At 59.6% G+C, this 115,343-nt stretch carries 109 protein-coding genes, 3 tRNA genes and 1 pseudogene (1 of these 113 running past the window's edge); 62 read left to right on the top strand and 51 right to left on the bottom strand.

All coding sequences use genetic code 11. The annotated features are described in order from the left end of the window. A protein-coding gene (locus Q8M73_02350) for an acetyl-CoA hydrolase/transferase C-terminal domain-containing protein (protein ID MDP2287390.1) crosses the window boundary here: on the bottom strand, positions 1-233 show its 5' portion. Its footprint begins 994 nt before the window's first position; the window shows 233 of its 1,227 coding nt (coding positions 1-233); it begins with the start codon at positions 231-233; the stop codon falls past the left edge of the window. A gap of 71 nt (positions 234-304) precedes the next feature. On the opposite strand from Q8M73_02350, the gene Q8M73_02345 reads away from it, so the two are divergent. Continuing rightward, a complete protein-coding gene (locus Q8M73_02345; protein ID MDP2287389.1) occupies positions 305-1,249 on the top strand; it encodes a GDP-L-fucose synthase in 945 nt (314 codons plus the stop codon). A 12-nt stretch (positions 1,250-1,261) separates the two neighbouring features. Then, positions 1,262-1,642, top strand: coding sequence for an antibiotic biosynthesis monooxygenase family protein (locus Q8M73_02340; GenBank protein MDP2287388.1), 381 nt, complete (start codon positions 1,262-1,264; stop codon positions 1,640-1,642). On the opposite strand, the gene Q8M73_02335 is transcribed toward Q8M73_02340, so the two are convergent. After that, the gene (locus Q8M73_02335; protein ID MDP2287387.1) at positions 1,639-2,904 is read right to left on the bottom strand and encodes a geranylgeranyl reductase family protein; all 1,266 of its coding nucleotides are present in this window, start codon (positions 2,902-2,904) and stop codon (positions 1,639-1,641) included. The two genes, Q8M73_02340 and Q8M73_02335, sit on opposite strands and share 4 nt — an antisense overlap. Positions 2,905-2,991: 87 nt before the next feature. Between Q8M73_02335 and Q8M73_02330 the strand changes: the two genes are divergently transcribed. Together Q8M73_02330 and Q8M73_02325 are read left to right on the top strand one after the other, a co-directional pair. Continuing rightward, positions 2,992-3,471, top strand: coding sequence for a peroxiredoxin (locus Q8M73_02330; protein ID MDP2287386.1), 480 nt, complete (start codon positions 2,992-2,994; stop codon positions 3,469-3,471). Positions 3,472-3,499: 28 nt separating this feature from the next. Beyond that, positions 3,500-4,138 carry an HNH endonuclease family protein gene (locus tag Q8M73_02325; GenBank protein MDP2287385.1) on the top strand — a complete coding sequence of 213 codons (639 nt, stop codon included), beginning with the start codon at positions 3,500-3,502 and terminating at the stop codon, positions 4,136-4,138. A 10-nt stretch (positions 4,139-4,148) separates the two neighbouring features. Here the strand turns inward: Q8M73_02325 and Q8M73_02320 are convergent, their stop codons facing one another. Then, positions 4,149-4,838 carry a 4'-phosphopantetheinyl transferase superfamily protein gene (locus tag Q8M73_02320; GenBank protein ID MDP2287384.1) on the bottom strand — a complete coding sequence of 230 codons (690 nt, stop codon included), beginning with the start codon at positions 4,836-4,838 and terminating at the stop codon, positions 4,149-4,151. Between the two features lie 157 nt (positions 4,839-4,995). On the opposite strand from Q8M73_02320, the gene Q8M73_02315 reads away from it, so the two are divergent. After that, positions 4,996-5,805 (top strand): SDR family NAD(P)-dependent oxidoreductase, encoded by an 810-nt coding sequence (locus tag Q8M73_02315; protein MDP2287383.1) that lies wholly within the window; start codon positions 4,996-4,998, stop codon positions 5,803-5,805. A 46-nt stretch (positions 5,806-5,851) separates the two neighbouring features. Beyond that, positions 5,852-7,039 carry a hypothetical protein gene (locus Q8M73_02310; protein MDP2287382.1) on the top strand — a complete coding sequence of 396 codons (1,188 nt, stop codon included), beginning with the start codon at positions 5,852-5,854 and terminating at the stop codon, positions 7,037-7,039. Between the two features lie 7 nt (positions 7,040-7,046). On the opposite strand, the gene Q8M73_02305 is transcribed toward Q8M73_02310, so the two are convergent. Both Q8M73_02305 and Q8M73_02300 read right to left on the bottom strand, forming a co-directional pair. Further along, positions 7,047-8,159, bottom strand: coding sequence for an NlpC/P60 family protein (locus tag Q8M73_02305; protein MDP2287381.1), 1,113 nt, complete (start codon positions 8,157-8,159; stop codon positions 7,047-7,049). A 90-nt stretch (positions 8,160-8,249) separates the two neighbouring features. Continuing rightward, positions 8,250-8,336 (bottom strand) — tRNA-Leu (locus tag Q8M73_02300). 95 nt (positions 8,337-8,431) lie between these two features. Here Q8M73_02300 and Q8M73_02295 point away from each other — a divergent pair. From Q8M73_02295 to pknB, 7 genes are all read left to right on the top strand, one after another. After that, complete coding sequence (locus Q8M73_02295; GenBank protein ID MDP2287380.1) at positions 8,432-8,911, top strand: polyketide cyclase; 480 nt, start codon at positions 8,432-8,434, stop codon at positions 8,909-8,911. 113 nt (positions 8,912-9,024) lie between these two features. Further along, positions 9,025-9,726 (top strand): DUF3662 and FHA domain-containing protein, encoded by a 702-nt coding sequence (locus tag Q8M73_02290; protein ID MDP2287379.1) that lies wholly within the window; start codon positions 9,025-9,027, stop codon positions 9,724-9,726. Positions 9,727-9,729: 3 nt separating this feature from the next. After that, positions 9,730-10,209 (top strand): FHA domain-containing protein, encoded by a 480-nt coding sequence (locus Q8M73_02285; GenBank protein MDP2287378.1) that lies wholly within the window; start codon positions 9,730-9,732, stop codon positions 10,207-10,209. 11 nt (positions 10,210-10,220) lie between these two features. Continuing rightward, positions 10,221-11,498, top strand: a complete 1,278-nt coding sequence (locus Q8M73_02280) for a protein phosphatase 2C domain-containing protein (protein MDP2287377.1) — start codon at positions 10,221-10,223, stop codon at positions 11,496-11,498. Continuing rightward, positions 11,498-12,892 carry an FtsW/RodA/SpoVE family cell cycle protein gene (locus tag Q8M73_02275; GenBank protein MDP2287376.1) on the top strand — a complete coding sequence of 465 codons (1,395 nt, stop codon included), beginning with the start codon at positions 11,498-11,500 and terminating at the stop codon, positions 12,890-12,892. The genes Q8M73_02280 and Q8M73_02275 overlap by 1 nt, the downstream gene beginning before the upstream one ends. Beyond that, complete coding sequence (locus Q8M73_02270) at positions 12,889-14,352, top strand: penicillin-binding protein 2 (protein MDP2287375.1); 1,464 nt, start codon at positions 12,889-12,891, stop codon at positions 14,350-14,352. The genes Q8M73_02275 and Q8M73_02270 overlap by 4 nt, the downstream gene beginning before the upstream one ends. A gap of 25 nt (positions 14,353-14,377) precedes the next feature. Continuing rightward, positions 14,378-16,102, top strand: coding sequence for a Stk1 family PASTA domain-containing Ser/Thr kinase (gene pknB / locus Q8M73_02265; GenBank protein MDP2287374.1), 1,725 nt, complete (start codon positions 14,378-14,380; stop codon positions 16,100-16,102). A gap of 12 nt (positions 16,103-16,114) precedes the next feature. On the opposite strand, the gene Q8M73_02260 is transcribed toward pknB, so the two are convergent. Then, entirely contained in the window at positions 16,115-16,735 is a 621-nt protein-coding gene (locus tag Q8M73_02260; protein ID MDP2287373.1) for an aminodeoxychorismate/anthranilate synthase component II, read from the bottom strand. Positions 16,736-16,801: 66 nt separating this feature from the next. On the opposite strand from Q8M73_02260, the gene Q8M73_02255 reads away from it, so the two are divergent. Further along, positions 16,802-17,068 (top strand): cell division protein CrgA, encoded by a 267-nt coding sequence (locus tag Q8M73_02255; GenBank protein ID MDP2287372.1) that lies wholly within the window; start codon positions 16,802-16,804, stop codon positions 17,066-17,068. A 62-nt stretch (positions 17,069-17,130) separates the two neighbouring features. On the opposite strand, the gene Q8M73_02250 is transcribed toward Q8M73_02255, so the two are convergent. The 11 genes from Q8M73_02250 to dnaA all read right to left on the bottom strand — a co-directional run bounded on the left by Q8M73_02250 (position 17,131) and on the right by dnaA (position 28,418). Beyond that, the gene (locus Q8M73_02250; GenBank protein MDP2287371.1) at positions 17,131-17,847 is read right to left on the bottom strand and encodes a rhomboid family intramembrane serine protease; all 717 of its coding nucleotides are present in this window, start codon (positions 17,845-17,847) and stop codon (positions 17,131-17,133) included. Between the two features lie 153 nt (positions 17,848-18,000). Continuing rightward, positions 18,001-18,519 (bottom strand): peptidylprolyl isomerase, encoded by a 519-nt coding sequence (locus Q8M73_02245; GenBank protein ID MDP2287370.1) that lies wholly within the window; start codon positions 18,517-18,519, stop codon positions 18,001-18,003. Positions 18,520-18,581: 62 nt separating this feature from the next. Continuing rightward, a tRNA-Ala gene (locus Q8M73_02240) sits at positions 18,582-18,654 on the bottom strand. Positions 18,655-18,664: 10 nt separating this feature from the next. After that, positions 18,665-18,775 (bottom strand): DLW-39 family protein, encoded by a 111-nt coding sequence (locus Q8M73_02235; GenBank protein ID MDP2287369.1) that lies wholly within the window; start codon positions 18,773-18,775, stop codon positions 18,665-18,667. Between the two features lie 16 nt (positions 18,776-18,791). Next, positions 18,792-18,866, bottom strand: a tRNA-Ile gene (locus Q8M73_02230). An 84-nt stretch (positions 18,867-18,950) separates the two neighbouring features. Beyond that, complete coding sequence (gene gyrA / locus Q8M73_02225) at positions 18,951-21,518, bottom strand: DNA gyrase subunit A (protein ID MDP2287368.1); 2,568 nt, start codon at positions 21,516-21,518, stop codon at positions 18,951-18,953. Positions 21,519-21,533: 15 nt separating this feature from the next. Beyond that, complete coding sequence (gyrB, locus tag Q8M73_02220) at positions 21,534-23,594, bottom strand: DNA topoisomerase (ATP-hydrolyzing) subunit B (protein MDP2287367.1); 2,061 nt, start codon at positions 23,592-23,594, stop codon at positions 21,534-21,536. Between the two features lie 141 nt (positions 23,595-23,735). Then, positions 23,736-24,218, bottom strand: coding sequence for a DciA family protein (locus Q8M73_02215; GenBank protein MDP2287366.1), 483 nt, complete (start codon positions 24,216-24,218; stop codon positions 23,736-23,738). After that, positions 24,208-25,356, bottom strand: coding sequence for a DNA replication/repair protein RecF (gene recF / locus Q8M73_02210; GenBank protein MDP2287365.1), 1,149 nt, complete (start codon positions 25,354-25,356; stop codon positions 24,208-24,210). The genes Q8M73_02215 and recF overlap by 11 nt, the downstream gene beginning before the upstream one ends. Positions 25,357-25,372: 16 nt before the next feature. Continuing rightward, complete coding sequence (gene dnaN / locus Q8M73_02205) at positions 25,373-26,497, bottom strand: DNA polymerase III subunit beta (protein MDP2287364.1); 1,125 nt, start codon at positions 26,495-26,497, stop codon at positions 25,373-25,375. 469 nt (positions 26,498-26,966) lie between these two features. Continuing rightward, entirely contained in the window at positions 26,967-28,418 is a 1,452-nt protein-coding gene (dnaA, locus tag Q8M73_02200; protein ID MDP2287363.1) for a chromosomal replication initiator protein DnaA, read from the bottom strand. A 265-nt stretch (positions 28,419-28,683) separates the two neighbouring features. Between dnaA and rpmH the strand changes: the two genes are divergently transcribed. The 8 genes and pseudogenes from rpmH (at position 28,684) to Q8M73_02160 (ending at position 33,490) form a co-directional block, all read left to right on the top strand. After that, the gene (rpmH, locus tag Q8M73_02195; protein ID MDP2287362.1) at positions 28,684-28,818 is read left to right on the top strand and encodes a 50S ribosomal protein L34; all 135 of its coding nucleotides are present in this window, start codon (positions 28,684-28,686) and stop codon (positions 28,816-28,818) included. After that, the gene (gene rnpA / locus Q8M73_02190; protein ID MDP2287361.1) at positions 28,818-29,165 is read left to right on the top strand and encodes a ribonuclease P protein component; all 348 of its coding nucleotides are present in this window, start codon (positions 28,818-28,820) and stop codon (positions 29,163-29,165) included. Before rpmH ends, rnpA begins: the two co-directional genes overlap by 1 nt. A gap of 101 nt (positions 29,166-29,266) precedes the next feature. Then, the gene (gene yidD, locus Q8M73_02185) at positions 29,267-29,521 is read left to right on the top strand and encodes a membrane protein insertion efficiency factor YidD (protein ID MDP2287360.1); all 255 of its coding nucleotides are present in this window, start codon (positions 29,267-29,269) and stop codon (positions 29,519-29,521) included. Continuing rightward, a complete protein-coding gene (gene yidC / locus Q8M73_02180; protein ID MDP2287359.1) occupies positions 29,500-30,456 on the top strand; it encodes a membrane protein insertase YidC in 957 nt (318 codons plus the stop codon). Before yidD ends, yidC begins: the two co-directional genes overlap by 22 nt. A 9-nt stretch (positions 30,457-30,465) precedes the next feature. Beyond that, positions 30,466-30,954: a R3H domain-containing nucleic acid-binding protein gene (locus tag Q8M73_02175; GenBank protein ID MDP2287358.1), complete on the top strand. Its 489-nt coding sequence runs from the start codon at positions 30,466-30,468 to the stop codon at positions 30,952-30,954. A gap of 8 nt (positions 30,955-30,962) precedes the next feature. Further along, positions 30,963-31,577 (top strand): annotated as a pseudogene (gene rsmG / locus Q8M73_02170) (16S rRNA (guanine(527)-N(7))-methyltransferase RsmG). 136 nt (positions 31,578-31,713) lie between these two features. Continuing rightward, positions 31,714-32,520 (top strand): ParA family protein, encoded by an 807-nt coding sequence (locus Q8M73_02165; protein MDP2287357.1) that lies wholly within the window; start codon positions 31,714-31,716, stop codon positions 32,518-32,520. A 46-nt stretch (positions 32,521-32,566) separates the two neighbouring features. Continuing rightward, the gene (locus tag Q8M73_02160; GenBank protein MDP2287356.1) at positions 32,567-33,490 is read left to right on the top strand and encodes a ParB/RepB/Spo0J family partition protein; all 924 of its coding nucleotides are present in this window, start codon (positions 32,567-32,569) and stop codon (positions 33,488-33,490) included. A 43-nt stretch (positions 33,491-33,533) separates the two neighbouring features. On the opposite strand, the gene Q8M73_02155 is transcribed toward Q8M73_02160, so the two are convergent. The 11 genes from Q8M73_02155 to Q8M73_02105 form a co-directional block, all read right to left on the bottom strand. Then, the gene (locus tag Q8M73_02155; GenBank protein MDP2287355.1) at positions 33,534-34,478 is read right to left on the bottom strand and encodes a D-alanine--D-alanine ligase; all 945 of its coding nucleotides are present in this window, start codon (positions 34,476-34,478) and stop codon (positions 33,534-33,536) included. 40 nt (positions 34,479-34,518) lie between these two features. Further along, entirely contained in the window at positions 34,519-35,769 is a 1,251-nt protein-coding gene (locus Q8M73_02150; GenBank protein ID MDP2287354.1) for a PLP-dependent aminotransferase family protein, read from the bottom strand. Positions 35,770-35,860: 91 nt separating this feature from the next. Beyond that, positions 35,861-36,904 carry a peptidoglycan-binding protein gene (locus Q8M73_02145; protein MDP2287353.1) on the bottom strand — a complete coding sequence of 348 codons (1,044 nt, stop codon included), beginning with the start codon at positions 36,902-36,904 and terminating at the stop codon, positions 35,861-35,863. Between the two features lie 2 nt (positions 36,905-36,906). Continuing rightward, on the bottom strand, positions 36,907-37,227 hold the full coding sequence (gene trxA / locus Q8M73_02140) for a thioredoxin (GenBank protein MDP2287352.1): 321 nt from the start codon (positions 37,225-37,227) through the stop codon (positions 36,907-36,909). Between the two features lie 44 nt (positions 37,228-37,271). Next, positions 37,272-38,204: a thioredoxin-disulfide reductase gene (gene trxB / locus Q8M73_02135; GenBank protein ID MDP2287351.1), complete on the bottom strand. Its 933-nt coding sequence runs from the start codon at positions 38,202-38,204 to the stop codon at positions 37,272-37,274. A gap of 63 nt (positions 38,205-38,267) precedes the next feature. Continuing rightward, complete coding sequence (locus Q8M73_02130; GenBank protein MDP2287350.1) at positions 38,268-39,014, bottom strand: hypothetical protein; 747 nt, start codon at positions 39,012-39,014, stop codon at positions 38,268-38,270. Further along, positions 39,011-39,607, bottom strand: a complete 597-nt coding sequence (sigM, locus tag Q8M73_02125; protein ID MDP2287349.1) for an RNA polymerase sigma factor SigM — start codon at positions 39,605-39,607, stop codon at positions 39,011-39,013. Before sigM ends, Q8M73_02130 begins: the two co-directional genes overlap by 4 nt. A gap of 11 nt (positions 39,608-39,618) precedes the next feature. Further along, the gene (locus Q8M73_02120) at positions 39,619-41,103 is read right to left on the bottom strand and encodes a protein kinase (GenBank protein MDP2287348.1); all 1,485 of its coding nucleotides are present in this window, start codon (positions 41,101-41,103) and stop codon (positions 39,619-39,621) included. Further along, entirely contained in the window at positions 41,100-42,755 is a 1,656-nt protein-coding gene (gene murJ / locus Q8M73_02115; protein MDP2287347.1) for a murein biosynthesis integral membrane protein MurJ, read from the bottom strand. Before murJ ends, Q8M73_02120 begins: the two co-directional genes overlap by 4 nt. After that, on the bottom strand, positions 42,752-44,779 hold the full coding sequence (locus Q8M73_02110) for a DUF6049 family protein (protein ID MDP2287346.1): 2,028 nt from the start codon (positions 44,777-44,779) through the stop codon (positions 42,752-42,754). The genes murJ and Q8M73_02110 overlap by 4 nt, the downstream gene beginning before the upstream one ends. Next, positions 44,780-45,241: an NUDIX hydrolase gene (locus Q8M73_02105; protein ID MDP2287345.1), complete on the bottom strand. Its 462-nt coding sequence runs from the start codon at positions 45,239-45,241 to the stop codon at positions 44,780-44,782. 79 nt (positions 45,242-45,320) lie between these two features. On the opposite strand from Q8M73_02105, the gene Q8M73_02100 reads away from it, so the two are divergent. Then, positions 45,321-46,721, top strand: coding sequence for a CCA tRNA nucleotidyltransferase (locus Q8M73_02100; protein ID MDP2287344.1), 1,401 nt, complete (start codon positions 45,321-45,323; stop codon positions 46,719-46,721). Positions 46,722-46,836: 115 nt separating this feature from the next. On the opposite strand, the gene Q8M73_02095 is transcribed toward Q8M73_02100, so the two are convergent. From Q8M73_02095 to Q8M73_02075, 5 genes are all read right to left on the bottom strand, one after another. Then, entirely contained in the window at positions 46,837-48,063 is a 1,227-nt protein-coding gene (locus Q8M73_02095) for a hypothetical protein (protein ID MDP2287343.1), read from the bottom strand. Further along, positions 48,063-49,343: an MFS transporter gene (locus tag Q8M73_02090; GenBank protein MDP2287342.1), complete on the bottom strand. Its 1,281-nt coding sequence runs from the start codon at positions 49,341-49,343 to the stop codon at positions 48,063-48,065. Before Q8M73_02090 ends, Q8M73_02095 begins: the two co-directional genes overlap by 1 nt. 22 nt (positions 49,344-49,365) lie before the next feature. Next, positions 49,366-51,750, bottom strand: coding sequence for an excinuclease ABC subunit UvrA (locus tag Q8M73_02085; protein MDP2287341.1), 2,385 nt, complete (start codon positions 51,748-51,750; stop codon positions 49,366-49,368). 88 nt (positions 51,751-51,838) lie between these two features. Continuing rightward, on the bottom strand, positions 51,839-52,918 hold the full coding sequence (locus Q8M73_02080; protein ID MDP2287340.1) for an inositol-3-phosphate synthase: 1,080 nt from the start codon (positions 52,916-52,918) through the stop codon (positions 51,839-51,841). Between the two features lie 28 nt (positions 52,919-52,946). Beyond that, positions 52,947-53,543 (bottom strand): PadR family transcriptional regulator, encoded by a 597-nt coding sequence (locus tag Q8M73_02075; GenBank protein MDP2287339.1) that lies wholly within the window; start codon positions 53,541-53,543, stop codon positions 52,947-52,949. Positions 53,544-53,626: 83 nt separating this feature from the next. Between Q8M73_02075 and Q8M73_02070 the strand changes: the two genes are divergently transcribed. The 3 genes from Q8M73_02070 (at position 53,627) to Q8M73_02060 (ending at position 57,743) form a co-directional block, all read left to right on the top strand. Further along, a complete protein-coding gene (locus Q8M73_02070) occupies positions 53,627-54,151 on the top strand; it encodes a DUF5318 family protein (protein ID MDP2287338.1) in 525 nt (174 codons plus the stop codon). A gap of 128 nt (positions 54,152-54,279) precedes the next feature. Then, positions 54,280-56,376 carry a transglycosylase domain-containing protein gene (locus Q8M73_02065; GenBank protein ID MDP2287337.1) on the top strand — a complete coding sequence of 699 codons (2,097 nt, stop codon included), beginning with the start codon at positions 54,280-54,282 and terminating at the stop codon, positions 56,374-56,376. Positions 56,377-56,381: 5 nt separating this feature from the next. Next, the gene (locus Q8M73_02060) at positions 56,382-57,743 is read left to right on the top strand and encodes a hypothetical protein (GenBank protein ID MDP2287336.1); all 1,362 of its coding nucleotides are present in this window, start codon (positions 56,382-56,384) and stop codon (positions 57,741-57,743) included. On the opposite strand, the gene Q8M73_02055 is transcribed toward Q8M73_02060, so the two are convergent. The 3 genes from Q8M73_02055 to Q8M73_02045 are packed head-to-tail and all read right to left on the bottom strand — an operon-like array spanning position 57,703 to position 60,818. Further along, a complete protein-coding gene (locus Q8M73_02055) occupies positions 57,703-58,863 on the bottom strand; it encodes an alanine racemase (GenBank protein ID MDP2287335.1) in 1,161 nt (386 codons plus the stop codon). The two genes, Q8M73_02060 and Q8M73_02055, sit on opposite strands and share 41 nt — an antisense overlap. Before the next feature lie 18 nt (positions 58,864-58,881). Further along, on the bottom strand, positions 58,882-60,036 hold the full coding sequence (locus tag Q8M73_02050; protein ID MDP2287334.1) for a peptidoglycan bridge formation glycyltransferase FemA/FemB family protein: 1,155 nt from the start codon (positions 60,034-60,036) through the stop codon (positions 58,882-58,884). Then, complete coding sequence (locus tag Q8M73_02045; protein ID MDP2287333.1) at positions 60,033-60,818, bottom strand: exodeoxyribonuclease III; 786 nt, start codon at positions 60,816-60,818, stop codon at positions 60,033-60,035. Before Q8M73_02045 ends, Q8M73_02050 begins: the two co-directional genes overlap by 4 nt. A gap of 87 nt (positions 60,819-60,905) precedes the next feature. On the opposite strand from Q8M73_02045, the gene Q8M73_02040 reads away from it, so the two are divergent. From Q8M73_02040 to Q8M73_02010, 7 genes are all read left to right on the top strand, one after another. After that, positions 60,906-61,442 carry a YbhB/YbcL family Raf kinase inhibitor-like protein gene (locus Q8M73_02040; protein MDP2287332.1) on the top strand — a complete coding sequence of 179 codons (537 nt, stop codon included), beginning with the start codon at positions 60,906-60,908 and terminating at the stop codon, positions 61,440-61,442. 135 nt (positions 61,443-61,577) lie between these two features. Then, complete coding sequence (gene rpsF / locus Q8M73_02035) at positions 61,578-61,871, top strand: 30S ribosomal protein S6 (GenBank protein MDP2287331.1); 294 nt, start codon at positions 61,578-61,580, stop codon at positions 61,869-61,871. Then, a complete protein-coding gene (locus tag Q8M73_02030) occupies positions 61,871-62,350 on the top strand; it encodes a single-stranded DNA-binding protein (GenBank protein ID MDP2287330.1) in 480 nt (159 codons plus the stop codon). The genes rpsF and Q8M73_02030 overlap by 1 nt, the downstream gene beginning before the upstream one ends. A gap of 37 nt (positions 62,351-62,387) precedes the next feature. Continuing rightward, a complete protein-coding gene (gene rpsR, locus Q8M73_02025; protein MDP2287329.1) occupies positions 62,388-62,666 on the top strand; it encodes a 30S ribosomal protein S18 in 279 nt (92 codons plus the stop codon). 9 nt (positions 62,667-62,675) lie between these two features. Continuing rightward, positions 62,676-63,122: a 50S ribosomal protein L9 gene (gene rplI / locus Q8M73_02020; GenBank protein MDP2287328.1), complete on the top strand. Its 447-nt coding sequence runs from the start codon at positions 62,676-62,678 to the stop codon at positions 63,120-63,122. A gap of 123 nt (positions 63,123-63,245) precedes the next feature. Continuing rightward, complete coding sequence (locus Q8M73_02015) at positions 63,246-63,605, top strand: DUF805 domain-containing protein (GenBank protein MDP2287327.1); 360 nt, start codon at positions 63,246-63,248, stop codon at positions 63,603-63,605. Between the two features lie 38 nt (positions 63,606-63,643). After that, positions 63,644-64,063, top strand: coding sequence for a DUF805 domain-containing protein (locus Q8M73_02010; GenBank protein ID MDP2287326.1), 420 nt, complete (start codon positions 63,644-63,646; stop codon positions 64,061-64,063). A gap of 64 nt (positions 64,064-64,127) precedes the next feature. On the opposite strand, the gene Q8M73_02005 is transcribed toward Q8M73_02010, so the two are convergent. After that, complete coding sequence (locus Q8M73_02005) at positions 64,128-64,541, bottom strand: NINE protein (protein MDP2287325.1); 414 nt, start codon at positions 64,539-64,541, stop codon at positions 64,128-64,130. Positions 64,542-64,550: 9 nt separating this feature from the next. Continuing rightward, the gene (locus tag Q8M73_02000) at positions 64,551-65,063 is read right to left on the bottom strand and encodes a low molecular weight protein-tyrosine-phosphatase (GenBank protein ID MDP2287324.1); all 513 of its coding nucleotides are present in this window, start codon (positions 65,061-65,063) and stop codon (positions 64,551-64,553) included. 286 nt (positions 65,064-65,349) lie between these two features. Here Q8M73_02000 and dnaB point away from each other — a divergent pair, with 286 nt between their 5' ends. From dnaB to Q8M73_01980, 4 genes are read left to right on the top strand one after another with little or no spacing between them, the layout of a single operon-like run. After that, a complete protein-coding gene (gene dnaB, locus Q8M73_01995) occupies positions 65,350-66,696 on the top strand; it encodes a replicative DNA helicase (GenBank protein MDP2287323.1) in 1,347 nt (448 codons plus the stop codon). A gap of 35 nt (positions 66,697-66,731) precedes the next feature. Further along, positions 66,732-67,397 carry a CoA pyrophosphatase gene (locus Q8M73_01990; protein ID MDP2287322.1) on the top strand — a complete coding sequence of 222 codons (666 nt, stop codon included), beginning with the start codon at positions 66,732-66,734 and terminating at the stop codon, positions 67,395-67,397. Positions 67,398-67,440: 43 nt separating this feature from the next. Beyond that, a complete protein-coding gene (locus tag Q8M73_01985; protein ID MDP2287321.1) occupies positions 67,441-69,918 on the top strand; it encodes an MMPL family transporter in 2,478 nt (825 codons plus the stop codon). Between the two features lie 55 nt (positions 69,919-69,973). Then, complete coding sequence (locus Q8M73_01980) at positions 69,974-70,783, top strand: thioesterase family protein (GenBank protein MDP2287320.1); 810 nt, start codon at positions 69,974-69,976, stop codon at positions 70,781-70,783. Here Q8M73_01980 and Q8M73_01975 read toward each other — a convergent pair. Next, positions 70,780-70,974, bottom strand: coding sequence for a heavy metal-associated domain-containing protein (locus Q8M73_01975; GenBank protein ID MDP2287319.1), 195 nt, complete (start codon positions 70,972-70,974; stop codon positions 70,780-70,782). The genes Q8M73_01980 and Q8M73_01975 overlap by 4 nt on opposite strands. Positions 70,975-71,059: 85 nt before the next feature. Here Q8M73_01975 and Q8M73_01970 point away from each other — a divergent pair, with 85 nt between their 5' ends. From Q8M73_01970 to Q8M73_01960, 3 genes are read left to right on the top strand one after another with little or no spacing between them, the layout of a single operon-like run. Then, complete coding sequence (locus tag Q8M73_01970) at positions 71,060-74,764, top strand: putative Ig domain-containing protein (GenBank protein ID MDP2287318.1); 3,705 nt, start codon at positions 71,060-71,062, stop codon at positions 74,762-74,764. A gap of 56 nt (positions 74,765-74,820) precedes the next feature. Beyond that, positions 74,821-75,534, top strand: a complete 714-nt coding sequence (locus Q8M73_01965; GenBank protein ID MDP2287317.1) for an alpha/beta fold hydrolase — start codon at positions 74,821-74,823, stop codon at positions 75,532-75,534. Positions 75,535-75,580: 46 nt separating this feature from the next. After that, on the top strand, positions 75,581-76,498 hold the full coding sequence (locus Q8M73_01960) for an enoyl-CoA hydratase (GenBank protein ID MDP2287316.1): 918 nt from the start codon (positions 75,581-75,583) through the stop codon (positions 76,496-76,498). Positions 76,499-76,529: 31 nt separating this feature from the next. Here the strand turns inward: Q8M73_01960 and Q8M73_01955 are convergent, their stop codons facing one another. Next, positions 76,530-77,300, bottom strand: coding sequence for a GntR family transcriptional regulator (locus Q8M73_01955; GenBank protein ID MDP2287315.1), 771 nt, complete (start codon positions 77,298-77,300; stop codon positions 76,530-76,532). Between the two features lie 183 nt (positions 77,301-77,483). On the opposite strand from Q8M73_01955, the gene Q8M73_01950 reads away from it, so the two are divergent. Together Q8M73_01950 and Q8M73_01945 are read left to right on the top strand one after the other, a co-directional pair. Continuing rightward, positions 77,484-78,914, top strand: a complete 1,431-nt coding sequence (locus Q8M73_01950) for an NAD-dependent succinate-semialdehyde dehydrogenase (protein ID MDP2287314.1) — start codon at positions 77,484-77,486, stop codon at positions 78,912-78,914. Then, positions 78,911-80,005, top strand: coding sequence for an MBL fold metallo-hydrolase (locus Q8M73_01945; protein MDP2287313.1), 1,095 nt, complete (start codon positions 78,911-78,913; stop codon positions 80,003-80,005). The genes Q8M73_01950 and Q8M73_01945 overlap by 4 nt, the downstream gene beginning before the upstream one ends. Here Q8M73_01945 and Q8M73_01940 read toward each other — a convergent pair. From Q8M73_01940 to Q8M73_01930, 3 genes are read right to left on the bottom strand one after another with little or no spacing between them, the layout of a single operon-like run. After that, positions 80,002-80,682 (bottom strand): dienelactone hydrolase family protein, encoded by a 681-nt coding sequence (locus Q8M73_01940; protein MDP2287312.1) that lies wholly within the window; start codon positions 80,680-80,682, stop codon positions 80,002-80,004. The two genes, Q8M73_01945 and Q8M73_01940, sit on opposite strands and share 4 nt — an antisense overlap. 14 nt (positions 80,683-80,696) lie before the next feature. Further along, positions 80,697-81,692, bottom strand: coding sequence for an aldo/keto reductase (locus Q8M73_01935; GenBank protein MDP2287311.1), 996 nt, complete (start codon positions 81,690-81,692; stop codon positions 80,697-80,699). A gap of 15 nt (positions 81,693-81,707) precedes the next feature. Next, on the bottom strand, positions 81,708-82,469 hold the full coding sequence (locus Q8M73_01930; protein ID MDP2287310.1) for an SDR family NAD(P)-dependent oxidoreductase: 762 nt from the start codon (positions 82,467-82,469) through the stop codon (positions 81,708-81,710). A gap of 196 nt (positions 82,470-82,665) precedes the next feature. On the opposite strand from Q8M73_01930, the gene Q8M73_01925 reads away from it, so the two are divergent. Further along, entirely contained in the window at positions 82,666-83,151 is a 486-nt protein-coding gene (locus Q8M73_01925) for a DoxX family protein (GenBank protein ID MDP2287309.1), read from the top strand. On the opposite strand, the gene Q8M73_01920 is transcribed toward Q8M73_01925, so the two are convergent. Together Q8M73_01920 and Q8M73_01915 are read right to left on the bottom strand one after the other, a co-directional pair. Beyond that, the gene (locus Q8M73_01920; protein MDP2287308.1) at positions 83,148-84,449 is read right to left on the bottom strand and encodes a CoA transferase; all 1,302 of its coding nucleotides are present in this window, start codon (positions 84,447-84,449) and stop codon (positions 83,148-83,150) included. The two genes, Q8M73_01925 and Q8M73_01920, sit on opposite strands and share 4 nt — an antisense overlap. Beyond that, positions 84,427-85,455 carry an enoyl-CoA hydratase/isomerase family protein gene (locus Q8M73_01915; protein MDP2287307.1) on the bottom strand — a complete coding sequence of 343 codons (1,029 nt, stop codon included), beginning with the start codon at positions 85,453-85,455 and terminating at the stop codon, positions 84,427-84,429. Before Q8M73_01915 ends, Q8M73_01920 begins: the two co-directional genes overlap by 23 nt. Before the next feature lie 264 nt (positions 85,456-85,719). On the opposite strand from Q8M73_01915, the gene Q8M73_01910 reads away from it, so the two are divergent. The 18 genes from Q8M73_01910 (at position 85,720) to Q8M73_01825 (ending at position 106,344) form a co-directional block, all read left to right on the top strand. Next, a complete protein-coding gene (locus Q8M73_01910) occupies positions 85,720-86,952 on the top strand; it encodes an ABC transporter substrate-binding protein (protein MDP2287306.1) in 1,233 nt (410 codons plus the stop codon). 269 nt (positions 86,953-87,221) lie between these two features. Next, positions 87,222-88,478 (top strand): ABC transporter substrate-binding protein, encoded by a 1,257-nt coding sequence (locus tag Q8M73_01905; GenBank protein MDP2287305.1) that lies wholly within the window; start codon positions 87,222-87,224, stop codon positions 88,476-88,478. A gap of 311 nt (positions 88,479-88,789) precedes the next feature. After that, positions 88,790-90,808: an ABC transporter permease gene (locus tag Q8M73_01900; GenBank protein MDP2287304.1), complete on the top strand. Its 2,019-nt coding sequence runs from the start codon at positions 88,790-88,792 to the stop codon at positions 90,806-90,808. A gap of 7 nt (positions 90,809-90,815) precedes the next feature. Next, positions 90,816-91,634: an ATP-binding cassette domain-containing protein gene (locus Q8M73_01895; protein MDP2287303.1), complete on the top strand. Its 819-nt coding sequence runs from the start codon at positions 90,816-90,818 to the stop codon at positions 91,632-91,634. Beyond that, positions 91,635-92,351 (top strand): ABC transporter ATP-binding protein, encoded by a 717-nt coding sequence (locus Q8M73_01890; protein ID MDP2287302.1) that lies wholly within the window; start codon positions 91,635-91,637, stop codon positions 92,349-92,351. A 177-nt stretch (positions 92,352-92,528) separates the two neighbouring features. Beyond that, the gene (locus Q8M73_01885; protein ID MDP2287301.1) at positions 92,529-93,743 is read left to right on the top strand and encodes a CoA transferase; all 1,215 of its coding nucleotides are present in this window, start codon (positions 92,529-92,531) and stop codon (positions 93,741-93,743) included. 8 nt (positions 93,744-93,751) lie between these two features. Further along, positions 93,752-94,945 (top strand): MFS transporter, encoded by a 1,194-nt coding sequence (locus Q8M73_01880; protein MDP2287300.1) that lies wholly within the window; start codon positions 93,752-93,754, stop codon positions 94,943-94,945. A 22-nt stretch (positions 94,946-94,967) separates the two neighbouring features. After that, positions 94,968-96,176 (top strand): MFS transporter, encoded by a 1,209-nt coding sequence (locus tag Q8M73_01875; protein MDP2287299.1) that lies wholly within the window; start codon positions 94,968-94,970, stop codon positions 96,174-96,176. Positions 96,177-96,248: 72 nt separating this feature from the next. Beyond that, positions 96,249-97,274 (top strand): DUF2889 domain-containing protein, encoded by a 1,026-nt coding sequence (locus Q8M73_01870; GenBank protein MDP2287298.1) that lies wholly within the window; start codon positions 96,249-96,251, stop codon positions 97,272-97,274. Beyond that, complete coding sequence (locus Q8M73_01865; protein MDP2287297.1) at positions 97,267-98,376, top strand: acyl-CoA dehydrogenase family protein; 1,110 nt, start codon at positions 97,267-97,269, stop codon at positions 98,374-98,376. Before Q8M73_01870 ends, Q8M73_01865 begins: the two co-directional genes overlap by 8 nt. Positions 98,377-98,399: 23 nt before the next feature. Beyond that, the gene (locus Q8M73_01860) at positions 98,400-99,500 is read left to right on the top strand and encodes an acyl-CoA dehydrogenase family protein (protein MDP2287296.1); all 1,101 of its coding nucleotides are present in this window, start codon (positions 98,400-98,402) and stop codon (positions 99,498-99,500) included. After that, positions 99,497-100,684 carry a thiolase family protein gene (locus Q8M73_01855; GenBank protein ID MDP2287295.1) on the top strand — a complete coding sequence of 396 codons (1,188 nt, stop codon included), beginning with the start codon at positions 99,497-99,499 and terminating at the stop codon, positions 100,682-100,684. The genes Q8M73_01860 and Q8M73_01855 overlap by 4 nt, the downstream gene beginning before the upstream one ends. A 206-nt stretch (positions 100,685-100,890) precedes the next feature. Further along, positions 100,891-102,399, top strand: coding sequence for a class I adenylate-forming enzyme family protein (locus Q8M73_01850; GenBank protein MDP2287294.1), 1,509 nt, complete (start codon positions 100,891-100,893; stop codon positions 102,397-102,399). A gap of 26 nt (positions 102,400-102,425) precedes the next feature. After that, positions 102,426-102,857 carry an OB-fold domain-containing protein gene (locus Q8M73_01845; protein ID MDP2287293.1) on the top strand — a complete coding sequence of 144 codons (432 nt, stop codon included), beginning with the start codon at positions 102,426-102,428 and terminating at the stop codon, positions 102,855-102,857. Further along, on the top strand, positions 102,854-104,032 hold the full coding sequence (locus Q8M73_01840; protein ID MDP2287292.1) for a thiolase family protein: 1,179 nt from the start codon (positions 102,854-102,856) through the stop codon (positions 104,030-104,032). Before Q8M73_01845 ends, Q8M73_01840 begins: the two co-directional genes overlap by 4 nt. Before the next feature lie 20 nt (positions 104,033-104,052). Beyond that, positions 104,053-104,910 (top strand): NAD(P)-dependent oxidoreductase, encoded by an 858-nt coding sequence (locus tag Q8M73_01835; protein MDP2287291.1) that lies wholly within the window; start codon positions 104,053-104,055, stop codon positions 104,908-104,910. Continuing rightward, complete coding sequence (locus Q8M73_01830) at positions 104,907-105,659, top strand: SDR family oxidoreductase (GenBank protein MDP2287290.1); 753 nt, start codon at positions 104,907-104,909, stop codon at positions 105,657-105,659. Before Q8M73_01835 ends, Q8M73_01830 begins: the two co-directional genes overlap by 4 nt. Before the next feature lie 25 nt (positions 105,660-105,684). Continuing rightward, positions 105,685-106,344, top strand: a complete 660-nt coding sequence (locus Q8M73_01825; GenBank protein MDP2287289.1) for an NUDIX hydrolase — start codon at positions 105,685-105,687, stop codon at positions 106,342-106,344. Here Q8M73_01825 and Q8M73_01820 read toward each other — a convergent pair whose 3' ends face one another. The 6 genes from Q8M73_01820 to Q8M73_01795 all read right to left on the bottom strand — a co-directional run bounded on the left by Q8M73_01820 (position 106,345) and on the right by Q8M73_01795 (position 113,922). Beyond that, the gene (locus Q8M73_01820) at positions 106,345-107,541 is read right to left on the bottom strand and encodes a thiolase family protein (protein MDP2287288.1); all 1,197 of its coding nucleotides are present in this window, start codon (positions 107,539-107,541) and stop codon (positions 106,345-106,347) included. Between the two features lie 18 nt (positions 107,542-107,559). Then, positions 107,560-107,946, bottom strand: a complete 387-nt coding sequence (locus tag Q8M73_01815) for an OB-fold domain-containing protein (GenBank protein MDP2287287.1) — start codon at positions 107,944-107,946, stop codon at positions 107,560-107,562. Between the two features lie 76 nt (positions 107,947-108,022). Further along, entirely contained in the window at positions 108,023-109,063 is a 1,041-nt protein-coding gene (locus Q8M73_01810; protein MDP2287286.1) for an LLM class F420-dependent oxidoreductase, read from the bottom strand. Positions 109,064-109,093: 30 nt separating this feature from the next. After that, positions 109,094-110,296, bottom strand: coding sequence for an MFS transporter (locus Q8M73_01805; GenBank protein ID MDP2287285.1), 1,203 nt, complete (start codon positions 110,294-110,296; stop codon positions 109,094-109,096). Between the two features lie 71 nt (positions 110,297-110,367). Beyond that, positions 110,368-112,515 (bottom strand): acyl-CoA dehydrogenase, encoded by a 2,148-nt coding sequence (locus Q8M73_01800; protein ID MDP2287284.1) that lies wholly within the window; start codon positions 112,513-112,515, stop codon positions 110,368-110,370. Between the two features lie 174 nt (positions 112,516-112,689). Beyond that, positions 112,690-113,922 (bottom strand): CoA transferase, encoded by a 1,233-nt coding sequence (locus Q8M73_01795; protein MDP2287283.1) that lies wholly within the window; start codon positions 113,920-113,922, stop codon positions 112,690-112,692. A gap of 234 nt (positions 113,923-114,156) precedes the next feature. Between Q8M73_01795 and Q8M73_01790 the strand changes: the two genes are divergently transcribed. Then, on the top strand, positions 114,157-115,299 hold the full coding sequence (locus Q8M73_01790) for an amidohydrolase family protein (protein MDP2287282.1): 1,143 nt from the start codon (positions 114,157-114,159) through the stop codon (positions 115,297-115,299). The last annotated feature ends 44 nt before the right edge of the window (positions 115,300-115,343 follow it).

Here is a 115,343-nt window from a genome sequence, read left to right as displayed (position 1 = left end):
TCTGGGTAGCCGCGCATTCCGGCTCCGATGAAGGCCGTCTCGTAGTGCACACCGTCTCGCGCTGGGAGCCCGGCCTGAGCGTTGAGCATGTGCAGTCTGAATTGTGCGACATGGGCGTCAAGTGCGCCCAGCAGCACATGTGGAGTGGCGAAGTTTCCCGAGGCCACCACCCGGGGGTTATCGGGAAGTCCGTCGAAGATTCGGGCCAGTTGCTCGGGGGTGATAACTCGCATGGCGCAATCCTTGCGTGAAGTCGACCTCGCTGACCATCGGCATCGCGCGCGCCCTGTGCCAGAATGGGCAAATGCTGCCGGAAATCGCCTGGGGCGATGCCAAGGTCTATGTCGCCGGGCACAACGGGCTCGTTGGTTCTGCGATCGTCCGCGCGCTGAAGACGGCGGGAGTCGGCGAAGTTGTCGGCTGGCGCTCCAGCGAGCTCGACTTGCGTAATCGTCAGGCCACCTTCGACGCCATTCTCGAGGCCAAGCCCGACATCGTCATCGATGCAGCGGCCAAGGTCGGCGGCATCATGGCCAACTCGACCTATCCAGTTGAGTTCCTGCGCGACAACATCCTGCTGCAGACCAACATCATGGACGCGGCGCACGCAGCCGATATCGATCGACTGCTCTTCCTGGGCTCCTCATGCATCTACCCGCGTCATGCCAGCCAGCCGATCGCCGAGTCCTCGCTGATGACCGGTCCGCTGGAGCCCACCAATCAGGCGTACGCAATGGCCAAGATCGCGGGCATCTACTACATCGAGGCCCACCGCACGCAGTACGGCCGCCACTGGATCTCCGCGATGCCCACAAATCTCTACGGCCCCGGTGACAACTTCAATCTGGAAACCTCGCATGTACTGCCCGCATTCATTCACCGTTTCCATGACGCGAAGATCTCGGGCGCTGCCTCGGTCACCGTCTGGGGCACTGGCTCCCCGCGACGCGAGTTCCTGCATGTCGACGATCTTGCGGACGCCTGCCTGCTGCTGCTCAACCACTACGACTCACCGGAGACCATCAATGTCGGCCTTGGTGACGACATGCCGATTCGCGAACTCGCCGAGACTGTGGCTGCGGTAGTGGGGTTCAAGGGCACGATCGAATGGGATTCGTCCAAGCCCGATGGCATGCCACGCAAACTGCTGGATACCCGACGCATCAATGAGCTCGGCTGGAAGCCACAGATCTCCTTGCGCGAGGGTCTGGAAACCACCTACGCCTGGTACCTGCACAACTACGCCTGATCCGGAGGACCCATGGCCGGCAATGCCTCCGCGAATGCACCCGTCCAAGTGCTGCTGGCGGGTCGCACCGCATCCTTGATTCGGCTGACCTGCAAGCCAGGTTTGCGACCGGCACTGCTTGATGTGCTGAACAACTACCTGGATCGTCTTGGTGAAGAACCCGGCACGGAGATCTTCACCCTGTCTATTGATCCAGACAATGACGACTTGGTCTGGATGTATGAGGTCTTCGCCAACGAGGATGCCCAACGCGAGCACATGCAGGCGCCAGCCGTCGGAGAGATGCTGCCTCAGATGCAGGAGTTGCTCGATGGGCCACCGGCGGTCTTGCGCATGATGCCCTTGCGCTTGTCACTGCAGGAGACAGTGCTCAGCGACGAGTTCGAACTCTAGGAGAACGGCGGACGCGCGTCGATCCGAAGACTGGCCCGACCTGCGAGTCGCCAGACTCGTGCAGTTGCATCCCGATCCTCGTCGGTCACCAGGTTTCCCATCACGCGAAGAGCGATGGTCATGAGTCCTGTCGATCGCATACCCACTGGCCCCAGAGTCTTGATGAAACCAGGAACAGTGAGCAATCCCGCAAGCCGGCGGGCAATTGAGAAAGCGTTTCCGTAGCGAATGCTCAATTCGCCAGGCCAGATGTTGGAGTAGTCCAAAGTCGAATTGTCTTTGGTCTGTATAAGCATTTCGGCAACCAGGTGTCCGGTTTCCAAGCCATAGTCGATGCCCTCACCGTTAAGGGGGTTCACGCACCCGGCTGCATCACCGACAAGCATCCAGTTGCTTCCGGCGATATTGCTGACCGCCCCACCCATCGGCAACAGCGCAGACGAGAACTGCTTCAGCTCGCCGTCAAGCTTCCATTGCTCGCGCTGCTGATCGGTGTAGAGCTCAGTCAAGGCGCGCAGGTTGACGTCGGCCGGGCGCTTGGTTGTTGCCAAAGTCCCTACGCCGATGTTCACTTCGCCATCACCGAGCGGGAAGATCCAGCCATAGCCCGACAGCACCTCGTTTTGTTCGCCGCGCAACTCCAGATGCGATGAGATCCACTTGTCATCTGATCGTTCACTTCGAATGTAGGCGCGTCCAGCGACGCCATAGGCCGTCTGCTTGTGCCACTGGCGCCCAAGTCGACGCCCCAACTGAGACTTGGCACCGTCGGCCACGATCAATCTCCTGCATCGCACCACGCGACTGACCTTCTTGCCATCCTCCACGCAGGTGAACGTCACCGAAACAACGCGACCCGCATCGAGTTCAACATCAATGGCTCGATGTCCATCCAGGGGAATTGCTCCAGCCGCCAATGCGACCTGGCGAATGCGGGCATCCAGCTCGGTGCGAGGCACTGCGGATCCGTAGTCGGGCAAGGAGCCGCCAGGCCACGGCAGCATCAAGGTCTGCCCGAACCCGGCTGCCCGAAGTCCCAGATTGCGTGGCTGACCTTGCAGCCAATCGCCCAAGCCCAGCTCATTGAGTTCGTGGACGGCTCGTGGAGTCAGCCCATCTCCGCAGGTCTTGTCGCGGGGAAAGACCTGAGCATCGGCCAGCACCACGTCCAGGCCGCCGCGGGCGGCCCAAGCAGCTGCCGCTGCACCCGCTGGCCCAGCCCCGACGACAAGGACATCGGTGTCGGTTGGGAAAGAAGGCATTGGGTGATTCTCGCCGAAGGCATCACAGGTGATCTCCCGCGGGGGTTTCCACCCATGGTGGGCTCCTGCTCTCCTAGGCTCCCCCTCATGACAATTGCCGTGGGAGACAGCGTTCCCCAACTTGAGTTCATGATCATTCGCGAGGGGCGCGCGGCGTCGATCCCCAGCAGCGAGGTACTCGGCAGCGGACGCGTCGTGCTGTTTGCTGTGCCTGGAGCCTTCACGCCAGGCTGCTCAAAGATGCACCTGCCAAGTTACGTGCAGCGAGCCGATGAACTCTCGGCCAAGGGCGTGGACAGCATCGTGTGCGTCTCGGTGAATGACGCCTACGTCATGGATGCCTGGGGCAAGGAGCAGGGCGTTGGCGACCAGTTCGTGATGGCCGCAGATCCCCTTGGCGAATTCGCCAAGGCAGTGGGCATGGACGTCACAGTGCCTGCACTTGGCTTGCGCTCCAAGCGATACGCCATGGTCATCGAAAATGGAGTCGTCACCGAGTTCCTGCCTGAAGAGGACGGCTTCTCCGTACTTGCCAGCACGGCCGACTGCGTGCTCGACAAGCTCTAGTCAGGATCCGCATCGTTACGGTGCAGTCATGCGAAGTCCGATTGCCATTGCGCTCGCGGGCTTGCTCGCGGGAAGCGGCATAGCCTTTGCTACACCTGCGAGCGCCACAACCCAACTGGCACGGACTGTGCTGAACTCTCTGCCAGTCGCACCCGAACACCAGACCGGCTACGACCGATCGCTGTTCAGACATTGGATCAAGCAGCAGGGGTGCACCACCAGGCAGGACGTGTTCATTCGTCAACGCACAGCTGGCACCATCAATGGCTGCATTGTTGTTGATGGCCAATGGTTTTCTGCCTACGACGGCGTCGTGACCACCAACACTCGCGGCTTCGATATTGATCATCAAGTCCCTTTGAAAGAGGCGTGGGATTCTGGGGCTTGGCGGTGGAGCGCCGAAGAGCGCAAGGCTTTTGCCAATGACTTGGGGTACGCCAATTCTCTGAACGCCGTGAGTGCCTCATCGAATCGTTCGAAGGGGGAGCAGGATCCAGCGGAGTGGATGCCACCGCGAACAGCGGACACCTGTCGATACGCAAAGGCATGGGTCGGCGTGAAGTACCGCTGGCGACTGGCAGTGGATGTGCAAGAGAAGACGGCCTTGCAGGACATCCTGCGCACTTGTCCGGCAAGGATGGAGCTGCCACCGCTGGCCGCGTTGTGAATCAGCTGGTCTAGATGACGACGCAGACGCCAAGCACCAGGCCAGGCACATTCAGAAAATCCACTTTCAGCAACAGCTCCGGATCGTCCACGCAACTGACAAAGTGCGCCGTTGGACTGGCTGAAACAATGGGCCATCTGCGCAGATCGCCGCCAAGGCCAAGGCCAACGGCCTTTGATGCAGCCTCCTTGGCAACAACAGCCGTGAGCAGGGTCATCTGCTCATCAGCGACGAGCGCAGCCTCCGTTTCGGTCAGCACGCGGGCTACTGCAGGAGCCTGCCGACTGGAGCGCTCAACGTCCACGCCGACAGATTCGGCGCCCGAAACTGCGGCCACCATGACTCCGGGCGCATGCGCGAGGGACACCACGGGCAACTCGATGTGGCGTCCGTCTGCCCACGTAGCTTGAGGCGCTCCAGCCTCGGTACGGGTGATGATCAGCTCCTTGGCATCGACCTTCAGCTGATGCATCTCCAGCATCCAGGCGATCACCGCCTCTTTCAAGGCGATGCGGCCGAACAGCCACTCCATCCGGCGGGTCTGCTTGGCCTGCATCGACTCCCAGGCGGACAATTCCGAGGCCGTCAGCCATTTGTTGCCTCGGTCCTTCAGCATCTCCTCGGGGTAGGCCTTGAGCTCGTCTACGACCGTGACATGCACTCTGGCAAATGGCTCAACTACGCACACGTAGGTTGCCATCCGCGAAGAGTACGACGTTGAGGCGGGAAGGATCGGCGAATGACGCAGCTGCGACACACGCTCATGAACGATTGTTCAACGCCAGATTTCTGCCACCTGCACAAGCGCATCAGAATTTCAGTACCTTCGGCACTCATCGTTGCGAATTGGGGCACCCATGAAGGTTTGGTTCATCACCGGGACATCACGCGGATTCGGCTTCGTGTGGACTCAGGCGGCACTCGAGAGAGGCGACAAGGTAGTGGCCACCGCTCGGGACCTGGCACCACTGGAGCCGCTGGTGGCCAAGTACGGCGATGCAATTCTGCCCTTGCGACTGGATGTCTCTGACAAGGACGCGGTGTTCGAAGCAGTTGCGACCGGGCACGCGCATTTCGGACAACTCGATGTGGTCGTCAACAACGCCGGCTTCGGTCATATCGGCTATGTCGAGGAGTTGACCGAGGCGGAGATCCGTGCCCAGTTTGACACCAATGTCTTTGGCGTCATCTGGGTCACTCAGGCGGCGCTGCCGTTCCTGCGCGCTCAGGGATCGGGCCATCTCATCCAGGTCAGCAGCGCCAGTGGGCTGACGGCAGCCGGCGGCATGGGGCTGTACAGCGCATCGAAATGGGCCCTTGAAGGTCTGTCTGAAGCCCTCGCCCAGGAGGTGCGCAAGTTCGGCATCAGCGTGACGTTGATCGAACCGGGCGGATACGACACTGGTTTTGGCACTGCCGGTCGTCGTACTTCACAGATTCATCCCGACTACGTGGCTTCGCATGAAAAACTCGCCAAGCTGTTCGGCACCGCGGCCGGATCAGATGCCCATGACAGCATCGCTGCACTCTTTGCCGTTGTCGACGCCGAGAAGCCGCCAGTGCGATTGCTGCTTGGCAATCAGGCAGTCGACATCGTGACCGGCGCATACCAGCGTCGACTCAGTGACTGGAAGGCTTGGGAAGAAGTCTCCCGATCTGCTGGCTGAAGCATCGCTGTTTTGTTGCGCTCGTGAAGTAGGCCATGCTGGTCTCGTGAGTGGACGCCTGGTCATCATGGGTTCCGGTGAGAATGCCCCAGGCATGGTGAAGTTGCATCGCACCTTGTTTGCCAACCTTGGCGATGGCGCAAAAATGATGCTCGACACGCCTTTCGGCTTCCAGGTCAATGCCGATGACCTCTCATCGAAATATCAGCAGTACTTCGATGAGTCTGTTGGTCAGACCATTGAAATCGGTAAATGGCGACGCAAGGACGATCCCGTTCTTGATCGCGAGCGCACTCTTGCGCTCATCAATCGCTCCGACTGGGTCTTCGCCGGTCCGGGGAGTCCTTCATATGCGCTGCAGCATTGGCAGGACACCCCAATTCCGGGGGCCTTGGCCGAGGTCTTGACGCGCAACGGCACTCTGGTCATCGGAAGTGCAGCGGCGGCCACGATCGGCAGCTATGCCATTCCGGTCTATGAGATCTACAAAGTGGGACTGGACCCCTATTGGCTTCATGGACTCAACCTGCTGGGCACCGCAACCGGAATCCAAGCAGTTGTTGTTCCACACTTCGACAACCGCGAAGGCGGTCGACACGACACCAGTTGCTGCTACATCGGCCTTGAGCGACTCAAGACTCTTGAAGCCTTGCTGCCCGCCGGTATCGGAGTCATTGGTGTCGATGAGCACACCGCCGTGGTCATGGACCTGAACACCGACGAGATCTCTGTCTACGGGCCTGGCGGACTGACGCTACGCAATCGTGATGAACTCGAATTCATCGCCGCTGGCAGCACGACCACCGTCGATCACGTGCGTCACTTCTTCAAGAACCAACCAGTCAATGTCGCCGAGGCTCCCGAGTCGACAGCCACTTCCAGCAACGATCCCGCCCAGCGCTTCGCTGCACTACTGACTGAAGGCGACACTGATGGGGCCGCGGCGATTGCCCTTGAGGTTGAGTCCGAGCTCTTCAGTACCACGTCAATCCAGGCCCACGAGGCGCTTCGCTCGATGCTGGTGCAGTTGGCTGACACTGCTCGCAACGGTCTGGTTGACACCCGAGTCGTTCTGGAGCCGCTGGTGAATATCGCTCTGGAGGTTCGCCGACTCGCCCGCGAGAACAAGGACTACGCAATGAGTGACCTTGTGCGCGATTCACTGACCGACGCCGGCATCGAAGTGCGCGATACGCCAGACGGCATGGTCTGGGAGCAACTCGGCAAGCACTGAACTGGTCCTACATGACCCGTCCCACACCGCTGAAGCGTTCTCTGTACCAAGGTCCAAGGAAGTCGATGATCTCCACTCCATCAGAGGGATTGGAGGCGCTGACCATCTTCCCGTTGCCGATGTATATCGCCACATGATGCGCGCCTTTGCCAAAGTAGAAGACCAGGTCTCCTGGACGAATGTCGCTGACCGGCACCCGCCTGGTCTGGTCCCACTGCGTATAGCTGAGGGCGGTCAGTCCCACGCCGGCCTTGCCCCAGGCCGCCGCCGTCAGCTTCGAGCAGTCCCAGGAGCTCGGCGGGTCGGCGCTGAACGAGTACCGATCTCCCACCTGGGAGAGCGCGTACTTCACTGCAGTCTCACCCCGAGTGCCGCCAACAAATTCGCCCTCGGCCCGGGTGTCAGCACCTACCGATGACGGTCGCTGGTCGTTTCCGTCCTGCCGATCCCGTGCGTCCTGTGCGTCCTGCGCCTCCTGCTGGGCTCGAGCCGCAGCGATATCCCGAGCGCGCTCCTCCTGAGCAATGCGGGCCAGGCGCTGCCGGTCGGCTTCCTCCAGGCTGTCAAGCACTGCCTGTGCTTGCGCCACCCGAGCGTCCGATTCCGCCTTTGCCCGCGCCAACTCATCGCGAACTACCCTCGCGGCACTCTCCTGATCCGCGATCTGGGCCTGGGTCTGTGCAACACGCAGGCCTGTGGTCTTTGCGCGACGCATCTGGGCGATCTGCTTCTGCTGCAGTTGGGTGACAACGGCAGCCTGGTTGAGCAATGCAGTCGGATCATCGGCCATCAGGATCTCAAGAGTTGAGTCCAGGCCGCCGCTCATGTAGGCATCGCGTGCCAAGCGCTCCACGTTCGCGGCCGCGGCCTGATAGGCGGCAAGCTCACGATCCGCGCGCCTTTGCATTGCAGTCAAGCTCTTGGAAATACCGGACAGGCGCAACTGGGCCGCGCTAGCTCGCTCGGCCGCACCGGCGGCACTCATCTGCAGGTCTCGAACCTGCGCTCTGACCTGCTGCAGGCTGGGATCGGGGGCCGCCACGGAGTCTGGCAAGCCAGAAAGACCCAGGACTGTGACCACCGCGAGCGCGCCAAAAGCCGCCAATCGCCCGGTCCGCATGTTTCCATCATGCCTCGTGGAGCCAAAAAGTCAGCATCACGAAGAACGCCGCTAGCCCCTGACTGGGGTCGCCCATGGGAAACCATGGGGTGGTGCGCGAGGGGGGAGTTGAACCCCCACACCCTTTCGGGCACACGGACCTGAACCGTGCGCGTCTGCCTATTCCGCCACTCGCGCCTACCTTGCTTTGAAGCAAGCAGAGCGTACAGGGTCAATCAGGGCGCTAATCTCACAGTCCAGAGCCTGTCTGACCTGTATCTCCAAGGAGCACCGTGTCTGAAGCAACCCGCATGACCGTCACTCGAGTAATCCCGGCGTCAGCGGAGGTCATCTTCTCGCTGGTCACCTTGCCCTCCGGGCATGTAGCGATGGACGGTTCGGGCATGTTGATCTCGGCACCTGATGACAAGCCGCTGACCGCGGTGGGCGACACCTTCATCATCAACATGGACCGCGAGCCACTGGGGGACGTGCCCGAGATGGGCAAATACGACGTGCTCAACACGGTCACTGCCATCGAGCCGAATCGACTTCTGGAGTGGAGCGTGGGCACGGTTGGCCGTCCAGCATTCGGCCATTTCTACGGCATCTCGCTCACACCCATCAGCGATTCCGAGACCGAAGTCGCCAACTATGTCGACTGGGCCGCAATCCCTGAGAAGTACCGCGATCGCGTGACCTTTCCCGTTGTCCCCCAACACATGATGGAAGCCAGTTTGGCGCGATTGGAACAGGCGCTGCTTTCCGCCTGACGTACGAAGCATCTCTCACATGAGAGTGCGACTTCACGCGAAGTCGCGCCTCGGGGATTCCACAAGTATGCGAGGTACCATGCCAAGACGATTGTCGATCGAACGAGGTGTGTGTGGGGCTGCTTGCTCGGTTTGAGGACTCCCTCGACCGGATGGTCAATGGGGCGTTTGCGCGTGCCTTCAAAGCCGAGGTCCAACCGGTGGAGATCGCATCTGCATTGCAGCGTGAACTCGATGATCGTGCGGCGATCATGGACCGCAGCCGCACTGTCGTCCCAAATGTCTTCAACATCGAACTCTCCGGCCATGACTACACCCGCTTGGCAGTCTTTCGCGATGCTCTGCAAGGAGAGCTCATCACCTTGGTGCAGGGCTACGCCGCTGAACAGCGCTACACCCTGCTAGGCGGGGTTCACGTGACGATCTCCCAAGATGAGGACCTTGAGACGGGCATCTTCCGGGTGCGCAGTGAAGCGCGCGCTGAGGTTGCGGCTCAAAGTGGAAGCGCCGATCTGGACAGCACAGAAGGTGCAGCACTGGGCGGTCAACCTCGCCTGGAAGTCGGAAGAACGGCCTACCCGCTTGTCCGTGCGGTGACTCGCATTGGGCGCGGAGCCGATGTCGACATTCGGGTCGATGATCCTGGCGTTTCCCGGCACCACTGCGAGATCGTGATGGGCACTCCGCTGCGCGTCCGCGATCTCAATTCCACCAATGGCACCACTGTTGGTGGGCAACGCATCACCGAGCTTGAGCTGGCCGAGGGCACCGCTATTCAGGTGGGCTCCACCACCCTCGTGTTCCGGAGCCTGTGACCTGTGTCCGAGCTCGGACTCACCCTCGCAAGGCTTGCCTTTCTGGGACTGATGTGGCTGTTCGTGCTGACCACTGTGTTGGTCCTTCGACGAGATCTCAAGCAACCGGCTGAGGCTCGGCCCATAGCCCTTGGCCGCACCCCACGACCGCCACGCCCTGCCAAGGTTCCCAAGAACAAGGCAGCAAAAGTGCGTGGCTCAAAGTTGATCGTCACTGATGGAGCCCTCAGCGGCACTGTCATCCCACTTGGCACTGCCGATGTGACCATCGGGCGCGCTCCTGATTCAACAGTCGTTGTCGAAGACGACTACGCCTCCAGTCGTCACACTCGCGTCTTCGTCATAGATGGCGTCTGGATGGTTGAGGATCTCGGCTCGACCAACGGCACCTGGATTGATCGCACTCGCATCACAAGCGCCACGGCTCTGCCCGTTGGAGTTCCCTTGCGCGTGGGCCGAACTACCTTGCAATTGCAGAAGTAGCGGAGCAGCCAATGCAACTGCGCTACGCGGCTCGATCCGATGTTGGACTAGTACGTCCTGGAAATGAGGACTCCGGCTATGCGGGCCCAAGCCTGCTCGTCATTGCTGACGGTATGGGTGGCCACGCCGCCGGTGAGCTGGCTTCAGCCACCGCCGTAGCGATTCTCGCCGAACTCGACGCGACCCCTCCGTCCGATCCGGTCACCGCATTGGCTGACGCTGTTGATCGCATCGGCAACTCGATCGTCGAGCTCGTGCGGCACGACACTGAGGTTGAGGGCATGGGCACCACTGTCACTGCCTTGTATTGGCTCGGCGCTCGGCTTGCAGTCGTGCACGTAGGCGACTCACGCGCCTATCTCCTGCGCGATGGCGAGCTGAGCCAGCTCACACACGACCACACGTATGTGCAGACACTCGTTGACGCCGGACGCATCTCGGAGGAGGAGGCCGCAACACACCCCCGCCGTTCACTGCTAATGCGGGCACTTGATGGTGTGAATCCGGTTGAGGCTGATCTCTCCGTGCGCGAAGCGCGGGCTGGCGATCGCTATCTGCTGTGCTCGGACGGGCTCTCGGGTGTCATGAGCAACGAGGAAATTGGACTGCTGCTAGCCGAGGGGGAGCCCACCGGTTGTGTCACCCGACTGGTCGACCGCGCGCTGGAGTATGGCGCACCGGACAACGTCACCGTCGTCGTCGCCGATGTCATTGATTACGACCTTGACATTGCTGACTCAACGATTCTTCCTGTCGTTGTCGGCGCAGCCGGTGAATTACGCGTGCGCGAACGCCTTCCCCATGTGGAGTTTCCCCTCGATGCCGAACCAGATCCCGAAAACGTCGCGATCGCCAGAGCACGCGCTGCGGCTGCCACTCCCGAGAACGCCTTGCAGGTGCGAAAGCGCGAGGTGCGACGGCGTCGTTCACTGCAGTGGATACTCAGCATCATCGCGATTCTCGCAGTCGTCGCTGTCAGCGTCTTTGCCGGCCGCAGCTGGTTGCAGCATCAGTGGTACGTCAGCGTGTACGGCAACCCCGGCACCGGAACTGTGGCTGTCTACAACGGGATTCCTGGCTCAGCACTTGGGTTCTCACTGTCTCGAGTCACGACCGACAGCCAAGTCGCAGTTGGCACGCTGCCACTGTTTGATCAGGAATTGGTCAGCAAGGGCATTCCTGCCGCAGACGAGAATGACGCAGCTCGCATCACCAGAGAACTCGCTCAACGCGCGGCTGAATGCCAGGCCGAGACTCCCGCGGTAGGTTGCCCAGGAACTCCGAACTGATGGCATTTCTGAATGTGCCAACTCGGCAGCCCACACGCCGTACGACTGAGCTTCTGCTGATCATTGGCGCGTGGGCCCTTGGGGTAATTGCCGCAGTTCAGATTGGTTGGGCCACCGGCGAGGGCATGACTGTTCCGATGTGGATCACCGTCAGCATCGTCGGTGTGCTGGCGATCGCCATGCACATCGTGGTGCGCTTGAGGGCAAGCTACGCGGATCCGATACTCCTGCCCATTGCAACCTTGCTGACTGTGCTCGGCCTAGTGATGATCTATCGCATTGACGTTGCTGCAGCACAGCGCGCCGAACGCAACGATGCGCCCGCGCCCACCCCTGATGTTTATGCGCAACTGACGTGGTTCGCAGTAGCGGTAGTGCTCTTCATCGCGACCATCATTTTGCTCAGGGACCACCGCAGGCTCCAGCGCTTCACCTTCACCTTCGGTCTGCTCGGTCTTGTCGCACTCGTGTTACCTCTGGTGCCAGTGATCGGCAACACCGTCAATGGCGCAACACTGTGGGTGCGCGTCCTTGGATTGTCCTTCCAGCCAGCCGAGGCCGCGAAGATCCTGCTGACGATCTTCTTCGCCGGCTACTTGGTCATGAAGCGCGACTCACTGGCCTTGGTGCGCACCAAGATCTTCGGCATCGGCTTTCCCCGACCCAAGGATCTGGGTCCGATCATGGTGGCCTGGCTGGTGTCCCTGGCGGTTCTGGTCTTCGAGCGCGACCTCGGCACTTCCCTTTTGTTCTTTGGACTGTTCGTCTTCATGCTCTACATCGCCACGCAGCGGCGTTCCTGGCTGATCCTCGGTGCGACGCTGTTTGTATTCGGCGCCACGGCCGCGTACTTCGCCTTCGGGCATGTTCGCAATCGTGTGGACATTTGGTGGGATCCGTGGGGCGATGCCAACAACACTGGCTACCAGCTCGTGCAGTCGCTGTACGGACTGGCAAGTGGTGGCATGTTCGGCAGCGGCCTGGGTCAGGGCTACCCCGACTTCGTGCCCTTTGCCAACACTGACTTCATCATCGCTGCCATTGGCGAGGAACTGGGCTGGACCGGGCTTGTCGTGCTACTTCTGCTGTACGCAATTCTCGTTGAGCGCGGCATTCGCACCGCCATTGCTGTGCGCGACTCCTTTGGCCAGTTGCTTGCCGTCGGACTGTCGCTGACCTTGGCCCTGCAGGTGTTCGTCATCGCCGGGGGTGTGACGCGATTGATTCCTCTGACCGGGCTGACGACTCCATTCCTGTCCTACGGCGGATCCTCACTTGTTGCCAACTGGGTCATCGTGGCGTTGTTGATTCGGATTTCGGATCGTGCTCGACGACCTGACGTGTATGTCCCTGGCGTTGACGAGGCCTTGACCCAGGTGGTGCGGAAAGTATGAATCGCCCCATCCGCCGCGTAAGCGCGGTGCTGGCACTGCTGTTGCTTGCACTCGTCGTCAACATCACGATCATCCAGGTATTCCGAGCCGCCGATTATCGGGACCGCCCCGGCAATCAACGCCAACTGCTCGCTCAATACGACCGCGAGCGCGGCCCGATCCTGGTGGCTGCTGATCCCGCTGCGCGTTCAGTCGAGACTGGTGACACCCTTCGATACAAGCGCGTCTACTCCAATGGACCGCTGTATGCACCCATCACAGGCTTCTACTCGCTCGTCTATGGTGCGACGGGGCTGGAGCGCACTGAGAACCGAATCCTCAATGGCAGCTCAGACTTGCTCTTTGTCGATCGCACCAAGCAACTGTTCGCCGGCCGCCAGATTCAAGGCGGCGCTGTCACGACGACGATCAACAGTCGAGCGCAGGTGGCCGCCTTCAAGGGTCTGGGCAGCAAGACTGGCGCTGTTGTGGCGATCGAGCCTTCAACTGGTCGGATTCTGGCGTCTGCGCAATCTCCGTCCTTCGATCCGAATCTGTTGTCCTCTCACAATCCCGCTGAGATTCGCGCCTACTACGAGAAGCTCACCGCTGATCCGAGGAAGCCACTGCTGAATCGCCCACTCGTTGCGCTGAATCCGCCTGGTTCAACCTTCAAGCTCGTGGTTACCGCCGCCGCCCTCGCCTCAGGTAAGTACACCGCCAATTCAATTCTGCCCGGACCGGCCTCCTACCGCTTGCCGAACTCCACCAAGGAACTGCAGAACTGGCAGGGCCGCGCATGCAGCCCCAGTGGCTTCCTCACCTTGGAGCGGGCGCTCGCCGTCTCCTGCAACACCGCCTTCGCGTATCTGGGCAACCAACTCGGGGATGATGCCTTGCGCGCCCAAGCGCAGAGCATGGGCTTTGATTCAAGCTTTGAGATACCTCTGCGCGCAGCACGCTCCACTTTCCCTGAGGATCCCGACGCTCCACAGACCGCCTTGAGCTCCATCGGACAGTTCGAAGTTCGCGCAACGGCGTTGCAGATGGCCATGGTTGCCTCAGCCATCGGCAACAAGGGCGTGCTGATGAACCCCTACCTTGTGCAGCAGATCCGAGGTCCTGACCTTTCGATCCTGCAGACGACTCTTCCGTCGGTATTCCGGCAAGCCATGACTCCGCAGAACGCCGCATCAGAGACGGCGATGATGGTCAACGTCGTGGACAACGGAACCGGCTCCAATGCTCAGATCCCTGGCATAGATGTGGCGGGCAAGACCGGGACCGCACAAACCGGAAATGCACGACCGTCTGTCGCATGGTTCGTGGCATTTGCTCCCGCAAACAATCCTCAGGTCGCTGTCGCAGTCATGATCGAGGAAGCCGGAACGGCAGAGATCAGTGGAAACGGTCTCGCAGCGCCAATTGCAAAGAGGGTCATCGAAGCGGTGCTGCTGGATTCAAAGACCAACCTGAGATAGTTGGACTTAAGTAAATGGAGGAAGTGTGAGCGACGTGCGCATGCTTGGTGATCGCTATGAAATTGGCGAGGTCATCGGGCGTGGAGGCATGGCCGAGGTGCATGAGGCGCACGATGTGCGCCTTGGACGAAGAGTCGCTATCAAGATCTTGCGTCCCGACCTTGCTCGTGACCCCGATTTCCAAGTTCGCTTTCGTCGCGAGGCACAATCAGCTGCAGCCTTGAACCACCCCAACATCGTCGCTGTGTACGACACTGGCGAGGACCGACTCGATGGTGAAGCCGGCGGCGCGCAGGTAGTCGTTCCGTACATCGTCATGGAATTCGTTGATGGCATGACCTTGCGTCAGCTGCTCTCCGCTGGACGTCGTCTACTGCCTGAACGGGCACTTGAAATCGCATCAGGCGTGCTCTCTGGTCTGGACTACGCACACCGCCACGGCATCGTCCATCGCGATATCAAGCCGGCAAACGTGATGCTCACTCGTACTGGTGACGTGAAGGTGATGGATTTCGGCATCGCTCGTGTCATCAACGAATCTGGCATCAGCATCACGGCCAGCTCGGCAGTCATGGGCACTGCGCAGTACCTGTCACCCGAGCAAGCCCGCGGTGAAGTGGTGGACGCGCGCAGCGATCTCTACTCAACTGGCGTACTGCTCTACGAGCTGCTCACTGGTCGCCCACCATTCATTGGCGAGTCCGCGGTGTCCATCGCCCACCAACATGTCTCCGAGATGCCAACACCTCCTTCACAGATCGACAATGGCGTCTCACCAGAGATTGATCTCATCGTCCTTGCAGCTTTGGCCAAGCGCACTGACGAGCGCTACCAGACTGCTGGTGAGTTCCGTGCCGATGTTGAGCGTGTGATTCAAGGCGGCCCGATGACTATGGCCGTGCCAACAATGATGGCCAGTGAGCACACGCAGATGCTCTCGCCAGTAGAAGCCTCCGGCAGCGCGGCCTACGCGCGGTACCAACAGCAACAGCGTCGTGGTCGCGGCGGTGCATTCTGGGCTATCGCAGTCGTCGCGATCGTCGGAGCCGTAGCCGCAGCCTTGTTCTTCGTCCTACCGCTACTTGGAGGCGCAAGCACGAACAAGGTCAGTGTTCCCAACCTCGAAGGCCTCACGGTCGAAAGCGCCCAATCCCTCCTGAGTGCTTCGAATCTCAGTCTCGGCGGTCAGACCACCGAGGTCTCAGACCGACCGCTCGGGCGCATCATCGCGCAACTGCCAGCATCGGGCGAATCACTTGAGGAGGGCCAGGCCGTAAATGTCACAGTCAGCAGTGGCAAGGAACAGGTTCCCGTTCCACTGTTGGTCGGCCTGACCTCCGTCGATGACGCGCGCTTCGCTCTGGAAGAAGTCGGGCTTCAACTTGGTCCCGTCGGCGAGGTGGATTCCAAGCAGCCTGCTGGAAACGTTGTGTCTCAAACGCCAGGTGAAGGTGAGCAGATCAACGTCGGCAGCACTGTGTCGATCAAGATCGCCTCGAGCAGTGTCAAGGTGCCTTCTGTTATCGGATCCACAGAAGCGCAGGCTCGAAGCGACATTGTTCAAGCTGGCTTTGATCCGCAGGTCATCTATCAGGACACCGGGGCAGATGTTGCTGGCACTGTGCTTGCGCAGTCACCCAAGGCCGGAGCCAAACTGGATCGTGGCTCAGTTGTCACCATCACCGTTGGCAGAATCGGACCAACGCCGACGCCGACAGTGACTGAAGTTCCGCCACCACAGATTGGCTAGCAGCAAGCGCCGCTAGTGGTGCACAACCGGCGCAAGGCCGGCACTGTTCGCAACAGCATTGATATCGCCGCACTCGGCAAGCCAGTTGGCCAGCATCCGATGCCCGCCTTCAGTGAGCACTGACTCAGGGTGAAACTGCACTCCCTCGATCGGCAGCGAACGGTGACGCACACCCATAATCACGCCGCTGTCAGTCTGGCCAGTGATCTCAAGTTCATCGGGCATGGTTGCCGGGTCAATGGCCAGTGAGTGATATCTCGTGGCCGTGAAGGGGTCAGGTAGCCCCTGCATCACACCGATGTCTCGGTGGTGCACGAGAGAGACTTTGCCGTGCAGTAGTTCAGGAGCGCGACCGACAGTGGCACCAAAGGCAACGCCGATCGCCTGATGCCCAAGGCACACACCCAGGATCGGCAACTGGCCACCACATTCCTGAACAATGGCGATGCAGACACCGGCGTCCTCGGGTGTACCAGGACCTGGCGAGAGCAGCGCTCCGTCATAGCCAAGGGCCTCAGCAGGAGTGACGTCGTCATTTCGCCGCACAGTGACCTCTGCGCCAAGTTGGGCGAGGTACTGCACCAGGTTGAAGACGAAGGAGTCATAGTTGTCCACAACCAAGATCCGGGTCATACCGGTATCTTCTCAGCACAAGGTCGGCTTCAACGGAGCCGGCTCGCTCACAGGAGGGTCACCACAGTGCCAGAGTCCAAGCGACGCAAGAAGGACAACGGGTACACCCCGCCGCCCACCATGGGCGAGCGCAAGGTCGCGCGCCTTGGTTCGCCCCGATGGCTGGCCCCCCTCATGGTGGCCTGCTTCATCGTGGGCCTGATCTACATCGTGGTGTTCTACATCGCCGGGTCGCAGATTCCGATCATGCGCGATCTGAGCAATCTGGTAAATATCGGCATTGGCTTCGGTTTCATCATCGTTGGATTCTTCTTATCCACGAAGTGGCGATAGCTCCTCGATAGGAGACTTACACGGCTGTAATTCTCCACAGCTGTGGAAAAGTATGTGGATAACTACGTCTGCAGGCCTGGGACAAAGGGCGCGAGCAGATCCTGGACCTGTGAGGTGCGCACCAGCGTTGCGACAAGCAGGAATGCGAGCAGGCCCAGACATCCGATGGTCTGCCACAGCACTTGGTTGCGGCGAGGGGCGAAGACAAAGATGGCCGCCACCAGTGCTCCCACGACGAGCCCACCCAGATGCGCACGCCAGTCCACATTGGGCTGGATGAACCCAAAGGCCAGGTTGATCGCCAACAGCACGAGCACTTGAGTGATGTCGTACCTCAGTCGCCGACCAGCCACGACAAAGGCGCCCATGAGCCCGAAGATGGCACCGCTAGCGCCTACGGACACGGTATTGATTTCCGAGAAGGAGTAGGAGGCCATTGCCCCACCCAGCGCTGAAAGCAAGTACAGCACGGCGAACCGAGCATGGCCAAGGACTCGTTCCAGGGTAGGACCCATCACGAACAGCACATACATGTTGAAGGCGATGTGCAGGATTGATCCATGCAGGAAAGCACTGGTCAGCAATGACCAGTAGTCACCATTGGCCGCGATCCCAATTGGCCACATACCCCAGTTCGAGGCGGATTGGTCAACCCCGATCGACAGCTGCAGCAGGAACACCGCGATATTGATGCCGATCAAGCCGTAGGTCAGGTACGGCTTGGAGATCACGGGCGCCCCAAGAGCCGTGATCACATGCACAGTTTCGGCTTTGTCCACGCACGATGGACATTGAAATCCCACCGGCGCCGGGATCATGCACTCCGTGCAGATGGGCTGACCGCAGCGGCCGCAATGGATATAGGTCACCCGCTCCGGATGCCGATAGCACACTGGGCCGGCAGGCTCCCCTGCTGGCTCAGTCATCGATGACTAGGCGCGAGTGACGGTGACCGAGTTGATGACAATCGGCTCCAGGGGACGGTCCTGCGGGCCGATGGGTGAAGAGGTGATCGAGTCGACGACATCGCGAGACTCCTGATCAGCGACCTCACCGAAGATGGTGTGCTTGAAGTTCAACCAGGTCGTGGCTCCCACGGTGATGAAGAACTGCGAGCCGTTGGTATTAGGGCCCGCGTTGGCCATGGCCAGGAGATAGGGTCGATCAAAGCTGAGTTCTGGATGGAATTCATCAGCGAACTTGTAACCCGGGCCACCGGTACCGGTGCCAAGCGGGTCGCCACCTTGGATCATGAAGCCGGGAATGACACGGTGAAAGATCACGCCGTCATACAGGGGTGTCGAGGACTTCTCGCCAGTCTTTGGGTTGGTCCATTCGATTGACCCGTCAGCAAGGCCGGTGAAATTGTTCACGGTCTTGGGTGCGTGGTTGTCGAACAGGTTGATACGGATGTCACCCTTATTGGTGTGCAGCGTGGCTGTTGAAGTCATGGCTTGATCCTGTCATGAGAGAGCTCTGGACGATGGGTGCCCTTGCATTCGGGCGAACGAAGTGGAGGTTAGGAGACTCGAACTCCTGACTTCTGCCTTGCAAAGGCAGCGCTCTACCAACTGAGCTAAACCCCCTGAGAACTACTTATCGTAGATCAGGTTCCTGTGTTGGCTCTGACCAAAGATCGGCCTCATCCTGATTCGCCAAGTACTGCTTGTAGGCGAAGTAAGCGACCCCGACAACGATTCCGAGCACTAATAGTTTTTTCACGTGGGCCTAGATGGACTTGAACCATCGACCTCTTCCTTATCAGGGAAGCGCTCTAACCAAGCTGAGCTATAGGCCCGTTCCGAACCGCAAGGCAATTGGCATTGCTCCGAGGCGCGGGGTGAAACAGTACCTGATCTAGAACAGGCACTGCGCCGGGGCGTTAGTCGCTTGGCTCAGCAGGGTCAGTGACGGCTTCAGTGACCTGATCCAGAGGCTCAACTTGGACTTCTGTGGCTTCGTCAGTGAGTTCATCCTCGGCCAGGTCTTCTGCCTCCTGGCCACGAGCAACCGCCACGATGGCGTCGCCGTCAGCGAGGTTCATCAGGCGAACCCCCATGGTGTCACGTCCAGAAGGTCGGACCTGATCCACGCTTGTGCGAATAACCACGCCATTGGATGCGATGGCAAAGATCTGATCACCCTCATCGCAGACCAAGGCGCCTACTAGCGAACCACGCTCCTCGACCAGTCTCATCGCGCGCACGCCAAGAATGCCTCGGCCTTTGGGCGCCCACTCAGTGATAGCAGTGCGCTTGGCGTACCCGCCATCAGTGATGGTTACGACGTATGCGCCATCGCGAGCCACATCCATGGCCAGTAACGAGTCCTGGCCACGGAATCGCATACCGATGACGCCACTGGTGGCACGACCCATCGGTCGCAGGGTCTCATCCTTGGCATCAAAGCGCGCAGACATGCCCTTGCGAGAGAACAGCATGAGGTGATCGTTTTCGGACACCAATTGTGCCGAAATCAACTCATCGTCATCTGCAAGATTGATTGCGATGATGCCACCGGTGCGATTGGTGTCGTAGTCGGAAAGCCTGGTCTTCTTGACCATGCCCTTGAGCGTTGCCAGCACCAGATGCTCACCGGCCTCGTAGTCAGCGATTGCCAGCACCTGGGCGATAGTCTCGTCAGGTTGGAAGGCCAGCAGGTTGGCTACATGTTGGCCGCGCGCGTCGCGACCAGCTTCAGGTAGCTGATAGGCCTTCGCGCGGTAGACGCGTCCCTTATTGGTAAAGAACAGCAGCCAATGGTGCGTGGTGGTGACGAACATGTGCTCGACCACATCATCCTGGCGAAGTGCAGCACCCTTGACTCCCTTGCCGCCCCGACGTTGCTCGCGATAGAGCTCGGCCTTGGTGCGCTTTGCATACCCACCTGAAGTAATGGTGAGCACAACATCCTCAACAGCGATGAGGTCTTCGTCAGTGACGTCGCCATCCCAGGCGACAAAGTCTGTTCGGCGATCATCACCGAACTTCTCGGTGATCTCTGCGAGTTCTTCAGAGATGATCGAACGCTGACGAGGCTCATTGCTGAGGATGTCGTTGTAGTCAGCGATCTTGGTCATCAGGTCTTCGTACTCATCAACGATCTTCTGATGCTCCAGGGCCGCGAGGCGACGCAGCTGCATGTCCAGAATGGCCGTTGCCTGGACTTCGTCGATCTCGAGCAGTTCCATCAACCCGGTGCGCGCATCGTCGACAGTTGCCGACGCGCGAATCAGAGCGATGACCTCGTCGAGGGCATCCAGTGCCTTGAGGTAGCCGCGCAGAATGTGTGCGCGCTCTTCGGCCTTGCGCAAGCGATAGCGCGTACGGCGTTGGATGACCTCAACCTGGTGCGTCACCCAGTAGCGGATGAAGGCCTCAAGTGTGAGGGTGCGTGGCACGCCATCGACCAGGGCAAGCATGTTGGCGCCGAAATTATCCTGCAACTGCGTGTGCTTGAACAGTTGGTTCAGGACAACCTGCGCAACAGCATCGCGCTTGAGTTCAAAGACCAGACGCATTCCAGTGCGCGAGCTTGAATCATCACGCACATCTGAAATGCCAGTGAGCTTTCCGTCACCGACAAGCTCGGCAACGCGCAGCAGAAGGTTGTCGGGGTTCACCTGGTACGGCAACTGGGTGACAATGAGTACCTGGCGGCCACGAGCGTCTTCATCGACTGTGACCACTGCGCGCATCGTGATCGAACCTCGACCGGTGCGGTAGGCATCTTCGATGCCCTTGCGTCCAACAATCAGCGCGCCTGTGGGGAAATCAGGGCCCTTGACAATCTCCAGGAGTGCTGTCATGCGCTCATCAGTGGTGGCATCTGGATTTGCGAGTACCCATTGCGCGGCAGCTGCAATTTCACGCAGGTTGTGCGGCGGAATGTTCGTGGCCATGCCGACTGCGATGCCCGAACTGCCATTGACAAGCAGATTGGGAAAACGGCTCGGCAAGACGAGTGGCTCTTGAGTGCGGCCGTCGTAGTTCGGACCGAAGTCGACCGTCTCTTCGTCGATGTCGCGCACCATCTCCATGGCGAGCGGGGCCATGCGACATTCGGTGTAGCGCTGGGCAGCTGGCGGATCGTTGCCGGGTGATCCGAAGTTGCCCTGTCCTTGCACCAGCGGGTAGCGCAGCGACCAAGGCTGGGCCAGGCGTACGAGTGCGTCATAGATGGCACTGTCGCCGTGTGGGTGATAACTGCCCATGACATCGCCGACCACACGCGCGCTCTTGGAGAAGTTGCGGTCTGGACGGTAGCCGCCGTCGTACATCGCATACAGCACGCGGCGGTGCACCGGCTTGAGACCATCGCGCACATCGGGCAGTGCGCGAGAGACGATGACCGACATCGAGTACTCGAGGTAGGAACGCTGCATCTCCGTCTGAAGATCAACAGGCTCGATCCGACCGTGTGAACTGATTACTTCAGTGTCTTCAGACACGCTGAACTCCTGAAACTAGATGTCGAGGAAACGCACGTCGCGTGCGTTCTGCTGAATGAAATTGCGGCGGGACTCGACGTCTTCGCCCATGAGTACGCTGAACATTTCGTCAGCCTGCGCTGCATCATCAAGAGTGATCTGCTGAAGCACTCTGTTTGCGGGATCCATGGTGGTGTCCCACAGCTCATCGGCATTCATCTCGCCAAGGCCCTTGTATCGCTGAATGGCTTCGTCCTTAGGCAGGCGCTTGCCTGCGGCAATACCGGCTTCGATGATGCCGTCGCGCTCACGATCAGAGTAGGCAAACGCTGCATCGTCTCGTGACCACTTGATCTTGTAGAGCGGTGGCTGCGACAAGAAGACGTGACCCAGATCTACCAGCGGCCGCAGGAATCGAAAGAGAAGCGTCAGAAGCAAGGTGGTGATGTGCTGACCATCGACGTCAGCATCGGCCATCAGTACGACCTTGTGGTATCGCAGCCGGTTGATGTCGAACTCATCTTGGATCCCAGTACCGAAGGCTGACACAAGTGCCTGCACTTCGGTATTGGCCAACACCTTGTCGATGCGTGCCTTCTCAACGTTCAGGATCTTTCCGCGAATCGGCAGGATCGCTTGAATGCGCGGATCGCGACCTTGACGAGCCGAGCCGCCAGCTGAGTCACCTTCGACAATGAATATCTCGCACTCTTCAGGCTCACGACTGGAACAGTCAATCAACTTGCCCGGCATACCGGCTCCGCCGAGCAGACCCTTGCGATTACGAGCCAGATCACGCGCCTTGCGGGCAGCGATACGAGCGGTTGCCGCATTGACCGCCTTGCGGGCAATCTCCTTGCCCTCGCTGGGGTGTTGTTCAAACCAGGCACCGAGCTGATCATTGACTGCCTTTTGAACGAATGCCTTCATCTCAGTGTTGCCAAGTTTGGTCTTGGTCTGACCTTCGAACTGCGGCTCTGCGAGCTTCACGCTGATGATTGCCGTCAAACCTTCACGTACGTCCTCGCCGGAGAGGTTGATGTCCTTCTCCTTGAGAATGTTCCACTCGCGCGCGAACTTGTTGACAAGGGTGGTCATCGCCGAACGGAAACCCTCTTCGTGCGTGCCACCTTCGGTTGTGTTGATGGTGTTGGCGAAGGTATAGACCGACTCTGCGTAAGTGTTGTTCCACTGCATCGCTATCTCAGCGCTCATCCGTCGCTCATCTGTGTCGGCCTCGGTCTCGACGTAGATGACGTGCTGATGCGCAGCACCCTTGCTGGCATTGATGTGCTGGACGAAATCCGAGATCCCACCGTCGTAGCGGTAGCGCACACTGCGGACTCGCTGCTCTTCATCTTCTCTCTCAATTGTTGCCAACGCAGCGCTGGCTTCGGCCTCTTCGCTGGAAAGCGAAGGGCGAACCACCGCTGCGCGTTCATCAGTGAGCTCAATGGTCAGGCCCTTGTTGAGGAAGGCCATCTCCTGGAAGCGACGCGACAAGGTAGTGAAGTCGTACGTGGTGGTCTCGAAGATCTCCGCGTCAGCCCAGAAGGTGACCGTGGTTCCGGTCAGGTCTGTGGCCTCACCAATGGCGAGGTCAGCCTGTGGGACTCCGTGCAGATAGGACTGACGATGCACGCGGCCGTTGAGACGAACTTCGACGTCTAAGGTGCGCGAGAGCGCGTTGACCACAGAGATGCCGACGCCATGAAGTCCGCCGGAGACGGTGTAACCGCCACCGCCGAACTTTCCACCGGCGTGCAGCACGGTCAGTACGACTTCAACAGCCGGGCGGCCCTCGCTCTCAACGATGTCGACCGGGATGCCTCGACCATCGTCGACCACGCGCACGCCGCCGTCTGCGAGCAGTGTGACGGAGATGGTGGTGGCGTAACCAGCCATCGCCTCGTCGACGGAGTTGTCCACGACCTCGTAGACGAGATGGTGCAGGCCTCGCTCACCGGTGGATCCGATGTACATGCCCGGGCGCTTACGGACAGCGTCCAGACCTTCGAGCACGGTGATGGCGCTGGCGTCATACGACACGGGTAACTGGCCTCCTGGAATGCTGGGAAGGGTGCTGAGATATTGCAGTAAGTCTACCCCGAATCTGTGACATGACTGCCAGATATTGGCCCGTGGCACTATCCAGGACGCCTTGACCCCCCAGGGTAAAGGCTGGTGTATGAACCGACCTCTAAACTGCTTCCTTAGTGGCTGCCTGGGCCGTGGGGCCTAGCCGTAGGTGTCGCGAGGCCCGCGGCCCTTGACGTGCCTGGCCCCAGACTTCCAAGAAGGTCCCTGTGGGCCCTGTATCCGAATATCGGTAACCACGCCTGCTCCGATTGCAGCATCAATGGTGGTGCGCAGGGTGGGCAGCAGATACCGAACCTGGGTGGCCCAGGTCGTGGACTCAGCCCGCAGGGTCAAGACACCGTCAATGAAGGACTCCGGGACAACATGACTGGCCAGATCAGCGCCCACAATCTCCGGCCACAGGACCGTGACCTGAGCTCCGGCACGCTCGCGGGTCCAACCGCGATTGCTGATCAATTCGCCGACCGCATCACCCAAAGGCAGTGGATCTCGGCTGTCAGAAGTGCCCGAGGGTCGCCTGCCACGCGATTTGGATCGCTGCTTGCCCGCACCAACTGCCCGATTCAAGGCCTTGGCAGCGGCATCCCCGCCCGCCGGAACTTCGCCTCGCTCAGAGGTCATGGGTCACCCTCCCAGTATCCACGCGAAAGCGCGAGCCGGAAAGCTCAGCTGGGATGTCGGCGTCAACAGCAGCCGTGATGAGCACTTGATTGGCGTTGACCAGACGCATAGCGAGCCGCTCCCGTCGCGCAACATCCAACTCGGCAAAGACGTCATCCAGGATCAGGACTGGGTCCTCCCCATCGGCCTTCAAGACATCGAAGCAGGCCAGCCGAAGTGCCAGCGCAATCGACCACGACTCGCCATGTGAGGCGTATCCCTTCGCCGGCACTGGACCCATGCGGATGGCCAGATCGTCTCGATGTGGACCAATAAGAGTGATGCCGCGGTTGAGTTCTTCAGCTCTGCGCAGCTCTATGGCCTCAAGCAGTGCAGCACTCCAGATGCCACGATCACGTGATGCCGATGGCAGACGCTCACCGAGAGCCGACTCAAGACTGGAGACGTAAAGCAACTCAAGCGCAGCAGAGGTGTCCTGCGCAATGAACTCGTAGTCGCGGACCGCTGGTGGAGTCAGAACATCCAGCAGCTCCAGGCGGGCAACGATCAGCTCAGCACCGATGGTCGCGAGTTGTTCGTCCCACACATGCAGAGTTCTCAGCATTTCTTGTCCTGCGCTCTTACGAGCAACCGATGCTGACTTCAACAGTGCATTGCGTTGTTTCAGAATCCGATCAAGATCGCTCATGGAGCCGGCCAGTCGGGGAGTTCGCTGCACCAAAATCTCATCAAGAAAGCGCCGACGATCTGAGGGGTCCCCCTTCACCAAGGCGAGGTCTTCTGGTGCGAATACAACAACACGCAGGATTCCAAGAATGTCGCGCACTCGAGTGACTGCTGAACGATTCACTCGAGCCTTGTTCGCCTTGCCGGGAATGATCGCGATCTCCACAAGTGCTTCACGATCGTGTGCAGAAACCGCGCAGCGAATGATGCCTTGGGTTGTTTCAATGCGCACCAGTGGTGCGTCACTGGCAACGCGATGACTGCCTAGGGTCGCGATATAGCCAATGGCTTCGACAAGGTTGGTCTTGCCTTGGCCATTGCGGCCAACAAATGTGGTGACACCTGGTTGGAGATCAATGCTCACTTGTGGATATGAGCGAAAGTCTGTCAACGACAGATGTGAAACCCACATACAACTCGCTACTCACTCAGCCGGTGAGACGAACAGGCATGAGCAAGTAGCGGTAGTCATCACGCATATCCGAGTTGGCTTCTGCAGCACCTGTTAGCACGGCTGGCCGTGTGGGTTGGGTGAAGGACATGCTCACGTATGGAGCGTCAAGGGCTGCTAATCCGTCGAGCAGGTACGTGGGGTTGAAGGCAATCTCAATGTCATCGCCATCAAGTGCAGACTCAACGGCTTCACTTGCTTGCGCATCTTCACCAGTACCTGCGCGAAGAATCACTTCTGATCCTTCAAATGAGAGACGTACCGGTGTGTTGCGTTCGGCAACCAATGCAACTCGCTTCACAGCATCAGCAAGCACCGAGGTCTCAACTGTTGCAACCGCAGCTGAGTCAGTTGGGAGTAGCGTTCGATATTTCGGAAATTCCCCGTCCAGCAATCGTGTTGTGGTGCGCCGTCCGTTGCCTTCAAAACCAATGAGGCCTTCACCCGCTTCGGCTAGTGCAAGTGTGACGAGATCAGCACTTGCCAACGCCTTTGCAGTGTCAGCCAGAGTGCGTGCCGGAATGAGTGCGGTTGCTGAAATTCCTGAGTTCTGCGGGTTCCAAGTGAAGTTGCGCACTGCGAGCCGGTAGCGATCGGTGGCGGCAAGCACAAGCGACTGACCTTCAATCTCCATCCGAATGCCGGTCAGGGTTGGCAATGTGTCGTCACGACCCGCAGCAATAGCCACCTGAGCAACCGCCTCAGCGAACAAGGCTGCGTTGATCTCACCTGACGACTTCGGCATGGCCGGGAGCTGTGGGTAATCCTCAACAGGCAAGGTCGGCAAAGTGAAGGAAGAACGACCGCAAGTAATGACAATGCGAGTGCCTTCACTGGCCAAGGTGACAGGTGCTCCTGGCAGTGACCGCGCGATATCAGCCAGGAGTCGACCTGAGACAAGTGTGGTGCCAGCCTCTTCAATGTCGGCGCTGATCAGTACTCGAGCTGAGACCTCATAGTCAAAGCTGCTGAGCGTCAGACCCTCACCATCAGCGGTGAGCACCAGTCCGGCAAGGACCGGCAAGGACGGTCGAGACGGCAAAGTCCGAGCAGCCCAAGCCACAGCATCTGCAAGCGTGTCTCGTTCAACGCGGATCTTCACGGTGCTTCCCCTTTTGACTTCAGCGCGGTCAGGCGTGGGGAGGATTGTTGCATCACCTTATGGCTCTTGATTCCATCGATAGTTATAGAAGTCGTAGTAGTCGTAGGTCCTGTGGAAACTGGGGATGACTGTCGATTTGCGCGGTGAGTAGGCGTGGGGCCATCCACGGGCCTTGGGGATGACCTTGGGATGAATCGGTCCATGACGTGGACAACTTCGTCACTTGCCGCCTTCTTCCACATTTGAGCTCCAAGTTGTCCCCAGTTGCTCAGGCACTGTTCCCGGCTGGCGAGAAGTTGTCCACAGGATGTCCACTGATGGGGATAGGGGACAAATTTGACAGCCAGGGGGACAGAAATCGGAGAGTAATCTCCACTGAATAGCAGGTTATACACAGGTTTACCCACAGGCTCTATCCACACCTGTGGGAAAGTTGGGGACAGTTGTGACAGATGTGACTGGCGGGGCATTACATCGGTCGGGGTTGCGACTTGATGCGGCTAGTGAGATCACTGACCTGATTGAACAAACTGCGCCGCTCAGCCATCAGTTGCCGAATCTTGCGGTCGGCATGCATCACCGTGGTGTGATCGCGGCCGCCAAAGGCCTGGCCGATCTTGGGCAGTGAAAGGTCGGTGAGCTCGCGACACAAGTACATCGCGATCTGCCTGGCGGTGACCAAGACGCGGGAACGGCTGGCACCGCAGAGGTCGTCAACGGTCACCCCGAAATATGAGGCAGTAGCAGCCATGATCTGGGCGGCGGTGATCTCAGGACCAGCCTCGGAGGGAAAGAGGTCCTTGAGCACGACCTCGGTGATTGACATATCAACTGGCTGGCGATTGAGGGAGGCGAAGGCAGTCACGCGGATGAGTGCACCCTCGAGCTCTCGGATATTGCTGGACACCTTGGAAGCGATGTACTCCAGAACCTCGGGGGGCGCGACCAGTCGTTCTTGCACACTCTTCTTTCGGAGAATGGCGATGCGGGTTTCAAGGTCAGGTGGTTGAACGTCAGTGATCAGGCCCCACTCGAAACGTGAGCGCATCCGATCCTCGAAGTCCTGCAGCAGCTTCGGAGGCAAATCCGAAGTAATGACTATCTGCTTGTTTGCGTTGTGCAAAGTGTTGAAGGTATGGAAAAACTCTTCCTGCGTCTGGACTTTTCCGCTGAGGAACTGAATATCATCAACAAGGAGAACGTCAACATCGCGGTACCGGCGTTGGAATGCGGCGGCCTTGTCGTCGCGGATGCTGTTGATGAATTCATTGGTGAATTCCTCAGAGCTGACGTATCGAACACGAGTGCCCTTGTAGAGCGTGCGGGTGTAGTGGCCAATTGCGTGCAGAAGGTGCGTCTTTCCCAGGCCGGATCCACCGTAGATGAATAGCGGGTTGTAGGCGCGGGCTGGCTGCTCGGCCACGGCTACCGCGGCCGCGTGGGCAAAGCGGTTGCTGGACCCAATCACGAAGGTGTCGAAGGTGTACTTGGCATTCAGCCGACCTTCTTCAAGCCTTGTGGTTGGTGAGCCAGTTCCGGGACGATCGTCGTTGCGGGCCTCGACATACGGCTGGGTGGCTTGTTCTGCGACGTGGGTGGGCAGCTCGCTGGCATAGGTGGCATCGGCTACCGCGTCGGTCACGTCTTCCAGGCCCGGGTCGATTGTGGGATCCACAGTGACGGCCAGCCGGACTTCGCGGCCCATGGTGGCGGTCAGCGCTTCCACGACCATCGGGCGCAATCGGGTTTCCAGCACGTCCTTGGTGAACTCATTTGGTGCGGCGACCAAAGCGGTGTCCTCGACAAGGCCAAGTGGACGAGTCAATGCGACAAAGGCCCGCTGCTGCGGAGTGAGGATGCCTTCGGAGAGGGTCGCGAGGACCTCAGGCCAGACATCAGCCAGTTCGCGCGTCTCTTCCACGGTGCCTCCTTGGCCTATTGTCGCCCGAGTGTGACAGTTGTCCACAAGTGTTTCCACAGGTGTGGACCTGTTACGTTCCAAGACCTGTGGACGATAGTGAGGAAACCCGGAATCCGCCAAGTTTTCGGCCAGTCAACAAGCGGGCAGACCACCCATTTGACCCGAAGGCCCCTACCTCCGTACCCTTTCCCAGTTCTAGGGATCAATCGTGCTCATTGGCGCAGGTTCTTAGCTTCCCCTTCTACGACCCAGCAGGAGCCAGACAATGAAGCGCACCTTCCAGCCCAATAACCGTCGTCGCGCAAAGACGCACGGCTTTCGGCTGCGCATGCGTACGCGCGCTGGCCGTGCTGTGCTGGCTGCGCGCCGCACCAAGGGCCGCGACCGCCTTTCGGCCTAATGCTTGCCGCGCCCTTTCGGCTGCGGCAGTCGGCTGATTTTCAAGCGACCGTCCGTCAGGGTGTCCGCGCTGGCCGTACCAATCTGGTGGTGCATCTCTTGTGCCGTCAGGTCGACGAACCCGCACGCATCGGTTTCACCGTCGGAGCTCAGGTAGGTGGTTCAGTGACCCGGCACCGCCTCACCCGTCAATTGCGCGCATTGAGTCGACCGCTACTGCCCAGCTTGCCCGCGGGCACCAATGTCGTGGTGCGCGCACTGCCCACTGCAGCCACCGTTGAATTCCAGACTCTGGCAGTTGAATTTCCTGAGGCGCTGGCCTCTGCGCTACGCAAGGCTCAGCGATGAAGCAGATGCTGTGGCTCTGGGATCACACCCTTGGAGGTGCCCTGAAGTATGCGTTGATCGGCCTGATTCGGGCCTATCAACTGACACTGTCTCCGATGCTCATGCCCAGTTGCCGCTTTCACCCCAGCTGCTCGGCATATGCGCTGGGTTCAGTGCGTACACATGGAGCGATCAAAGGCTTCGGGCTGGCAGCCTGGCGATTGCTGCGCTGCAACCCATGGAATGCTGGTGGTCTGGACCCCGTGCCTGATCATGGGCATTGGCGACCAGACATACTTCCGGATGGACAACCACGTGTGCAGTCGTCCGACTCAGTGAAGGATCAAGGGAGACCATGTTCATCTTCGATTGGCTGAAGGACGGGGTCAGCTGGGTTCTGATCCAGATCCACCAGTTCCTGAGCATCTTCTTCGATCCCGACAGCGGTTGGACTTGGACTTTCTCCATCGTTGGTCTGGTCGTCTTCATTCGAATCCTGCTGATTCCGTTGTTCGTCAAGCAGATCAAATCGCAGCGAAACCTGCAACTCATCCAGCCACAGATGAAGGCGATTCAAAAGCAGTACGCCGGCGACCGCGAGAAGCAGTCTGCCGAAATGATGAAGCTGTACAAGGAGACAGGCACTAATCCACTGGCTTCCTGTCTGCCAATCCTGTTGCAGGCTCCCATCTTCTTTGCCTTGTTCAGTGTGCTCAACGGCGTCTCGCAGTACTCCCCCGAAGGTGTGGCCGATGGCTCGTACGTCGGGCCTGGCGCCTTCGCTTGGACGCAATACGCCTACCTCGTGCCCTCAATGCATGACTCCACGATCTTCGGGGTGCCGCTTTACGGCACCTTCATGGCTGCAGACCTCACTCCCAACCCCACGGCCACTCACATTCTTTGCGTGATTCTGATCATCTTGATGACCGCGACCACCTTCTTGACCCAGCGTCAGCTGATCGTGAAGAACAGCGCTCCGGACAACCCGATGGTCAAGCAGCAGAAGATCCTTCTGTACGTCTTCCCCATCATGTTCATGATCTCCGGCATCAACTTCCCCATTGGTGTGCTGATCTACTGGTTCACTACCAACCTGTGGTCAATGGGCCAGCAGTTCTACGTCATTCGCAATAACCCCCAGCCAGGTACGCCAGCCTTTGAGGCCAAGGAAGCACGGGCCGTCGCCAAGGCAAATCGCAAATTGGGCATCAGTACCCATGAGGTCATCGAGGGAGTAGTGGTGGAGGAGACTGTCACACCTCGAACCCAGCCGAAGAAGACCTCCCGAAGCCAACGCAAGCGCAAGTAGGAGTATTGAATGTCTGAAGTGCAAAGTGACAAGCGCAGCCTCCTCGATCAGGAGGGCGAAGCTGCCGCCGACTATCTTGAGGGCCTGCTGGACATCGCAGATCTTGATGGTGACATCGATATCGACATTGATGGCAGCCGAGCGATGATTTCGATCGTGGAGGCGAAATCAGGTGATTTGTCGCATTTAGTGGGCGAGAATGGCGAAGTTCTGGACGCAATTCAAGAACTCACTCGCCTCGCTGCTGCTCGCGAAACCGGTGAGCGATCACGCTTGATGCTGGACATCGCCGGATTTCGGGCCCAGCGTCGCGCCGATCTGGTGGAGCTAGCCAAGACCGCTATTGCCGAGGCCCAGCGGACGGCCGCACCGGTGAGCATGAATCCGATGACACCATTTGAGCGCAAGATTGTGCACGACGCGGTTGCCGAAGCAGGCCTGGTCAGTGCCTCTGAGGGCGATGAGCCACAGCGTCGCGTGGTCATTCGCGTCAGCTAACGTTTCACGTGGAACATCCAGCACTTCCCTCCTGGCTCGAAGGGCAGCGTTCCGCACTTCAGGCCTACGCTGAATTGCTTGCCACGGTCGGGGTTGACCACGGCTTGATAGGGCCGCGTGAGGTTCCTCGCCTGTGGTCTCGCCACCTGCTGAACTCAGCTGTCGTGGCGGATCCAGAAGTCGGACTTGTTCGGCCCTGCGCATCAGTGGCCGATGTCGGCTCCGGCGCGGGCCTGCCTGGCTTGGTGTGGGCATTGGCCCGACCAGATCTCAGTGTCACGTTGATTGAGCCCCTCCTTCGTCGTGCGAACTTTCTACAAGAAGCAGTCGCACAGCTCGGTCTGACGCAACGGGTGCTTGTGGTCCGTGGGCGCGGCGAAGAGGTGAAGGCCCAGTGGGGTGCCTTTGATGTGGTCACGGCACGTGCGGTCGCTCCACTGCCCAAGCTCCTGGGTTCCACAATTCCGCTCCTGAAGCAGGGCGGACGACTCCTGGCTCTGAAGGGACAGCAGGCCGAGGATGAGTTGCTGGAGGCTGGTGAAGTCATTGCCCAATTCAAACTTCGAGAGGTCGCGGTGATTCACGTCGGAGCTCCATGGGTGGATCCGCCAACTACGGTGGTCAGCGCCTACCTCGGTGCGGCACAATGACCGCCATGTCCGCCCCTGAACCACCAGATGATGGGGCGCTGGGCTGGCCTGTTTCACGTGAAACATCCAAGGAAGACGACCAACCGAGCACAGATCTCGGTTGGCCAGCATGACCCGCGTCATCACCATTGCCAATCAAAAAGGCGGTGTCGGCAAGACCACGAGCGCCGTCAATATTGCCGCTGCTCTGGCCCTGACGGGCGCGCGAGTGCTACTGGTCGACATGGACCCACAAGGCAATGCCTCAACAGCGCTCGGCTTGGATCACCGCGAGGGAGTCCCAGGGATTTACGAGGTGCTTGGCGGCGACGCTGCAATGGCCGATGTCGTGCAGAACTGCCCGGACATCCCGAATCTGTCGGGAGTGCCGGCCACCATCGATCTGGCTGGCGCTGAGATTGAACTGGTGTCACAGGTCGCCCGCGAGTACCGACTGGCGCGTGCACTGGAGTCCTATCTGGCGGAGGCCGACGCTGATGGACTCAGTGTCGATTACGTCCTGCTGGATTGCCCACCTTCCTTGGGCTTGCTGACGCTCAATGGCCTGGTGGCAGCCCGTGAGGTGCTGCTGCCTATTCAATGCGAGTACTACGCCCTGGAAGGGCTCTCACAGTTGTTGCGGACGATCGATATGGTCCGAACCCACCTGAATCCGCAGCTTGAGGTATCAGCAATTCTGCTGACCATGTACGACGGTCGCACCCGGCTGGCAGCCCAAGTGGCCGAGGAAGTGCGCACCCACTTCGGAGAACGGGTGCTCAGCACAGTGATCCCTCGCAACGTCCGGGTGTCTGAAGCACCGTCCTACGGTCAGACAGTGCTCACCTATGACCCCTCCTCGCCAGGCGCCTTGACCTACCGGCAAGCTGCTGCCGAGCTGGCAGAGATTCGTCCACAGGCTTATCCACAGACATAGCAGTACATATACCTACATATCTATTCACCTATACACCGGAGATTTCATGAGCGAGGCACCCAAGCGAGGACTCGGCAAGGGCTTGGGCGCGCTTATCCCGACATCGGCGACCATGGATGGTCCGTCTTCCGCATCGGCACAGCCAGCCGAAATAGCCAGCGTGCACGGGCTGCGCTACGCCGAGCTGCCCATCGATGCGATCGTGCCCAACCCGCGCCAACCACGGACGGTCTTTGATGAGGACGCGCTGACCGAGTTGGTGAACTCGATCGCCTCGATCGGTCTGCTGCAGCCCGTGGTGGTGCGGTCCGCGGGAACCGGCTATGAGCTGGTTGCTGGCGAACGACGTTGGCGGGCAAGTGGGCTTGCTGGTCTGAAGGTGATTCCGGCCATCATTCGCCAGACCGATGATGATGCACTTCTGCGCGATGCATTGTTGGAGAACCTGCATCGGGCGAATCTGAACCCCTTGGAAGAAGCGGCTGCCTATCAGCAGCTGCTCGAGGACTTCGGCTGCACACAGGAGGAATTGGCCACCCGCATCGGTCGTTCACGGCCGCAGGTCACCAACACGCTTCGACTGCTCAAGTTGCCTCCAGAGGTGCAACTGCGAGTTGCTGCCGGAGTGATCAGCGCCGGACATGCTCGTGCGCTGCTGTCCTTGCAGGATCCCGAAGCCATGAAAACGCTGGCTACTCGCATCGTGGCGGAGGGTCTCAGCGTCCGCAGTGTTGAAGAGATCATTCTTCTTGGTGACACCAGTACGGCCAGCAGGCGCAAGCGGGCTCGATCAACGAGCACGCCTACTGGAGAGCTGCGCTCAGACATCGGCATTCGTCTCAGCGACCGTCTTGACACGCGGGTAACCGTGACCGGACTTGCCTCGAATAAGTCTCGAGGTCGCATTGTGATCGAGGTTGCCGATGCTGATGATCTGAGACGCATCGCTGACGCTATAGATCCAGGATAGTCAATACCCTTTATATACCAACAACTTTTTGCAGAATGTTGAATCAACCGCGAGCTATTGCCCGCTGTACCAACTGCAGCACGGTGTCGCCAAGAGACAGGCCCGCCGAATGCAAGGACTGCGGGAAGAGCGAGGTCTCAGTCATGCCTGGAGCAGCATTGGTCTCCAGGAACCATGGCGTACCCGAGGCATCGATGATGAGGTCGGTGCGCGACCAATCGCGCAAGCCAAGAACCTCATGTGCAAGGAGAGCCACGCGGGCACACTCCGCAGCGACATCCTCGCTGAGTCGCGCGGGGACGAAGAATTCAGTCGTGCCAGCGGTATAGCGGGAGTTGTAGTCGTACATCTCCGCCTGCGGAACGATCTCCACTGCTGGCAGTGCTGTGAGTCCGTCATTGCCTTCCAGAACGCTGATCGCCACTTCAGTTCCCGCTATCCATTGCTCCATCATCGCCACATCGCTGTATGCGAAAGCTCCGACCATTGCCGACGGGAACTCTTCTGCCGACTTCACCAGCGATGCCCCAAGGGCGGAGCCACCCTTGGTGGGCTTGACGATCAGTGGCAGGCCAAGAAGGTCGCGGATACCGATCAGGACGTCTGCAGCACCCAATTCACGAAAAGTGGCGTGTGGCAGTGCAACGCAGGCGGGCGTGGACACCCCAGCTCGCGACAGCAGGGTCTTGGCAACTGGCTTGTCGAAAGCCAGACGCGCAGCTTCCCCAGTCGAGCCGACGTAGGCAAGCCCCATGGATGTCAGAACGTCACGCAGTGCGCCGTCCTCGCCGGCTGCACCATGCAGCAGCGGAATGACGCAGCTGGGACGATGGCTGCCAAGCAGGCTCAGCAGAGTCAGATCGACATCTGCCTCACGCACTTCATCATCAGTGCTCAGACGCAGGGCTTCGGCCACGCGGCGACCCGAGCGAAGCGAGACATCGCGTTCGGGCGAGAGACCACCGGCGAGCACTAGATACGAAGACATTGATTCGATCCTTTCTCGAAGTGCTCGAAAACCGTTGGCATTACTGAAGGTTTGGCGCAGGAACGTTGGAACCGGGTGAATCTGATCCCGAATCAGAATGAAGTGCACTGCTCGTTCCGAAAGTCTCGGCAATCTCAAGCTCGCCCTCGATGACTCCGGCCAAACGGCGAACCCCCTCGCGGATCCGATCAGGTTCCGGATAGCAGTACGACAGGCGCATGTGCTCGTGCCCTTGGCCATTGACGTAGAAGCCGGTGCCCGGAACATAGGCAACCAAGGCGGTCACAGCTCGCGGAAGCATGGCCTTTGCATCAAGACCATTGGGCAGGGTCACCCAGGAGTAGAAGCCGCCAGCTGGAGTCGTCCAAGTGGTGCCAGCCGGCATGAGCTGCTCGAGGGATTCAAGCAATGCGTCACGACGCTCGCGATAGAGCTCACGGTAGGACTTGATCTGTTCGCGCCAGGGTTGAGTGGACAGGTATTCAGAGATCGTCAGTTGGCTGTAGTTCGATGGGCACAGCACAGCAGATTCGGCTGCCAGCACGAGCTTCTCGCGGACTCCATGCGGCGCGACTGCCCAGCCCACACGCAGACCGGACGCGATGGTCTTGGAGAAGGAGCCCAGGTAGATGACGCCTTCCTCGTCGTGCGATCGAATGGCTGCCGGTGGTTCGCCTTCAAAGCCGAGGAGGCCGTAAGGGTCGTCCTCAAGCAACAAGATGCCGGCGCGTTGAGCGATGCCAAGCACCTCACTGCGTCGCTGCTGACCTTGAGTCACGCCGGCTGGGTTGTGGAAGGAGGGAATCGTGTAGAGCATCTTGGCCTTGCGACCGCGCGCAGCAAGCGCGGCAATGGCCTCTTCCAAAGCTATGGGACTGAGTCCCTCGTCGTCCATGGCCACGTGAATGACTTCGCACTCATAGGCGCGAAATACGCCTAAGGCGCCGACATAGGAAGGTGCCTCGACCAGTACGACATCGCCTGGATCGCAGAACACTCGAGTGACAAGATCCAAAGCCATCTGGGAACCGGTGGTCACCACGATGTCGTCGGGGTGAGCTGAGACTTTCACGTCTGCCATCACTTCGAGAATCTGCTCTCGAAGGCCCACATCTCCTTGGCCTGAGCCATATTGCAAGGCAACTGCTCCGCGTTCGCGCAAAAGTTTGCTGACGGTTTCGGCCATGAGATCCATGTTCAGTGCTTGGACGAATGGCATCCCGCCAGCAAGGGACACCACTTCGGGTCGAGAGGCAACGGCGAACAGCGCACGGATCTCGGATGCCTGCATCTCAGATGTGCGCTGGGCATAGGAATCAACCCATGGGTCAAGTCGGGAACCACTCACAACGTCACACGATAGGCCGAAGGTCCGGCTGGCCCTAAATCGGCATGCAGAAACGGCTGATTGCTGCCGCTACGCCCGCTGCTAGGAGATCCTGATGGTCGGCGTCGATCAGCCTTGCGGCGTCGTGCGGATTTGAGAGATACCCGATATCCACCCGCACCACCGGCATTCGCGTCATGCGCAGCAGATCCCAGGTGCGTGCATGGGAACGGTTGTTGTGCATGCGGGTGCGAGCGCAGAGCTCTACCTGCAATTGCTCTGCCAGAGCTCGACCGGCGTATGAGTACACGCCGTCATCAGGCTCACCGAAGTAGTAGGTCGCGATGCCGTTGGGCAGTGGGCTGTCTGTGCGATCGCAGTGAATCGAGACCATCAAGTCAGCGCTGCTGCGGTTGGCGAAGTCGGCACGGGAAGTATCAGTGGGCAGTGAACTCTCAACGGAGCGGGTCAAGAAGACCTGGGTGCCCAAAGCCGCGAGTCGACCCTCCACGCGCGTGGCAATCGCTTGTGCGATGGCGTTGGCTTCGGGGTCGTCTTCAACGAAGCCAGGATCAATGACGACGACCTTGTCGGCAATGCCAGTCTGCAGAGCAGTGACAGCCAGAGGGTCACGCAGTCGAGCAGCATTGCCACCACTGACCGTCCGAACGAGTCGTTCGAAAGATCGGAAGGTCTCTGGCCCGCAGGTGCCATCTGCGGCTTCGCCCACGCTGCGTTGAAATTCACGCACCGCGGCATCGGTATCCGGTCCAAAAGCACCATCGGGACGACCGGCGTCAAAGCCCAACTGATTCAGGCGCTTCTGCAATTCGGAGACATCGTCACCGGTCATGAGGTGCCCTGGGAGGAATCGCAAGACGCGGTCGCCTAGGCGCCAGCGTGCCTCGTCGAGCCGTCGGAAGGTGTCATTGCCGACGATTCCATCGACTGTCAGCCCGCGTTCCTGCTGAAAGGTGCGCACTGCTGTATCGAGAGCGTCGTCGAACTGGTCACCCAGCGCTGAATTGAGATAGCCAAGATGCGCGAGCCGCGCCCGCACCTCGGCGACGGCCGCCCCGGTATCACCGCGGCGGGGCATCGTTACAGGTACGGAGCCAGATCAGCGAGCAGTGCAGCCTTGGGCTTGGCGCCGATGATGGACTTCACGACCTGTCCGCCCTGGAAGACGTTCATGGTCGGAATGGAAGTGATGCCGTAGGAGGCGGCGATGGCGGGGTTCTCATCGACATTGAGCTTGACGATGGTCAGACCCTCGTTCTGCGAGGCGATCTCCTCCAGGATCGGGGCGATCATCTTGCACGGGCCACACCACTCTGCCCAGAAATCGACGAGAACTGGCTTGTCACTGGTCAGAACATCGTCAGCAAAACTGGCTTCGGTGACAATTTTCGTTGCGCCCATGGGGATCTCCTTATTCAGGCTGGTTGTACTGCGGTGGACTTAGGTTACTCCGATGCTGCGAGCCAGCGTTCTGCGTCAAGTGCCGCAGCACATCCTGAACCGGCAGCGGTGATGGCTTGGCGATATCTGTGGTCCACGAGATCACCACAGGCAAACACACCAGCGAGGTTGGTCTCAGTGGTGCCGTTGATCGTCAAGACGTAGCCCTCGTCGTCAAGGTCGATCTGGCCCTTGACGAGTTCAGATCGTGGATCATGTCCGATGGCTACGAAGACCCCGGTGACAGCCAGTTCGCGAGTGCTGCCGTCCTTGGCATCTCGCACTGCGAGGCCCGAGACCTTTGCATCGCCAACTACATCGTCCACAAGGGTGTTCCATGCCACTGAGATTTTGTCATTGGCAAAGGCACGGTCCTGCATGATCTTGCTGGCGCGCAACTCGTCTCGACGGTGAACCAGAGTGACGGACCTGGCGAAACGGGTCAGGAAGGTGGCTTCCTCAAGTGCGGAGTCGCCGCCGCCAACCACTGCAATGTCCTGATCGCGGAAGAAGAAGCCATCGCACGTGGCACACCAGGAAACTCCGTGACCGGATAGTCGTTTCTCATTGGGAACTCCAAGCTCTCTGTAGCTGGAACCCATGGCCAAGATCACTGTCTTGGCTTGGTACACCCTGCCTTCGCCGTCGGTCACGGTCTTGATTTCGCCTGCAAGGTCAACGGTGACAACGTCGTCTGTGATGATCTCGGCACCAAAGCGGACGGCTTGAGCGCGCATGTTCTCCATCAACTCTGGGCCCATGATCCCGTCACTGAAGCCGGGGAAGTTCTCGACCTCGGTCGTGTTCATGAGGGCGCCGCCTGCAGTGACCGAACCTTCAAAGAGCAGTGGAGCCAATTGAGCGCGAGCGGCGTACACAGCGGCTGTGTACCCAGCTGGCCCTGATCCGATGATGATCAGGTCACGGATGTCGCTCATCTAGTTCCTCGCCTTTGTGGGGGTCATGCCTTGGGTAGAACGATCCTAGGGCGAGGCTTATTCCTATGACGCTGTTGCGGGCAGCGCCATGGTCATATGAACCATGACATCTGTGTGTGAGGAAGAGCAGTCCGGGCCCACGACCCAGACTCGAAGCATGGCTGGACTGGACTGTGTCGGCTCTGTCAACGAGAGCGGGATCACGACAATTCCGGCGTCGTCGCCGTGGTAACGAGCAAGGTCGACCATGAGTGCAGTGCCGTTGTCATCGTGGGTAAGCCCAGCGATACAACTGCGCAGGGCCTCGGCCGACATGTCAAAGCCTGGCGCGGCGCTTGGCCACGCCGTTGCCTCCGCTGTGGCCGCCATGAGTTGTTTGGCGCCTTCAGTGCCGCGAACGAGTTTGGTCACTTGGCTTGCCAAGGTGGTGGGGAGGTAGTCGGTTCCGCTGGCCAGAATCTGTTTGGCGGGGAAGGCGCCGCCCGGAGATGGGGCGGCGGTATTTGCCCCGGAGGCCACGAGCGGGCCGTTGGAACTCTGGACACTTTGCACAACCACACCAACGGCCAGGAGAGAAACGCCAGCCGCAGCGGCACCAATGATCCAGGTGCGTCTGGGCCGTCGGCGCGAGTGCAGGCTGATGGTTGCCTCGCGGGCAACCTGCTCGTTGTGCAGGACTCGTTCGACACCGGCCCAAATTGAATCGGGCATGGCAGGAGTTGACGGCGCAGAATCAGGATTCAGGAACGAGGCCTCATCGCCGAGTGGACTTTCTTCACTCCACATTGCGTCATCTTCAGTGTCGCTCAACTCTGGCCTCCTTCCGGGCTTTGGACGGGAGCTTGGCTCTGCGGGTTCCGCAGATCGACTAATCGTTTGGCCAATTTGGCACGGCCGCGCGAGCACCGGCTCTTCACTGTGCCGACGGGGCAGTTGAGCATTCGGGCCGCATCCTGGATCGGCCAGCCTTCGATATCCACGAGAATCACAGCTTCACGTTGGTCATCTGGGAGTTCTGCCAAGGCTTCGGCGATGAGGATCTGCGTTTCGCGCTGCTCGATGTGATCATCGGCCGGCTGCAGCCCTGAGTCGACGGTGTCATGCTCAGGCAGCGGTGAAGTCGGACGGGCGCTGCGTCGTCGGATGCGGTCCAGGCAGGCATTGACCACGATTCGATGCAGCCAGGTCGTCACCTTGGCATCGCCTCGAAACTGTTCAGCTCGGCGAAATGCTGAGATCAGTGCGTCTTGCAGGGCGTCCTCGGCCTCAGTGGAGTCACCCATGGTGCGCAAGGCAACTGCCCACAATCGATCGCGATGGCGATAGACCAGTTCAGAGAAGGCCTGCGGATCCCCTGCGACATGCGCGGCGAGCAAGACCTCATCGGTTTGCTCTGCTGACACGAATCGTGAGCCTAGCCCCGTCCGTGAACGACGACTTCCGACACCCGAACCTGATGCATATCCGGATACTTGATGGTGGCAGGCAATCGAGGAAACCACACCAGCACGTAGCGACCTGCCATAGGACTTGGGGATCGCAGGACCACTCGATTGTCACCGACCGCAGCCTTGGCAAGCATGGGCCAGGCATTGGGAGTCGCCAATTGCGATTCAGAGACGCCCACGCGCACTTCGGCCCCGGCCTTGCCGAAAGTCAGACCCACTGATTGAACGAATTGAGATGAGCCCAGATCCAGGACGAGCCCGACTCCGCCCTTGCCGTTGGCATTTGCTGTCTCATAGCGCAGGGAGTTCCAACTTGTCGTGGGATTTCCATCGACAGCACGGCTGGCCTGCTGCTCGTGCTCACGGCCCGCGGCCCCATCGTTGATGCCGTCGCGATTACTGTCGCCAAAAGGATCGAAGGAGGTCGCTGAAAGGACCGTGATCAATGCACCCAGTGGCGTTGCCGTCGCGGTATCAAGCGGACTCGGGTCCTGAGTCGAGGACGGCACTGCTCGGGCAGGGTTTGCCTCCGGACCGATGTAGAGCTGCCGCCAGGCCACAACGAGCAGCGCGATAGCAGCAACCACGGCCACCACCACAGTGATGCGGACTGCGTATGCGCGCACTCGAGCCGAATTGGGTCCAGATACCACCGGTTCAAGGTCGGCGCGGATCTGTGCGAGGGCGGCCAAGAACTCTGCGAGGTTGCGAATCTTTGAGGCGCCGCGAGGTCGGGGAAGCTCGAACATTGATCGGCCCAAGAGGACATCAAGTTCATGTGGAACCTCGGCCCGCACGTGAGATGCCGGCTCCAGATGCGAACGGTGTCGGGGAGCGGCCGGCGCATAGCTTGGCTCCTGCCCGAAAGGATCCACCGCAAAGGGGCTTCTTCCGGTGAGCATGAGGTAGAGCAGGCCGCCAAGTGCGTCGATGTCTGAGCGAATCAGATCCTCGTGCGGAGCGCCGAGGATCACCGAATCAATGGCCATGCCGATAACCCGTACCTCACCTGAGTCAGTGAGCAGCACGTTGCTTGGCTGCAGGCGACCATGTCGCACCCGCAGATCATGTGCCTGCAGCAGAGCCTGTCCAACTTCGGTGACGATGCTGATCGCCTGCCTCAAGTCCAAGGGATTCCAATCGCGCGCAGCCATGAAGGACAACAGTGACTCTCCGTGTATCCATTCACTGATGACCGCCACCCGGTCGGGGGAATCTGCGTCGGTAGGTACCTCCATCACGTCCAGAATCTGACTGAGTCTGCGATCTTGGACCGCAGCCGCGGCGCGTGCTGAGTTGTTCAAGTGCTCGGCCCGTGGGTCAGAAGCGTCCACCAGTCGAATGACAACCTCGCGATCGAGCGCATTGTCGTACGCGCGCCAATATGACGATGCCGAATCGGGCGCGAGCATCTGATTGATCATTCGGTAGCGATCCAGCGGTGAAGTCATGAACGGCGATCCAGCTTCTTGCGCGTGATTCGCACGAGCTCGCGCAATTCACCTACCCGAAGCAGCCAGGCCGCAATGAGGTAGACGCCGATGCCGACAGGAGCCATCACCAAGATGTCGACAAGCACACTTCCGCGATCTTGCAGGCCTGGGTTGTAGCCCACGGATCCAAGAGCCAATCGCGTTGCCAGCATGCCGGCCAGTGCCATGAGGGCAGCTGCGGCGATGCGCGTCAGTGCCCAGGCTGTGGCCCCCGAACGCATACCTCCAATGCGTCTTGCCAGCATGACCCAGGCGATGGCCATACCGATCCAATATGACAGTCCATACGTGAGTGCCAGAGATGCCACCTGTTGGCCGCCGGCGTTGACGAATGCAAACAGTGGGATGGCCATCACCATCCAAGCGATGCTGAAGCCGACGGTGATGAAGAATGGAGTACGGGTGTCCTCGATAGCGTAAAAGCCTCGCAGAAGAACGTAGAACACCGTGAAGGGCACCAGACCGATCATGAAGACCGACACGATCTGGCCCATGATCGAGGCTTGTTCAGGTGTGGCCGCTCCATAGCCGAACAACATCACTGCGATGTCAGCGCCAAGGATGAAGATGATCGCTGCGATGGGTGCGATCACGGCTACAACGATGCGCATTGTTGAACTGACTTCGCGGCCAACGTCGTGCAGACGCCCGGTATGTGCCAAGCGGCTCAAGCCCGGCAGCATCGCAGTGATGATGGAGATGGTGATGACACTGTGTGGCAGGAGGAAGACAAGATGTGCTTTTTGATAGGTCGTCAGTCCGGCTGCAGTGGCTCCGACTTCAGCCGCATTGACGTTTGCCTGCGTTGCAAGTCGGGTGACCACGATGTTTGTCGCCTGGTTGACCAACACCAAGGCAATGGTCCACATGGCCAATGAACCGGCTTTTCCCAAGCCGGCACCGCGCCAGTCAAAGCGAGGACGATAGTGGTAGCCATGTCGGAGGAGAACTGGGATCAAAATCACCGCTTGCACGATGACGCCCAAGGTTGTGCCAATGCCGAGGATCAGGATTTGTTGAGTGGTCAGTTCTCCGTCGGCAGCAGCTGTTGTGCCGGCAACCACGATGAATAGCAGGAACGTCGCAATAGCAATGACGTTGTTGGCGATCGGCGCAAACATTGGCAGGCCGAAATGCCCACGGGCATTGAGTACTTGGCCGAGCAGTGTGTAGATGCCATAGAAGAAGATCTGTGGAAGACACAGCCGCGCAAAGGCGACCGCAAGGTCAAACTCGTTTTGCGGATAGTCGCTAGGTGTGTAGAGATCAACGAGGACAGGGGCCAGCAGAACTGCTGCGATCGAAAGCACAAGCAGAGTAAGTCCGGCAAGGGTGATCAGGCGATCCGAGTAGGCGTGGCCCCCGTCGGCGTCGTCCTTCATATGGCGCACGAGCTGCGGAATGAAGACCGCATTCAAGGCACCACCGATGATCAGGATGTAGACGATGGTGGGCAGCGAGTTGCCAAGGGAGTACGCGTCAGAGACCAGAAAGAAGCCAAGTGCGGCTGCGGCGGTGATGTCGCGGGCGATGCCGGTGATTCGCGAGATCACCGTGCCCATCGCCATAACTGCGCTTGAGCGGAGTACGCCTGAAGTGGATTCGCTCATGATGGCTGCCCATGTTGCATGATCCGGCGGGCGATGCCGACCACCACGAATATGGCAATGGCAACAAATGCGGCCAGTACCACCCAGCCTGCTGCGCGCGCATAGGCCGTTGAGACGAGTGTGATGGAGGCCGCAACGCCGTAGGGCGAAGCGTTGGGAGTCAGGATCTGCACGCGGGTTGGCAGCGGATCGCCGCCGACAACTCGAACTGGCATCTCCACGCTGATCTTCTGTCCGGGCTCTATGACGATGTTCATTCTTGGTTCGGATTCAAGTCGTGAAGTGGGTTCACCGATCAGCGCCAGCCCGACATTGACCGTGCTGCTGCTGTCATTGGCCAGGGTCACCGGCACATTGCCGGTATCACCGGAGAAGGTGATTGAGCCGCTGGAGATGGGTCGCACCAAGTTGATCTGTGCCGAGAGTTCGCGACTGATCGCACTCACCAGTGCAACACCGGTGGTCGGGTCGCTGCGCCATGCAGATGACTGGGCCCTCAGCAGGGCTTCTGAATACGACTGATTGACGGACGTGGGTGTCGCCTGCACTGCCGTGAGTTGCTTCCCTCGTTGTTGAACGCGCTGGACGCGATCCAGATAAGCAGAAGTGAGTTCGCCACTGTCTGCTGCTGCATATGGAAGTCGGGCGCTAGCGCTGCGAGTGCCCGAAACCAGGCTGTTCATGGTGGCCGGGCGCATCCAAGGGGCGCTCTGAGTTGAGCGCAGTACCGAGCGAAGGAAGCTGGGGCTGGGATCCCAGCGCAGATCGGTGGGAGCAGCGACGATCGACAGTTGGGTATTTCCGGTGACGCTGTCGGCGATCGCAGCAGTTTCGGCCAGATAGCGTTGTCGAGCAAGAATCGTCTCGGAGGCATTGCGCTGAGGCATAGCAAGAGTTGCGCTGACGCGAGAGTCGGCAAGTACTGCAGTGAGATTGCCAAAGCTCGTTGGGTAGTCAGCGACGCCCTGTCGTGGTTGATCGGCATCCCCAGCCATTGCCTCAGTCGACATGATCACGGTTGTGGTTCCTGCTGAGGAGAGCAGATTTGCGGTGCGCTGATCGAGTCGTCCGCTGGGAGTCCAGTAGACGCCCCCAATGACTGCTGAATCCAAGATGCTTGACGTGATGGGTTGTGCAAGTGTCATCGCGCGGACAACATCGGCGCTCAATCCATTACGCCGAGCGGCAGAGGCGTCGACATCGGCATAGGCAGTAGCACGCGAATTCGACGGTGCAATCGATGCGCGCAATTCGTTGAGCCAGCGCATTGCGTCAGTGCTCTGGTTGCCAACAACGATTGCACCGTCCTTGACAACTTGATAGCCGCGGCTGATGTCGTCGGCTGACTGCACCAAGGAGGGGTCGATCATCCAGGTCAGAGTTGAGCTGAACTCTCGCCCAACGTCGACCAGATTGGCGAGCCGACCGCCCGGTGACAAGGACACGGGTGTGTCGCTGTTGAGCAGCACATTGGTGGCGGTACGCGCGGGGGCATCCGCGAGCGGCCACAGCCACACCACTCCGATTGCGTGCGTTGACTTGTGTGAGTTCGGATACCAAGGCAGGAAGGTGCGCAGGCTTGCGATGGCCACCTCGCCAGCTCCTAAGGCATCAATGGACAGGGCGTAGGTGCCCGTCTTCGATAGGGGCAATTGGCTGAAGGCCACCTCAAAGGAGAAGGTGGCTTGACCCCCGGGAATGAGCGGATCGTCGATGACGAACTCGCGCACGGCTGTCGTCGCGAGCTCACCGGCCGCGAGTACGGCATCGATCCCGGATCGACCTGCAATGGGCCCGGTTGAGAGGCGCAACTGCGCCACTGGTTTGTTGATTGTTGTGGTGGAAGTATTGACCAGACGTCCTGTGATGCGCAGCTCGCTGTTCGCCGTCGGTACAAATGGCAGGAGTGAATCAAGGACCACCTGAACTGCGGGCGGGGCTGCTTGGACCGGAGCAACGTTGCAGATCATGGCCGCGAATGGAAGTGCGATCCACACCAAGAGCAGCGATATGCGCCGGCGCACCTAGAGATCCGTCAACTCGGCGAGCAGGGCAGGCACTTTCTCCATGAGTTTGCGCTCATCAGCGTAAGCCAAGCGCGCGGATACCTCGTCCAGCGGCACCCAAGCGACCTCGACTACCTCGCGATCGGCGTCACTGAGCTCGCCCCCGTGCGCTGCCAACAGAAAATGGTGCACGGTCTTGTGCACTCGACGGTCCTCAGCCATGAACCAGAAATCGATCACGCCAAGTGGGGCCATCACAGAGCCCTCAATGCCAGTCTCCTCGTGAACCTCGCGAATCGCGGCGTCCTCGGCGGTCTCGCCGACTTCGATGTGCCCCTTGGGAAGGGACCAGATCAGCCGCCCACGCCTGTCCAATCGACCAATGAGCGCAGCTCGCGGCGGAACCGAGCTTTGATCCAGCACCAGGCCACCGGCACTGATCTCCTCTACTCGCGGGATTCGCGGGGTTCGAGGGGACATATCCGCAGGATAAACCGCAGCGCGATGTCATTACGCTCATCAGGTGCCCACAGTTGATCCAAATCAGGCTGCCCGGCAACTGGCACCGATCCAAGCCCTGCTTGTTGAGCTCGGGAATCGATTTCAGACGGCGGGCTTTGATATTTCCCTCGTGGGCGGCCCGGTGCGCGATGCGCTGCTTGGTCGACTGAGCCAGGCCCCAGATCTGGACTTCACGACGAACGCCCGACCTGACCAGATTCTGGAACTGCTGGAGGGCCTGGCGGACAGCACCTGGGATGTTGGCATCCGCTATGGAACCGTGGGCGCCCGCATTGGCAGTCGTGAGTGTGAAATCACCACGTACCGCAGCGAGCACTATGACCCCACCTCTCGTAAGCCCGAGGTTAACTTCGGCGACAGCCTCGAAGGTGATCTGGGTCGTCGGGATTTCACGATCAACGCCTTGGCCCTGCGACTTCCCGAGCTTACTTTGGTGGACCTCTACAACGGGGTCATCGATCTTGCAGCAGGCGTGATTCGCACGCCGAATGCGCCACGGATGTCCTTCTCTGATGACCCCTTGCGGATGATGCGCGCCGCACGCTTTGCCTCGCAATTGGGCTTCCAGGTCGAATCCGAAACCCTCGCTGCCATGGTGGCGATGCACGAGCGCATCACGATCGTGTCGATTGAGCGTGTGCAAGTGGAGTTCTTGAAAATCGTGATGTCCGACGACCCGCGCCCGGGACTCAAGCTGCTCGTCGACACTGGTCTGGCTGACTATGTCGTGCCAGAACTCCCGCGGATGCGGCTTGAGGTCGATGAACACCTGCAGCACAAGGATGTGTACGAGCACTCACTTACCGTGCTGGAGCAGGCCATCATGATGGAGACCCTGCATGAGCCAGTGAGCGGACCGGATCCGGTTCTGCGACTGGCCGCGTTGTTCCATGACATCGGCAAGCCACGTACCCGCAAGTTCGACGAGGGACGTGTGTCCTTTCACCATCATGAAGTTGTGGGCGCGCGCATGACGCGCAAACGCATGAAGGAATTCCGCTTCTCCAATGAGCTGATCGACGACGTCTCTCGATTGGTCGAACTTCACTTGCGCTTCCACGGCTATGGCACAGGCGAATGGACTGACTCTGCGGTGCGTCGCTACGTGCGCGACGCCGGGCCTTTGCTTGTTCGACTGCACAAATTGACCCGGGCGGACTGCACAACTCGCAATCGCAAGCGGGCTGCGGCGTTGCAGCGCTCGTATGAACAGCTGGAAACGCGTATTGCCGAAATCACCGCTCAGGAAGAGCTTGATTCGCTGCGTCCCGATCTGGACGGTCAGGCCATCATGCGGATCCTTGACATCCCGGCTGGTCCTCAGGTGGGCAAGGCGTATCGCTTCTTGATGGAGCTGCGGCTGGACAGTGGGCCGATGGATGAGCAGGCGGCCACAGAAGCACTCTTGGAATGGTGGGCTCAACAGCCCAAGGCCTGAGCGTGGCTCGCTGGTTCCGGATCGCTTCGGGCCGCCATGGATCCATAGGTAGGTCGTTCGCGGGACTCGGCGCACCGCGACAGTGCTTCAGCAACAGGGACTTGGCCTGATGTGCCTAGGACTCGGTGATGCCAAGTTCGGTTACGGAAGCCGTTTCGATCTCAACGTACTCATCCCGGTCCGGGCGATTGCATGCCTCGATGCCAGCAAACAGCAGTACGCCGAGCGCTCCCAGCCAGAAGGTTCGGCCCAGATCCATATTCCCGACGCCGAAGAGCAGTAGTCCAAGCACGATGGCCACCCCCCACTTCAAGAACAGTGAGTACGAGCGGACGAAAGTGTTGAGTCCGACTGGAATGTACTGGCCAAGTTCATGCAGTCCCCTGCAGACTTGCTCGCGCTTGAGGCTCGCAAAGCTGGAACTGCCCGCGAACCAGCCGGCGATCGCGGCAAATACGCCGAGCATCAGTAGTGCCTGCAAACCGTTGACCAGGTAGGCGAAGAAGGTCGTCCAGAAGGCAGAGAGTGCCAAGCCTAGACCAGTGCGACCGAGCTGCAGTTGCACGGCAGTTTCGGTCATATTCATTGCCAGCATCAGCAACATTGCCTCAGTCGCGAGCACGATACCCAAGGTGACCACAATGCGTGGCCGCCTGCGCGCCAGTGCTATTGACAGGGCAAACAGCGCCGCCACAATCAATGGCAGCCACTGCAGAATCGGTGCAGTGAAGGCGTAGATGGCCTGCAATTGCCCGAGCAGGGGGGTCTCGAACAGCACGATCTGATTGCCGGTCGAGGGGATCGTCACATTTGCTGCGATCGAAAGACCGGAGTCAACGAGTTGGGTCTGCACCGCCTTCAGCAGGGTCGTGATGTCCAGCACCACTTGGTCGCCGTTGGTCTGGATGATGCCGGCTTCCTTGCCCTCAAGCAGTGCCAGAGCCGATCGTTGTGCTGCCTCATTGGTCTTGATCCACAAGGTCTGGAATGCCGAGGAGGCCAGGAATCTGTCGACTGCGGTCCCGATGAGGCTGTTGATTCCAGCAGCGATCGGCGAAGCCAGTTGCTCATTGATTCCTGGGTTCTTGACGAAAGATCCCAGGAAATCACTGACCAAGGTCTCGGTGTCAATGCGTGCAACAAGTGCGGCGGTGACTTCCGCGCCGACTGCTTGCTGGATCGCCGGATCACTGGCAAGTGGACCCACAGTTGCGATGTACTGCTCGGCGTCAGTGACCGTCTCATGGCCCCAGTGACCAACGACAGCCACCGGAGTGATTACCGCGGCGATGATGAAAATCAAGAGCGAAGCGATCGAGCGCGCTCCCCAGCGTCGGCCCATTATGTTCCCTTCGTTTGGCGCTTGGTCAGCAACCAAGCCCCAGTGAGCACGAGCAGCAGACCCGCAAGGCTGATCATTGCAGGAGATTGGCCACTTGTCGGTGCATACAACGCCATGATCGTGATGCCCAGAACAAGTGAGGCATTGACGATCATGTCGAACAGGGCGAAGATCCGGCCGAGGTGATCATCTGGAATATGCAGTTGCACTTCTGTGTCGGCGCAGACCTTCACTGACTGACCGACGAATCCGAAGGCCGCGGCGCCGACGAGAAGGAGCGGCAATTGGATGGATTCTGATCCGGCAACCACGAACACCGCTCCGGTGATGCCTCCAATGATCAGGACGATGGCTGACCAGGTGACTGTCCCCATCCGCCGGGTGCTCCAAGGAGTTGAAGCGGCACCGATCAGGGCACCGGTGGCCGCGGCTGCCGTGATGATGGCGAACTGCGTGAGTGCGTGGTCGGCCTCGGCGACTGAATTGAAGGTGTTGCGCACAAGTAGCAAGGCGTCAACAGTCAGCATGCCGAATGAAATCCGGTGCAGGGCCACGACAGTGATTGCCCGCCTGGGTCGCGCATGATGGCGCAGGACTCGTAGTCCATCAACAAAGCCCGAGATGACTCCTTGAAGAGTGTCGCGCGCAAGATCGCCGGTGGGCCCAAGTGTTGCGGGTCCCATTCGCAAGGCGAGCAAGCCAGCCATGACGAAACCGACTCCCGCCAGCACCAAGATGAACTGACTTCCTGCGTCGCCGCCGCCGACCAGAGACCTGATGGCTACACCTGTCAGCGCGCCAACCGCGACGGCGATAGTCCCCGAAGTCGGGCTGAGCGCGTTGGCCGTCACAAGGTCGCGGCCTTTCACTACATGCGGCAACGAGGCGGAAAGTCCAGCGAGCACGAATCGACCGATCCCCAGCACGATCAACACGAAAAGCCCAAGCAGGAGTCCGTCGTTGCCCGCTGTGACGAGAACGATGATCGGTATGACGCCCAGCGCCTTGATGAAATTGGCGTTGACGAGCACATTTCGCCGACGCCATCGATCCAGCAGTACGCCGGCAAACGGTCCGATGATGGAGTACGGCAAGAGCAGGATGGCAAATGCCGAAGCCACTTTGATGGCATCCGGCTCACGCTCAGGTGAGAACAGCACGAACGTTGCAAGAGATGCCTGAATCAGCCCATCGGCGAATTGCCCGACAAGGCGAACGGAATAGAGCCGACGAAAGTCCCGAGTGGAAAGGAGCTCACGCAGGGCAGGCAATGCCACCACGCGCGGACGGTATCAGCGCTGCTCAGCTGTGAACATACTTCGCGAGGTACTCGCCGGTGAGGGTGGATCCGTCAGCAATGAGATCTTCAGGTGTGCCCTCAAAGACGATCGTCCCGCCATCGTGCCCGGCACCAGGACCCAGATCAATGATCCAGTCCGCGTGGGCCATGACGGCTTGGTGGTGGGCGATGACAATCACGGACTTGCCTGCATCGACAAGTCGGTCAAGCAGGCCGAGCAGTTGCTCGACGTCGGCCAGATGCAAGCCGGTGGTGGGTTCGTCGAGTACATAGATCTCACCTTTGTCAGCCATCTGTGTTGCCAGTTTCAACCGCTGTCGCTCGCCACCGGAGAGAGTCGGCAGTGGTTGGCCCAATATGAGATAGCCAAGACCGACATCGGTGAGTCGATTGAGGACTGTTAGTGCAGGCGGAATGTGTGACGGGCCCTGGCCGAAGAATGCAGCGGCTTCAGTGACGGTCATGGCTAGGACCTCTGTGATGTCCCGGCCGCCAAAGGTGTACTCCAAGACCGATGCCTGGAAACGTCTTCCCTCGCACAGTTCGCAGACAGTTGACACCCCGGCCATCATCGCCAGATCGGTGTAGATCACACCTGCACCATTGCAATTGGGGCAGGCTCCTTCAGAGTTCGCGCTGAACATCGCCGGCTTGACGCCGTTGGCCTTGGCAAAGGCTTTGCGAATCGGCTCGAGCAGGCCGGTGTACGTCGCAGGATTGCTTCGCCGTGAGCCCTTGATAGGAGTTTGGTCAACAGCGACTACCTCAGGTCGACCAGACACCGTTCCGTGGATCAGTGAACTCTTGCCCGATCCGGCAACTCCAGTGACCACGACAAGTACGCCAAGGGGAATGTCGACGTTCACGTTCTTGAGGTTGTTGAACCTCGCGTTACGCACCTCAAGCTTTCCGCTCGGCGCGCGCAAGGACTGCTTGAGTGCGGCTCGATCGTCCAGATGCTTCCCGGTGATCGTCTTGCTCTTTCGTAGTCCGTCGATGGATCCCTCGAAGCAGATGTTGCCACCGGCTGTGCCAGCACCAGGGCCAAGATCGACAACATGATCGGCGATTTCAATGGTCTCCGGCTTGTGCTCGACAACCAGCACGGTGTTGCCCTTATCGCGCAACTGCAGCAGCAACTCATTCATGCGCTGAATGTCGTGGGGATGCAAGCCACTTGTGGGCTCGTCAAATACATACGTGACGTCGGTCAGTGCAGAGCCCAGGTGCCCGATCATTTTCACTCGTTGGGCTTCGCCACCGGACAAGGTCCCGGACGTCCGATCAAGTGACAGATAGCCCAGTCCGATGTCGACGAAGGAGTCCAGAGTCAATTGCAGGGCATTCAACAGGGGAACGACTGTTGGTTCGCTGAGTTCACGCGCCCATTCGGCTAGGTCACTGATCTGCATCGCACATGCATCGCCGATGCTGATCTTCTCTATCTTGGACGAGCGCGCAGCCGCACTGAGTCGGGTTCCGCCGCAGTCGGGGCAACTTGTGAATGTCATGGCGCGATCGACGAAGGAGCGGATGTGCGGCCGCATCGCGTCGACATCCTTGGACAGCATGGACTTCTGAATCTGCCGAATCAGACCGGCGTAGGTCAGGTTGATGCCCTCGATCTTGAGCTTGGTCGGTTCGCGATAGAGCAGGTCCTGCAGTTCCTTCTTCGTGTACTTGCGGATCGCCTTGTCAGGATCAAAGAAGCCACAACCTCGAAGGATGCGGCCAAACCATCCGTCCATGCTGTAGCCGGGAATGGTGAGCGCACCCTCATTGAGGGATTTGCTGTCGTCGTAGAGCGCGGTGAGATCAAAGTCAGTTACCGAGCCCCGACCTTCGCAGCGCGGACACATGCCGCCAGTGATGCTGAAGCTGCGTCGCTCCTTCACCGTGCGCCCCGCACGTTCGAGGGTGACAGCACCCGCTCCACTGATTGATGCCACGTTGAAGGAGAAAGCCTGTGGTGAGCCGATGTGCGGCTTTCCCAGACGACTGAACAAGATGCGAAGCATCGCATTGGCATCAGTAGCAGTGCCAACCGTCGAGCGCGGATCAGATCCGATCCGCTCCTGATCAACGATGAGCGCAGTGGTGAGGCCCTCGAGCACATCAACGTCTGGTCGGGCCAGAGTCGGCATGAAGCCCTGAACAAATGCGCTGTAGGTCTCGTTGATCAAGCGCTGAGATTCAGCGGCGATGGTGCCGAACACCAGTGAGCTCTTACCCGAACCGGAGACCCCGGTGAAGACAGTCAATCGGCGCTTGGGGATCTCAACGCTGATGTCCTTCAGATTATTGACGCGTGCACCGAGCACTTGGATCAGATCATGGCTGTCCGCGCTGACTTGCAAGCGCGTAGCAGGCTTCTTGGCTTTTGTCATGAACTCTCCATCTTCACACCGTACGCGACAGTGCCCCGGTGCTCCGAGTTGTTCACTCGGAGCACCGGGGCACTGTGATGCAGGTGTGTTAGCGCTCGATCTTTCCGGCAATGAAGTCCTCGACGGCGATGTGCGCCTCGCTGTCGCTGTACTGCACAGGCGGTGACTTCATGAAGTAGCTCGAAGCCGAAAGGATTGGTCCGCCGATGCCACGATCCTTGGCGATCATGGCCGCACGAACTGCGTCGATGATCACGCCGGCACTGTTGGGCGAATCCCACACCTCGAGCTTGTACTCAAGGCTCAACGGCACGTCGCCAAATGCCCGACCTTCAAGACGAACAAAGGCCCACTTGCGGTCATCGAGCCAAGCCACGTAGTCCGAAGGTCCGATGTGGACGTTGCGCGCGCCGATGTCGTGTGAGATCTGCGAGGTGACCGACTGCGTCTTGGAGATCTTCTTGGACTCAAGGCGCTCACGCTCGAGCATGTTCATGAAATCCATGTTGCCGCCCACGTTCAATTGGTATGTGCGGTCAAGGATGACTCCACGATCCTCAAAGAGCTTGGCGAGGATGCGGTGAGTGATCGTGGCGCCGACCTGACTCTTGATGTCGTCGCCAACGATTGGCAGACCGGCATCTTCGAACTTCTTTGCCCATGCTGGGGTACCAGCGATGAACACCGGAAGCGCATTGACGAAGCCACAGCCAGCGTCGATTGCGCACTGTGCGTAGAAGCGCGCGGCGTCCTCTGAACCCACTGGCAGGTAGCACACGACGATGTCCGTCTTGGCTGCCTTAAGAGCGGCGACAACGTCGACTGCTGCCTCTTCAGACTCGCTGATGGTCTCGCGGTAGTACTTGCCCAGGCCATCGTGGGTGTGACCACGCTGCACTATGACGCCAGTGACAGGCACGTCGCAGATCTTGATGGTGTTGTTCTCTGAAGCACCGATGGCAGCGGAGAGATCCTGGCCGACCTTCTTGGCGTCCACGTCAAAGGCAGCAACGAATTCAACGTCGCGGACGTGGTAAGGGCCGAACTGCACGTGCATCAGTCCGGGGACGAATCCTTGCGGATCAGCATCCTTGTAGTACTCGACACCCTGAACAAGTGATGCCGCACAGTTGCCGACGCCAACGATGGCGACGCGTACTGATCCCATGTGTTTCTCCTAATGTATTCAACGGTGCTTATGTAGTGAAGTCGCGCGGTTGTTGTGCGCTTTCTGCTTTCTTGCGCTCATTGGTGATGAGCTCGTTGAGCCAGCGCACTTCACGCTCGGCTCGATCAAGTCCATGGTTTTGCAATTCAAGTGTGTAGGCGTCGACGCGATCACGTGACCGCAGCATCGATTCGCGCAGGGCAGCCACGCGCTCCTCCATTCGAGAGCGTCGCCCTTCAAGAATGCGAACTCGCACCCACGCCTCAGTGCGTCCGAAGAAGGCCAGATGAGCCGCGAAGCCCTCATCCTCCCAGGATTCAGGACCGGGCTCATTGACCCAGTGGTCGAAGGCCTCTTTGCCGTCACCAGTCAGGGAGTAGACCACTCGTGAGCGTCGACCGCTCAGGGGTGGGGCGTTGCTCTCAGTCGCCGGGGTGACGTGCACTTGAACAATGAGCCCACGCTCCTCGATCCGGCGCAAGCAGGGGTAAAGGGAGCCAAAGGAAAGAGTGCGGAATGGCCCAAGCACGGTGTCCAGGCGCTTGCGGAGCTCATATCCGTGAAGGGGGCCGTCACCCAACATGCCCAGCACTGCGAATTCGAGGATATCCGCGCGCTTTGACATATTGGCAAGATATATCAATGCGATATATCAATGCAAACGCGGCGCACTCCGATCAGACGTCCGAATCAACCTAGACTGGTCCAATGTCTGCTCCGCGCCACAGTGCCATCCGTGGCTCAGTCGTGCGTGGAGCCTCAAGCAAGCCCAGCAAGCAGGCTGAACTTGGTCCGATCGAGAAGATCGCCGATCCCACAGCGCCACGATCGCCGATTGATTTCACTCTGCAACGGCGAGCAGCGCTGCTGGCCTTCTTTCGTGGCGGGATGCTCAGTAGCGAGTTCTGTGACGCTGACCCCTACCTCCTGAAAGCTGCCAGGTTTCACGGGGAGCCAAGCGGAGCCCCGTGCCCGGTCTGCAAGGACCCCGAGTTTGTCCACGTCACCTACGTCTATGGCGATCAGTTGGGTCCCTACTCCGGAAGGGTCCGCCAGCACGCCGAGCTGCCTGAGATGGCTCGGACCTTTGGCGAGTTCAAGGTCTATGTCGTTGAGGTGTGCCAACGCTGCCATTGGAACTTTTTGATGAAGACTTTCGTCTTGGGAGATGGAGTTCCGCGACGTGCGCCCCGCACGCCCCGTGACCTCATCGAACTCGAAGGGAAACGGTGACCGGAGATCAGCGGGGTGCGGCCAGACGTCCACCTGCCAGATCCAGCAGTGCTCGCCCTCCTGCCAGACGTCGCAAGAAGGCCAAGCGACCGCATTGGATTCGTCGCATTCTGATAACGGGCGTCGTAGTGTTCGTAGTGGCGATCGCCGGATTCGCGATCGCCTTGGCGATGACCACCATTCCCAAGCCCAATGAGTTGGCCACCAGCCAGGCCACCGTCGTCTATTACGCAGATGGCACCAATGAGGTGGGTCGCCTGGGCGATTCATCCAGACGCAGCGTGCCGCTCAGCGATGTCCCAGAGCATGTGCAAAAAGCGATCCTGGCAGCTGAGGACCGCGACTTCTATGACCATGGCGGCGTCTCGCCGATCGGCTTTGTACGTGCCGTCATCAACAACCTGACCGGCGGTTCAACTCAGGGCGGCTCCACGATCACCCAGCAGTACGCCAAGAACGCGTTTCTGACTCAGGAGCGATCGTGGAATCGCAAGGTCCGTGAGGCGCTGCTTGCCTTCAAGCTGGAGACGGTTGCGTCCAAGGATCAGATTCTTGAGGACTACCTCAACACCATCTACTTCGGGCGGCACGCAAGTGGCATCGATGCGGCTTCGCGGGCCTACTTCGCCAAGCCGGTGAACGAGCTCAGCCTGACCGAAGGGGCTGTGCTTGCCTCGATCATCAAATCACCAAGCGGCTTGGCTCCGGAAACACAACTCAGTGCACTGAAAGCTCGCTGGAGTTATGTGCTCGATGGGATGCAGTCGCAAGGGTGGATAAGTGCCGACCAACGAGCAGGTGCACGCTTTCCGGACATTCTTGATGCCAAGAACGCTAACCGCCTCGGCGGGCAGACCGGCTATCTCCTGCAAGGCATCAAGGATCAGCTGATATCACTCGGCTTCGACGAGACACAGATCGAAGCCGGCGGCCTGCAGATTTTCTCCACTCTCGACAAGAGGGCCGAGGATGCGGCAATTCGGGCCGTGAAGGCTGTTGGTCCATCTTCGAACATCGAGGGTCTGCGCATCGGCTTGGCGTCCGTACGACCCAACACCGGTGAAATCGTTGCGCTGTATGGCGGGCAGGACTTCATCGAAGACCAGATCAACAATGCGACGCGACCCTTTGCTCAGGCCGGATCGACCTTCAAGACCTTTGCTCTTGCTGCCGCCACCGAGAAGAACATGCCGCTGACCTCTGTATGGAACGGTGATTCGCCGAGCACGGTCAATGGCTACACGCTGACAAACTACGGAGACAGATCTTTCGGCGAGATCTCCCTGTTGAAGGCAACCTTGCGCTCCGTCAACTCCGCCTATGTTCAGATGGAATCCGCGATCGGTGTCGAAGCGGTGGCCAATGCAGCATTGCGAGCAGGAATCCCCGAGAGCACGCCGGGTCTGAATCTGGATGCACTCAATCTCACTTTTGTGCTCGGTACGGCTTCTCCCTCTGGACTCAGCATGGCTAATGCATATGCGACATTCGCCGCACAGGGAGTCCGATCGACCACTTCAATTGTCGACAGGGTGATCGGGCCCAATGGAGGATTGCTGTATGACTACGAGCCAACGCTCACGACAGAATTTGACTCACGCGTAGCCGACACAGTGACCTATGCCCTCAGTGAGAACGTGCAGCGAGGCACCGCCTTTGCCGCGCGCGCGCTCAATCGACCCGCGGCTGCAAAGACGGGCACGACCGACGGCAACAAGAGTGCCTGGTTTGTCGGATACACCCCGCAACTATCCACCGCGGTATTGATGGCCAAGGAGAACGAGGCCGGCATGCCCGTCTCGCTTTCCAAGACGGGTGGCTTGCGGACCGTGACCGGTGGATCTTTTCCGGCAGCAATCTGGACCAAGTACATGAAGGCGGCCCTGAGGGGACAGCCAGTTGCTAAATTGGCTACGCCTCCATCATCGATAAACGACCGACTTGACTGCGTCGCTTTGGCCGACGCCAATGGCGGTTTGCCTCCTCTTGGTTGTGCAAACGCAGATGGCACGGAATTCTCACCTGAACCCATAGATGAAGCACCTAACGGTGATGTGTTCGACAATCCAGGTGCAAGCGTGGCCCCCGTGCCGCTTGGTGACGGCGCGCCCAAGCAGGTCCCCAGCTCTCGACCTTCAAAGACTCCGAGCAAATCGCCAGGCAAATCGCCAAGCAAGGCTCCGGTGACAGGCAATGGCGACGGCCCACCATCAGTGGCCGGGTAGTCGCGATGGCTGATGTCACGCCGACGCATGATGATGCGCTGCTGGCCAGTAGTAGCGAGTTGATCGGCGGACCGGCCGGCGTCAACCGGCGTGCCCGTCCACAGTGGTGGATCCCCCTGCGCGTGTTGATCGTGCTCACTGCCCTGGGCTACTCATTCGGTATCTGGATTGGCTCGTCATGCCGAAGCAGCAATTGGATCTCTCCTGAGCGATACGAGCACCTCTGCTACACCGACATTCATCCCTTCTACACATTGAAGGGAATGGTCGATAGCACAGTTCCTTACGTGCAGTTGTCGACAGAGCACCAAGCTGTGGATGCTCCGGTGCTCGTCGGCATGTTCATGGAGATCTCTTCACTTCTCACCCACTGGCTGAGTGCACTGCGACCACAGGTTGATGCGGCTGCGCTGTTCTTCGATGTCAATATCGTGCTGCTGTTCATCCCACTACTCATCGCGGTGATTGCGACCGCTCTCGCCGCGCGCAATCGACCATGGGATGCCGCCATGGTCGCGCTTGCTCCAATTGTGATTCTGGCTTCGCGTATCAACTGGGACTTGCTGGCTGTGGCCTTGGTTGCGCTGGTCATGCTGCAGTTGTCACGCAATCGAGTGGTTGCTGCGGGCATCCTGCTTGGGGCAGCGATGTCTGCGGCCCACTACCCCTTCGTCATTCTCATTGCATTCGCACTCCTCGCCTTGCGGACCAAGCGTTGGCAGGACACCGGGCGGCTCGCGCTCGCCGCAGTTGGCACCTGTTTGGTGATCAACGTTCCGTTCATGGTGATGAACTATGAAGGCTGGTCGGTGATCCATCGCAGGCTCTTTGACGCGCTGCCAGACCTCGGGTCGATGTGGTTTGCCATGCAACAGTGGGGAGGACCCGAACTCTCGGCGGGTCAGGTGAACCTGGCAGCGCTGCTGCTGTTCCTGGCGGCGTTGGCTGGCATCGCAGCCCTGGTCCTGCAAGCACCAATGCCACCGCGCGCGGCTTCGGTGATTTTCCTTGTCGTAGCCGCATATGTGTTGCTGGCAAAAGGCTTTGCGCCGCAGTTCGGACTATGGCTGATTCCACTGGCCGTGCTGGCGCGTCCACGCTGGCGAGACTTCCTGATCTGGCAGGCCGCTGAAGTCGTCTACTTCGTTGCAGTGTGGTGGTTCCTTGCGGGCTATCAGTTGGAAGGCGCCAAAGGCCTGACTGCCGAGTGGTATGCCTTCGCCACCTTCGTCCATATCGCTGGCACCGCGTTCTTTGCCATCATGGTGATACGTGACATTCTGAAGCCAGAGGATGATCCGGTTCGGGCTACCGAATTGCGCGCTACTAGTCCATACCCCGCACCACGTCAAAGCGCGATGTGGTGAAACGAACGTCTGCTCGAAACTGATCGCCGACCTGCGGCACCACGCAGCCGCGCGGCAGCCAGATCATCGAATGGTGTTGATGAGGAGGCTCAGCAAACCAACGCTGCTTGCCTTCCCAGATGAATGGTGAGAGCGCACGACCAGCTGCATCCAGAGCGCCAGTTCCAACTGTGACGATCCGCTGACGAAGACTCGAGGCAGGAGTTGGTGCGCTGAGGCCAATGCCATGCGAGGTTCCGCCGGATACCACGACAAGGGTGCCACCAGTGGGGCCGCTGCGTTGCCGATAGCCCACGTGCGTGCCGTCGGGCAATGGGTGCACGGCAAGTGCGACCCCGTACACATTGAGCGCGCTCCGATCCCCCAGCCACAGTCGGGTACCGATGCGAGCCTTCATCTGAATCTTCCGATTTGAAGCCTGAAGCTGTGAGTACTCGTTGTCGCTCAAGTGTGAGAGCCACAGAGTCTGGTCAGCAACGGTGCCAAGCTTCGCTGATTCGGTCTGCCACAAGCCGTGCCAGCGCTGCACCTCATGAACGCGGGCTGTCACAGCTGCTTCACCTGGCGTGGATTCCTCATCGGCGGATTGTTCAAGAGGCAGATGCAAGGTCACACCACAGATCTGCAATCGATGCGATGCGATCGCTGCATGCGTCAGTGGATCTGCCAGGGCGCGTCCAAGTTCAGACTCGCTGAATCCAAAACGATTCATAGAAGTGCGCGCCTCAAGCAGCACGCGCACGTTGCCGGAGCCCGAACTCAATGACGCCAGCCCGGAGGTCGATGAGATGGTCCGAATGACCCTTCGCGCATCCCACTTCTGAGCGATCTCCCACCAGACGTCGCCAGCCAGGAGGTCGCGCGGTTCGAATGGCTCGAGCACCACGACATCGGCGTCCGTGTTCGACAGCACTTCATCGAGTTCGAATACCGAACCAACCGCGACCGCTTCGCTTTGGAGGGCGTTGCTCTCACGGGCCAAGCGGGCCTGACCCAATCCATAGCCGTTGCCCTTGATGACCGGCACGATCGAAGCACCAGTGAGCGATTTCACCATTGCACTGACGGTGTGCACATGCGCGCGCCACTGCTCGGTGCTCACTTCAAGAGTGAAGGTCATTGCCTGCTCCGTCCAAGGTCAGCTCCTCCGGGACTGGTACAGCGCGTACGCCTTCGCCCAGCTGGCTCGCAAGATGAAATCCCATTCGCCAACGTACTCCTGGGCGTAGCCGCCGGAGCCGACTTTGAACTGCACCAATCCGAACAGATGGTCATCAGGATTGAGAGTGTCGGCGATGCCACGCAGATCGTAGATCGTGCAACCGGCTTCGTGCGCGCGCGTGATCATCGCCCACTGCAATGCATTGGATGGCCGCACGTCACGATCGGCCGTAGTCGAGGCCCCGTACGAGTACCAAGCGTGGTCACCGACCTGCACCATCAGGGTTGCTGCGGCGAGATGACCCTCGAAATGCGCAAGATGCAAACTCAGACGCGAGGACTGCTGGGAATTCAGTTCATCCCACATCCGCTCGAAATACGACAGGGCACGAGGTGTGAAGTGATCGCGCTTGGCCGTCTCGACGTACACCTCGTGGAAGGCGGCCAGGTCAGAGCGCTCGCCCAGCGAAATCTGCACACCGAGCTTCTCGGCCTTACGCACATTGCGTCGCCAGAGTTGATTGAACCCAGCAAAGACCTCATCGAGGGTTCGCCCGCCGAGTTGCACTTGGAATACATAGCGAGGTTGGACATCTCCGAAGCCAGCGCCGACGTTCTCCTCTTGGCGCCATCCGCGCGATTCCAATCGTTCGGCCAGGTGCAGGGCAAGGATTGAGTGCCAATCGGCAACCACATCGTGCAAGTGCGCCGGCGGCGAACTGTCAGGTTCACGCCATTGGGCCATTGCCGACTTGATGGTCTCTGACTCCCAGCGCCGGGTTGGCACGGGCGGACCCATCTTCACCTGAAATGCGCCACTGGCCTTGAGATGAGCGAGCAGGGGTGTCAGCCAAGCGCTGATGTCGTACTGCGGAAACCGCGAGTGCAACCAGTCAATGTCAGGGCCTTCGGGCAGATAGGCCAGGGACCGTTGGGGCAACTTGGGAATTGGACGGAAAAGCACAAGCCCGGCGCCGACAAGCTCTGAACCTTCAAACCAGCCAATCGACTCCGAACGCCAGCCGACTTTGACCCGACCCCACTCTGGCAGCTGAAGAAAGGAGACTGACGGACGTGAAGCGATCCATTGGCGATGCTGGCTGGCGGAAATAGTGCGCACAACAGGGGTCATGGAAGATCCACGTCGACCACAACGGGTGCGTGATCGGATGCGCCCTTGCCCTTGCGTTCTTCGCGATCGATGTAGGCATCGCTCACGGCGTCTGCGAAGCGTTGGTTGGCGTAGATGAGGTCGATGCGCATCCCCCAGCCGCGACCAAATGACGCCTGCCTGTAGTCCCAGAAGGTGAAGGGTTCACCCTTCAATGCGCGCGGCATGACTTCAACAAGCCCAGCCGAGAGCACGTTGGCAAGGGCCTGTCGCTCACCTGGAGTCACATGTGTGCTGTTCTCGAACTTGGCGATATCCCAGACATCTGCATCGGTTGGGGCAACGTTGTAATCACCGATGATCGTGAACGGCCGCTGTGGAGAGGCCGCGAGTTCGGCCGCGGCCGTGTCCTTGAGGGCCGCAAACCACTGGAGCTTGTACGAGTAGTGCGGATGATCAGGCTCGCGTCCGTTGGGCACATAGACACTCCAGACGCGCACCCCGCCGCATGTAGCGCCAATAGCGCGCGGCTCGTCGACGTCCTCGTACTGGGGCTGACCAAGCAACCCTCGCTTGACGTCGTCAAGTCCGACTCGACTGAGCAAGGCGACACCATTCCAACGTCCAGTGCCAAGGGTGGCGACCTCGTAGCCCAGAGCCTGAATCGGTAGCAAGGGAAATGCCTCATCGGTGCACTTGAGTTCTTGGAGAGCAAGAACATCTGGCTTGTTGAGTTCAAGCCACGCCAGTACTCGATCCAGTCGTGCGCCAATGGAATTCACGTTCCAGGTCACAATTCGCACACCCGCAGCCTAGATGCACACCGCAGAGACCGTGATCGGCTTAGGCTCCAACGGACCGGAGATGAGTCCGGGAGAAGGAGGACTCCAATGAGCGGCAACGATCCCTTCTGGCGACTGCCTGAGGTCCCCAGTTTCACCCTGACAAGCGACAATGTGCAGGACGGGCAGCCGCTTGCAGATGCACACATGTCCGGAATCTTTGAAGTACCTGGCGGCTTGGACAGCAGCCCGCAGTTGTCGTGGTCTGGTGCTCCGGTTGAAACCAGGAGTTACGCAGTGACCATGTACGACCCAGATGCGCCCACCATGTCTGGCTTCTGGCATTGGGCAGTGGCGGGAATTCCTGCAGCGGTCACCTCCTTGCCCCAGGGAGCCGGAGATGAAGGTGGCATGGGCCTGCCCGCCACGGCCATAGTGCTGCGCAATGACGCTGGCTCGCCGCGATTTCTTGGAGCCGCGCCTCCATCGGGACACGGCTCGCATCGCTACTTCATCACCGTGCATGCGCTGGACACCCAGGACATCGGCATCGATGCCAGCAGCTCGCCGGCCCTGCTCGGCTTCAAGATGTCCTTCCACATCCTGGCCCGGGCAACGCTCATCGCCACAGCAGAGATTTCCTAATTCCCGCGAGGGCAGGTAATCTTCCGCAAGTCCTGCTGACCGACGGTGTGTGCTACCGGCAACTGGCAGGCACGCGAGAACCCTCCTGCCGCGGAATGTCCGTGGCCGTATTAGTCCAAAGGAGGTGGGATTCTTATGCGTCGTTATGAGGTCATGGTCATTCTTGATCCAGATCTGGAAGAAAAGACCGTAGCCCCCAGCTTGGAGACGTTCCTCAACGTCGTCCGCGCTGATGGTGGCGAGGTGCACAAGGTTGATGTGTGGGGTCGTCGTCGGATGGCCTACGAGATCAACCACAAGCCGGATGGCATCTACGCGGTGCTTGAAGTCACGGCCAACCCGTCCGCAGTTGCAGAGCTCGATCGTCAGCTCTCGCTGAACGAGGCCGTCATGCGTACCAAGGTGTTGCGTCCGGAGGAGGCCAAGTAATGGCCGCCGGGGACGTCGTAGTCACGGTTGTTGGCAATCTGACCAACGATCCTGAATTGCGTTTCACCCCAAGCGGCGCTGCTGTCGCTTCCTTCACCGTTGCCTCCAGCTCACGAGTGCTTGATCGCACAACCAATGAGTGGAAGGACGGCGAGACCGTCTTCATGCGTTGCAGTGTCTGGCGCCAGTACGCGGAGAACGTTGCCGAGTCACTGACCAAGGGCACACGTGTGATTGTGCAAGGCCGCTTGAAGCAGCGCTCCTATGAAACCCGCGAGGGTGAGAAGCGTCAGGTCATGGAGGTCGAGGTCGACGATGTCGGTCCCGCACTTCGCTACGCGACGGCCAAGGTCAATCGTGTTCAGCGTCAGGGTGGTGGATTCGATGGCGGCCAGAGTGCCGGCGGCGCAGCCCCAACTGATGACCCATGGGCCAGCAGCCCCTCAGGTGGCGCCGGTTTCGACGAGCCACCTTTCTAATCGACAATCTTCACTGACTTCACAGGAGTAACCAGACATGGCACCACGCGATAGAGATCGTGACAGTAAGCGCGGACCCGCGCGCGGCAAGGATGACAAGCTTCCTAAGCGCAAGGACTGCGTGTTCTGCAGAGGCGAGATCAAGGGTATTGATTACAAGGACACCAACTTGCTCCGCAAGTTCATTTCAGACCGCGGCAAGATCCGTGCTCGCCGAGTGACAGGCAACTGCACTCAGCATCAGCGCGATGTTGCGAATGCTGTCAAGAATGCCCGTGAGATGGCACTTCTTCCCTACACCTCAACAGCACGCTAAGGATCGATGATGAAACTGATACTGACGCAGGAAGTCGCCGGTCTTGGCATCGCTGGTGACATCGTCACGGTGAAGGACGGCTACGCGCGCAACTTCCTCATGCCACGCGGCCTGGGCATTGCCTGGACCCGCGGTGGGGAAAAGCAGGTGACGCAGATCAAGCGCGCCCGCAAGGTTCGCGAGATTCGCGACCTCGGACATGCCAATGAGGTCAAGCAGGAGCTCGAGTCCTTGAAGGTCACCTTGGCCGCCAAGGCCGGAGACACTGGGCGACTCTTCGGTTCGGTCACCACGGCAGACATTGCAGATGCAGTGAAGGCTGCTGGCGGTCCGGCAATCGAGAAGCGCAAGGTCACCTTGGCCGCACCCGTGAAGACCGTCGGCTCCTACAACGCAACAGTGCTCGTGCACGAAGGCGTGGTTGCGAAGCTGACCTTCGAGGTCATCGCCGGCTAGTACATGAACACAACAGAGGGGATGTTCCAATTGGAACGTCCCCTCTGTTGTGTTGTGTTGGCTTCACATCTGATTCAAATGCTGGCTACAGTTCGCTCGCAGAGGTAGTAACGGGGGGGCGAAATGTCGTTCGGTCAATCAGTTCAGTATTGCTTCAACAACTACGCCAACTTTGACGGCAGAGCCAGCCGCTCGCAGTTCTGGTGGTTCACGCTCTTCCTCATCCTGGTGAGCATCCCGTTGAGCATTCTGGACCGACTGATCTTTCGAGATTCCAACTTTGGCGTGCTTTCGGCAATCTGGTGGCTGGCCACCGTCGTGCCGCACTTGGCCGTTGGTAGCCGACGCCTGCACGACACCGCAAAGTCCGGCTGGCTGCAGTTGCTGATTCTGGTTTGTTGCATCGGCTACATCCCACTCATCATCTTCTGGGCACAGCCTGCTGTTCCCGGACCAAACCAGTACGGCGAGACAACCGTCTAGTTGCGCACTTCGGCATTCATTTCTATGAAGGAGAAGTCATGAGCTTTGGTCAATCAGTCAAGTACGTCTTGAGTCACTACGCCGATTTCAGCGGACGAGCCAGCCGCTCGGAGTTCTGGTGGTGGTACCTGTTCTACGCAATCGTGGTGGGTATCCCGTACATGATCGGCTACATCCTGCTGCTGGCGGGACAGCCAGCAGGGGACATGTACGGCAATGTGGATATGACCTTCCCAGCCGGGGCGATCATCTTCTACGTCATCGGCGGGCTGCTCTCGCTGGCACTGTTCATCCCATATCTGGCGGTGAGCTGCCGTCGTCTCCATGATCGGGGAATGTCAGGCTGGCTGAACCTGCTCCTCATCGTTCCTTGCGCAAACCTGGTGGTCTTCGTGTTCTGGTTGCTCGAGGGAACACCTGGGCCCAACGCCTACGGCGAAGGTCCTGCGCGCGGATAGCTGACGTACTTTTGATCAGTGGTCGCCAAGGGTCGAGTCGTTGGCCTGGCCCTTGGCGACCTGCTCAGGAATCCCAGTTGAGCACCAGTCGCTCTTCCTTGTCCTTGTAGGTGCCCACGGCAATCAGCACGACGTCGACCAGTGGCCAAATCCAACCGAAGATCCCGCAGGTGCAGATCGTGATCGCCAACTGGCCCAGCCCTATGCCTACCTTGCCGACAAAGAAGCTGTGCACCCCGAAACTGCCCAGGAAGATGGCGAACAGCAGCACAGCGAGGCGCGATTTGGGTGAGACCGGCGAACCATCGGGTGCCAAGAGCAACTTCGCCGAGGTGGCAATCGGCCGGTACGAGGCTGTCCAGTTGCCGCCATCCCAGTACTGCTCTTGATAGCTGCCATCGACTGCTCTGTACCAGCCGGGTGGGGCGGTGTACGGAGTACCTGAACCAGCGGATCCGTTGCCCTCAGAGATGCTCATGACCCGAGCCTAGGCTCTCTTGCCCTGCTGGAAGCCCGAGGCGAGTTGCTTGACCAGTCCATCGGCTGCCGACTCGATCATGTGCAGCACGCGAAGAAACTCGGCGTCGCCACCTCCATAAGGATCTGGCACCTCCAGTTCAGCGCTGGGCTCAGAGCTTCCCGAAAGCGCCGGATCAAAGGCTCGCATCATCCGAATCTCGGTGTCCAAGCCAGCGTGCTCGCGCATCTTTTGCAGATCCCGATAGTTGGCCCGGTCCATGGCCAGGATCAGATCAATGTCGGCAAACCAGCTTGCATCGATCTGCCGAGCCAGGTGGTCCAGCGGATAGCCATGTGCCGCCAAGGTGGCCAGCGCTCGCGGGTCAGCGGCCCCACCCAAGTGCCAATCCCCGGTTCCAGCGGAATCCACGGACACTGCATCCTGCAGCCCCGCGCGCGCAATTCGGTCGCGCAGGACGGCCTCTGCGATGGGTGAGCGACAGATGTTGCCAAGGCAAACCACGGTGATCCGATACGACACGCGGGAAGCGTATCCAGTGGCGGATGCTGCTCTCGGAATTATCTTTTATCCACAGGCAAATCAGGTCGATTATTGGCGATCAAGGAGGGAAGCTCGTCGAAATTTTCTGCTTTGTCCCCAAGTCATCCACAGCAATGCACCGGGACTCGCCGAACTCGTCAACAGGCTTTGCACAGCGCTATCAACAGGACAAATAGACAGGCTGGAACTGGCTCCATAGGTTTCACCAGCCCGGCTGTCACACCCCCGGCGTAGAACGAGTCCCAGAAACCAAGGAGGTCGGCCAATGAGCGTTACCGAACTGCCGATCCCGCAACTGGATCGCACGCCGCCGCAGGATATTGCCGCCGAGCAGTCGGTTCTTGGAGCCATGCTCCTGAGCAAGGACGCCATCGCCGACGTTGTCGAATCCATCCGCGAAACCGACTTCTATCGACCCGCGCACCAGACAGTCTTCAGCGTCATCCTTGACCTCTATGGTCGCGGCGAACCTGCCGATGCAGTCACCGTCTCCTCTGAGCTCACCAAGGCCGGCGAGCTCACCCGCATTGGCGGTGCCGCCTATCTGCACACCTTGGTCTCAATGGTGCCCACCGCGGCCAATGCTTCCTACTACGGGCGAATCGTTCGCGAGCAGGCCATCCTGCGCCGCTTGGTTGAGGCCGGCACCCGCATCGTGCACATGGGTTACACCGGAACAGGCGACGTCGACGACATGGTTGATCGCGCCCAAGCAGAGGTCTATGAAGTCACCGAGCGTCGCACCAGCGAGGACTATCTGCCGCTGAAAGACATCATGGGTGATGCACTGAACGAGATTGAGGCGATCTCAAACCGTGGTGGCCAGATGGTTGGCGTGCCAACGGGATTCGCCGACCTGGATTCACTCACCAATGGTCTACACGCTGGTCAGTTGATCATCCTGGCCGCTCGGCCGGCCATTGGTAAGTCCACCTTTGGTCTTGACATCTGCCGCGCTGCTTCGATCAAGCATGGGCTGACCTCGGTGATCTTCTCCCTCGAAATGAGTCGCAACGAGATCGTGATGCGCTTGCTGTCTGCGGAAGCGCAGGTGCCCTTGCACCATATGCGCGCAGGCACCATGAGTGACAGCGACTGGGGCAAGATGGCGACAAAGATGGGCACGGTCAGTGATGCACCGTTGTTCATCGACGATTCGCCGAACATGACCTTGATGGAGATTCGCGCCAAGTGCCGTCGACTCAAGCAGCGCCATGATCTTCGCCTCGTGGTCGTTGACTACTTGCAGTTGATGACCAGTGGCAAGCGCGTGGAGAGTCGTCAGCAGGAGGTTTCTGAATTCTCACGATCCTTGAAGCTGCTTGCCAAAGAACTTGAAGTGCCAGTGATCGCCATCAGTCAGTTGAACCGTGGACCTGAACAACGCACTGACAAGAAGCCGATGCTTGCTGACCTTCGTGAATCCGGCTCCTTGGAGCAAGACGCAGACATGGTCATCCTGCTCAGTCGTGAGGATGCATATGAGCGCGAGTCCCCGCGAGCGGGCGAGGCGGATTTCATTGTGGCAAAACACCGAAACGGACCTACAGCAACTGTCACCGTGGCCTTCCAAGGTCACTACTCGCGATTCGTCGACATGGCGCAGACCTGATGCAAGCGCAGCCTTGATCCTGCACAGTCCATCTTGTGAGTGAACCCGATTTCACCATAGCTGCGGTGAGGCGTGCGTGCGCCTTGCTGCCCGCACCCCTACCTCCGCAGTACTACTTCTGGGACCCACCTGAGGTGAAGCCGTCTTCGCTGATCGTTCCAATCATTGAAGTCGAAGGCGAATCGGCATTGATTCTCACCAAACGTGCCCTGGAGATGCGCAATCACGCTGGCGATTGGGTCTTTCCTGGCGGTCGCATTGACCCATTGGTGGATGCGGATTCTCAAGTGGCTGCCCTGCGCGAATTGCAAGAGGAGTTGGGGCCAGACCCGCAGCACGTCACCGTGATTGGCGCTCTGGATTCACGCGGGCCCATCATGAGTGGTCATGTGATCGACGTCTTTGTCGGATTGATCGACGAGGCTGCGTTGATACGGCCGGATCCAACTGAAGTTTCCGATGTCGCGATAGTGCCGCTGCGCGAGTTTGCCACCGAAGGAAGTCATTTCACTTCTAGTGAGGTGCCCGGCGGATATCAGCGCTCGGCAGACGTTGCGCGCCGTCGCGTTGGTCCCCTTGAGATGCATTTCTTCAACTTCGGAGACGATCAATTCGTCTGGGGAACTCAGGGGGAGATCATCTGGGACCTGCTTGCTTGCGTCCTTGGTGATCGCCCCACGATCGCTCAAATCCGTTCGTGAACTCTCGCTAGGCTGTCGCACTTCCGGCAGAGAGGGATCGAACGTGAGCCGCTGGGCCATTCGTCATCCGCTCGTTGCACTCATCGTCTGGTTCGGGCTGCTGATCGCCCTTGTCGGTGGGGCGCTTGCCCTTGGCGACAAGTACAACAACAGTTTCGCCTTGCCGGGGGCGCAGTCAACGCGAGCTCAGGAACTACTTGAGGCACTCCCAGCGGCGAATGCACAGAACACCAGCTTCCAGGTCGTGTGGGCACCGGCCACAGGCAAGGCAACTGATGCAGCAGTGAAGTCCGAGATCCAGCCTCTGCTCAAGAAATTGAGCGAGCGGTCCTCTGTCACCTGTGTGATTGGCCCGTACCAAGAGAACTTCGGACGAGATTGCCCCAAGCCGGCACCTGCAAATGTGACCGCGGCGCTGACAACGGCGGCAAACGAGAAGATCGCACAGGCGCTCGGCATCAGCTCGGCGGAACTGACCAAGCTGATGAAGGCGCTGCCAGCGATCTACCCCTTGGCCAAGGCCAATGGAGAGGACCTCGCTGACATCGCCACGGTTCTGGCTTGGCTCGCGCACGCCGATGAAAAGGACTGGGCGGCAATCGCCAAGAAGATTCCCAATGATGTCGCCAAACTGCGCAGCGCGGTTGACGCTGGCAGGGCGAAGTTTGAGGAGTACACGTCTGCTGCGCAGGCCGCGGCCGACGCGACCAGCCCGGTGTCCAAGGACCGCACTGTCGCCTATGCCACCGTCAATATCGACGACCCTGCTCTCAGCGCGATCGATGCCACCCACATCTCCAACATGATCAAGGACGCAAACTCCTCGACATTGACCGTGGGCGCCAATGGTCAAGCACTCGCTGCTGCAGGTGGTGGCGCCGATTCAAGTGAAGCTGTCGGTTTGCTCGTGGCGATCATCATTTTGCTGATCGCCTTCGGATCGCTTGTCGCCGCCGGACTGCCGATCATCGTTGCGATCACTGGACTTGTCGGCGGGCAGCTCCTGATCATCATCATCAGCAATTTCATGGACGTGGCGTCCTTCGCGCCGACTTTGGCGGCCATGATCGGTCTTGGTGTCGGAATCGACTATTCGCTGTTCATCATGAATCGATATCGGCAAGGTCTCGCTGATCTTGCGCCAAAGGATGCCGCTCTTCGCGCTGTGAACACCGCTGGCCGGGCTGTGCTATTCGCAGGATGCACGGTCATCGTTGCGTTGCTGGGCATGTTCGTGCTGAACATCAACTTCTTCAATGGCCTCTCGATGGCAGCAGCAGTCACGGTCCTGATGGTGATGCTGTCTGCGCTGTTGATGCTCCCCGCGCTGCTCTCATTGCTTGGCACAAAAGCGCTCGCAATCAAGATGCCCTGGGCTCGCCATCACAAGGAGATCGATCCGGACGACAGCAAGTGGTCCGCATTCGGATTGCTCCTGCAGAAGAAGCCGTTGATCCCAGTCGTGTTGTCGGTAGTTGTCATCGGCGCACTGGCTTCGCCAGCACTGACGATGGAACTCGGGTTTCCTGACAACGGAACTCAAGCCCCGGGCACTCCGCTGCGCAATGGCTTTGATTTGCTCAGCAAGGGCTATGGCCCAGGAGTTGCTGGACCATTCTTTGTTGCTGTCGAACTCAAGCAACCACGTGACATGGATGAGTTGGCGACTGTGGTCAAGGCACTTGAGAAGACTGAAGGTGTTGCCAGCACCCTTCCCAATTCCAAGATGCTGATCCTGCTTGATGGCAGCAAGACCGCCTTTGATGCAAAGGGCACTTTGACATCAGTTCTCGTGCAGCCCACGACCTCACCCCAAGATGAGGCCACGGCCGCGACACTCGCCCGTATTCGTGACGTCACGGCCCCTGCTGTTGCTTCAAGCGCGACGCTGTACGTGGGTGGAACTCAGGCAATCTCCACGGACTTCACTGCGCAATTGCAGAAGATGCTGCCGATCTTCCTGCTTCTCGTCGTGGGACTTGGCTTCCTTGCGTTGATGATGCTGTTCCACTCCTTGGTCATTCCGCTGACTGCTGCCGTCACCAGTCTCATGAGTTTTGCGGGCGCCTTGGGCATCACGGTTGCAGTCTTCCAACACGGCACTGCGGCCTCGCTCTTGGATGTCACCGGAACAGGGCCGATCTTGCCCTTCCTTCCCATCATGGTCTTTGCGATCCTGTTCGGACTCTCGATGGACTATCAGGTATTCCTCGTCACGCGTATGCAAGAGGAGTGGCATAAGTCCGGAGACAACCGCATTGCCGTGCGCAGAGGCTTGGCCGGTTCGGGCAAGGTGGTGGTGATTGCTGCCACGATCATGACCAGCGTCTTCTTGTCCTTCGTCCCGACACCAAACGACACCATCAAACTCTTTGGCGTCGCATTGGCGTCAGCTGTGATCATCGACGCCTTCTTGGTGCGGTTGATTCTGGTTCCTTCTTTGATGACCATATTTGGCAAGGCAAACTGGTGGCTGCCCAAATGGTTGAGCAAAGTGCTGCCGAAGATCACGCTCGACTGACCCTCTTGAAGATTTCGGCGGCAGCTCTGTGCCGGCTCAAGTAGGGTCCACCAATATGGCCGAACATGATTTTCAGAAGGTCCTCGCTGTTTCACAGGTCGGCGAATCAGAATTCAGCGCCACGCCTGTAGGTGATGGTGGCCATCTGTATGGCGGCCATTCGCTCGGCCTGGCATTTCATGCCGCGAGCAAGACCGTCAGTCCTGAATTGTGGCCTCAGTCACTGCATGCGAACTTCATTGATGCTGGTACCGCAGGCTCGCAAATGCGCCTCGATGTTCAGTCCCTGCGCGACAGTCGCGCATTTGCCGTTCGTCAGATCACGGCAACGCAGGGCGAGTCCACGCCTTTGCTGATGCAGGCCTCGTTCCACTCTGGAGAGACTGGGCCGGACTGGCATTCGGAGGAACCCTTCAATGTGCCTGACCCTGAGTCCCTTGAATCCCATGAGACAAGCCTGTTCAACATGGATCCGATGGATGTCCGCCCACTGAATGGTCCAGCCAAGCGTGACAAGGACCAGATGGTGACGGTCGTGCACCCCTTCTGGGTGCGCCCTCGCGTGCAGTTGCCAGATGATCGGATGCTGCACGCGGCAGTCGTGGCGTTTCTGTCCGACTATCTCGTGGTCAGCACCGCTCAAGCCCCTTCGGCGAAGATCCCGATGGGCAGTCGAGTGGTGACGATGGAACACGGTCTTTGGTTTCTACGCCCTGTTGATGCCAATGACTGGATGTTGTTCACAGCAGAGCCGCTGTCGGTGTACCACGGTCGCGGCTTGAGTCGAGGAAGTGTCTTCAATCGGGAGGGTTTGCTCGTAGCAACATTCGTGCAAGAAGTGCTCACGCGCTTGCCGCGCGCCTAGGCGCTCAGCGAGTAGCCGGCCTCGCGTACTGCATCGGCGAGCGCTGCAGCAGAAACCTCACCATGAACTTCCGCGCTTGCGCTGTCGAGGTCTACTCGCACCCCAGTCACGCCATCGACTGATTCGATTGCCTCAGTCACATGGCGAACGCAGTTTGCGCAGGTCATGCCGGTGATTGCGTAGGTCTTCATGCATGGATTCTTGCACGCGGGGCTTTGTCGTCGCCGGTGCCTGACGCCCCCTAGAGTCTTGCCAACTCATTGAGACGGGGATGTCATGGCTGATCAGTTCAAAGGGATTCGACTCAGCCTGGTTGCCGTATCTTCGGCGCTTGCCTTGCTGGCCGCCAGTCTCATCGTGCCGCTATCTGCGGCGCAGGCCGCTGGCTCCGTGACGCCAGGACTGGGTGCAGCGGTTGGTGGGGTGACAACCAAGGTAACTGTGCTTGGCAGTGGCTTCACCTCGGCTTCCAAAGTTGGCTTCACCTCTTGTACTTTGCCTGGAGCCCCAACTCCGGCGACAACCTTTGTGTCGAGTTCACAGCTCATAGCGATGGTGCCGAGTTTCGCTGACAAAGCCTCGTGCCAGGTCCAGGTGAACACGGGTGGGTCATCGACGATCGTGGGCAACTATGGCTGGACAGCAACGAGCGTTGCGTTTGTCACAGCAACGGGAATCGCGCCTTCGATCCTTCCCACTGAAGGCGGCGGCTACTTCCTGTTCACGGCCTCAGTCGCCAATCCGACCGCTGGCATTGGCGACACCACGTTGGCTGGACTCACCTCGGTCAGCCTCAATTGCCCAGCGACTGCCGGCGGCAATGTCAGCGTGCCTGCCACGGCTGTGGTGAAGCCCAACGGTTTGCAGATGACGGTCACTCCAGGATCATTTGCGAAGGTGACTGCAGGTGCTTGCCCAGTGTCGGTCACCTTGGCCTCTGGCAATGTGATCACGACGAACACTCCGAACGCTCCCGGCGTGTGGGCGCAGCCAAACGTCCCGGCGATCTCGTTGAGCACGTATCACGGCGCTGAGAATCAAGTTGCCGGTTCCCTTCAGAAGATCACTGTCTCGGCCACCAGCTCCTTGGCGGGGGCCACTGGGGTGTCCTTCAACTACTGCCCAGCCACCAATCCTCAGGGCACCTACCCGGCAGCCTTGGTCCAGCCAGCGGCTGATCCCACGCAGTTGTCCGTCACTGTTCCGGCAGGGGTCCCAGCTGGCGAGTGCTCAGTGGTCATTGGCATGCCTGCCGCAGGAAGCAGACTGGCTGGATACTCAGTGGCGAGCGTGCCGGCCGCAGTGCCCAGCGTGCCGCCCACCTCTGGCTTCACTTTTGATCCCCCGTACCAGGGACCTATCACGGTGACCATCACCAATCCACACACCGCGGGGGTGCCAAGAACAGGAGTGAGCGACAAGTCGCTCTATATCTCGGTGCTGGGTGATCCCACAGGAGGCGGAACCGTCACCAGCGGCTCGCCGAACCTGTTCCCAGGTATTACCCCTGCAAAGCTGGTCTCGGCTCCCTTCACTTCCATGTCGGGATACGACAGCGTCAAGCACACCGCGACTCTCACGCTGAACCCGCCGGTCAAGAGCGGAAACCTCTATTTCTCCAACCAGAGTCTGACTGGATCCCCACCTGATCCAACGGGATCGCTCGCGCGATACGGCTTTGTTGAGTTCACCTACAACTCAAGTGGACTGGACGTGGACCTCACCCTGATCGATCAGATCGGCTTCACCTTGAGTTCAACACTGCTGGACAAGAACTCTGCAGTCATCTCCGGCACGTATCGCGATACCGGGTGCCTGGTGAATATCGTCAATGCGCTGTCCAAGACCGGCCTCAATCTCAATGCCACCACCGCGAGCACACCCGGCGTGATGCGCTACAACACCACGAGCCCCCAGGCAACCCCTGCTGTCGGCACTTGGGCTTCGTCACAACTTGCTGGAAACAGCACCTGGGCAGGAATTGTCGGAGCCGCAAAGCTTCCAGGGAGATACCCCAAAGTGACCGATTACGTGAACTCGGTCAAGGGTCCATTGACGGTCCGCGATCAACTCGGAGACAAGCTCTATGGCGGGCAGTTCAACTACACCGCAAGCTTGTCTGGCGGAATCTGGACTCTGACCGGCAACCTGGCGGGAGGCACCAAACAGGGCCCCAAACTGCTGATCGAGCAGGCTGGAATCTCTGGCGCGGGCACGCAGGGTGGCACGGGCTTCGGTGTGTATGGACAGGACGGTCCCTTCCTTGCCTACCTGCCCACCGGCACTCCCACAGCCCCGACGTATGGACCGGCACTGAGCTGGGCAGCCGATGGTGGGGTGCCTGTCGCCTGGGCAAATGCAGTGAAGACCATCTACCGCGACTTCATAGCCGCGTTCGCCTACGGCTACTGGGACACCACTGAATTCGCCGACTCCACGGACACCGGTGCAAGTGGCCAGAACTTCACCCGCAATCCGCTGGATGCTGCCTACGCCAATGCCCAGGGCAGTTACGGCACCCCGAGCAACCCAACACAGTACGCATGGAACGTGTATGACGAGGTCATCCGTTCGCATTCCAATATCGACGGTGGCGGATCGCCAAAGCCCTCCGGGGCCTATGGCATGGCTTACTCGGACACTTTCGTTCCCTCAGATCTCTCGCCGAACCAATCACAGGAATTCGCCTATGGCTGGAATCTGACTCTTGGCGACCCGGCAAGTTGCAGTGATCAGCAAGCGTCCCTGGCACCAGCTCGACAGCTTGTCCGGCTCAATGTCGGTCAGAAAGTTGTACCTGTGCAAGCAGGCCTGTTGGCAACTGCCAGTAATGACTTCCTGGAGTACAGCGCAAAGGGCTTCTCGAGCCCAGTGAAGTACTCACTGACCAAACCTGACGGTTCGCCAGCTGTGCTGCCCAAGGGCCTGAGCTTCAGTCGCGCAACAGGCGTCATCTCCGGCTCGTCTTCAGTGAATGCCGCGGCGCAGAACTATCAGGTCACTGCAAGTGACGGGCGCTCGACTGCAAATTCGCTCGTCACCGTGCAGGTGGGCAGCGCAAGTCTGAAGCCGGTCGCGCAGACAGCCATTGGTCACCTGGGTGTGGCGATAGCGCCGACCAGCACCTTTGAAACTGCTGGCTTTTCCAGCAAGCCGAGCTTCACCATTGCACCGACATTGCCTGCAGGGCTGCGGCTTGATGCCCGCACCGGAGTTGTCTCCGGCACTCCAACGCAGACCAGTGCACAGCGGGCGTACGCCATCACCGCCGTCGATGGATCGGTGAAGGCCCAGTCGTCGTTGAGTCTGGAAGTTCTGCCGGCGTGGGCCATTGCCCCCAGTCAGCAGACCGTGCTGGCCAAGGTCGGCACCCCGATCACTCCAACATCGCCCTTCACGGTCACCGGCTTTGTCAGTGCGCCAACGTATTCGATTTCTCCTGCTCTGCCACTTGGATTGACCATCGATCCGGCAAGCGGCGTCGTCTCGGGCACGCCATCGCAAGCGCTGTCGACAACGACCTTCAAGATCACCGGGCAAGGCCGCACGGGTTCATCGACCTCCGCCTTGACCCTGACCGTCGCGCAGCTTGTGCAGGGCATCAACCCGACAAAGCAATTCCTGACGGGTTCAACAGGTGTCTACCAATCATCAGTGCCGCTTCGACCGACGGGATTCTCGGGCCCGATGACCTACGCATTGGCTCCGGCAGCGGTACCCGCGGGAATGTGGTTCAACTCCACCACAGGCGTCATGTCTGGGACGCCGACGCAGAACTGGAACACGGTGTACACGGTCACTGGCAGTGACGGACGCAATTCGGCGTCAGTGACGATCAGTCTGGTGATCGCCCCATCGGTGAGTCCGACCCCAACAGTGGCCCCGACTCGGGCGCCATCGGCAAGCCCGACCCCCATCCCCACCTGCCCGCCTGGTTCCTTCTGGCTGCCCAGCGCGGGGCTGTGCGTGGTAATCAACTAGTCGCGCCGCAGTCCGAAGTCGTGCTTTGAACCGAGCCGGTAGGTAGGGTCGCTCATGTGCGCACATTCCTGCTGATCCACGGTGCGTGGCACGGCGGATGGTGCTGGAAACCGCTCGCCCAACTCCTGGAAGCTGCGGGCTACGCCTCGGAGATCATCGAGCTCCCCGGCGACCAGCCAGGACGCTTCATCGGCGACGATGCCGCTATTGCATTCGAAGCGATTGGTCGCATCGATAGTGATGTCATCGTTGTAGGGCATTCCTTGGCGGGACTCGTCGCTCCCTTTGTAGCCTCACATCCGCGTGCTTGCGGCCTGGTGATGCTCGCCGCCCTGCTGCCTGAATTCGATGTCAGTGCGGCTCAACAACGCGATCTGCACCCCGAGATCTACACAGAGGCCTACCGATCGGCCGAATTGATTCGCCATGAGGATGGCAGCACCGAAGTGCCGCCTGAAGTGGGCATCGATCTGATGTTCAACACCTGCACGCCGGAAATGGCCGAATTGGCAGCCAGCCGCCTGCGTCGGCAGTACTGGGAAACCTTTGGTGAGCCCTCGCCCGTGTGGTCCTGGCCTGATGTTCCCACGCTCATCGTGGGGTGCACCCAAGATCGGCTCACCTCCTGTGAGCCCATGCGGGAGGCAGCGCAGCGAATCCAGGGGGCGGAGTATCTGGAGCTCGACTGTGACCACACGCCCATGCTCTCGGCGCCGGAATCTCTTGCGGATTTGCTCATAACCTTTGCGGACCGCAGCGACTTGCTCTAATTTCGCACAAGCACTCTCCCCCTGAGTTCAAAAGACTGGAGCAGCCATGGCTGACTACAAGTACGTGACCTACGAGACCTTCGATGACGGGCGTATCGCGCGCATCATGCTGAATCGGCTCAAGACCCGCAATGCGCAGAACCGTGGGCTCTTGGTGGAACTCGATGATGCCTTCTTGAAGGCCGAGGCCGATGATCAGGTGCGCGTGGTCATTCTGGGCGGTGTCGGACCGCTGTTCTCCTCAGGCCACGACCTTGGCTCAGAAGAGGCCATTGCCGAGCGGACCCCTGGTCCAACGCAGCACCCCTCAACCTTGATCAATGGCGGCACGCGCGTAGGTGCGGAGAACCGCATGCTGCAGGAGTGGCACTACTTCTTCCAGAACACCCTGCGCTGGCGCAATCTGCGCAAGATCACCATCGCCCAGGTTCAAGGCACCACCTTTGCAGCGGGACTGATGCTGGTGTGGGCCTGCGACCTGATCGTGGCCGCAGATGATGCCAAGTTCGCTGACGTCGTCGGTGCTCGTCTGGGCATGTGTGGCGTGGAGTACTTCGGCCATCCTTGGGAGTTCGGCCCGCGCCGCGCCAAGGAACTCTTGCTCACCGGTGACTCCGTTGATGCCAAGGAAGCCTTCGATCTGGGGATGGTCAGCAAGATCTTCCCCCGCGACGAGCTTGAGGATTCGACGCTGGCCTACGCTCGCCGGATCGCAGAGCTGCCAACGATGGCTGCCCTGCTGATCAAGGAGTCGGTCAACCAGACGGTCGACAACATGGGCTTCTACAACTCCCTGCAGGCTTGTTTCACCCTGCACCAGTTGAATCACTCGCACTGGGCCGAGATTCATGACGGCTACCCGGCTGGTCTGCCAGAAGACGGCACACCGGATTGGCGTTCAGCACCCAAGGTGATGCCGCGTCAGGTCAATGTCGCAGACCCGCACGCAATGATTGAGGCGTAGCAGTTCCAGAGCAATAACGGTGGTCTTCGCCCTAGGCGAAGGCCACCGTTGCATCAATAAGGGTTCGGCGCTGGTGCGCCTGTTGCACCTTGGCTTCAAGCATCAGCATCTGCTTCATCCAGTAGTCAGCGGCTTCATCGCCTCGACCATCGGCCACGAGATTCATCGCCTTGATGATGGTCTTCTTCCAGTTCGGATTTCTCGAATCGGCGTCCTCTTGCACCAACGCATCCAAGAGCTCGTGTCGTACAACTTCAGTCAGGGTTCCGTACATCAGCTGCAAGGTCTTGTTGCCTGCGAAGTTGAACAATTCCAGATAAAAGCGTGACCAGATATCCATGCGTTGCCGCGCATCAATACCGGGGACGAGTTCATCGATGATGAGCATCAGTGCCTGGGCTGCTTCTTCACGGTTCTCGCGACGGGCCAGCAGGCGAAGTGCCAGAGGCTCGAACATTGATCGAGCCTCGAAGACGTCGCTGAGCATGACCTCGTCAAACTGCATGAGCAGACCCAGGTAGCGAGCAGCAACCGAGACATCTGGTCGAGTCGCTCGGGCTCCGCCTCGAGATCCACGACGTACCGTGATGAGTTTCTCGGATTCCAGAATGCGGAAGGCCTCACGCAAGGACGGGCGGGAGACACCAAAGTGCACCATGAGCTCAGCTTCGCTTGGCAGGGCAGCGCCCTCAGCGATCTCGCCGCGCACGATCTGGTTGCGGATTGCCTGCGCCACCACCTCTGCGGTCTTTGGCACGTGGACCGGCTCAGCGGGGCTCAGCGGTGGCACGGGAGTCGTCATCCCTAGCCTCCTGTTCTTCCGGCTTGACGCCAGATCGGCGAATGCTACGCCTCATTGACCTTGTTATAACTGATTGGCCTGATCTTTCCAGTACCCGCACTAATAACACAATAAGATAACTATTCTGCCTGCTGCGGCGTTCGGACTGCCGCGCAGTGAACACGCGTGAGGGAGATCTTCGAGATGCTTTTTATCGGTGGCGAGTGGGTTGAAAGCTCATCAGGAACATTCTTTGATTCCACGGATCCGGCGACTGGCGAGGTTCTTGGCCAAGCTGCCGATGGCACGCCTGAAGACATGAAGCGCGCTATCGCTGCTGCGCAGGAGGCCTTCCCGGCCTGGGCCGCCAAGACGGCCTATGAGCGGGCCGCGATCTTGATGAAGGCCTTTGCGCTGATGAACGCCAAGCGTGATGAGTTGGCCACCTTGATGACCAAGGAGCAGGGCAAGCCAATTCGGATGGCTCGCACCGAAGTGGGCTACGCCGCTGATTTCCTATCGTGGTTTGCTGAAGAGGCCAAGCGCGTCTACGGCCAGACGATCCCGTCCTCCCGTGCTGATCACCGATTCATGGTCCTGCAGCAGCCGGTAGGCGTGGCGGCCGCCATTACGCCGTGGAACTACCCGATCTCGATGCTGACCCGCAAGATCGGCCCGGCCCTGGCAGCGGGCTGCACGATTGTGGTCAAGCCAGCTGAGCAGACCCCGTTGTGCGCGATTGCCACGATCAAGATCCTTGAGGAAGCCGGTGTGCCAGCGGGTGTGGTCAACCTAGTGACGACTAATGACCCGGTCAGTGTCGGTGAAGAGATTCTCACCAACCCAGCGGTGCGCAAGATCAGCTTCACCGGATCAACTGAGGTGGGCAAACTCATTGCATCAAAGGCCGCGGCAACCATGAAGCGCGTCTCGATGGAGCTCGGTGGTCACGCGCCGTTCATCGTGTTTGCTGACGCCGATCCCGTGAATGCGGCTAAGGGTGCCGCAGCGTTGAAGTCGCTGAACACCGGTCAGGCCTGCATCTCCCAGAACCGCCTGTTCGTCCACAAGTCCATAGCGGCGGAGTTCACCAAGGTGCTCACCGATCGGATGGCTTCCTTCCCCGCTGGTCACGGCCTTGATGACAAGGTCACCGTTGGTCCACTGATTGACCAGCACGCGCTGGACAAGATGCAGCGTCAGGTTGACGACGCTGTTGCCAAGGGCGCGACTGTTACCACCGGCGGAAAGCGATTGACCGAGAACGGCTTGGACAAGGGCCTGTTCTGGGCACCTACCGTGATCACCAATGTCACCGAGGACATGCTCATCTACCGCGAAGAGACCTTCGGCCCAATGGTGCCCGTCATCGAGTTCGATGACGACGATGATGTCGTCGCGATGGCCAATGACACTGCTTACGGCCTGGCTGCCTACGTCTACACCCCGAACTTGAGCAAGGCCTGGAAGACCGCTGAGGCTCTGCAGTTCGGGATGATCGGCGTCAACGACATCAACCCCACCTCCGCAGCTGTGCCCTTCGGTGGCATCAAGGAAAGCGGCCTGGGTCGCGAGGGTGCGCGCGAAGGCATCATGGAGTACCTCGACTCGAAGGTGCTCGGAATCTCACTGTGACAGCAACAGCAAGTGCACAGATAACCGTCACTGGTCATCTGCAGAAAGAGGCATGGCTGCGTCGGGAGATGCCGCCCGTTGAACTCGTGCGACCAGGCCTCTGGTCGATTCCGGTGATCTTTCCCAACAACCCACTGCGCTACGTCAATGTCTATGTCATTGAAATACCCACGGGTGTGGTGCTCGTGGATGCTGGCTGGCCTGTCGATGAGGCATGGGCAAATCTGAATGACGGATTGACGAGCATCGGCTACAGCATCACAGATGTCGAGGGCGTGTTGGTGACGCACAATCATGCTGATCACCTTGGGCTCGCCGGACGCATTCGCGATGCATCGGGTGCTTGGGTGGCGATGCACCGACTGGACGCCGAAGACATCAGCGAGCAGGTTGATCCGGCCAGGATGCAGATGCGCGGAGAGACCTGGCTGATCCGTGCCGGCGTGGAGATCGCAGACATGCCATCGCTGATCATTGACGCTGGCCAGTTCGTGGACTTTGGCCGCCCGCCGCAGGCTGACCGCCTGATCGAAGATGGCGAGCGCCCGCTGCCAGGTGCTCCTGCCATTCGTGCTCTCTGGACTCCAGGTCACTCGCCGGGCCACTTGTGCTTCATTGATGACGAACGCCAGTTGCTGATGAGCGGTGACCACCTGCTGCCACGAATCTCGCCGCACATCTCTGTGCATCCAGGTGAGCAAGGCGATCCACTGGGCACCTACCTGAATACCTTGAACTCACTCCGTAGCATGAATGATCTTGAAGTGCTTCCGGCTCATGAGTACCGATTCGCTGGAGTAGATGCCCGCGTTGCGCAGATGAATGAGCATCATGAGGACCGTCTGACTGAAGTGCTGACTGCGATCAACGAGAAGCCTGGTTGCACCACCTATGAGATCTCCAGCCACCTGACCTGGTCGCATGGCTGGGAGAACACCCAAGGCATGCTGCGACGCGCAGCAATGGGAGAAACCCTCGCGCACATCGTTCATCTGGTCAGTCGTGGAGCGATCTACAACAAGCAGATCGACGGCCGCGTCTATGACGGCCAGATGATCAGTACGGACTCGTGGTTCGCTGCCGCCGGTTAGGCAATGTGCGAATCGAACCAGTCGATGGTGCGCTTCCAAGCAGCTGCTGATGCATCTGGGTGGAAGACGCCCGAGTCACCGGGACGGTGGAATCCGTGTTGGGCTTCTGGGTAGATGTCGATCTCAATCTCCTGCTCGACCTTTCCGCCTTCGATGCGCAGCACTTCAAGATCGGCGACCGGAATACCCCGGTCGGCCTCGCCGAACTGTCCCAACCATGGTGTCTTCAGATTGCCGACTTCGTCGATGAAGGATTCATAGCCCATCCGCCCGGCAGCAACGCCGCCGCCGTAGAACGTCACAGCTGCACCCAGGGGCAGGCGCACTGCAGTGTGGAAGGTGACGGTGCCGCCCATGCAGAAGCCAACGATGCCGATCTGCTTCAACGTGAGTCCCTCAGAGACGAGGTAGCTCACTGCGTCATCAACGTCTGCGGCCGCACTCTCCCCAGTGACGGTCTGCATGACCTCTATGGCTGCTGGGATGTCGTCATAGGCGACAACAACTGCCTCGCCTTCACGATGGAACAGGTCCGGAATCACCGCAAGGTAGCCAGCTTTTGCGGCCTGTTCGGCGACATCGATGATGTGCTCGGTGATACCGAAGGCTTCCATGATGACGATGACGCCACCCTTGGGAGCGCCTTCTGGCTTGCGGACAGTCAGTGGTGCGGTCAAGGGAGTCTCCTTCGTCACGGGTTGACAGTTGGCATGGCACTTGCGGCGTAGCGTCCACCGGCTGCAGCACCATACGGCGCAATGACATCGATCGCAGCAAGTTCCTCTGACGTTAATTGGATTGTGGCGGCAGCGACATTGTCATCGAGGTACTTGCGGCGCTTGGTGCCAGGAATGGGTACGACGTCTGAACCTTGAGCCTGCACCCAGGCAAGTGCCAATTGGGCTGGCGTGACCCCGCGGGCTGCTGCGAGGGCGCTGAGTTGCTCCACCAATTTGAGATTGGCCTGCATGTCCTGGCCTTGGAAACGCGGATTGCTGCGGCGCCAGTCACTGTCGACAAGCTCATCTGTGCTTTGAATCGTGCCGGTCAGGAGTCCGCGGCCAAGTGGTGAGTAGGGGACCATTCCGATGCCCAGTTCACGCGCGGTTGACAGGATTTCATTGTGCTCGATATCGCGGGTGAACAATGACCATTCGTATTGGCCTGCTGTCATCGGATGAACGGCGTGCGCTCTGCGCATGACGTCGGCTGACGCCTCACTGATACCGAGGTAGCGCACCTTGCCGGCTGTGACGAGCTCAGCCATTGCACCCCAGGTGTCCTCGATGGGCACCCGACGGTCAACGCGGTGGTAGTAGTACAGATCGATCGTGTCGATGCCAAGACGCTGCAGACTGTCGTCGCAGCTCTGGCGGACATACTGCGGATCCCCAGTTATTGTCATCTTGCCGTCGACCATGTGATTGGCGAACTTCGTTGCCAGCGTCACTTGGGAACGACGGGTCTTCAGCACTTCACCGATGAGTTCTTCATTGTGATGCGGACCGTAGACATCAGCGGTGTCCCAGAAGCTCACTCCGAGCTCGAGCGCGCGGAGCAGGGTGGCCGTGGACTCCTCGTTGTCGCGGGTGCCGTAGACGAAGCTCATGCCCATACAGCCCAGCCCCTGCGCCGGAACTTCGAGTGCTGCGCTGCCTGAGCCAAGAGTGCGAGTGGGAAGTGACATGCGGTCCTTTCGAGATTAGCGAGGTGCCATGCGGATGGAGCCATCCAGGCGAATGGTTTCTCCATTGAGCATCGGGTTGTCGATGATGTGCTCGACCAAGGCCGCGTACTCCGAAGGCTTGCCCAGACGGCTTGGGTGCGGCACCTGATCGCCAAGAGACTTGCGCGCTTCTTCAGGAAGTCCGGCAAGCATCGGGGTTTCGAAAGTACCTGGGGCAATGGTCATCACTCGAATGAGGAACTGCGCGAGATCTCGAGCCAGCGGCAGGGTCATCCCAGCTACACCGGCCTTTGATGCGGCATAGGCGGCCTGACCAACTTGACCGTCGAAGGCCGCCACAGATGCCGTGTTGATGATCACGCCGCGCTCCTCGCCATCAGGATCGATCTTGACCATTCGCTCAGTGGCCAGCCGCACCATATTGAAAGTACCGATGAGGTTGATCGATACCACTCGCTCGAAATCCTCAAGTGGTGTGGCGACTCCTTTGCGGAGCACTCGATTTGGGGTAGCGATACCGGCGCAGTTGACGATCAATCGCAATGGCCCCATCAGTTCTGCGGCGTCGAGCGCAGCCCCAACCTGTGCCTCGTCGCGCACATCAGCGGCGACGAAGGTCGCGGTCGAGCCAATTGCCGCAGCTTCGGCCGCTCCTGCGGAGGCAGGCAGATCGATGAGCACCACATTGGCTCCGCGGGCGCTGAGCATCTTGGCGGTCGCCAGTCCTAGTCCCGAACCGGCGCCGGTTACGCAGGCGCTAATGCCCTGGATTTGCATGGTGAGATGTCCTGTTCTTCTGGCGGTTCAAGTTCGGCCCGGTCCGCGGCTTTTGGTGGGATACTGGGGCACCATAGTCGCGCGAGCGCAGGCCCGTCATGCTGATGACCAAACCGGCCGAGGCACTCGGCAGGCTCACACTGGAGGCAAGTAGATGACCAGCACGTACTTCAATTCGAACGCGTTAGATCTCGCGATGCTTCTCATCCGCTTGGCAATTGGGCCCATGATCATTGCGCACGGTTATAACAAGATCTTTGGTGCTGGTGGTCTGACTGGCACGGCGAATTGGTTTGAAGGACTTGGACTGAAGCCGGGCTGGGTGCATGCCCGCGTTGCTGCTTTCACCGAGATTTCCGTCGGCATCATCATCACTCTTGGCCTGTTCACCAGTTTCGGAGCTGCCGGCATCATCGGACTCATGGTCGTGGCCATGTTCACCGACCATCGAGGCAAGGGCTACTTCGTCTTCAAGGGTGGCCTCGAGTATGTGCTGTTCGTAGCAATAACTGCGGCGGCGCTGGCTTCGGCTGGACCAGGCCGCTGGTCACTTGATCATGTATTCGATCTGGGCTGGTTTGGCGTGCGCTGGGCTGTCGGCGCGGTCGTGCTCGGTGTTGGTGCAGCGTTGCTCATGCTGGCAACGTCCTACCGACCAGTGAAGAAGTCGCCAGAAAGCTAGAGACCAAACCACGACTGCACAACTTCAGTGTCTTCACCAAGGGCGCGCGCGGGAGCAAGTACCGTTCGCGCCCTTGGCATGTGCATTGGCCGGACGCCGAACTCGGTGTCGACCTTCCAAAGTCCCTGTGCGAAGTACGGATCGTGATCAGGCTCTGAGCCCGCAGTTGCGGCTGCGACATCTGCCAAGGCAATCTCAATGAGATGCGTCCCACCGCGCTTGGTCATCGCAGCGGCAGCGACAGCGGCATGGATGCCAGTCAGTGGATCAGCAAGCGCATCGGCCACCGGTATGGGAGTGCCGTCGATCCAGCGGACGAGGCCAGCCGCCATCGCGGAGTCGTCGCCAAAGCCGACCCAGTCGGCTTGGGGACCGGTGGAACCATAGGCACTGAGTTGTACCCACACACCGTGCTCTCGACTGGCGAGAAACCGCTGTGGATCAAGTTCAAGTGATGCCAGACCTCGTGGCCGCGCCGAAGTGATGACGATGTCGGCGGTATCGACCAGTGCGTGCAGCAGGTCGAGGTTGTCGGTATGGAACGTCACTGAAGGCTGACCGGAGTGCAGCAGATCGTCGAAGAGCGGCAGACCCTTTCGCCCACCGTCAGGCCTTGTGACGCTCTCCATCCGCATCACCTTGGCGCCGCTAAGGCCAAGGAGGTTTCCACAGAGTGGACCAGCCCACAGACTCGAAAGGTCAAGAACTCTCATGTCGGTCAAAGCGCGATGACCCTTGGATTGCACTGAAGTGATGCGCATGAGCTCACCTGGCGCCACCTCTGCGATGACGGCGGCCGGAAGGCCAAGAAGGCGGCATCGATCAACGGCCTCGCGCGCGCTTAGGTGCCAGGCCCACAGCTCCACTGCATCCCAGCCCGCGGATTCCTTCTGGCTCACCAAAGCCGGAATCAACTCCAGATCCTCCTGGCGAGCCAGCGACAATGCGAAGAATTCATCTCTGGCGCGTACGGCCCGGCAGTGATTGCCAAGAGACCATGGCGCATTGGCTGGCCATTGTGAGATTGCTGCGCGTTCAGCCAGAAGCGCTTCCCCGCGAATGCCGAGCGGACCTACGAGCGCATCGAGGGCAAGCATCGCTCCGCGCGCGGCAGTTGCGGCTGCTCCACTTGGAAGCAGAGGTCGATCCGGGTATCCCGTGATGGCGACAGCGCCACTGCTAGCCCAATCAGCGATGGGTGCACTGTCGGTGGGCTGGGCAATGGAGGTGGGTACGCCAAGCAACTCAAGCAGTGACTGAGCCCACGCACTCGCACTAGTCGACGGCAGCGATGTCATCGATGAGTCCCCATTCACGGGCGTGCTCTGCTGACAATGTGCTCGCGCTCAACACCATCCACAAGGTGCGCCAGCGCCCGATGCGAGCCGGGATGCTCACACAACCGCCGGCCCCAGGAAGCAGGCCCATGTGCAGTTCGGGCAGGAGAAAGGTACTTGCGGGGTCAGCTGACACATGCTTGGCAAAGGCCGCGATTTCAACTCCAGCTCCCACGCATGGTCCATGCATATGCACGTGCGTGCGATCCGCGATCTGCGAGAGCTGCCACCCTGGATGCTGAGTCACACGAACGGTCCAAGCAGTTGCCGGATCAGGTGTGGTGCCGAATTCGCGAAGATCGCCGCCATTGCTGAAGCAGGGTCCCTCGCCGGTGAGGCGCACACGAAGATCGGGATCGGCGATGGCGATGGCGATCGCATCCACCAGGGCGGCGCGCATCTGACCGTCGATGGCGTTGAGTCGAAGCCTGCGCGTCATGCGAATGCTCAGAACATCGTCTTGGAGTGTCGTCTCGACTCGAGCGGATTCGGAACTGGGAACTGCCTTACGGGCGCCTCGAGAATGGAGCCAGCCAGCGAATTCGGGACCCGCAAGGAGAGTGGAGTACGCAGCAGCCTCAGCAGCAATGCCATCGCCAATTGGAAGTGCAGCCGTCTGACGCAGCAGCGAAGCAAGCACGAGAAGTGCTCGAGGCGCCCGATTCGCTGCCTCTGTGAGTTCAGTTATTGCCTGTTCAAGATCTGGCACCTGGACCACTCTGCGATCGGGCGCCGGCGCAGTGCTCACCACGAGATCAAGGTGGTCAGCAACCGCGAGATCCGAATGCGCCATGGCGGTTCTCGTCACCCCGATAAGCAGGCATATTCGCGAGTCCAGGCTTGACAGGTCCGCTGGCACCGGAGAATCAAGATCGACGAATCGCAGAACTCCCGAGACTTCGCCTTCAGTTGTGATGCGGGGGTACCAATCGCGCGAGGCGATCAACTCGGCGAGCGGGATTGGCATGGGTCAAAGGGTAGGCGCGATTGATTGCTCGGTTCTCGCCGATGGAAGTTTTCTCCGCATAGCAGACATAACGGAGCAGCGCGAATAACGAATCGGTAACGAACCGCAATAGCAACCGTAAGTCTGACTAGTTTCAAAAATGCGGGTGAACACCACCTCAACTCGCGAAAGTCGAATTCATCTTCCACGACCCACGGAGGTCAACGTATGTCCAGAACATTCCAGCCGAAGCATCGCCTTCGGAACACGTTTGTGGTTGGCGGCATGAGCGCAGCAGTTGCGCTCTCGTTCGCAGCCGCAGGCGCCAATGCAGCTCCCACGCCAGCGCCAAAGGTCACCACCAATGCCAGCTGCCCAGCCAGCGAAGGTGTGACGCCCACTTCGATCAAGCTCGGCTACTTCGTGCCGAAGACTGGTCCGGCCGCCTCGAACTTCGCAGGCGGCGAGCAGGCTGCTCGTCTGCGCATCGCACAGGAGAACGCCAAGGGTGGCATCAACGGGCGAAAGATCGAGCTGATTGCATACGACGATCAGGCCAACGCCGCGACGCAGGTTACGGTGGCGAACAAGGCACTTGAGAGCGATCGCATCTTCGGCCTGATCATGACCTCGGCGAACGACGCGGCGTTCCCGACCTTCAAGGCGCAGAACGTTCCCGTGACCGGCTTCAACGTTCTGGCAATGGCAAGTGACCGAAATACCTTCTCTGTTGTCGGCCCGACTTCGCCCACCATCATCAGCACTGCCATTGCTGAGCGGCTCAAGCAAGCCGGCGTGAGCAATGTGGCGCTGATCGCACACAACAGCCCAAGCGCGGCTGCTGGCATGATCAACACCTCGAAGGCACTTGCTGCCAGTGGCACGGGTGTGAAGCAGGCCTTGTTGATTACTGACGAGCCACAGGGTGCGCACGACGCAACCTCCACTGCACTGCGAGTACGCAACTCGGGCGCCGATGGCGCATACATGTCGATGTTCGTCGACGGTGTCGTGTCCATTGCTCAGGCACTGAAGCAGCAGGGAGTCAACCTGAAGGGCTCAGTCGGCGCCGGTCTGGTCGATCCAGCAGTGATCGCCAAGGCAGCTGGTCCTCTTGAAGGCATGATCGGTACGACCTACGGCACAATCCCGGCCGGCGTGCCAGGTGCGGCCGGAATGCGTACCTACATCAACGGCATGAAGGCGGCAGGGCTCAACCCCTACAGCCCCACCGCCCCGATCGCCTTTGCGGCAGCGGACTTGATGATCCACGGCTTGAAGCTCGCTGGTAAGTGCCCAACTCGGGCTTCCTTCATCGACAACCTGCGCAAGGTCACCAAGTACAACGCGGCAGGCATGATGCCGCAGTCGGTCTCCTTCCAGCCGGGTGTCACTCCGATGGGCTCGCCGGCCAACTGCTCCTGGTACGTAGTGATCAAGAATGGTGTCCCCATTCCTGACGCCAAGGCCACCTGCGGCAAGTTGGTGGACGCAACGACGGGCCAGGTCGTCGGCTAGTCAGTAACAAATGCGTAACGCTTGTGGGCATCGGAGAGTCTCCGGTGCCCACAAGTCTGCTCGCACTGAGGTTCATTGCATTACAAGTTGATCAAGAACGGCGTGCGTCCTATCAATAGTCAGGAACCCGACTTACCGTTGTAAGCACGCAAGCAATTGCGTTGGGTTCGTCCCTCTCCATTCCAGTGGGCGTCGAGTGCCAGGCCTTGTCTTGACGCCCACTGCTCCACCACTGCAGTGGTGCACCCGATGTGACGCACGCAGGTGCAATGACCGAACATGTGCCTGTGAGAATCTCCGCAGCGGCAGCTTCAACTGCAGTTCTTGCCCTATTGCTCGCTGCATGTGGCAGTGCCGCTGCGCCAGATGGCGCCCAAACCACGGCGACCCCTATTAATACGTGTCCTCCTATGCCCGGTGTCACAGCTGATTCGGTGACGATTGGCGTGGTCTTTCCGCAGTCAGGGTCGGCAGCGCCAGTCTTCGCCAATTTCGGAGTCGCGGCCCAACTACGAGCAGATGAGATCAATCGCAAGGAGGGGATCAACGGACGTCGAATCGTGTTGCGCTCCTATGACGACCGTAATGATCCGATCACCCAGAAGGAGGTCGCCAAGCGCGCCCTGGCCGACGGCGTCTTTGGGATCATCGCCGCATCCCAGCAGCAGTCGATGTACCCCGCTCTTGCGCAAGCGGGCGTTCCGGTCACTGGCCTGCCGAATCTGCCGCCCTATGGCACCGACCGCAATGTGTTCGGTGCTTTCGGGGCGTACTCAACAACCTATGCCTCCACTGCGGCAGCGCAGCGATTCAAGAGGGCCAAGGCTCGATCCGTTGCGGTGGTCACGGCCCCGTCAGCTGGCGCCCAGAACGCTGCCCAAGGATTCATTGCGAGCCTGACCGCCACAAACCTGACTCAGGCTGGTGGCACCTACGTCCTCCAAGCGGCGCAAGACAACCTCGCGCTCGTCGCATCGCGGATCAAGAGCTCAGGGGCGACCGGGGTCAACGTCATCTCGGTTGTGGGAGCGGGGACCTCCCTGCTGAGATCTCTCAAAAGGCAGAACGCGACCCCCGTCATGACCTTGATCAATGGGCTCTCCAATCCCAGGGATGTGCTTGAGGCCGATGGGGCACTCGATGGGGCAGTGGGCGCGCCATACGGCACCATCCCATTGCAACTGGATCACGCAGAAGTCAAGAGTTACGTCGCAGGAATGGCGGCCAAGGGCGTTGATCCCTATTCACCGCTGGCACCCATCGGCTATGTCTCCGCCGACCTGATGGCAGCCGGACTTGCTGGCGCAGGAGCATGTCCGACCCGATCGGAATTCATCCGCGTTCAGCGCGGAGTCAGCGACTACTTGGGTGCTGGCCTCTTGCCCGGCAAGGTCTCGTTCACGCCCGGAGTCACCCCAGACGGGGATCCTCAGAAGTGCACCTGGTTCTTGACAGTTCGTGGTAATTCGATGCTTCCGGATGACAATGCAACGTGCGGAGTACTCATCAATACGGGTGCGTATTAGGCAATACGCGAGCGAAAACTTGGCACGACGGATGCGTGAACAAAAAGGTGTACTCAATTGCGCCATTCCCCTTGACGGGCTGTTCCCCCCTCCCTAGGCTCGCGACTCAACATCTCGATGGAAATCCGGACAAATGGCGTCGCTACCGCGGCGCCACTCGGCTGGATGTCCTCAAGGAGCCTTGACGCAACCCGTCAGCCTCCCTTGCACGGCATGGTCAGCCGCACCAATTGCTGATTGCCACCTCGTACTCTCCGCCTTTGGCATCTGCCAAGGACGGATTCGATCGGCCCTGACCAGGAGGACCCCAGGTGCTCAGTTTTGCAATCGCTGGCCTTGCCGTTGGCGCGCTTTATGCGATGTCGGCCATGGCATTGGTCATTACCTATAACGCGTCCCGCGTCTTCAACTTCGCCCAAGGCGGCATGGCCTTCTTCTTGGCCTACTGCTTCTACTACATGGGTAACAGCGACACCGGACTTGGTTGGAACCTTTGGCTCTCAGCAGCCATCGTGGTGCTGATCATTGGACCGCTGCTCGGTCTGTTCCTGTGGTGGCTGCTGCTGGGCAAGCTCGGAAACCTGGCCCCGCTGACCAAAGTCGGCGTCATGATCGGTCTGCAGGTCGCACTCGTTGCGGTCACGACCTTGATCTTCGGCCACGATCCGGTCTACCTCGTGTACGGCCCCGTTGGTGAGCCGTCGGTCATCTTCAGCATCTTCGATGTGAACGTTTCCAATGAGCAGTTCATCATCATCGTGACTGCAGCGATCGTGGCGCTCGGTGGCTACTACGTCCTCAACCGCACGATGGCGGGTCTGGTCACCCGTGGTTCGGTTGACTCCGAACTCATGACGGTGCTCACCGGCACCAACCCCAAGTTCGTTGTTGCATCCACTTGGGCCATCGGAACCGGCATCGCCGGTCTGGCGGGCCTGATGGTGCTTCCGAAGGTCGGCTTGAGCCCTGGCGGTTTCGCCAACCTGATCGCCGCGTCTATGGCGGGTGCAGTCATCGGCAAGTTCACGCACTTGTGGCGCGCATTCTTTGGCGCGCTTGTCTTGGGTGTTACTCAGGAAGTTCTGGTGCTGTACTTGCCAAGCGACGGCCTCCTAGGTACCGCCCTTCGCCCAAGCCTGCCCTTCCTCTTCATGGTTGGCGCAGTTCTGATCTACAGCCAGCAGAAGGACGTCAAGGCCGACTCGCAGAAGGTCGAAGTCGCTGCGGTTAACAACGCCTACGAGGTCTCGCTGTCGAAGTACCTCAACATCATGCGTAACCCCAAGGGACATTGGGACCGCTACGTTGGCTACGCAGTTCTGGCTGTCGTGCTTGTCGGCATCCCGCTTCTCTTCAACGAGTACTGGACAGGATTGATCGCGGTTGGCTTCTGCTACACGGTGATCTTCTTGTCCTTCCGATTGGTCACAGGTGAGGCAGGCATCATCAGCCTCTCCCAGATCAGTTTTGCTGGTCTGGGTGTCATCGGGGCGGCCTACGTCGTGAACAACGACACCTGGTTCGGAGCAGCAAATGAAGTGCCAATCCTGTTGGCGATGCTCATCGGTGGCATCGTGGCCGGTATCACGGGCACGGTCGTCGGATTGCTGTGCCTGAATCTCGGGCCGCTGTACGCCGCAATCGTGACCTTTGCGTTCGCGCTTCTGGTTGATCAGGCGGTCTACACCCGTGATGAGTTCTCAAATTTCGGATCGGGTCTGCCATTTGGACGTCCGGTGCTGTTCGGGCTGACTCTTGATACGCCAAAGACCTTCTACTGGTTTGGTGTGGTCGTCATGTTTGCGGTGATGTTCGTGCTGTGGGCCCTGCGTCGCTCGACGACTGGTCTGGTGTTCGCCACCATCCGTGCCAGCCGCGTTCGTGCGGCAACGCTTGGCTTCGACATCTTCATTGCTCGCGTAGGCGTCTTCGCCCTCGGTGCTGCAGTCGCAGGTATCGGCGGATCGATGGTCGCTAGCTTCCAGTTGGTCGCGTTCCCGAACGGCTTCATCATGACCATCGGTCTGGTGTGGTTCGCATTGGCAGTCGCCCAGGGCACCAGTTCTATGGGTGGTCTGGCGGCTGCCGGTACGTCGCTCGTGTTGGCTCCGGCGATCTTCTCGGAGTTCTTGCCAGAACGACTCGCTGACCTCCCAATTCTGCTGTTCGGTTTGGTGGCCATCAACATGGTGGTTGACCCGATCGGCATCAACCCGAACTTGCGCGCGATATTCCGACATCTGGCAATCAAGATAAGCGGCGGCACCGTGCACTCGCCGTCGTATGAAGAAGATGAATCCAATAAGACCAACGTTTCAGCAGGAGTGTGACGTCACCATGTCGACAGAAACAATGAATGCTGCGCCAGCACTGAGAGCAGAGAATGTCAGCATCCGCTTCGGTGGCGTGCAGGCGCTTGACGCCGTCAGCATGAGCGCTAAGGCTGGTGAGATCACTGCATTGATCGGCCCTAACGGCGCAGGCAAGAGCACCATGCTCGGCTGCATTTCAGGCACGCTCTTCCAAAATCAGGGCAACATCCTGATTGGCGACGTGGATGTCAGTAATTCATCTGCTCAGCGGCGTGCGGCCATGAACATGGCTCGAACCTTTCAGTCACCGCAGTTGGTCACTGAACTCACGGTTCGCCAGCATGTTGTTCTGGCTGCGCGGGCTGGCAAGCAGGTTCGTGCCGGCAAGCTTGCAACGTCTGGTCGCTTCCTGCTGGATCTGATTCCGTTCATCTCGCGAGGTATCTCCAAGGCTGAGATTGATTCAGCTGATGAGCTCATCGAAGAGCTTGGTCTTGGTCGCGATAAGGAGAAGGGTCCATCGGATCTGACGCTTGGTCAGCGCCGTCTCCTGGAGGTAGCGCTGTGCCTGGCAACGGGTGCAGAGATCATGCTGTTCGACGAGCCATCGGCTGGTCTGGACCGCGCGGAGACCGAGCACCTGGGTCGTCTGATTCAGCAGCTCGCCAGCGAGCGCAACATCACGGTCGTATTGGTCGAGCATGACCTGGAGTTGGTGTTCGCCATCAGCACCAAGGTCTTCGTGCTCGACTTCGGCAAGCTGATCGACAGTGGCACCCCAGCTGAAATGCGCGCAAGCAAGGCTGTTCAGACCGCTTACCTTGGAACTACGGAGGACGAGTAAATGTCAGAGGCGATGATTGAGGTTAAGAACCTCACGCTCAAGTACGGCGATGCACTTGCCGTGGAAGATGTTTCCTTCTCCCTCGTCAAGGGCGAATGTCTCACCATCCTTGGCGCCAACGGTGCGGGAAAGAGCAGCATTGGCAAGTCCCTTGCCGGTCTGCTCCCACCATCCAGCGGCAGCATTTCGATGGCCGGTGACGACATCACGTCCTTGGACCCGTACCTCATTGCACAACGAGGACTGTCCTACCTGCCTGAAGGCCGGGCCATCTTCCCCACCCTCACGGTGGAGGAGAACCTCATGCTCGGCGCGCGCAAGCTTGCCGAGGATCCGAAGTTGGCTGTGGAGAATGCCTACCAGTTGTTCGCCCGCCTCGGCGAGCGTCGCAAGCAGCAGGCACGAACCCTCTCAGGTGGAGAGCAGCAGATGCTGGCAGTTGCCAAGGCACTGATCACCGAGCCAGACGTGCTCGTGGTCGATGAGCTCTCGCTCGGCTTGGCGCCAATTGTTATCGCTGATATCTACACGGCTCTGGCTGCAGCCCGAGTGAAGAACAACGTAACAATCGTGCTCATCGAGCAGTACATCGACCGCGCGCTGTCCTTCGCTGATCGCGCCATGCTCATGGTGCACGGTCATGAAGTCTGGAACGGTCCTGCTGACAGCAATGCTGACAGCATCGTGCGTAGTTTCCTCAGCGGAGATGCCGCCTAGTTCGCGCAATACTTGTTCAAGATGCGTTGAAGGCCCAAGTGCAATGCACCTGGGCCTTCAACGTTTTTCGGGTTTCCTCAAATCGGTTGACGATTGCACCTACGATGCAAAACACGTGTGATTTCGCACTTTCCTATATCCGCGCCCGATCGTCGGCCGTTCTAATGCGAGGTATTCATGAAGATGCTCGAAGGTATTCGCGTTCTCGATCTGACCATGTGGGCGTTCTGCCCTTCGGCTGGAGCCGTGCTCGCCGAGTGGGGCGCTGATGTCATTCACATCGAAAATGCCAAGTCACCGGACCCGTTGCGAACCTTGGCCGGCGGCGGCACCCTGGAGCCCGGCAAGGCTCATTGGATGTTCAATCACTACAACCGTGGCAAGCGCGGCATTGCCTTGGATCTGGCCAATGAGGAAGCTCGTGAGGCGCTGTATGCCCTCGTGCGCGAATCGGATGTGTTCCTGACAAGCTTCCTGCCCAAGACGCGCAACAAGCTTGGCTTTGATGTCGATCAACTGCGGGCTATCAATCCCAACATCATCTACGCCAAGGGCACAGGTGGTGGACCGCTTGGACCCGAGAATCATCGAGGCGGATACGACGGCGCTACCTGGTGGCATCGCGGATCGCTTGCCGCCACTGTGATGAGCGTGACGCAGACGACGACGCCCTCGGGAATGATCGGTCATGGCGATGGCATGTCAGGACTCGTGCTGGCCGGCGGAATCGCGGCTGCGTTGTTCAAGCGCGAGCGTTCGGGTGAGGCAGTTGTGGTGGACTCATCGCTGCTGGGAACTGCTGCCTGGTTCAATGCACCGGCGATCATCGGCAAGGCCGTCGATGGCCCTAACTCAATGATGGGTCAGTACATCCCACGCGAAATGGGTCAATGGTCCGGTGCGACGTACCGCACTTCCGATGACCGATTCCTGGGCCTGCTTCACTTAGGAGATCATCAGGCTGAGTTCGTGAATCTCTGCGAGAACCTCGAGCGGATGGACCTGGTGGCAGACCCACGGTTTGCCAGCCCGATGGATCGCATGACCAACTCTGCTGAATTGATGGCCATCATGGACGGCATCTTCGCCTCAAAGACACTTATCGAATGGAAGGCCATTCTCGTGCACAGCAAGGGCGTCTGGGCTCCCGTGCAAACGGTGGAAGAGATGCCAGACGATGTGCAAGTCCAGGCCAACGGAATGATCCGCACCGCGGAATATGGCGGTCGGCAGCAGCCAATCGTCATGCCACCAGTGATGTTCAACGAGGATGCCGGTCCATGCAACCCGGCACCTGACTTCGGGCAGCACACTGACGAGGTCCTTCGCGATATCGCCGGATACGACGCTTCCCGCATTGCAGAACTGCACGCCGCGGGAGCGATCGTCTAGGTGCACATATGAGTGAACTGAAAAGTGAGCGCCTGCTCACAGGCAAATTGGTGTTGCTGATGGTGGGTACCTTCGGCGTATTCCTTGGCAACGGCATAATCACGCCGGTCCTGCCAGTATTTGTCAAAGACGATCTCGGTGGTAGCGACGTTGCGGTCGGCGTGGTCTTTGCAGTTCAGGCGATTGCAGCAATCGCCATTCGCCCGTGGCTGACTCCGAAATTCAATGCATGGGGAGTCAAGCCGATTCTCATCGGATCGATGATCGCGAGTGGACTTTCATTCGGTCTGAGCGCTTTCGTTCCCAATGTGTTCTGGCTGATCGTCCTTCGATTGATCTTCGGGGCTGCCATGGCCGCGCTGTTCATTGGTGGTTTGACCGCGGTCACCGGTCTGGTTTCTCCTGTCAGATCTGGCGAAGCGATCAGTTTGTTCTCGGTCGCGCCGTATTTGAGCATGGGCATCGGGCCAATCGTGGGGCAGGCGATCTTCCAGGCCTTTGGCTACGTCCCCACCTTCCTGCTCGCCGGCGGTGTCGCCATGCTTGGGGTGGTCCCGATGATCTTCTACAAGTCGGCGCCCATCGCCCCGCTTGCCGATGCCGAAGGGGTCAGGCTCAAACGCTTCTACGGACCTGCCGTCTGGCCAGGTATCGTGATCGCCCTCGGCATTGTGGGCATGCTGTCCTTCGGCGCATTCATGCCGCTGTTTGCCCTGGAGATTCCCGGCCTTGAGATCCAGATCTGCTTCCTGATTCTTTCGGTTGGTGTCTTGCTCGTGCGCACTGTCGGCGGCCGGCTGCCTGATCGGATTGGACCCAAAAAGACCAGTGTCCTGGCCACCTCGGCCTTGATCATCGGCATGGCCGGACTGGCCACCACGATGGGCCCCTACTGGGCGTACCTGGCGATCATCCCCTTTGCCTTCGGGCAGGCTCTGCAGTATCCGAGCCTGCTGTCGCTGACTCTTGATGATGTGTCCGAGCAGGATCGTCCCGTCGCGATTTCCACCTTCACTTTGTTCTTCGATGTCTCACAGGGATTTGGCGGACTCATTGTGGGCGTTGTCGCAGCTGTCGGCGGTTACCGATCTGTCTTTGCTGCTTCGGCTTTCGCAGCCTTCATCGGCCTGATGATCATGCTCGCTATCGTGCTCCCGAGGTACGAGGCTGGCAAAAAAGCTCGCGCCACTGTGATCGCCTGAACCCCGAATTGGGAGTATGACTGTGCGCATCCGCACGCGCTCGACAGCTGCACAACAGATCGAGCCACTCGTCACATTGAAGTTCTTCCTGATTCTGGTTGCCGCATTCGCCTTCTTCATGGGTGTTGGCATGACTCTGCCGATCTTGCCGGTCTTCGTGCACGAAGAACTGGGTGGAACCGATGTGGAAATCGGGCTTGTCGTTGCAGTGCAAGCCGTGTCCGCAATTCTGGTTCGTCCATGGATCACGCCGCGCATCAATCGATACGGCGCTGTTCCTGTCGTCTTGGCCGGAGCAACGCTGGGCGCGATGAGCACCGCGCTCATGCCGCTGGCGCCGAATGTGTCGACGCTGATCGTGCTTCGGCTCTTGCTTGGCGCAGCGCAGGCGGCACTGATGGTGGCGATGCTTTCTGCGGTCATGGCTTGGGTCAGCGAGTTTCGTCGCGCGGAAGCTGCAAGCGTCTTCTCGATTGCCCCCTATATCGGCTTGGCGATCGGGCCGGTTGTGGGTCAGCTGGTCTACAACGCCGCTGGATACGAAATTGCCTTCGGAGCGGCAGGTGCCATTGCATTCTTTGGTGCGCTACCGGTGATCATGGTGCGCAAGTCAGATATTCGTATCTCTGACATGACATTGCTCGAGGGGGAGAACAAGCCGCCGGCTTTCTACCTGCCAGCGATCCTGCCCGGCGTCGTGCTCGCGCTCGGCATCGTTGGAATGGTTGGCATGAATGCCTTCCTGCCACTGTATGCACCCACGCTTGGCTACTACCAGGTGCAGTGGCTGTTCTTCTTCTACTCAGCCATTGTGCTGTCGGTGCGGCTCTTTGGTCGTCGCGTTCCCGATCGCGTGGGGCCACGCATCACCGGTATCTCGGCCACGGTGTCCATCGTCATCGGCCTGGCAATTATGGCGATCACTCCGGGCTGGCTTGGCTTGTATTTGGCCATGGTGCCCCTGGCTGTTGGAATCGCGCTTCAGTACCCGGGCTTGATGGCTCTGGTGTTGAGCAATGTCGATGACCGCACCCGGCCTGCGGCGATCTCCACCTTCACGATGTTCTTTGACATCGCACAAGGCATAGGCGGGCTGGTCGTGGGCCTCGCAGCGGCATTTGGCGGGTATCGCGCCGTCTTTGGTGCGGGTGCCGTGTGCTCAATGATCGGCCTGGTTGTGCTGGTCGTACTTGTGTTGCCTCGGTACACCCGCACGAGCGCCCCAAGCTGATGAATTGTCTGATATCAGTACGGTCAACTGCTACCTTGAATAGCGCCTGAAGCAACCATCAGGTGCTTTCACATGGACAGGACAACAGTGAGCAATCCAGTCGGAGTTCCGCTTGCCCGCGGCATCACTGCGCCTCTTGAGCAGCTGTGGACTCGCAAGCCCAACTCCGTTCGTCGCACCGCGACCCTCAGCGCCCTGCCTGGAGCCCAATGGTCGGGCTTTGCCGTCGAGGGTGTTGCTCGCGACGCTGCCTTTGGCGCAGATCGCCAACTGCTGAGCACCCGCACTGGCCGACTGGTTGCTCAGGTCGGCGAGAAGGGGAGCCTGGAATCCGTGGAGGTCACCGACGAGACGGGCACCCGCTCGCTCACCGAGGATCTGCGCGGAATGTCGATCGGCGCTGGTTTTCGCGCGCAACTTGCTCGTCTGGAGCCGCCAATTGCCGACTCCTCGCTCGTCGGCTCACTTCTCGATGACTTGTCTGGTCTTCGGCACATTGCCGGCTACGGCTTCATCGTCTCCGAGCCTCAGATCCCAGGCATGCTGGCCAATTCACCCCAGGTCGGCACATGTGCGGGCTGGATGGCCGGTGGTGTCGCGGCCATGGCCTCCAGCGAGAGCATCCTTGGAGATCTGCCGCATGCCCCGATCATCGATCAACTCCTTGCAGACGAACTTGACTGGCATCGGGAGAATGATCTTGCGACCGGCTCTATGCAGCGCCGTCGGCTGCTTGACGTGCTGCCACTCAGTGATGGCACGACTGATCTGCACATGTGGTTCCGTGATTCCCTCCACCTCAGTGACGACTTCGACGGCGCTCTGCACGAATACGTCGTGCGCGCCAGCCTGGATGCCCAAGGCCTGCTCTCAGACGCCAAGGCCGAGCCGCGTAGCCTTCCGATGGGAGACTGCCCGCTTGCGGCATCGCACGTCGGGTTGCTTGAAGGTCGACCCGTGAGTCAAATTGATGAGGGAGTGCGAGCTCATTTGCGAAGTGAACTCGGCTGCACGCATCTCAATGACGCCATGCGCTTTCTTCGTTCTGCCACGCCAATGCTGCATCAGTTAAGTGAAAGTGAGGCCCACCATGGATGACCTATTAGCAGAGTTGCGTATCTGGCTCAATGACGCGCTCCCGAAGTGGAAAGCCAAGTGGGACGGTGACACCTCATGGGACGCACTGTGCGACTGGCAGCGCATGTCATCCGAGGGCAAGTGGGCCACCGCTGCCTGGCCCGTTGAGTTCGGCGGGCGTGGCTTGGGCACGATGGATGTACTCGCGATTGAAGACGTGATGGCCTCCTACGGGGCTCCGCAGATCCCAGGCATGATCGGACTGAAGAACGTCGCCCCCACGCTGATGAAGTATGGCAATGAGGAGCAGCGCGCATCGGTTCAGAACATCGGCAGCACTGATGAGGTGTGGTGCCAGGGCTTCAGCGAGCCCGGTGCTGGCTCTGACCTCGCATCGCTTCGTACCCGGGCCGTCATTGATGGCGATGAGTTCGTCATCAATGGTCAGAAGATCTGGACATCAAATGGCATGCATGCAACACACATGCAGCTCCTGGCCCGCACGAATCCCGATGCCCCCAAGCACAAGGGCATTTCGGCCATGACTCTGCGCATGGACACCCCTGGTGTCGAGGTGCGCCCCATCAAGCAGATCAATGGCGGGGCTGAGTTTGCCGAGGTGTTTTTCACGGATGCGCGTGTGCCAGTCGCAAATCTGCTTGGGCCCTTGCATGAAGGCTGGAACGTCACCATGACCACCCTTGGCCATGAACGCGCCGGAGTTGCGGTGTTTGCTGGCCGCCTCGAGCAGCGCATCCGCACCCTCGTCGAAGACGTCACCAAACAGGACACCAAGGTCTCGCCGATCGTCGCTGATGAGCTGGCCGAGTTCTACGTTGAAGCTCGCGTGCTGGGCATGATGGGACGCCAGATGCTGAACAAGATTGCCCAAGGCGGAACACCTGGTTCTGAGCAGTCGGTCATCAAAATGGTCTGGAGTGAACTCAGCCAGCGCGTTGACACCGTGGTCATGGCAATGGCTGGCGTCGACGGTGTGACTGGTGAGAACTCTGGCGCAGCAATGGGCTACCTGAGTGCGCGTTCAGCAACTATCGCCGCGGGCACATCGGACATTGTCAAGAACATCATCGGTGACCGCGTTCTGGGTCTTCCCCGCGACTAATTGCACCAAGGAGAGGTACGACCATGAAGAACGCAACGACAACTGAGGCTGAGCGCGCAGAATTCCGCTCCAGTCTTCGTGACTTTCTCGCCAAGTCCTCGCCGGAGTCCCGAGTGCGCTCGGTCATCGACGGCGGCACGGGCATTGACGAGAGCACCTGGAAGGGTCTGGCAACAGATCTCGGTGTCGCAGGCCTGCTGATTCCCGAGGAGTTCGGTGGGCAGGGGATGGGCATGCCCGAGATGGCTGTCGCCCTGGAAGAAGCCGCACGCGCATTGGCCTTCGTGCCGCTGCTCACCTCCAGCGTGCTGTCGACTCTTGCCATTCAGCTCTCCGGAGATCAAGAAGCCTGTGCCAAGTACCTGCCAGGCCTGGCCGATGGCAGCGAGATCTACGCCTTCGCCGGCCTTGACGGTGCACTCACCACGACCGTCGCGCGAAATGAGACCTTCTGGGGCCTGTACGGGACCAAGACGGCGGTGCTCAATGCCAACGTTGCCTCCAGATTCCTGGTTGTGGCGAGCACGCCGGATGGCACTGGTCTGTTCGTGGTCGACAGCCACGCCGGTGGAGTGGTCATCCGCCCCCAGGATGCCCTTGACCTCACCCGACCAACGGCACTGGTGACCTTTGAGGGCACTGAAGGCATACGCATCGGCGGCGACTTCACTGACGCCCTGAAGTCTCTGGAGTCCTTTGGCCGGATCGCCACCAGCGCTGAGTTGCTTGGCATGTCTGAGCGGCTTATGGAGATCTCGGTGGAGTACGCCAAGACTCGTGAACAGTTCGGCAAGCCGATTGGCGCCTTCCAGGCAATCAAGCATCGTTGCTCAGAGATGTTCGCTCATGTGGAATCCATGCGGGCCGCCGTTGGCAGCGCCGCGCTCGTAGACCCCGAAGACACTGGCGCATTGCATGAGCAGGCACTGGTAGTGAAGGCCTACTGCGCGCGTTTTGCCCCGTGGATCGCAGAAGCAACCATTCAGGTGCACGGCGGCATCGGCTTCACCTGGGAACACGTCGCCCATCTCTACCTGAGGCGTGTCAAGACCGACGAGGTGCTCTTTGGAGATGCCCTCGCCTGCCGAGACGAGCTCCAACAACTCCTGGGGCTGACAGCATGAGCGAGGCCTATATCGTCGACATCATTCGCACCCCAATTGTTCGAGTGCGACGTGATGGAAGCAGCTACACCAGTGTCCATCCAGCCGATCTGCTTGCAGTCCCGTTGCGCGCGCTAGTCGAGCGCAACGGCTTCGACCCGGCGTTGGTTGACGACGTCATCGGCGGCTGCGTGACGCAGATTGGCCGTCAGAGCAACAACATCACGCGCAGTGCTGTGTTGTCGGCGGGCTTCCCGCAATCGGTGCCGGCCACGACAGTTGACCGACAATGCGGCTCATCGATGCAATCGGTTGTCTTCGGCGCTCAAGGCGTGCAGGCAGGAGCCTACGACCTGGTCATAGGCGCTGGCGTGGAGTCCATGAGCACTACCGCCATGTTCAGCAACAAGAACGGTGAGGATCCCTTCGGACCGGCAGTGGCAGATCGCTACACCGGTGGTGGACTGGTCGAGCAGGGCATCTCCGCTGAACTCATCGCGGCTCGTTGGGGACTTTCACGTGAAGCCATGGATGCCTACTCAGTGCAGTCGCATCAACGAGCTGCCGCGGCGCAGGCTGCTGGCCTCTTGGCCCAGCAGATTGTGCCGGTGACCCTTGCCGATGGGACAGTGATATCTGCCGACGACGGCATTCGCGCTGACAGTTCCGTTGAGACTCTCGCCGGTTTGAAGCCAGCCTTTGTCAATGATGAGGCCAAGGCACGCTTCCCAGAGATCCAATGGTCAGTCACCGCAGGCAACGCCTCGCAGATCAGCGATGGGGCATCCGCAGTGCTCATCGTCAGTGAGCAGATGCTGAAGACTTTGGGACTCAAGCCCCGTGCGCGCATCGTTGCCTCATCTGTCATCGGGGACGATCCAGTTGAGATGCTCTCGGCAGTCATCCCAGTCACGCACAAGACCCTTGCCAAGGCTGGGCTGAAGTTGTCGGACATTGATGCCTTCGAGGTCAATGAGGCATTTGCGGCACCTGCGCTTGCCTGGCTCAAGGAGATCGGCGCCGACATCGAAAAGGTCAACCAGAACGGTGGCGCGATTGCCCTGGGTCATCCACTTGGCGCATCGGGTGGCCGTTTGATGGCGTCGCTGCTCACCACCTTGGAGGCCACCGGCGGACGATACGGATTCCAGACCATGTGCGAGGCCGGCGGCCTGGCAAATGGCCTGATCATCGAGCGTTTGTAGGCGCAGATCCGCCATGTGAAGTGGGGCTCACTTTGGGGGATCGCATAGCCAGCCGTGGAGGCCTTGCCCTAAGGTGAGAATCTTGACGGCAGGCGCCTCGATTACCCTCGTGGGCTTTCCGTCTGCCTTTTTGCGGTTCCGTGCCGGACACCCTCTGTGAGCACGAGTCTGCCGCCTGTCCCCACGCTGAAATACAAGGAGTTGCTGTGAATCTGCTGACGTTGTTGGAGATGGTTACCGGCGGGTATGACGACCGAATTGCGGTGGGCAGCCTGAGTGACGGAACCACGTACGCCCAGCTTCGCGCAGCGGCCGCCCGCGGCGGCGCGCGCATCCAGGCCTCTGGCGCCAAGAGCGTGATCTTCTGCGGTGAGAACGGTCCCTCGTTCCCGATCGCGTTGTTCGCAGCTTCCTTCGCTGGTGTGCAATTTCTGCCTCTCAACTACCGCCTTGCAGAGGAGTACATCCACAAGGCGATCATGGGCATGCCTGCTCCTTACATCGTCACTGACAACCCAAGCGTTGTCCCCGAAGGCGCAGCTCAGGTCGTGGAGACCTTCGAAGACTGGCTGGCCGCAACTGGCGCTGGCGAGGTTCCCGTCTTTGAAAGCGAGCCAGACCCAGAAGACATCGCAATTCTGTTGCAGACCAGCGGTACCACCTCAGCTCCCAAGAGCGCAGTGCTTCGCCACAAGCACCTGGTCGCCTATGTTCTTGGTTCGGTCGATTTCGCGAGTGCTGATCCGTCAGACGCGATGATCGTTTCAGTGCCGCCGTACCACATCGCAGCCGTGGCAAATCTGCTCTCAAATCTCTACGCCGGTCGTCGCGTTGTGTACCTGGATCGCTTCACTCCCGAGAACTGGCTGGACACCGTGGAGCGCGAAGGTGTTACCAACGCCATGCTCGTTCCCACGATGCTTTCGCGCATCGTTGAGCACATGGAGTCCACCGGGCGTCAGGCCCCGCCAAGCCTGCGCGGCTTGAGCTACGGCGGTGCTCGGATCGCTCAGGCGACCCTGGAGCGTGCGCTTGGCCTGTTCCCCAACGTCGGCTTTGTGAATGCCTACGGACTGACCGAGACCTCGTCGTCAGTGGCAGTCTTCGGTCCTGACGATCACCGCGAATCCTTCATCAGCACAGATCCCGAGGTTCGTGCGCGGCTTGGCTCAGTTGGCAAGGTTCTACCGAATGTGCAGATGGAAATCCGCGATGGCGAAGGTGAAGCGCTGCCGCTGGGTGAAGCTGGTGCAATTTGGGTTGCGGGCGAGCAGGTGTCGGGTGAGTACCTCGAAAGTGGCCGCGTAGTTGACGACGCAGGCTGGTTCAACACCCGTGACCGTGGTTGGCTCGACGCTGGTGGCTTCCTGTTCATCGAAGGTCGCACTGATGACACCATCATTCGCGGTGGCGAGAACATTGCGCCTGCAGAGATTGAAGAAGTCATTCACCGTCATCCAGCAGTGCTGGAATGCGCGGTAGCCGGCGTGCCTGATGAGGAGTGGGGCCAGCGCATTGCAGCCTTTGTCGTTGTGCGTGAGGGCATGACTGTCACCGAAGATGAGATTAAGGACTTCTGTCGCGAAAAACTGCGCTCAGCCAAGACTCCAGACTATGTTCGCCTGCGTCACGACATCCTTCCGCAGACAGCGACCGGCAAACTCCTTCGCCGCAACTTGGTCGCCGAGTTCGCGCTGCACGTAGACGACAACTAGCCGCGCACTTCAACAAGGAGATCACCTTGGCCATCGACCTTGACATCCTCACGGTGCGCGTAGCACCGCTGGATGATCCGGAAACCAACTTCTTCTGGGCCAGCGGTGAGGATGGCAAGCTGCGTTTCAAGCACTGTCAGGACTGTGGGTACTACTCACATCCGCCGACACCGCGGTGTCCTAAGTGCCTGTCGGCAAACATGCAACCTGATGCAGTGTCCGGCAAGGCCACCGTGCTGACGTACACCGTCAACATTCAGCAGTGGGTTCCCGGCCAAGCGCCGTACATCATCGCCATCGTCACGATGGACGAGCAGGAGGACCTTCGCCTGACCACACTGCTCGCAGGCGTTGAGCTCGACGATCCCAACATCATCGGTATGAAGGTCGAAGTGCGCTTCCTGGCACGCGACGACGTTTGGTACCCGACTTTCGTGCCAGAAGGGTCGCCAGCATGAACAACCCCGAGCGCCTGTCATTCATCAGCGGCATCGGTCGATCGGCTTCGGGTCGTCGGCTTGGTCGCACCGCAATGGACCTCACTCTTGATGCCGCACTGGAAGCCATCGCAGATGCGGGACTGACACGCGATGACATTGATGGAGTGGCCACCTATCCCGGTGGCGACGCAATCATGTCCCGAGGTTTCGGTGGACCCTCAGCTGCGGCAGTGCAGGACGCACTGCGCCTGGACATCAACTTCCTGTACGGCTCGGGCGAAGGCTCTGCGCAACTCGGTTCGATCATCGAGGCGTCCAGCGCAATCGCAGCTGGCCTTGCCAAGCATGTGCTCGTTTTTCGCACGGTGACCGAATCCACCATGCAGGGAATGGCAGGTCGTAATCCAGGTGGCGGCATGACTCGCGCTCCGGGATTCCTTTCACAGTTCGGTGCTGTCTCAGCTACCAACTGGTTTGCACAGGTTGCACAGTTGCACATGCACAAGTACGGCACAACCAAGGAGCAGCTGGGCCAGATCGCACTGACCTGCCGCACGAATGCTGGTGTGAATCCTCGAGCTGTCTATCGCGATCCGATCACGATGTATGACTATCTGAACGCACGGATGATCTCCACGCCGCTGTGCTTGCTGGACTGTGACGTCCCTGTCGATGGTTCAACAGCAATGGTCGTCTCGCATGTTGACTACGCAAAGGATGCTCCCAAGCCATCGGCATTCATCAACGCAGTGGGAACAGCTCAATACGGCCGCCCGTCGTGGGACCAGTACGAGGACATGACCTCGATGATGGCTCAAGGCGTTGCCAAGCAGATGTGGTCACGCACTGATCTGAAGCCCGCCGATGTTGATGTAGCTGAGCTGTATGACGGCTTCAGCATCATTACCTTGGCCTGGATTGAAGCTCTTGGCTTTTGTGAGCAGGGCGAGGGTGGCGCCTTCATCGAAGGCGGTCAGCGCATCGCTCGCACAGGTGAGTTGCCTATCAATACTCACGGCGGTCAGCTTTCAGAGGGTCGCCTACATGGCTATGGCCACGTGTATGAGGCTGTTGCACAACTGCGAGGTGAAGCAGGTGAAAGACAGATCCCCAATGCTGAGGTTATTGTTGCGGCCAACGGTGGCGGCCCCATCGCTGGTGCAATGTTGTTGACCAAGGGTTATTCAAGCTAACCGGGAGTAGGGGTTTTCCGATGGGGCCACAGACACGGTATGGATTCATCGGACTGGGCAACATTGGGCTGCCCATGGCTCAGACCATCGCGCGTGCTGGGCTGCCACTGACAGTGTGGGCTCGACGCCCGGAGGCTACTGCTGATTTTCCCGACGTCGTCGTCCGTGCACGTACTCCCCGAGAGTTGGCCGCAAACAGCGATGTAGTCGGCTTGTGTCTCTTTGATGCTGCGTCAGTCGACGATGTGATGTTCGGAATGGACGGACTTGCGGGCGGCCTGAATGCCGGCTCAATCGTGCTGATCCACAGCACAGTGCTCCCGCAGTACGTCATCGACCTGGAAGCCAAACTCGCATCTGTTGGTGTCCGCGTTGTTGATGCACCGATCAGCGGTGGGTCACCTGCGGCAGCACTTGGTGAGCTGACCATCATGCTCGGCGGTTCAACGACAGACTGCGACGAGGTCGCGCCCGTTATTGAGGCGATGAGCACCAATGCCGTCCGGCTGGGGGCAGTTGGGGCCGGGCAGAAGACCAAGCTGCTCAACAACGCACTGCTCACCGCACAGATGGGGCTGGTGAATTCCATGCTGGATCTCGCAGATCAGCTGGAGATCGATCGTGTTGGTGCAATGACAGCACTGTCAACAAGCTCGGGCACCAGTTTCGCGCTGGAGATGTTCGCCCGGGGCTCGTCCGTTGCGACGATGGCTGCCAGTCAGGCGCGCCCGTTGCTGGCCAAGGACGTGCGCCTGCTGGCTTCCATGGTCGGCGAAGAAGCGTTGATCGTGTCTGTTGGTGAGGATTTTGTGAAACTCATGGAATCCAGCGTCGAAAACAGCAACGATGAGCCCACGGCAGTCGAAGGGACGTCATGAAGCATCAAGGCAAGGTCGCATTCATCACAGGTGGCGCAATCGGATTCGGTTATGCCTTTGCCGAGGCACTGGCTGAAGAGGGCGCCTCGATTGTCATCGCCGAGATCAATATGGAGTCTGCAAACCAAGCAGTCGCCAAACTGATCGCTGCGGGACATCGAGCAATCGCAGTCGACTGTGATGTGGCCGATGACGTTGCAGTGGATACCGCAGTCGCGAAGGCGATAGCTGAGTTCGGCGGCGTCGACATCTTGATCAACAACGCAGGACTGCATCTGACCAAGTACAACCAGCCCTTCTCGACTCTTGCACGCAGTGACGTTCGGGCATTGTTCGATGTGAATCTGATGGGCGTGGTCAACTGCTCGGTTGCCTGCCTTGAAAGCATGCGCAGTCGAGGTGGCGGCAACATCATCAGCATCTCCTCGATGGCCGGCAATATGTCTTCGTCTCCCTATGGTGTGTCAAAGCTTGCGGTGCGCGGCCTGACGATCGCCTTTGCGCGAGAGTTTGCTGATGCCGGCATCCGCGTCAATGCGATCTCACCAGGGCTGATGGCAACTGAGAGCGCCATGGCAGATCTGCCGCAAGAGATGATCACATCAATCGTCAATGACATGCAGGCCATTCATCGGCTTGGTGAAGTGGCCGATATCGTGAACATGATGATGTTCCTGATCTCAGACCAGGCCAGCTTCATCACAGGTGAAACATTCAAGGTCAGCGGCGGCGCCGCACTTTCGGTCTAGCGTCAATCAAGGGGTAACTCACGTAATGGCTGAACTTCAGTCGGCTGCAACAGTTGTCCTGGTTCGTGACGGCAGCAGGGGCATGGAATTACTCCTGCTCAAGCGTCCTGCGCACGGAGCTTTTGCAAATGCCTGGGTATTTCCAGGCGGCCGCATCGAGGTTCAGGACGTCAAAGGTGAAGACGATGCCGAAGTCGATGTGGCACGCAACGCTGCTGAGCGCGAAGCGCGCGAAGAGACCGGGCTCGTCGTCAGTGCTGCGAAGCTGAAGCACTTCTCTGTCTGGCTTCCGCCGCCCCAGGCACCCAAGCGCTTTCACACCTGGTTCTTCATTGGCGCAGCTCCCCATCAGGACGACATCACCATTGCTGCCGGCGAGATCGTTGAGCACGCTTGGCTGACTCCAGTTGAGGCGATTGCCCGCCATCAGCGCGGGGAGATCGACCTCATGCCCCCGACTTTCGTATCGATCAGTCGCTTCATCGGATTTGCGTCTGTCGCCGAAGCCCTGGCGTCAGTGCCTGATGGCGAGCCACCGCTCTTCGAGAGTTATGTCCTGGCTGTCGATGAGCGTCCGACCATTGTGTGGTCCGGGGATGCTGAGCACCCGACATCCAATGACACCAACGGCCGGCACCGTTTGAGTATGGGTGACCGGCCGTGGGTGTTTGAACGCGTCAGCTAGTTACAGCCCGCTCTTCTCAAGGATGTGAACGCCAGCGGTTGATCCAAGTCCGATGACATGGGCCAGACCGACCTTGGCGCCTTCGATCTGACGAGGGCCAGCCTCACCACGAAGGTGCGTTGCCACCTCCCAGACGTTCGCGATGCCGGTGGCGGCGATGGGGTGACCCTTTGACATCAATCCACCGGAGACGTTGACCGGCATCTTTCCGGTGCGCCAGGAGGCCCCGGAGTTGAAGAAGTCGATCGCGTTGCCAGGTGCGCAGAGCCCGAGGTTGTCGTAGTGCACGAGCTCTGCTGCTGCAAAGCAGTCGTGCAGTTCGGCGAGGTCCAGATCCTCTGGCCCAATACCAGCCTGCTCGTATGCATCGCGTGATGCATTGCGCGTGACGGTGTTGACGTCGGCCAGCTCCTGGTTGCCGTCAGTCCAAGGGTCAGTGGCAATGATCGATGCACTGACCTTCACTGCACGACGCTGCTGCTCAAGAGACAGGGTTCGCAGTTTGGTCTCGCTGACGAGAACTGCTGCTGCTGCGCCATCACAGTTGGCTGAGCACATCGAGCGAGTGTGCGGGTAGGAGATCATCGGATCGCCCATGATCTGCTCAAGGCTCATCGCCTTCTGGTAGGCCGCATTCGGGTTCAGCGTTGAGTGCGAGTGGCTCTTTTCGGCAATGCGCGCAAACAGTTCAAAGTCAGCGCGTGGGTCACTGTCGTTGTAGGCAAGGCCAATCTGAGCGAACAGACCTGCCATGCCAGTGGTGCCGATGTAGCCGTCCAGCGGCATGATCGCGCCCTGACGTCCCTTGGGAGTCCAGTTCTCCGGCATCGCGCCGGCTGTGTTGCCGGTCAGCAGCCCAGCTCCGGACAGCTTCTCGACACCGACTGCAAGGGCATAGTCAGCCTCACCGGCCTTGATCGCCATGACACCAGCACGCAGAGCAGTTGCTCCGGTTGCGCAGGCGTTGGAGACGTTGAACACGGGGATGCCGGTCTGGCCGATGTTCTTCTGCAGACTCTGCCCCTGCGTGCCACCCATCAGGTTGCCGTAGCCAAGGATCTGGATGTCCTTCATCGTGACGTTGGCATCCTTCATGGCAGCAAGGGCTGCTTCTGAAGCCAGGTCAAGCACGTCCTTGTCGGCATGCTTGCCGAACGGCGTCATGTGAATGCCAAGAATCCATACGTTTTCACTCATGTGGAGTACCTCTCGTCCTTAAACCGGCTCGAAGCCGAAACCGATGGCCTCAACGCCGCTGGCGTCTTTGCCAAGTGGGAATGTGGCGAGCTGAACTTCCATGCCGCGAGTGATGTTCTCGGGGATGGCCTCAACTCCTGTGATGTTTGCGGCAACGTCCATGCCACCGCAATTGACGATCCCTGTCGTATAGGGAACAGGAATGCCCTTCGCGGCAAACTGCACGATCGTGAAGGTCTTGAGGACTCCGGTGGTCGGAACTTCATACTCGGCGAAGCTCTCGTTGAAGCAAGCTGGGCAAGCATTGTGGCGTCCGAAAACCTTGGCCTTGCATGCTGTGCACTCTTGCGCAACGAGATGTGGCTTTGGCTCCAGCACCAAATAATCGACGATGGGAATCGACAAGGGTCCTCCTCAGGCGTGTTGGTCCCCTAGAACATAGGCATAAACAGCTGTGCGTGGGGCGCTATTCCGCAATTGGTTACATCATTGCCCGCAATTGCTCCACCGTTGTCAGTGGATCAATTCCAGGCGGAATCGTGATGTCCAAACTGGTGACGCCGGACTCGGCATAGGCCGCGAGCCTTTCGGCTACGAAGGACGCCGATCCGACCAAGCTGGCCTGGTCCAGCCACGCCTGCGGCACAGCGGCCGCGGCTTCCTCGCGCTTGCCCGTCAGGAAGAACTCCTGAATCGCCAAAGCTTCATCGACCCAGCCCATCCGCTGGGCCAGATCGTTGTAGAAGTTCGCGTTGCGAGCGCCCATCCCGCCGACGTAGAGAGCAATGTGATTGCGCATGCCAGCCAGCAAGGCCTCGCGATCCAAGTTCTCGCCGATGGCAACGGTGGTGTTTGCAACGATGTCGAGGGCCGGCAATTCGGCTGAGCGTCTGGCCAGCCCAGGTGCAAGCGCGGGTCCGAACACAGCTTGGGCATTTTCTGGCACCCAGAAGAAGGGCAGCCAGCCTTCGGCCAACTCCGCGGTGGCCTCCACTGACTTGTCGCCCAGGGCAGCGAGGTAGATCGGCACCACTGGTCGATCGGGCCTGTTGATCAACTTGAGCGGCTTGCCCAGCCCAGTGCCACCGGCCTCTTTGGTCAACGGCACGCTCACGGTCTGGCCGCTGTACTCCACGACTTCGCGGGCTATGACTTGGCGAACGATGTCCACGACTTCCTTGGTGCGCGTGAGTGGCATTGAGTAGGGCATGCCATGGAAGCCCTCAACCACCTGCGGCCCAGAAGCCCCCAAGCCAAGGTGGAATCGACCGCCGCTGAGGTGGTCCAATCCAGCCGCGGTCATGCCGAGCACTGCCGGTGTGCGGCTGTAGGCGTTGAGAATCGCCGAGCCCAGACCGATGGTCGAAGTCTTGGCGGCGAGGTAGCCAAGTGCGGAAACCGCGTCAAAGCTGTAGGCCTCCTGCAGCCAGAGCAGATCCAGTCCGGCGGACTCCATATTCTGGATCACTGGCGTCAGTGCAACGACATCCTGGGTGTAACTCAGGGTGTGGGACAGTCGCATCTGGGTTCCTCTCGACGGGTTGGGCTGACTCTAGGCGCCTAGAGTCAGCGCATTGCTCTCACGTTCGGCCTTGCGGAGCGCTTTGGGGCGCAGCACCCACGTGACAATCGCTGCGGTGATGCAGCCGTAGGCGATGACCACAGTGATCGAGGTCTTCTGCGCTACCGCACCGGCGATCAGCATGCCGATCGGCACCGTGCCCCCGAAAGCCGTCATCCACAGACCCATCAAGTGCCCGCGTCGCTCGAGCGGGACGTGGGTCTGCGCTGAGGCATTGAGCGAGATGACAACGATCTGGTAGGAGATGCCGAGGATGAACACCAGCGCATAGGCCATCCAGTCCAGACGGGCGAAGATGAGCATTGCCAGCATCAGTGTGACACCGATGAGCCCGACCGTGACGACGATGAACGGGTCTCGCTTCACGAGAACGGTGCTCAAGGCCAAGGCACCTGTGACCGCACCACCGCCAAGGCATGCGTACAGCCAGCCGTAGGCCGAACTCTCGACATCCATGCCGAAGTTCTGCGCCGCGATCGTGGGCATCTGATACAGGAATGTCAGGGTCAGCAGTGCCAGCGCGAACATGCTGAGAACGATCCGGCGGATGTATGGGTCGGTCTTGAGCATCGCGATGCCACCGCCGATGCCTGACTCACCGTCAGCCAGCTTGCGGCGCGGTGGGAAGCGCACGAAGTAGACCGCCGACATGATGAAGATGAAGCAGGCTGCATTGATTGCAATGACGCCCGAGGCGCCGATGATCGGAAAGAGCATGCCGCCAATAGCCGGGCCAATCACCCGTGCCAGGTTCATCTGCGTGGAGTTCAAGGAGACTGCTGCTCGCAGATCCGCGGGTGGGACCAGACTCGGGACAGACGAGCCCCAGGCCGGCCCGATGAGTGCGTTGGCCAGCCCAATTCCGAGCACACATGCGAAGACCTGCGCCAAGTGCAGCTGTGGTTGGTGCAGTACGAAAGCAAGGGTCAAGACGCACAGCACCTGCCAGAACTGCAGCGTGAGAATGTACTTGCGCACATCGAGTCGGTCTGTGAGCCAACCACCGACGGTGGGCAGGAAGAGCATCGGCCCGAGTTGAGCAAAGGTGATGAGTCCAACGGCCAGAGGTGAATCGGTCTGGCTGTACACATAGGCACCAAGGACGACCGTCTGCATCCATACGCCGATTTGCGAGAGGAATGAGCAGAGCAGGACATAACGGAAAGAGCGCACAGCAAGTGCAGACCGGGCGGTGCCAGTCTGTATTGGCCGTGCGCTCTTCACCTGTCCAGGTGCATCTGGGGTCAACGCAACAGCGGATCTCTTGGCATGCCCAGGATGCGCTCTGCAATGACGTTGCGGCTGATCTCCGAAGTCCCGCCAGCAATGGTGAGGCAACGGTTGAAGATGTATTGCGAAGTGATCTCCCAGCGTTCCCCGTCAACACCAGCATCGCCGAGCAGCTTCATCGCGAGTTCCGTTGAACTCTGCGCTAGTTCAGATACGAGCACCTTGGTGATGTTTCCCTCGGCGCCTGGACCAGAGCCGATGACGGCTCGAGCCGCCGCACGCAGGTTGAGCAGGCGGATGACCTGATCCTGTGCGATGAGCTTGCCGACCTCACGGTCGTGTCCTCGGTCAGCGCCAATGCCGCCAGGCAGCATGTCGATGAGCTCTTCGCTTCCTAGGCCATCACGGCCCTGTCCGCCGATGGTGACGCGCTCATTGCCAAGAGTGGCGCGAGCAACGGCCCAGCCGTTGTTCACCTCGCCGACGACGTCTGCATCGGGCACGAAGACGCCATCGAAGAAGACCTCGTTGAACATGGCCTCACCCGTGTTCTCACGAAGAGGACGCACGCTGACTCCAGGTGCATCCATCTTGATGACCATGGCGGTTACACCCTTGTGCTTTGGGGCATCGGGATCGGTGCGCACAGTTGCCATGCCGAACTGGCAGTACTGGGCGCCCGAGGTCCATACCTTCTGACCGTCAACGATCCAGCCGCCATCAACCTTGACGCCTTTGGTTGCAACAGCTGCAGCGTCAGAGCCGGCACCAGGCTCGGAGAACAGCTGGCACCACACGGTGTCGCCAAGCAGTGCCGGCCGCAACCAGCGCTCGACCTGCTCTTGGGTGGCCAGTTGTGACAAGGTCAGGCCCACCCAGCCAGTGATGCCCATGTTCGGGATCTTGATGTCAGCGAACTCTTCCTCGATGACCAGCTGCTCAATGGCCTTGGCCTCGCGACCCCAGGGCTTGCCCCAGTGCGGCACCAGGTAGCCGGTTTCCAGCAGCACGCGACGACGGTCTTCTTCAGCGGCAGCGGAGTAGGCGGCAATCGCAGCCTGTGCCTCCGCACGGAAGGATTCGGCCTCAGGCGGCAACTCAAGTGCGTAAACGCGGTGGCCGCGAGAACTGAGCCTGGTGAGTTCTTCGGCTGCATCGTCCGCGCTGCCGAACATGACCGCCAAGGCAGCCGAGCGCTTGAAGTAGATGTGTGCGTCGTGCTCCCATGTGAAGCCGATGCCGCCGTGAATCTGGATGTTCTTACGGGCGTTGAATTCAAAGGCTGGCAAGGACAGCGCTGCCGCAGAGGCCGCGGCCATCGGTCCGTGCTCTGGGTCCGCGCCGGTCCGGGCTGCATCCCAAGCAAGGGCGGTGGCCATTTCCGTCTGGATGATCATGTTCGCGCAGTGGTGCTTGATGGCCTGAAAAGTGGAGATCGTACGACCGAACTGCTCGCGAATCTTCGCGTAGGCCACGGACATCTCTGTTGTGACGCGTGCGCCACCGGCAGCTTCAGCCGATGCAAGGACGCGACCAAGGCGCACCGCGATAGCCGCTCCGCCAACGATCAGGTTCTCACTTGCAACTTCAACATTGGACAGGTCAACTCGCGAGTTGCGACGAGTTGAGTCGATGCTCTTGTTCGCAGTGATCGTGACGCCTCTTGTATTGGCTGGGATGACGATCAGGTCTTCGCCGACAACCAGTGCGAGATGCGTTGCAAGCTCCGCAGATGTCACCGAAGCTGCTGTGCCACTGACCTTGCCTGCATTCACAGTCAGCTTGGTGTGCACGGCGATGCCAGCGGTTGAGGACCCATCGGCGAAGCCAGGAAGCAGTGCCTTGTGCTGAACATCGGTGCCGGCAATGGCGATGGTGGCGGACGTGACAACTGTCGGCAGGAACGCACCAGGAGCAACTGCGCGACCGAGTTCTTCGACCACGATTGCCAGTTCTTCCAGACCGAAGCCCTGTCCGCCGACGCTCTCTGGCAAGTGGATGCCAAGAAGAGCGTTCTCGCGCAGCGCTGGCCAGAAGGAGGGAAGCACTTCTGTCTTGGCATCAAGGGTGGCGCGGGCCGCGCCCAGAGCATCGTGGTCGGCCATCAACGAGCGAACGACGTCGGCGAGGGAGCGGTGCTCTTCGGTGAGCGCGAGAGACATGGGTGGTCCTTTCAGATGTGCACAATCGGAGATCTTGAAAGCGTAGTCGAATTATCGAACTCTTTAGACCGAATCAATGTACTCGCTGGCTTGGGGTCAACCGCACAGTGCAAAGCGCGGCACGGACAATGTCCGTGCCGCGCCTTGGATGAGCAGCGAGCTGGTGAGCCAGGATCAGGTAACGGCGCCAGCGATCTTCAGTTCGAGCTGCTTCTCAATATCGAAACCGAGCTCGGAGAGGATCTCGTCCGTGTGCTCGGCGAACTGCGGGGCTCGCGAGAGGGTTGGATTCTCCTCGTCGAAGAGCACCGGGGCGGCGATGAGCTCGCGCTCCACGCCCTCCGCGTCGACCACCTTGGCAACCAGGCCATTGGCGCGAAGTGACTCGTCCTGGCTGATGTCCCAGAAGTCGGCCACCAGTGCCCATTGGCCGGTCTGCTTGTTGAGAATGTCCATCAGTTCGGCCCGAGTCTTGGAGCCGAACAACTCAGCTACCAGCTGTCGACCTTCATAGCCATTGGCCACGATGGACTCAGCCGTCAGGAAGCGCTCGTCGGTCTTCCATTCGGGCTTTTCGAAGACATCGCAGAAGCCTGGCCAGTAGGCGCCCGGCTGCAGCATGGTCAGCATGATGAATTTGCCATCGCTGGTGCGGTAGGCGCCGGTCAGCGGGTTGCCGGGAGTGCCCGGAACGGGCATAGACGGCGGTGGCGGGGCCTGACCAACCAGCATTGCCAGGTTTGAGCCGAAGGAGGTCGACCAGGCGCCAACACCAAGCAGGGATACGTCCACCACGGGTGATTCGCCGGTAGTTGCCCGCTTGTAGAGGGCGGCTGCCACGCCACCTGCAATCGTCATGCCGCCGGCATTGTCGCCATAGGCACCGGTGGGCATAGCGGTCAATTCGGTTGCATCGGCCCACGTCGTGGCGCGAGCAGCACCGCTGCGTGCCCAGAATCCGGTGGAGTCATAGCCACCCTTTTCACGCTCAGGGCCCTTGTTGCCGAAGGCAGTACCGCGAACGTAGATGATCTTGGGGTTGATGGCCTTGATCTGATCGACATCAATGCCCATCTTGATGCGGGCTCCGGGAAGCATGTTGGTCAGGAAAACGTCTGCCTGCTCCACCAGTTCGCGCAGGATCTCCTGGGCCTCAGGCTTGTAGAGGTCCAGCCCGATACTGCGCTTTCCGCGGTTTGGGCCCTCCATGATCGGGTAGAAGGTCGAGCCTGGAACCAAAGCATCCAGGCCCATGACTCGCACGAGCCCGCGCTGGGCATCGCCTGTCACGGCATGCTCGACCTTGATGACGTCTGCACCCCAGTCCGATAGGACGGCGCCTGCTGCAGGGACGAAAGTGAACTGCGCGATCTCTAGAACGCGCACCCCTTCCATGGGACCGCTCATGAACACTCCTTTGTAAGCCTGATCAACGAGGGATCACCGTAATGGTTGCGGTAGGGCGATGACTAGGGTTTTGTCCAGTGCACCAGCCCTGAGAAAAATACTTCGAAATATCCCTTGTCGTCCGATATCGCAAGTATTACGGTATTGAGTTACCAGAACGTTAAGAGCCAAAGCTCGTTGATGTCTGTATCTGCCCCTACAAGACGTACACATCCTTCGGGATGAGGAGGACGAATGCTTCCAAAGGACACACAAATCATCAGCGTTGATGATCACGTCATTGAGCACCCCAATGTTTGGCAGGATCGCCTTCCTGAGAAGTTCAAGGAAGCCGGCCCTAACCTCATTCGTGACGCCGTCAACGGTGATTACTGGCGCTTCGAAGGCGAAAAGGCCGGCAACTTTGCGCTCAACGCAGTTGCAGGTCGCGCCAAGGAAGACATCGCCATGGACCCACGCTCCTACGACGACATGCGCGATGGCTGCCATGACATCGAAGAGCGCATCAAGGACATGGACATCGAAGGTGTCCACGCCCAGCTGAACTTCCCGAACATGCCTGGCTTTGCCGGCACGACCTTGGCCATGGCCAAGGACAAGGAACTGGGACTGCTGTGCGTACAGGCGTACAACGACTTCATCATCGATGAGTGGTGTGCCCCATACCCCGATCGCCAGATTCCTCTGATGATCATGCCTTGGTGGGACGTTGACCTGATGGTCAAGGAGATCCACCGCACAGCCGACAAGGGAGCCAAGAGCTTCACCTTCGTCGAGCTTCCACACAAGCTCGGTCTGCCTTCCTGGCACACCGATCACTGGAACCCAATGCTGCAGGCGGCTCAGGATCGCGACATGCCGATCTCAATCCACTTCGGCTCGGGCGGAGCACCTCTGGGTGTGTCCAATGAGGGCATGTCGACCAACTTCGTCGTCGGCATCTCGTTGTTCGCACTCAACTCAGCAATGGCCACCGCAGAGCTCCTGTGCTCACCGGTGTTCCACAACTACCCAGGTGTGAAGTTCATCCTCTCTGAGGGTGGCATCGGCTGGGTTCCCTACATGCTGGAGCGCCTCGACTACGTGTGGGACCGTCACCGTTGGTACAACGACATCAACCGTGAGATCCCGCCATCACAGTTGTGGAAGACCAACATGTTCGCGCCGTTCATCTACGACGATGCCGGTATCTTCTCCCGCCACCTCATCGGCGTTGAGAACATCATGTTCGAGTCGGATTACCCGCACTCAGACAGCAACTGGCCGCACACCCGCAAGATGCTCGAAGAGTCTCTTGCCAACGTGCCTGATGATGAGGCTCGCCTCATCGCAGAGGGCAATGCTCGTCGCGTGTACAACTTCCCACGCACGACCTGAGTCCTACCTGATGTAGCAGAGGTGCCAGGGGCCATGCTCCAGGC

The organism is Actinomycetota bacterium (assembly GCA_030684515.1).
GTDB lineage: Bacteria > Actinomycetota > Actinomycetes > S36-B12 > S36-B12 > UBA11398.
The sequence above is the reverse complement of the archived record's forward strand: the minus strand, read 5'-3'. Positions and strand labels throughout refer to the sequence as shown.

What these genes read in the sequence shown, in the direction of transcription:
- Q8M73_02345 (MDP2287389.1), top strand. Translation starts at nt 305, where the DNA reads ATGCTGCCGGAAATCGCCTGGGGCGATGCCAAGGTCTATGTCGCCGGG.
- Q8M73_02340 (MDP2287388.1), top strand. Translation starts at nt 1,262, where the DNA reads ATGGCCGGCAATGCCTCCGCGAATGCACCCGTCCAAGTGCTGCTGGCG.
- Q8M73_02335 (MDP2287387.1), bottom strand. Translation starts at nt 2,904, where the DNA reads ATGCCTTCTTTCCCAACCGACACCGATGTCCTTGTCGTCGGGGCTGGG.
- Q8M73_02330 (MDP2287386.1), top strand. Translation starts at nt 2,992, where the DNA reads ATGACAATTGCCGTGGGAGACAGCGTTCCCCAACTTGAGTTCATGATC.
- Q8M73_02325 (MDP2287385.1), top strand. Translation starts at nt 3,500, where the DNA reads ATGCGAAGTCCGATTGCCATTGCGCTCGCGGGCTTGCTCGCGGGAAGC.
- Q8M73_02320 (MDP2287384.1), bottom strand. Translation starts at nt 4,838, where the DNA reads ATGGCAACCTACGTGTGCGTAGTTGAGCCATTTGCCAGAGTGCATGTC.
- Q8M73_02315 (MDP2287383.1), top strand. Translation starts at nt 4,996, where the DNA reads ATGAAGGTTTGGTTCATCACCGGGACATCACGCGGATTCGGCTTCGTG.
- Q8M73_02305 (MDP2287381.1), bottom strand. Translation starts at nt 8,159, where the DNA reads ATGCGGACCGGGCGATTGGCGGCTTTTGGCGCGCTCGCGGTGGTCACA.
- Q8M73_02280 (MDP2287377.1), top strand. Translation starts at nt 10,221, where the DNA reads ATGCAACTGCGCTACGCGGCTCGATCCGATGTTGGACTAGTACGTCCT.
- Q8M73_02275 (MDP2287376.1), top strand. Translation starts at nt 11,498, where the DNA reads ATGGCATTTCTGAATGTGCCAACTCGGCAGCCCACACGCCGTACGACT.
- Q8M73_02270 (MDP2287375.1), top strand. Translation starts at nt 12,889, where the DNA reads ATGAATCGCCCCATCCGCCGCGTAAGCGCGGTGCTGGCACTGCTGTTG.
- Q8M73_02260 (MDP2287373.1), bottom strand. Translation starts at nt 16,735, where the DNA reads ATGACCCGGATCTTGGTTGTGGACAACTATGACTCCTTCGTCTTCAAC.
- Q8M73_02245 (MDP2287370.1), bottom strand. Translation starts at nt 18,519, where the DNA reads ATGACTTCAACAGCCACGCTGCACACCAATAAGGGTGACATCCGTATC.
- Q8M73_02215 (MDP2287366.1), bottom strand. Translation starts at nt 24,218, where the DNA reads ATGACCTCTGAGCGAGGCGAAGTTCCGGCGGGCGGGGATGCCGCTGCC.
- recF (MDP2287365.1), bottom strand. Translation starts at nt 25,356, where the DNA reads ATGTGGGTTTCACATCTGTCGTTGACAGACTTTCGCTCATATCCACAA.
- rpmH (MDP2287362.1), top strand. Translation starts at nt 28,684, where the DNA reads ATGAAGCGCACCTTCCAGCCCAATAACCGTCGTCGCGCAAAGACGCAC.
- rnpA (MDP2287361.1), top strand. Translation starts at nt 28,818, where the DNA reads ATGCTTGCCGCGCCCTTTCGGCTGCGGCAGTCGGCTGATTTTCAAGCG.
- yidD (MDP2287360.1), top strand. Translation starts at nt 29,267, where the DNA reads ATGCCCAGTTGCCGCTTTCACCCCAGCTGCTCGGCATATGCGCTGGGT.
- yidC (MDP2287359.1), top strand. Translation starts at nt 29,500, where the DNA reads ATGTTCATCTTCGATTGGCTGAAGGACGGGGTCAGCTGGGTTCTGATC.
- Q8M73_02175 (MDP2287358.1), top strand. Translation starts at nt 30,466, where the DNA reads ATGTCTGAAGTGCAAAGTGACAAGCGCAGCCTCCTCGATCAGGAGGGC.
- Q8M73_02165 (MDP2287357.1), top strand. Translation starts at nt 31,714, where the DNA reads ATGACCCGCGTCATCACCATTGCCAATCAAAAAGGCGGTGTCGGCAAG.
- Q8M73_02160 (MDP2287356.1), top strand. Translation starts at nt 32,567, where the DNA reads ATGAGCGAGGCACCCAAGCGAGGACTCGGCAAGGGCTTGGGCGCGCTT.
- Q8M73_02155 (MDP2287355.1), bottom strand. Translation starts at nt 34,478, where the DNA reads ATGTCTTCGTATCTAGTGCTCGCCGGTGGTCTCTCGCCCGAACGCGAT.
- Q8M73_02150 (MDP2287354.1), bottom strand. Translation starts at nt 35,769, where the DNA reads ATGCAGGCATCCGAGATCCGTGCGCTGTTCGCCGTTGCCTCTCGACCC.
- Q8M73_02145 (MDP2287353.1), bottom strand. Translation starts at nt 36,904, where the DNA reads ATGCCCCGCCGCGGTGATACCGGGGCGGCCGTCGCCGAGGTGCGGGCG.
- trxA (MDP2287352.1), bottom strand. Translation starts at nt 37,227, where the DNA reads ATGGGCGCAACGAAAATTGTCACCGAAGCCAGTTTTGCTGACGATGTT.
- trxB (MDP2287351.1), bottom strand. Translation starts at nt 38,204, where the DNA reads ATGAGCGACATCCGTGACCTGATCATCATCGGATCAGGGCCAGCTGGG.
- Q8M73_02120 (MDP2287348.1), bottom strand. Translation starts at nt 41,103, where the DNA reads ATGACTTCACCGCTGGATCGCTACCGAATGATCAATCAGATGCTCGCG.
- murJ (MDP2287347.1), bottom strand. Translation starts at nt 42,755, where the DNA reads ATGAGCGAATCCACTTCAGGCGTACTCCGCTCAAGCGCAGTTATGGCG.
- Q8M73_02105 (MDP2287345.1), bottom strand. Translation starts at nt 45,241, where the DNA reads ATGTCCCCTCGAACCCCGCGAATCCCGCGAGTAGAGGAGATCAGTGCC.
- Q8M73_02095 (MDP2287343.1), bottom strand. Translation starts at nt 48,063, where the DNA reads ATGGGCCGACGCTGGGGAGCGCGCTCGATCGCTTCGCTCTTGATTTTC.
- Q8M73_02085 (MDP2287341.1), bottom strand. Translation starts at nt 51,750, where the DNA reads ATGACAAAAGCCAAGAAGCCTGCTACGCGCTTGCAAGTCAGCGCGGAC.
- Q8M73_02080 (MDP2287340.1), bottom strand. Translation starts at nt 52,918, where the DNA reads ATGGGATCAGTACGCGTCGCCATCGTTGGCGTCGGCAACTGTGCGGCA.
- Q8M73_02075 (MDP2287339.1), bottom strand. Translation starts at nt 53,543, where the DNA reads ATGTCAAAGCGCGCGGATATCCTCGAATTCGCAGTGCTGGGCATGTTG.
- Q8M73_02070 (MDP2287338.1), top strand. Translation starts at nt 53,627, where the DNA reads ATGTCTGCTCCGCGCCACAGTGCCATCCGTGGCTCAGTCGTGCGTGGA.
- Q8M73_02060 (MDP2287336.1), top strand. Translation starts at nt 56,382, where the DNA reads ATGGCTGATGTCACGCCGACGCATGATGATGCGCTGCTGGCCAGTAGT.
- Q8M73_02055 (MDP2287335.1), bottom strand. Translation starts at nt 58,863, where the DNA reads ATGACCTTCACTCTTGAAGTGAGCACCGAGCAGTGGCGCGCGCATGTG.
- Q8M73_02050 (MDP2287334.1), bottom strand. Translation starts at nt 60,036, where the DNA reads ATGACCCCTGTTGTGCGCACTATTTCCGCCAGCCAGCATCGCCAATGG.
- Q8M73_02040 (MDP2287332.1), top strand. Translation starts at nt 60,906, where the DNA reads ATGAGCGGCAACGATCCCTTCTGGCGACTGCCTGAGGTCCCCAGTTTC.
- rpsF (MDP2287331.1), top strand. Translation starts at nt 61,578, where the DNA reads ATGCGTCGTTATGAGGTCATGGTCATTCTTGATCCAGATCTGGAAGAA.
- Q8M73_02030 (MDP2287330.1), top strand. Translation starts at nt 61,871, where the DNA reads ATGGCCGCCGGGGACGTCGTAGTCACGGTTGTTGGCAATCTGACCAAC.
- rpsR (MDP2287329.1), top strand. Translation starts at nt 62,388, where the DNA reads ATGGCACCACGCGATAGAGATCGTGACAGTAAGCGCGGACCCGCGCGC.
- rplI (MDP2287328.1), top strand. Translation starts at nt 62,676, where the DNA reads ATGAAACTGATACTGACGCAGGAAGTCGCCGGTCTTGGCATCGCTGGT.
- Q8M73_02015 (MDP2287327.1), top strand. Translation starts at nt 63,246, where the DNA reads ATGTCGTTCGGTCAATCAGTTCAGTATTGCTTCAACAACTACGCCAAC.
- Q8M73_02010 (MDP2287326.1), top strand. Translation starts at nt 63,644, where the DNA reads ATGAGCTTTGGTCAATCAGTCAAGTACGTCTTGAGTCACTACGCCGAT.
- Q8M73_02005 (MDP2287325.1), bottom strand. Translation starts at nt 64,541, where the DNA reads ATGAGCATCTCTGAGGGCAACGGATCCGCTGGTTCAGGTACTCCGTAC.
- dnaB (MDP2287323.1), top strand. Translation starts at nt 65,350, where the DNA reads ATGAGCGTTACCGAACTGCCGATCCCGCAACTGGATCGCACGCCGCCG.
- Q8M73_01980 (MDP2287320.1), top strand. Translation starts at nt 69,974, where the DNA reads ATGGCCGAACATGATTTTCAGAAGGTCCTCGCTGTTTCACAGGTCGGC.
- Q8M73_01975 (MDP2287319.1), bottom strand. Translation starts at nt 70,974, where the DNA reads ATGAAGACCTACGCAATCACCGGCATGACCTGCGCAAACTGCGTTCGC.
- Q8M73_01970 (MDP2287318.1), top strand. Translation starts at nt 71,060, where the DNA reads ATGGCTGATCAGTTCAAAGGGATTCGACTCAGCCTGGTTGCCGTATCT.
- Q8M73_01960 (MDP2287316.1), top strand. Translation starts at nt 75,581, where the DNA reads ATGGCTGACTACAAGTACGTGACCTACGAGACCTTCGATGACGGGCGT.
- Q8M73_01955 (MDP2287315.1), bottom strand. Translation starts at nt 77,300, where the DNA reads ATGACGACTCCCGTGCCACCGCTGAGCCCCGCTGAGCCGGTCCACGTG.
- Q8M73_01950 (MDP2287314.1), top strand. Translation starts at nt 77,484, where the DNA reads ATGCTTTTTATCGGTGGCGAGTGGGTTGAAAGCTCATCAGGAACATTC.
- Q8M73_01935 (MDP2287311.1), bottom strand. Translation starts at nt 81,692, where the DNA reads ATGTCACTTCCCACTCGCACTCTTGGCTCAGGCAGCGCAGCACTCGAA.
- Q8M73_01930 (MDP2287310.1), bottom strand. Translation starts at nt 82,469, where the DNA reads ATGCAAATCCAGGGCATTAGCGCCTGCGTAACCGGCGCCGGTTCGGGA.
- Q8M73_01925 (MDP2287309.1), top strand. Translation starts at nt 82,666, where the DNA reads ATGCTTCTCATCCGCTTGGCAATTGGGCCCATGATCATTGCGCACGGT.
- Q8M73_01920 (MDP2287308.1), bottom strand. Translation starts at nt 84,449, where the DNA reads ATGACATCGCTGCCGTCGACTAGTGCGAGTGCGTGGGCTCAGTCACTG.
- Q8M73_01915 (MDP2287307.1), bottom strand. Translation starts at nt 85,455, where the DNA reads ATGCCAATCCCGCTCGCCGAGTTGATCGCCTCGCGCGATTGGTACCCC.
- Q8M73_01910 (MDP2287306.1), top strand. Translation starts at nt 85,720, where the DNA reads ATGAGCGCAGCAGTTGCGCTCTCGTTCGCAGCCGCAGGCGCCAATGCA.
- Q8M73_01905 (MDP2287305.1), top strand. Translation starts at nt 87,222, where the DNA reads ATGACCGAACATGTGCCTGTGAGAATCTCCGCAGCGGCAGCTTCAACT.
- Q8M73_01895 (MDP2287303.1), top strand. Translation starts at nt 90,816, where the DNA reads ATGTCGACAGAAACAATGAATGCTGCGCCAGCACTGAGAGCAGAGAAT.
- Q8M73_01890 (MDP2287302.1), top strand. Translation starts at nt 91,635, where the DNA reads ATGTCAGAGGCGATGATTGAGGTTAAGAACCTCACGCTCAAGTACGGC.
- Q8M73_01885 (MDP2287301.1), top strand. Translation starts at nt 92,529, where the DNA reads ATGAAGATGCTCGAAGGTATTCGCGTTCTCGATCTGACCATGTGGGCG.
- Q8M73_01880 (MDP2287300.1), top strand. Translation starts at nt 93,752, where the DNA reads ATGAGTGAACTGAAAAGTGAGCGCCTGCTCACAGGCAAATTGGTGTTG.
- Q8M73_01870 (MDP2287298.1), top strand. Translation starts at nt 96,249, where the DNA reads ATGGACAGGACAACAGTGAGCAATCCAGTCGGAGTTCCGCTTGCCCGC.
- Q8M73_01865 (MDP2287297.1), top strand. Translation starts at nt 97,267, where the DNA reads ATGGATGACCTATTAGCAGAGTTGCGTATCTGGCTCAATGACGCGCTC.
- Q8M73_01860 (MDP2287296.1), top strand. Translation starts at nt 98,400, where the DNA reads ATGAAGAACGCAACGACAACTGAGGCTGAGCGCGCAGAATTCCGCTCC.
- Q8M73_01855 (MDP2287295.1), top strand. Translation starts at nt 99,497, where the DNA reads ATGAGCGAGGCCTATATCGTCGACATCATTCGCACCCCAATTGTTCGA.
- Q8M73_01840 (MDP2287292.1), top strand. Translation starts at nt 102,854, where the DNA reads ATGAACAACCCCGAGCGCCTGTCATTCATCAGCGGCATCGGTCGATCG.
- Q8M73_01835 (MDP2287291.1), top strand. Translation starts at nt 104,053, where the DNA reads ATGGGGCCACAGACACGGTATGGATTCATCGGACTGGGCAACATTGGG.
- Q8M73_01830 (MDP2287290.1), top strand. Translation starts at nt 104,907, where the DNA reads ATGAAGCATCAAGGCAAGGTCGCATTCATCACAGGTGGCGCAATCGGA.
- Q8M73_01825 (MDP2287289.1), top strand. Translation starts at nt 105,685, where the DNA reads ATGGCTGAACTTCAGTCGGCTGCAACAGTTGTCCTGGTTCGTGACGGC.
- Q8M73_01820 (MDP2287288.1), bottom strand. Translation starts at nt 107,541, where the DNA reads ATGAGTGAAAACGTATGGATTCTTGGCATTCACATGACGCCGTTCGGC.
- Q8M73_01810 (MDP2287286.1), bottom strand. Translation starts at nt 109,063, where the DNA reads ATGCGACTGTCCCACACCCTGAGTTACACCCAGGATGTCGTTGCACTG.
- Q8M73_01800 (MDP2287284.1), bottom strand. Translation starts at nt 112,515, where the DNA reads ATGTCTCTCGCGCTCACCGAAGAGCACCGCTCCCTCGCCGACGTCGTT.
- Q8M73_01795 (MDP2287283.1), bottom strand. Translation starts at nt 113,922, where the DNA reads ATGAGCGGTCCCATGGAAGGGGTGCGCGTTCTAGAGATCGCGCAGTTC.
- Q8M73_01790 (MDP2287282.1), top strand. Translation starts at nt 114,157, where the DNA reads ATGCTTCCAAAGGACACACAAATCATCAGCGTTGATGATCACGTCATT.